This window comes from Zooshikella ganghwensis DSM 15267 (assembly GCF_000428585.1).
GTDB lineage: Bacteria > Pseudomonadota > Gammaproteobacteria > Pseudomonadales > Zooshikellaceae > Zooshikella > Zooshikella ganghwensis.
This window is the reverse complement of record NZ_AUAF01000003.1, coordinates 1-108423: the sequence shown is the minus strand read 5'-3', so window position 1 is coordinate 108423 and position 108423 is coordinate 1. Positions and strand designations below refer to the sequence as shown.

78 protein-coding genes are annotated in these 108423 nt (G+C 41.8%); 51 read left to right on the top strand and 27 right to left on the bottom strand.

All coding sequences use genetic code 11. From position 1 onward, the window contains the following. Window positions 1-191, bottom strand: a 191-nt coding sequence (locus F607_RS0101575; protein ID WP_027706632.1) for an IS4/Tn5 family transposase DNA-binding protein, incomplete at its 3' end; no start/stop codon positions are given. A gap of 172 nt (window positions 192-363) precedes the next feature. Between F607_RS0101575 and tssC the strand changes: the two genes are divergently transcribed. The 15 genes from tssC (at window position 364) to tssA (ending at window position 21923) form a co-directional block, all read left to right on the top strand. Then, window positions 364-2337, top strand: coding sequence for a type VI secretion system contractile sheath large subunit (gene tssC / locus F607_RS0101570; RefSeq protein ID WP_027706631.1), 1974 nt, complete (start codon window positions 364-366; stop codon window positions 2335-2337). Window positions 2338-2419: 82 nt separating this feature from the next. Then, entirely contained in the window at window positions 2420-2989 is a 570-nt protein-coding gene (locus tag F607_RS0101565; protein WP_027706630.1) for an Hcp family type VI secretion system effector, read from the top strand. 159 nt (window positions 2990-3148) lie between these two features. Beyond that, window positions 3149-3544, top strand: coding sequence for a GPW/gp25 family protein (locus tag F607_RS0101560; protein WP_027706629.1), 396 nt, complete (start codon window positions 3149-3151; stop codon window positions 3542-3544). A 1-nt stretch (window position 3545) separates the two neighbouring features. Continuing rightward, a complete protein-coding gene (gene tssF / locus F607_RS0101555) occupies window positions 3546-5369 on the top strand; it encodes a type VI secretion system baseplate subunit TssF (RefSeq protein WP_027706628.1) in 1824 nt (607 codons plus the stop codon). After that, window positions 5324-6409 carry a type VI secretion system baseplate subunit TssG gene (tssG, locus tag F607_RS0101550; RefSeq protein WP_038289561.1) on the top strand — a complete coding sequence of 362 codons (1086 nt, stop codon included), beginning with the start codon at window positions 5324-5326 and terminating at the stop codon, window positions 6407-6409. The genes tssF and tssG overlap by 46 nt, the downstream gene beginning before the upstream one ends. 38 nt (window positions 6410-6447) lie before the next feature. Further along, complete coding sequence (locus tag F607_RS0101545; protein WP_027706626.1) at window positions 6448-9147, top strand: contractile injection system protein, VgrG/Pvc8 family; 2700 nt, start codon at window positions 6448-6450, stop codon at window positions 9145-9147. Continuing rightward, on the top strand, window positions 9144-11795 hold the full coding sequence (locus F607_RS0101540; RefSeq protein WP_027706625.1) for a DUF2169 family type VI secretion system accessory protein: 2652 nt from the start codon (window positions 9144-9146) through the stop codon (window positions 11793-11795). Before F607_RS0101545 ends, F607_RS0101540 begins: the two co-directional genes overlap by 4 nt. A gap of 86 nt (window positions 11796-11881) precedes the next feature. Further along, window positions 11882-12952 carry a pentapeptide repeat-containing protein gene (locus tag F607_RS0101535; RefSeq protein WP_027706624.1) on the top strand — a complete coding sequence of 357 codons (1071 nt, stop codon included), beginning with the start codon at window positions 11882-11884 and terminating at the stop codon, window positions 12950-12952. A gap of 42 nt (window positions 12953-12994) precedes the next feature. Continuing rightward, window positions 12995-13564 carry a DUF3540 domain-containing protein gene (locus F607_RS0101530; protein ID WP_027706623.1) on the top strand — a complete coding sequence of 190 codons (570 nt, stop codon included), beginning with the start codon at window positions 12995-12997 and terminating at the stop codon, window positions 13562-13564. A 114-nt stretch (window positions 13565-13678) separates the two neighbouring features. Further along, window positions 13679-13978 (top strand): PAAR-like domain-containing protein, encoded by a 300-nt coding sequence (locus tag F607_RS27695; RefSeq protein ID WP_211233582.1) that lies wholly within the window; start codon window positions 13679-13681, stop codon window positions 13976-13978. A gap of 51 nt (window positions 13979-14029) precedes the next feature. After that, complete coding sequence (locus F607_RS27690; protein ID WP_157365356.1) at window positions 14030-14524, top strand: hypothetical protein; 495 nt, start codon at window positions 14030-14032, stop codon at window positions 14522-14524. Between the two features lie 54 nt (window positions 14525-14578). Further along, window positions 14579-15973, top strand: coding sequence for a type VI secretion system baseplate subunit TssK (gene tssK, locus F607_RS0101515; RefSeq protein ID WP_027706622.1), 1395 nt, complete (start codon window positions 14579-14581; stop codon window positions 15971-15973). After that, the gene (locus tag F607_RS0101510; RefSeq protein WP_027706621.1) at window positions 15957-16715 is read left to right on the top strand and encodes a DotU family type IV/VI secretion system protein; all 759 of its coding nucleotides are present in this window, start codon (window positions 15957-15959) and stop codon (window positions 16713-16715) included. Before tssK ends, F607_RS0101510 begins: the two co-directional genes overlap by 17 nt. Before the next feature lie 77 nt (window positions 16716-16792). Further along, window positions 16793-20755 (top strand): type VI secretion system protein, encoded by a 3963-nt coding sequence (locus tag F607_RS0101505; RefSeq protein WP_027706620.1) that lies wholly within the window; start codon window positions 16793-16795, stop codon window positions 20753-20755. A 94-nt stretch (window positions 20756-20849) separates the two neighbouring features. Next, entirely contained in the window at window positions 20850-21923 is a 1074-nt protein-coding gene (tssA, locus tag F607_RS0101500; RefSeq protein ID WP_027706619.1) for a type VI secretion system protein TssA, read from the top strand. Between the two features lie 41 nt (window positions 21924-21964). On the opposite strand, the gene F607_RS0101495 is transcribed toward tssA, so the two are convergent. Together F607_RS0101495 and F607_RS0101490 are read right to left on the bottom strand one after the other, a co-directional pair. Beyond that, on the bottom strand, window positions 21965-22405 hold the full coding sequence (locus F607_RS0101495) for a hypothetical protein (protein ID WP_027706618.1): 441 nt from the start codon (window positions 22403-22405) through the stop codon (window positions 21965-21967). 11 nt (window positions 22406-22416) lie between these two features. After that, entirely contained in the window at window positions 22417-22902 is a 486-nt protein-coding gene (locus F607_RS0101490) for an SPOR domain-containing protein (RefSeq protein WP_027706617.1), read from the bottom strand. A gap of 1682 nt (window positions 22903-24584) precedes the next feature. On the opposite strand from F607_RS0101490, the gene F607_RS32440 reads away from it, so the two are divergent. Beyond that, window positions 24585-27305 carry a M9 family metallopeptidase gene (locus tag F607_RS32440; RefSeq protein WP_051310675.1) on the top strand — a complete coding sequence of 907 codons (2721 nt, stop codon included), beginning with the start codon at window positions 24585-24587 and terminating at the stop codon, window positions 27303-27305. Between the two features lie 443 nt (window positions 27306-27748). Here F607_RS32440 and F607_RS33945 read toward each other — a convergent pair whose 3' ends face one another. Beyond that, window positions 27749-27904 (bottom strand): hypothetical protein, encoded by a 156-nt coding sequence (locus F607_RS33945; protein ID WP_157365355.1) that lies wholly within the window; start codon window positions 27902-27904, stop codon window positions 27749-27751. Between the two features lie 530 nt (window positions 27905-28434). Beyond that, a complete protein-coding gene (locus F607_RS0101475; RefSeq protein WP_027706616.1) occupies window positions 28435-30408 on the bottom strand; it encodes a bifunctional 2',3'-cyclic-nucleotide 2'-phosphodiesterase/3'-nucleotidase in 1974 nt (657 codons plus the stop codon). Between the two features lie 440 nt (window positions 30409-30848). On the opposite strand from F607_RS0101475, the gene F607_RS0101470 reads away from it, so the two are divergent. Next, the gene (locus F607_RS0101470; protein WP_157365354.1) at window positions 30849-31085 is read left to right on the top strand and encodes a hypothetical protein; all 237 of its coding nucleotides are present in this window, start codon (window positions 30849-30851) and stop codon (window positions 31083-31085) included. A 789-nt stretch (window positions 31086-31874) separates the two neighbouring features. After that, window positions 31875-33338, top strand: a complete 1464-nt coding sequence (locus tag F607_RS27680) for a S8 family peptidase (protein ID WP_051310673.1) — start codon at window positions 31875-31877, stop codon at window positions 33336-33338. A 76-nt stretch (window positions 33339-33414) separates the two neighbouring features. On the opposite strand, the gene F607_RS27675 is transcribed toward F607_RS27680, so the two are convergent. Further along, window positions 33415-35430, bottom strand: a complete 2016-nt coding sequence (locus tag F607_RS27675) for a transglycosylase SLT domain-containing protein (protein ID WP_084611059.1) — start codon at window positions 35428-35430, stop codon at window positions 33415-33417. A 524-nt stretch (window positions 35431-35954) separates the two neighbouring features. Between F607_RS27675 and uup the strand changes: the two genes are divergently transcribed. Continuing rightward, window positions 35955-37877 (top strand): ATP-binding cassette ATPase Uup, encoded by a 1923-nt coding sequence (uup, locus tag F607_RS0101455; RefSeq protein WP_027706614.1) that lies wholly within the window; start codon window positions 35955-35957, stop codon window positions 37875-37877. A gap of 68 nt (window positions 37878-37945) precedes the next feature. On the opposite strand, the gene F607_RS0101450 is transcribed toward uup, so the two are convergent. After that, window positions 37946-38377: a universal stress protein gene (locus tag F607_RS0101450; protein WP_027706613.1), complete on the bottom strand. Its 432-nt coding sequence runs from the start codon at window positions 38375-38377 to the stop codon at window positions 37946-37948. Window positions 38378-38528: 151 nt separating this feature from the next. Between F607_RS0101450 and F607_RS0101445 the strand changes: the two genes are divergently transcribed. The 6 genes from F607_RS0101445 (at window position 38529) to F607_RS0101420 (ending at window position 46968) form a co-directional block, all read left to right on the top strand. Further along, window positions 38529-39002 (top strand): hypothetical protein, encoded by a 474-nt coding sequence (locus F607_RS0101445; RefSeq protein ID WP_027706612.1) that lies wholly within the window; start codon window positions 38529-38531, stop codon window positions 39000-39002. Window positions 39003-39553: 551 nt separating this feature from the next. Continuing rightward, window positions 39554-41704, top strand: coding sequence for a fatty acid oxidation complex subunit alpha FadB (fadB, locus tag F607_RS0101440; protein WP_027706611.1), 2151 nt, complete (start codon window positions 39554-39556; stop codon window positions 41702-41704). Window positions 41705-41733: 29 nt separating this feature from the next. Next, complete coding sequence (gene fadA, locus F607_RS0101435; protein WP_027706610.1) at window positions 41734-42909, top strand: acetyl-CoA C-acyltransferase FadA; 1176 nt, start codon at window positions 41734-41736, stop codon at window positions 42907-42909. 300 nt (window positions 42910-43209) lie between these two features. After that, on the top strand, window positions 43210-45876 hold the full coding sequence (gene topA / locus F607_RS27670) for a type I DNA topoisomerase (RefSeq protein ID WP_038289556.1): 2667 nt from the start codon (window positions 43210-43212) through the stop codon (window positions 45874-45876). A gap of 43 nt (window positions 45877-45919) precedes the next feature. Next, window positions 45920-46558, top strand: a complete 639-nt coding sequence (locus tag F607_RS0101425) for a hypothetical protein (protein ID WP_027706609.1) — start codon at window positions 45920-45922, stop codon at window positions 46556-46558. Between the two features lie 173 nt (window positions 46559-46731). Next, a complete protein-coding gene (locus F607_RS0101420) occupies window positions 46732-46968 on the top strand; it encodes a hypothetical protein (protein ID WP_027706608.1) in 237 nt (78 codons plus the stop codon). A gap of 174 nt (window positions 46969-47142) precedes the next feature. On the opposite strand, the gene F607_RS27665 is transcribed toward F607_RS0101420, so the two are convergent. Continuing rightward, on the bottom strand, window positions 47143-47577 hold the full coding sequence (locus tag F607_RS27665) for a SulA-like leucine-rich domain-containing protein (protein ID WP_051310665.1): 435 nt from the start codon (window positions 47575-47577) through the stop codon (window positions 47143-47145). Window positions 47578-48305: 728 nt separating this feature from the next. Between F607_RS27665 and F607_RS0101410 the strand changes: the two genes are divergently transcribed. Further along, complete coding sequence (locus F607_RS0101410) at window positions 48306-48866, top strand: hypothetical protein (protein WP_027706607.1); 561 nt, start codon at window positions 48306-48308, stop codon at window positions 48864-48866. Between the two features lie 51 nt (window positions 48867-48917). On the opposite strand, the gene F607_RS0101405 is transcribed toward F607_RS0101410, so the two are convergent. The 3 genes from F607_RS0101405 to F607_RS0101395 form a co-directional block, all read right to left on the bottom strand. Beyond that, entirely contained in the window at window positions 48918-49649 is a 732-nt protein-coding gene (locus F607_RS0101405; protein WP_027706606.1) for a hypothetical protein, read from the bottom strand. An 85-nt stretch (window positions 49650-49734) separates the two neighbouring features. Next, a complete protein-coding gene (locus tag F607_RS0101400) occupies window positions 49735-50445 on the bottom strand; it encodes a hypothetical protein (RefSeq protein ID WP_051310662.1) in 711 nt (236 codons plus the stop codon). 260 nt (window positions 50446-50705) lie between these two features. Continuing rightward, window positions 50706-51794: a hypothetical protein gene (locus F607_RS0101395; protein WP_027706604.1), complete on the bottom strand. Its 1089-nt coding sequence runs from the start codon at window positions 51792-51794 to the stop codon at window positions 50706-50708. Window positions 51795-52221: 427 nt separating this feature from the next. On the opposite strand from F607_RS0101395, the gene F607_RS0101385 reads away from it, so the two are divergent. Beyond that, window positions 52222-52503, top strand: a complete 282-nt coding sequence (locus F607_RS0101385) for a hypothetical protein (RefSeq protein WP_027706602.1) — start codon at window positions 52222-52224, stop codon at window positions 52501-52503. Window positions 52504-52697: 194 nt separating this feature from the next. On the opposite strand, the gene F607_RS33940 is transcribed toward F607_RS0101385, so the two are convergent. After that, window positions 52698-52847, bottom strand: a complete 150-nt coding sequence (locus F607_RS33940; protein WP_157365353.1) for a hypothetical protein — start codon at window positions 52845-52847, stop codon at window positions 52698-52700. Window positions 52848-53081: 234 nt separating this feature from the next. On the opposite strand from F607_RS33940, the gene F607_RS0101370 reads away from it, so the two are divergent. Continuing rightward, complete coding sequence (locus F607_RS0101370; protein ID WP_027706601.1) at window positions 53082-54083, top strand: PilW family protein; 1002 nt, start codon at window positions 53082-53084, stop codon at window positions 54081-54083. Window positions 54084-54282: 199 nt separating this feature from the next. On the opposite strand, the gene F607_RS33935 is transcribed toward F607_RS0101370, so the two are convergent. Then, window positions 54283-54426, bottom strand: coding sequence for a hypothetical protein (locus F607_RS33935; protein WP_157365352.1), 144 nt, complete (start codon window positions 54424-54426; stop codon window positions 54283-54285). Between the two features lie 540 nt (window positions 54427-54966). Here F607_RS33935 and F607_RS0101365 point away from each other — a divergent pair. From F607_RS0101365 to F607_RS0101355, 3 genes are all read left to right on the top strand, one after another. Then, window positions 54967-55836, top strand: a complete 870-nt coding sequence (locus F607_RS0101365; RefSeq protein ID WP_027706600.1) for a PEP-CTERM sorting domain-containing protein — start codon at window positions 54967-54969, stop codon at window positions 55834-55836. Between the two features lie 236 nt (window positions 55837-56072). Continuing rightward, window positions 56073-56285: a hypothetical protein gene (locus F607_RS0101360; protein WP_027706599.1), complete on the top strand. Its 213-nt coding sequence runs from the start codon at window positions 56073-56075 to the stop codon at window positions 56283-56285. 1060 nt (window positions 56286-57345) lie between these two features. Further along, on the top strand, window positions 57346-57951 hold the full coding sequence (locus tag F607_RS0101355; protein ID WP_027706598.1) for a substrate-binding periplasmic protein: 606 nt from the start codon (window positions 57346-57348) through the stop codon (window positions 57949-57951). A gap of 255 nt (window positions 57952-58206) precedes the next feature. On the opposite strand, the gene F607_RS33930 is transcribed toward F607_RS0101355, so the two are convergent. The 3 genes from F607_RS33930 to F607_RS0101340 form a co-directional block, all read right to left on the bottom strand. Next, a complete protein-coding gene (locus F607_RS33930) occupies window positions 58207-58521 on the bottom strand; it encodes a hypothetical protein (RefSeq protein ID WP_157365351.1) in 315 nt (104 codons plus the stop codon). Between the two features lie 130 nt (window positions 58522-58651). Continuing rightward, window positions 58652-62041, bottom strand: coding sequence for a DUF7467 domain-containing protein (locus F607_RS0101345; protein ID WP_027706596.1), 3390 nt, complete (start codon window positions 62039-62041; stop codon window positions 58652-58654). Window positions 62042-62266: 225 nt separating this feature from the next. After that, a complete protein-coding gene (locus F607_RS0101340) occupies window positions 62267-62923 on the bottom strand; it encodes a PEP-CTERM domain protein (protein WP_027706595.1) in 657 nt (218 codons plus the stop codon). Between the two features lie 736 nt (window positions 62924-63659). Here F607_RS0101340 and F607_RS0101335 point away from each other — a divergent pair. The 8 genes from F607_RS0101335 to htpG all read left to right on the top strand — a co-directional run bounded on the left by F607_RS0101335 (window position 63660) and on the right by htpG (window position 74516). Continuing rightward, window positions 63660-64856, top strand: a complete 1197-nt coding sequence (locus tag F607_RS0101335; protein ID WP_038289549.1) for an acyl-CoA dehydrogenase — start codon at window positions 63660-63662, stop codon at window positions 64854-64856. 55 nt (window positions 64857-64911) lie between these two features. Continuing rightward, window positions 64912-67179 (top strand): thiamine pyrophosphate-dependent enzyme, encoded by a 2268-nt coding sequence (locus F607_RS27660; RefSeq protein WP_084611057.1) that lies wholly within the window; start codon window positions 64912-64914, stop codon window positions 67177-67179. Then, entirely contained in the window at window positions 67176-68279 is a 1104-nt protein-coding gene (locus F607_RS0101325; RefSeq protein WP_027706593.1) for an ACP S-malonyltransferase, read from the top strand. Before F607_RS27660 ends, F607_RS0101325 begins: the two co-directional genes overlap by 4 nt. A 350-nt stretch (window positions 68280-68629) precedes the next feature. Then, window positions 68630-69376 carry a M48 family metallopeptidase gene (locus F607_RS0101320; RefSeq protein WP_051310660.1) on the top strand — a complete coding sequence of 249 codons (747 nt, stop codon included), beginning with the start codon at window positions 68630-68632 and terminating at the stop codon, window positions 69374-69376. A gap of 334 nt (window positions 69377-69710) precedes the next feature. After that, window positions 69711-70577 (top strand): prenyltransferase, encoded by an 867-nt coding sequence (locus F607_RS0101315; RefSeq protein ID WP_027706591.1) that lies wholly within the window; start codon window positions 69711-69713, stop codon window positions 70575-70577. Between the two features lie 249 nt (window positions 70578-70826). After that, on the top strand, window positions 70827-71540 hold the full coding sequence (locus F607_RS0101310) for a DUF599 domain-containing protein (protein ID WP_027706590.1): 714 nt from the start codon (window positions 70827-70829) through the stop codon (window positions 71538-71540). A gap of 149 nt (window positions 71541-71689) precedes the next feature. Further along, window positions 71690-72520, top strand: a complete 831-nt coding sequence (locus tag F607_RS0101305) for a hypothetical protein (protein ID WP_157365350.1) — start codon at window positions 71690-71692, stop codon at window positions 72518-72520. Window positions 72521-72602: 82 nt separating this feature from the next. Further along, window positions 72603-74516 (top strand): molecular chaperone HtpG, encoded by a 1914-nt coding sequence (htpG, locus tag F607_RS0101300; RefSeq protein WP_027706588.1) that lies wholly within the window; start codon window positions 72603-72605, stop codon window positions 74514-74516. 117 nt (window positions 74517-74633) lie between these two features. Here the strand turns inward: htpG and F607_RS0101295 are convergent, their stop codons facing one another. Both F607_RS0101295 and F607_RS0101290 read right to left on the bottom strand, forming a co-directional pair. Then, on the bottom strand, window positions 74634-75647 hold the full coding sequence (locus F607_RS0101295; protein WP_027706587.1) for a sphingomyelin phosphodiesterase: 1014 nt from the start codon (window positions 75645-75647) through the stop codon (window positions 74634-74636). 499 nt (window positions 75648-76146) lie between these two features. After that, window positions 76147-77298: an ABC transporter substrate-binding protein gene (locus tag F607_RS0101290; RefSeq protein WP_027706586.1), complete on the bottom strand. Its 1152-nt coding sequence runs from the start codon at window positions 77296-77298 to the stop codon at window positions 76147-76149. A 264-nt stretch (window positions 77299-77562) separates the two neighbouring features. Between F607_RS0101290 and F607_RS0101285 the strand changes: the two genes are divergently transcribed. Beyond that, window positions 77563-78333 (top strand): hypothetical protein, encoded by a 771-nt coding sequence (locus F607_RS0101285; RefSeq protein ID WP_027706585.1) that lies wholly within the window; start codon window positions 77563-77565, stop codon window positions 78331-78333. 470 nt (window positions 78334-78803) lie between these two features. Further along, window positions 78804-84080 (top strand): SEL1-like repeat protein, encoded by a 5277-nt coding sequence (locus F607_RS0101280; RefSeq protein ID WP_027706584.1) that lies wholly within the window; start codon window positions 78804-78806, stop codon window positions 84078-84080. Window positions 84081-84082: 2 nt separating this feature from the next. Here F607_RS0101280 and F607_RS0101275 read toward each other — a convergent pair whose 3' ends face one another. Then, complete coding sequence (locus F607_RS0101275; RefSeq protein WP_038289546.1) at window positions 84083-84757, bottom strand: TIGR01621 family pseudouridine synthase; 675 nt, start codon at window positions 84755-84757, stop codon at window positions 84083-84085. Window positions 84758-85392: 635 nt separating this feature from the next. Between F607_RS0101275 and F607_RS33925 the strand changes: the two genes are divergently transcribed. Next, window positions 85393-85533, top strand: coding sequence for a hypothetical protein (locus tag F607_RS33925; protein WP_157365349.1), 141 nt, complete (start codon window positions 85393-85395; stop codon window positions 85531-85533). Between the two features lie 181 nt (window positions 85534-85714). Here the strand turns inward: F607_RS33925 and choV are convergent, their stop codons facing one another. The 6 genes from choV to F607_RS27655 form a co-directional block, all read right to left on the bottom strand. Further along, window positions 85715-86890 (bottom strand): choline ABC transporter ATP-binding protein, encoded by a 1176-nt coding sequence (gene choV, locus F607_RS0101265; RefSeq protein ID WP_027706582.1) that lies wholly within the window; start codon window positions 86888-86890, stop codon window positions 85715-85717. Window positions 86891-86951: 61 nt separating this feature from the next. Then, window positions 86952-87797, bottom strand: coding sequence for a choline ABC transporter permease subunit (gene choW, locus F607_RS0101260; RefSeq protein ID WP_027706581.1), 846 nt, complete (start codon window positions 87795-87797; stop codon window positions 86952-86954). A gap of 51 nt (window positions 87798-87848) precedes the next feature. Beyond that, window positions 87849-88784, bottom strand: a complete 936-nt coding sequence (locus tag F607_RS0101255; RefSeq protein ID WP_027706580.1) for a choline ABC transporter substrate-binding protein — start codon at window positions 88782-88784, stop codon at window positions 87849-87851. A 120-nt stretch (window positions 88785-88904) separates the two neighbouring features. Beyond that, window positions 88905-90572: a choline dehydrogenase gene (betA, locus tag F607_RS0101250; protein ID WP_038289542.1), complete on the bottom strand. Its 1668-nt coding sequence runs from the start codon at window positions 90570-90572 to the stop codon at window positions 88905-88907. Between the two features lie 62 nt (window positions 90573-90634). Then, window positions 90635-92101 (bottom strand): betaine-aldehyde dehydrogenase, encoded by a 1467-nt coding sequence (gene betB / locus F607_RS0101245; protein WP_027706578.1) that lies wholly within the window; start codon window positions 92099-92101, stop codon window positions 90635-90637. A 1165-nt stretch (window positions 92102-93266) separates the two neighbouring features. Next, window positions 93267-93872 (bottom strand): sugar O-acetyltransferase, encoded by a 606-nt coding sequence (locus F607_RS27655; RefSeq protein ID WP_038289540.1) that lies wholly within the window; start codon window positions 93870-93872, stop codon window positions 93267-93269. Window positions 93873-94170: 298 nt separating this feature from the next. Here F607_RS27655 and F607_RS27650 point away from each other — a divergent pair, with 298 nt between their 5' ends. The 8 genes from F607_RS27650 (at window position 94171) to F607_RS0101195 (ending at window position 105370) form a co-directional block, all read left to right on the top strand. Further along, entirely contained in the window at window positions 94171-95106 is a 936-nt protein-coding gene (locus F607_RS27650) for a LysR substrate-binding domain-containing protein (RefSeq protein WP_051310680.1), read from the top strand. A gap of 116 nt (window positions 95107-95222) precedes the next feature. Then, complete coding sequence (locus tag F607_RS0101225) at window positions 95223-95918, top strand: hypothetical protein (RefSeq protein ID WP_157365348.1); 696 nt, start codon at window positions 95223-95225, stop codon at window positions 95916-95918. Between the two features lie 82 nt (window positions 95919-96000). Further along, the gene (locus F607_RS0101220) at window positions 96001-96402 is read left to right on the top strand and encodes a VOC family protein (protein ID WP_027706575.1); all 402 of its coding nucleotides are present in this window, start codon (window positions 96001-96003) and stop codon (window positions 96400-96402) included. Window positions 96403-96724: 322 nt separating this feature from the next. Beyond that, on the top strand, window positions 96725-98269 hold the full coding sequence (locus F607_RS0101215) for a hypothetical protein (RefSeq protein WP_027706574.1): 1545 nt from the start codon (window positions 96725-96727) through the stop codon (window positions 98267-98269). A gap of 79 nt (window positions 98270-98348) precedes the next feature. Then, a complete protein-coding gene (locus F607_RS0101210) occupies window positions 98349-99383 on the top strand; it encodes a hypothetical protein (protein ID WP_027706573.1) in 1035 nt (344 codons plus the stop codon). A 70-nt stretch (window positions 99384-99453) separates the two neighbouring features. Further along, window positions 99454-104535, top strand: coding sequence for an OmpA family protein (locus F607_RS0101205; RefSeq protein WP_027706572.1), 5082 nt, complete (start codon window positions 99454-99456; stop codon window positions 104533-104535). 259 nt (window positions 104536-104794) lie between these two features. After that, entirely contained in the window at window positions 104795-104974 is a 180-nt protein-coding gene (locus tag F607_RS0101200; protein WP_027706571.1) for a hypothetical protein, read from the top strand. A gap of 33 nt (window positions 104975-105007) precedes the next feature. Next, window positions 105008-105370 carry a hypothetical protein gene (locus F607_RS0101195; protein WP_027706570.1) on the top strand — a complete coding sequence of 121 codons (363 nt, stop codon included), beginning with the start codon at window positions 105008-105010 and terminating at the stop codon, window positions 105368-105370. A 241-nt stretch (window positions 105371-105611) separates the two neighbouring features. Here the strand turns inward: F607_RS0101195 and F607_RS0101190 are convergent, their stop codons facing one another. Further along, the gene (locus F607_RS0101190; protein WP_027706569.1) at window positions 105612-107123 is read right to left on the bottom strand and encodes an FAD-dependent oxidoreductase; all 1512 of its coding nucleotides are present in this window, start codon (window positions 107121-107123) and stop codon (window positions 105612-105614) included. A gap of 469 nt (window positions 107124-107592) precedes the next feature. Continuing rightward, a complete protein-coding gene (locus F607_RS27645; RefSeq protein ID WP_157365347.1) occupies window positions 107593-108153 on the bottom strand; it encodes a hypothetical protein in 561 nt (186 codons plus the stop codon). 7 nt (window positions 108154-108160) lie between these two features. Between F607_RS27645 and F607_RS27640 the strand changes: the two genes are divergently transcribed. After that, a partial coding sequence (locus F607_RS27640; protein ID WP_038289536.1) for a COG3415 family protein occupies window positions 108161-108423 on the top strand: 263 nt, incomplete at its 3' end.

Below are 108423 nucleotides of genomic sequence, written 5' to 3'. Positions count from 1 at the left end.
TCACTTGCTTCTACCCGTTCATTTGATAAAAAACGATAAAAAGCTTTAGTGGATGCCCACTCCTCACATATCTCAGGTATGGATTTACCACTTTTTTCGGATAAACAAGCAACAATACTTTTAAAACGAGTTGTCAAACGCTGATCTTTAAATGCACATCCTGACAGCTCTTCATTTAGCCAAGAATCCATTGTTTTTTGCCCAAAAGTCCACTTTTGGCAACTAAAGTGACATAACCTTGTATTCATTGCAAATTTATGGGTAATTAAATGCTATCCTTGGTGGTCAAGAGCGAAGACAACAAACCCTAAAATTGATTCGCGAAGATTATACATAAAGGAATAAACCGCGACGGAGTGCCTCATGTTAGGAAGCGTGCAGGAAAAGCTGAACAGGGTAAGACCACCTCGTGTTAAAATTACCTATGATGTTGAAACAGGTGGAGCCATTGAGCAACGAGAGTTGCCTTTTATCGTGGGTATCTTTGCAGACCTCACAGGAGACCCTGTAGAACCATTACCACCGGTTAAAGTACGTAAGATGGTCGATATTGACCGGGATAACTTTGATCATGTGTTAGCCGCCTCCGCCCCAAGGGTCAAACTGTCAGCGATTGCCAATGAAGTTGACGGGGAAGGAAAGTTATCAGGTGATTTGTTATTAAATCAGATAGAAGACTTTGATCCTTTATCGGTTGTAAAAAAAATACCTAAGTTAAATGAAATATATGAGCAGCGCTGTCGGTTACGAGATATGCAAGCAAAGCTGGAGTCAAGTGATGCATTGACTCAGTTATTAGATGACATGGTCTCTGAATCACCATCTGATGATGCGACTAAAGTCAAGGATGATTTATTAGCGGCATTCAATGGTAAAACCGTAGAAGAGTGGTCGGCTGTAGAAACGAATGACACACTGAATAAATTACTGTCTCGGGATTATATGTTGTTAAATGAGCAACAACGATCCCATGTTTTATTATTATTAGGACAGTTTGTACAAAGTATAGTGTCAGTATTAGATGCAGTAAGTGCTAAGGGCGCATCGACTGCGTTACTGATTGACGATAGTATTGCTAAGTTGGATGATGTACTGGGACGTCAATTAAATCTGATTCTTCACCATCCACCTTTCCAGCAGTTAGAAGCCACTTGGCGGGGTTTATATTACCTTGTTTTACGTACGGAAACAGGTCAATTATTAAAATTAAAAGTACTCAATATCAGTAAGCATGATTTGCTAAAAGACTTGGAAAAAGCGGTAGAGTTTGATCAGAGTGCCATTTTTAAAATGATTTACGAAGCAGAGTATGGCACTTATGGGGGGTACCCTTATAGTTTATTGGTGGGTGACTACGAGTTTGGACGGCATCCTCAGGATATTGAACTATTGATTAAAATGTCGAGCATTGCGGCGGCCGCTCATGCTCCCTTTATTGCAGCAGCAAGTGCCCAGTTGTTTGACCTCGATACGTTTACTGCGCTCGGACGGCCTCGTGATCTTGCTAAAATTTTTGAAAGTGTTGAAATGGATGGTTGGCGAACGTTTAGAGAAACAGAAGACTCTCGCTATGTATCTTTAACGTTACCGAATGTGTTATTGAGATTACCTTATGGTATGGATACACAGCCTGTCGATGGCCTACCTTTTGAAGAAATTGTCTCAAGTAAAAACTATAAAATGTTTTTGTGGGGTAATCCTGCCTATATGTTAGCAGAACGAATTACTAATGCATTCGCTTTATATGGTTGGGTAGCGGCTATTCGAGGAGTAGAAGGTGGTGGTGTAATCAGTGGTTTGCCAACCTATAAATACAAAACAGATGAAGGTGATATCGCTATGATGTGTCCTACCCAGGTAGCGATTACCGATCGTCGAGAAAAAGAATTAAATGACTTAGGGTTTATGGCAATTTGTCATTGTAAAGGATCAAATAAAGCTGCTTTTTTTGGTGGACAAACGACGAATAAACCCAAAAAATATATTTCGGATGAAGCGAATGCAAATGCGCAGATATCCGCTATGTTGCCCTATGTTTTATGTGCATCCCGCTTTGCGCATTTTATTAAAGTGATAATGCGTGACAAAGTGGGCAAATTTATGACGCGGGCTAATGTAGAGCAATTTTTAAATAATTGGATATCTCAATATATTCTACTTGATGATGATGCCTCGCAAGAAGTAAAAGCAGCTTATCCTTTACGTGCTGCGCAGATTCAAGTTACTGATGTACCTGGAAAACCTGGTGCTTATCGAGCAACCGTTTTTATTAAACCTCATTTCCAACTAGAAGAGCTAACGACCTCAATTCGATTGGTCGCGGACTTGCCTGCATAATCTGAGATATACCTTACATCAAGGGTATGTCAGCAGATAGAGATGGTATCAGTGAGGTTTCAATTAAAATAGGAATGATGTCATGGATTTGATTTTATTAGAGCCAGGGAATAAGGAAGTTTTTGGTGGTGATGATAATAGTTGGACAACAGGAGGTAGTTTGATTGACCCTGTTGATCGGGATGAGATATTGAATTTTGGTCAGTGTATTGAATTAGTATCTGTCCATCAGGGGATGAAACAACAAGTCACAACAGATGTGAGTAATTCTGCACGTACATCGGGCAGACCCATTATTACCGAATTTACCTGTGTTAAGTATGTTGATAAAACCTCAGTTAAATTTTACGAATATTGTTTACGTGCAGAACCTCTGGGCAAAGGCACTGACCAACCCACAAAAATTTATATTTGCCGGAATTCAGGGGATAAAACCGCAAATATAATGACCTTCACGATTAGAGATGCCATTATCAGTGAAATACAATTTCAGTCCCATCCAGATGACATGCCAACGGAACAGTTTAAGCTGAATTTTACCGAAATATTGTGGGACTTTACTGTGCAAAATGCGGATACAACCCGAGCAGGTAAAAAGTCTTCTGGATGGAGTTTGGCTCGCAACAGGGTTATTGGTCAGTTTACAAGTTAATATACCCAATACGAATGGTTTTTAGGTGTGGCTATGGAGTGACGAAGCCCCATGAGCTTATATTAATAGGTGATTGGGGTGTGGAGTGAAGATAACAAAACCTAGAAATTATTCGTGAAGGGTATACAAATAATATAATAAAGGAAATAAACGCAACACATGCGTTATTTATTAGAAAGACTGGACGTATTGGGAGAACTTAGCAAAGAAGATGTTTTGGAACTGGTCGTTGAAAATATAACACGTTTACTGAGTGTTGTACCTGTAACAGTGAAAACATCGGTTAATGCTCCAATCGATATTTTACATTTGGGGCTACCTTCGGTGGCGGATTTAGCCACAAACCATCGCAGTCAGTTACAGGTAATAGCGGATCGTATAAAAAAAATAATTTTAACGTTTGAGCCACGTTTACAAGATGTCGAAATTAGTTTAACGGACCAAAGTGACCCATTAAATCCGTTTACGATTTGCATAAATGCACAGCTTGTTTGGCAGTCTCAAACTATTCCAGTGCAGTTTTCTTTGCCTGCCAGTGCACTCAAGGGGGAGTAGCATGAGTTGGGGGGATTCGCACCCGCTGGCTGATTATTTCTATCGTGAAATACAGCATTTGCGGCGTGATGGAGTTGAGTTTGCAAAAGCGCACCCTGAATATGCACAAGCACTTGGCCTAAGTGCGGGTGTATCAGCAGATCCTCATGTGGAAATGTTATTACAAGGGGTTGCGTATTTAACAGGGCGATTGAATTATCGACTGGATGTTGATCGTAACCTATTGCCTGCCGTTATATTAGATCAGTTATATCCTCATTTAGTCTCTCCTTTACCTGCTATGGTGATGGCTCAGGTTAATATTCAACCTGATGGCGCCAATTTTCGAGCAGGATGGCAATTGGCTCGTGGTAGAAATGTCTTTATTGAAACTGAACAGCGGCGAGGGGATCAAGTTCGTTGTCGTTTCCAAGTGGCGTGTGATACCCCTTTATGGCCACTGGCTATTAAGCAAATCAACTGGTCTCCTTTGGCGGGTTTACCAGCTGAAGTTATTACGGCAGATGTCGTAGGTGGTGTACATGTTACCTTTGTCAATATGGGCGAAGATCCAGTTCAGACACTGCCGCTTTCACAATTACGTTTTTATTTAGCAGGAAATACAACTCAGCAGTTTAAGCTTTATGAGCTATTGCATGAGCATATTGTATCGATATGGATAAAAGTGAATGAAGAGAGTTCATGGCGTAAATTATCAGCAGCATCGTTAGTAGGCTGTGGTTTTTCAGATGAAGAGGCATTGTTGTTAGATGAGCCAACGTCTTTTTCGGGGTATCGCTTATTGCAAGAGTATTTTGCTTTTCCTGAGCGCTTTTTATTATTCGATATTAAAGGCTTGGAGTTAGCCGGTGCCACTGACCAGTTTCAATTATTACTATTGAGTGACACAGTATTACCAGAGCAGCTGCATTTAACGGAAGAATCGCTGAAGCTAAACTGTGTACCTTTGGTGAATTTATTTAAACAACACTTGGATCCATTGCGAATGGATCATCATCATTACGAGTATCGGCTGGTAGCTGATTATTCCCATCATTCTTACTGTGAAGTGGTTAAACCAATTCATCTGGAAGCATTTCGCCCTGGACAGCCGGTCCGTAAAGTAGAGTCTTATTTTGAGCTGAGTGATATTTGGCAAGTAGAAGACGATGATTACTTTTATCTTTGTCGGCGAGAGCTAAGTCAACGACCCGATATTCCAGGTACTGAGTTATGGATTAGCTTATTAGATCCAAGTTTATCATTGACCAACCCTGTGGCGGATACCCTAAGTGGATCAGTGTGGAGTACCAATCGGACTTTACCAGAGCAGCTTCGACAGGGGGATGCATTACAGTTGGAAGGGGCAGGACCGGTTAATCACCTTACGTTATTGATGTCACCCACAGCTTACCATCCACCACCACTGTTAAGTCAGACACCTTGGTTACTTCTGGCCCAGGTGAATAACCTGCACTTATCTTTGCATGATAGCGAATCATTGTTAGCCAATCTTTGTCAGCTATTGCTGTTACATGGCGGAATGCGAGGGGAAGCTAACCGTAAGCAGATAACCAGCATTCAAAGTATTAAGGGTAAATCCGCTGTACAGAGGATGGGAAACGAGTTATGGCGGGGATTTTGTCAAGGGATAGAGCTGACCATGACCGTTAATGAAACCCAGTTTGGTCAAGGCAGTCCCTTGTTATTGGGTGAGATATTGCAGCATGTACTTGCCCGTTATGTGAGCAGCAATCATTTTGTGTCATTAGTGTTACACAGTAAGCAACGGAAAGGCCTATGGAAACGCTGGCCAGCTCAGGTTGGCGAACAACTCATCCTCTAGTGTCACTGTGGCAGCAACAGCCTCTGCTGATTAATTTCTATCAGTTAGTAAGGTTGCTCACTTGGCAAGGAGGAGTGCATGACGAGAAACCAGCCGATGAAAAAGAAAAGCATCATAGCCTTTACTTTTCAGGGGGCTATTCACCGGCTTTTCCAGCCAGTGAAATTGAGTTTATTAAGCCGCGCACTGAACAGCCAGGCTGGCATATTCGAGTCAACAACTTTAGCTTGGCTGGCAGCCATGGGCCGCTACCAAACTTATTTTGGGATGCCATTTGGCGACGGCAGCTCCAGGGACATCAGGTTACCAGTGATTTTCTTGATCTGCTGCAACAACGCTTGCACTGGTTACGCTGGGCGGTTAAATCGCACTGTGTACCCGGGTTAAATAACCTACCTCCCGTGCAGTCAACAGTAGGGAAAAGTCTCGCAAGATTGGCTGGCTGGTGTGATGTAAAACTGGTGAAAGGGCTAGCAGCACGGCAACTGCTTGGTTTGGCTGGCCTGCGGTTAATGCAACGCAGTAACCCTGACAGTTGGCGACGAATAATCGCTGCTTTGGTGAAGGCGCCCGTATCAATACAGCCCCTGCATGGCTGCTGGCTGACAATACCTGCCAATGAGCGCTTATATATGGGGCAGACATTAACAGCAAACAGTTTTATTGGCCGGTATTACTGGCGTCAGCAGGGGGCTATTCAGCTGGAAATTGGGCCACTGCCATACACTCATTTCTGTCGTCTGCTACCGGGTGAGCAAGGTAATGAAACGTTACGACACTGGTTACTGGTATTGACAGGCGGTGGGCTAAATTGTTGGCTGGTACTCTCTCTGGCTGAAGATACTGCACCAGACAGTACACTCTCTCACCCACAGCAGCAGCCACTGTTTCATGGGCTGCGCCTCAGTCATACCGCCTGGCTAGCAGCTTCATCGTTGAAGAAAAAACGAGATCGAAACAAGCCTCAAACCAAGGCAATGGTGCCATCACGATTCTGGTTATACCAAGTGGATAATAAGTGTGATGGTGATGAAGGTTGAGACTAGATGATGGTTGATAGTCATAGCAGGGAGGCATCATGAGCACAATTGGACAAACACAACTGCAGCAGCATGGCTATCAAGAGGTGGTCCTATATTGGGCCGTTAAGCTGCAAAGTGGTGAGTGGGTTGGGGATGAAACATTGCGCTTGGTGCAGTTGCAAGGCCAGGAAAAGGTCGGTGACTTATTCCAGTTTCAGCTTAGCTTGCGAGGAAACACTGATGCCAGTGGCTCCACCTTGACCTTTGACGCCTTACTGGGGCAACCGATAACCATCGGCATTGTTTATCCGAAGCTGGGTTCCACTCCACAAGATTTTAAAGCGGCCCTGGCGGGCTCGTCAGTACCAGGTATGGTCTTACGCAGTGGCATTGTTGCTAGTATGGCTATGGAGCAACCTGGTAGTTATCAGCTGGTCATGCGCCCTTCACTCTGGCAGTTAACGTTAACCAATCGCTATCAAATCTATCCTCAACTGTCTCTACGAGATGTCATCGCGAAGGTGCTCAAACAATTTGGTATTACGTATTCCATGATGGGTATTACCGGAAGAAGTAATCCTGCATTAACCAGGGTTCAGGATTGGTTTCAAGCGGGGGAGACAGCCTTAGCTTTTATTCAGCGAATTATCAGAAAGGCACATATTTTCTTCTATTACCAGCACCAGCCTTGGGTGGATGAGGTTATTTTCAGCAATAGCACTGACTATCCATGGGCTTTACCTGAGCAGCCCAAATTACGCTATACCTATAACCACTTGCCAGCACAGCATGAAGATGATGTTGTAACCCATTACCATTATCAGCAGCACATGGTATCCAGTAGTGTCGCGGCTACGCAAACTCGCCAGCAGGCTGCCTGGGAGGCAGATACCGTCGCCAATACACAGTCCTATCAAGGTAAGAGTGACACGGCTGAGGGAACCCTACCGTTTTACGTTTATAAAATCTATCAATATGGATGCAGTGATCAAGAAGCTCAGCATGAGGCCGATACCCAGCAGCAAATGATTAACGCTTCTGCCACGGAGTTTTCTGGAGGTAGCCAGAGTCCCGCCCTGCAAGCAGGTTATAAATTTTCTTTGGCTGATCAGCAGGGTGAAAGTCACACCCCTAATCCCATTCAGCCCTCCCTGGCGGGACAAACCTTTGTTATTACAGAAGTCTCTCACCAAGTGAGTATTGATGGGCAGTATCAAAATACCTTCAAAGCAACTGAGCCGCAGGGGTTAATTACGGCATTTTCCATTCAAGAAACACATCAGGGCAGTGTGTTGGCGACAGTGGTTGACCATGGTGGCGGTGGTTCAGAAGTCAGTGCGGGAGAGTGGAAATACTATGCACCTGCAGTCTTTGATCTGGAATTACAGCAATGTCGAGACCGAAACAGTGCTGACTCGGTGCTGCAAGCTAAAGGGGTCTTTGTGCAGTTCAGCGTACAAGGCACTCAGTCAGAACCCTGTTGGGTCAAGCTGGCCGCTCATATGCAAAATATTCCAGAAGTGGGGGCTACGGTGGTCGTGACGCGGGCCAATGATGACTCTGAGCTGCCTGAAATTCAAAGTATTGTACAAAACAATGGCACTAAAGTGGTGACCCCCTCTGGTTGGACTGCATCCACTCATGTTGGCAGTCAATACAGCACTCAATATGGTGACAGTCAAAGTATTCGCTTTGGCAAGTTATCGCAGGTTTGTTTGAGTGAAGCGATTGGTATTGTTCAGGAAGCCTATGATTCGGGGCAGTACCGGGATAGCAGCTACTCACAGGGAGCCAGCTTCAGTTACGCTACGGCAGAAGAGGGTAAACAGGGTTTACTGAGTAGAAGCAAGTCGTGGGGCTGTACTTACAGTGAGCATTATGGCCAAAAAAGCTGGAGTCATAGTGAGATAGATAGCTCTTACAGTGAACAGCTGATGGTGGATACCGAAAGTCACAGCACCATTCAAAATAAGTCTTTGAGTTACAGCACTATAGGTGAAACGGAACAGCATAGTGAAATACTTAAAGACACCCATAGTTACTCTACCGTCAAAGGGTTGAGTTACAGTGAGTCAACCTTGGGATCTGTCGAATCTAAAAGTACGATCAAAGAAGATAATATACAGGACTCGTTGATTAAAGGTGACTCCATCAGCACTCACCAAGTGGATGGCCTGAGTGACTCAACACAGACCATGAACCAGGTCAGTAGCTCAATGACCGCCAGTACCCAGTCCAGTACCTCCGCTATTGGTACCACAACCAGTGCTAATGTCATTGGCAGTGCAACCCAAGGCACTGTGACGGGGGTCAGTATGACGTCTTCAGCCATAGGTCTCACCTACAGCGCCAATGTGGTGGGGAGTATTACTGCGGTTAACACCACAGGGGTCAGTGTCAGTGAAACGACAGTAGGGAGTAACGTGGCAACCAATATCACTGGGGCCAGTGTAAATACCTCCGTGGTAGGGGCGAGCACAAATACCAATGTCATTGGCAGTAGTACGGATGTAGGTGTCACAGGGACTTCAACGCGAGTGAGTGTGGTAGGGGAAAGCACACAAGTGAATGTGACGGGGGTGAGTAATGATGTCAGTGTGGTGACATCGTCTAATAGTGTTTCAGTTAAGGATACCATTGCTGTTGTTGATGTGGTGGCGAGTGGTGTGCGTTTTCAGACCAGCCCAGACTTGGTGAAAACAGAAATTATTGGTACCGAAATTTCGCTGTTGTCGGCGATAAAACTGATTATGTGAGTGATGATGTTATGCAAGTCATTAAGCCTCATTCATTAAGCTTGCTGCATAAACCGCTGCGCATTCAGCAACAGGATCAGTGGGTATTGGCAGTCATCGGTTTTTTTCCACTGCTTACGCCATGCATACATTTTTTATCTGAACAACAAGGGTGGCCTAACTGGCTTAAACATCTGCCTAAGCAGTGCCCTCCTGATGAGCTACTGACTAAACCTGTAGGAGAGTGGTTACTCATGGGGCATGCTTATGCGCCTAATAACCCTGTTACAGATTTAGTTGTGGGGGTTCAGGTCGGCCCCCTGGTGAAGAACCTTCGAGTTCTGGGTGACCGACAATGGCATTACAACCTGGCAGGGCAAGTAGTATTTACTGAGCCGAACCTTTTTCAACGGCAGTCACTTGACTATACCCATAGCTTCGGTGGCAAAGCTTATAAAGATAATCCATTAGGGATTGGTTTTATGGCTGCTTCGCAATCACGCTGGAAAGGACCTGCTCAAGGTAAGCTGCCTAATATTGAAGACCCTGATACACCAGTGACCAAACCCTGGGAGCATTATGAACCTGTGTCTTATGCACCACTTGATTTAAGCTGGCCGCAACGACAACGTTGGGCGGGTAGCTACGATCAACAATGGGTAAAGCAGAACTTCCCGGGTTTAGCTGCCAACGCAGACCCACGTTTAGGGAGTCGTGCACCAGTAGATCAGCAGTTAAAGCAAGGTTTCTGGCAAGGAGGTGAGTCATTCAGGTTAGCGAATCTACATCCATCACTTTCGGTCATTGAAGGGAAGCTACCAGCATTTCGGGTACGGAGTTGGGTACGGCAGCAGGCTCAGGATACTGCAAGCAGCGAAATTCATGAACTTGCCATGAACCTGGATACGATTTGGTTTATTCCTGATGCAGGCCTAGGCGTTGCAGTTTATCGAGGGACTTGCCGGCTAAATCACCCTGATACTGAAGATATTAAGCAGGTTTTACTGGCCTATGAGCATACTGATGAGCCTGTTCGCCCTTATCAACATTATCAGCCGCTGCTGGAAACGGCCGGACAAAGCCTTGAAGAGCAAGTGTGCCGGAGAATGAATGAGTCATTGTTAGTGCCCTCAGTGCTAGATGTCCCGAGCTTACCGTACAGCACAGACTCGAGGCCTGATAATAACCCGCCAGAATCTACAACAGCCAAGGCTGATAAGCGCAAGGCGGCCATGCAGAACTATGTTCAGCAGTTAGTGGGTGGGCCACTTAATACCTCAGCTCTGCCAAAGGTAAGCGCTTCTGCTACGGGGGAGCATGACGCAGATGCCATTACTTCTGGCGTTGATACCGCGTCGTTAACTATAACGCCCCCCAGCTGGAAAGCTGTGCAACAAGGTAAACAAGACTTGTATCAGTGGCTAAAACAAACCCGTGCTATGGCGGGAAGTTTTAAGGCACAAGCCAAGCAACAACAACAGCGTGCCCATGCTGCTTTAACATCATTGAAAGAGGTGAGTGCAGACCAACAAAGCACTGAACCTGCTAAGCCCCGTAAAGCTTCTATATCGTCTATTCATAAAGTGAGTCATGCAGCCGCAGCCACCATTGATCAGGCTCAGTTAGCACAGTGGCAGCAGCAAACGGAGCAGGGCCAATATCAGGCAAGGCTTCACTCTCCTACAGCTATCGTGGGTGATGATCAGATAGATCCGCAAAGTAAACGTCAACTTATTGTTAATCACTTACGCCAAACTCGCTCTCTAAAGGGGATGGATTGTGCCGGGGTAGACTTACGAGGGCTTGATTTACAGGGTATTGATGCACAGCAAGCCTTGTTCGAGAACTGTAACCTACAGGGCGTGAATTGTGCGGGAGGTAATTTTCAAGGTGCTGTGTTTACAGGGGCCTGTCTTGCACAGGCAAACTTCAGGGGCAGCCAGTTACAGCATGCAAACCTGTCTCAGGTAAATGCCCAGGACACTTGCTTTGAGGGCGTAGTATTTGACCATGGACTGGCAGAGCAGGCTGACTTTAGCGGAGCAGACTGTAGCAAGGTACAAGCCAGACATTGGCGCGCCCGTGCATTGCTTTGTCCAAACAGCCAGTGGCAGGCATCGGTGTTAGTGGATGTATTACTACTTGGGGCAAATGGCACTGCATCCTTGTGGCAGCAGAGTCAATGGCATCAGGTTATTGCTTATCAGGCTGAGTTTAATCAGGTTGACTGGCAGCAGACACGCTTTTCCAGGTGTGTGCTCATGGGCATTAAGGCCAAAAACGCAAATTGTCAGCAAGCCCATTGGCAGCAGGTATTTTGTGGCAGTGCAACATGTAATGGCTGGCAAGGTACTGGTTTTCAGGCCTATCAGTGCAGTTGGCGCGAAAGCCCTTTAAGGGGGAGTCAGCTGAAACAGGCACAGTTTGCTTATTGTGACTTTAGCCAGTGTGATTTATCCCAATGTCAGGCCAATGACAGCCATTGGTATCGCTGCTTATTTGGACATACTCAGCTACAAAAAAGTGAGTTTGCTCGTGCTAACTTTTTGCAAAGCCGTTGCCGAGGAAGTCGGTGGTATCAGTGTGAGCTAAGCAATGCCAGCCTGGTCCAAGTAGATTTTACCCATGCCAAGCTGGAAGACTGCTCAGTAACAGATGTGTATCGCTAGCGTTCAAGTGCTACGCTCAAATAAGGATTAAATGCACTATTCATTTAAATGATTAAGCCTTAAGGGAATAAGTAGAGTGAAAGCGCATGGACAATGATGCCTCCCAGCCGAGTATTGAACAGTGTGTTCAACTTGGCTTGCCTATCAAGCAGCGTTGTTTTGATGGACAAACGGTGTTTAATCGTAAATGGGAACAGCTGACCTTTATTCAGTGCTCATTTCGTGGCTGTCTGTGGGTTGACTGTAAGCTGGATAAGTCGGTTTTTATTGAATGTGATTTTACTGAGTCTCGATGGCAGTCAGTGTCGCTGCTCCATGTTAGCTTTGTTCGCAGTTTATTGCCTGCCGCTGTTTTCTGTACAGAGACTTACCACGGCGTGAGTTTTTCCGAATGCGACTTACAGTTGAGCTGTTGGGCTGAAAGCCTATGGCGGCGCTGTGTGTGGCTTAAATGCAAGCTGCAAGGCAGCCAGTGGTTGCAGGCAACACTGGTGCAGTCCTGTCTGGTGGACTGTGAACTAAGGGCCGCTGATTTTAGAAATACCATGTTGCAGCAGACCGCTATGTTAGCAGTACCCTGGCAAACCATGACTATCCAGGGGATGCAGGCAAACCAGTCAGTGTTAAAACAAGGTGACTGGCAGGGTTGTGACTTGCAGGGGGTGAGTCTCCAGCAATGTAATTTGCAAGAGGGAAACTTTTGCCAAGTGAATGCTTCTGGTGCTGACTTAACTGAAGCTAATTTGAGTTTCAGTCAGTGGCAGCTAGCGAATTGTAAAGGCGTCACTGCACCGCGTTCATTATGGCTAAATGCCCAGTTACAGGAAGTCGATTTTTCTGAAGTAACGATGGAAAGTGCCGTCTTTCAAAAAGCTGATTTGGGTGCTTGTGGGTTTATGCATAGCAACTTAGAAAAAACCTGTTGGCGATTTGCCAGTGTTAATAGGGTTGATTTTCGAGGTGCTAACTGCAGTTATGCGGACTTTTCTCATGCAGTGTTAGCGGATAATCACTGGTTGGGTACCGTGTTAGATCATAGCCACATTCATAACACTGAAGGGGACTTAACCGCTTGGCATCGCGCAACCTATGTGCAAACAACGGATGACAAGCTACTTGATGCTGAGCGCCCCATTCTTCATTGGGAAAAAAATTGACCAAAAGCCAATGGATTAGTTTTTAAGCATAAGGAGTATGCAATGACAGCACTTACTTCTCAGGTCCAAATGGTACCTGAAGATCCGGTTTGGCAGTTGCAGTGTTTTCAGGTGATTCAGCAGGAGCGGGAAGGCTCCTGGCGTTTAGCTGATGGGCGACGGGTTAAACAAGCGGTAAGTTGTTTAGTCACCCCGCAAGTAGGGGATCATGTGCTGGTGGCAATGGCCCAGGATGGCAGCCAAAGCCGAGCCGATAGTTTTATTGTGCATATTTTGCAGCGGGAGCGTTGCGACTCAGTGCAATTGAATGTGCCTGGAGCAATACAAGTTCAGTGGCAACAGGAGCAGATTGCACTTTTGGCGAAAAGCAAACTGACACTTTTTGCAGCACAGCAAGTGGATTTGGGCAGTTTAGAGCAGCTATTGATTCAAGGAAAGCACCAGGTTTATACCGCTTGGGAGACAGCCGTCAGCCATGTTCAGCATTTTGTCCAGCAAGTAGACAGTTATACCTTAACGGCGAAACACTTACTGAAGCTACATGGAGAGTATCAATTGCTGACGGCGGATAAGGAAATCAAAGCCGATGCGGATCGAATTATGATGGGGTAAATCAAAAGGAAGCAGAGGGTGTTTGCCAATAACAATTTAAGTGTAATGAATTTTGCATTTCCTGATGTTTGCTATGAACCAGCGCCAGGACCTGTTCCATTTCCGTAGTTAAATATTGCGTTTTCTTCAACCCATGTACCCAGTCAATATCAACTGTTTTTTGGGACAGGGCTTGCTGAAAACCTGTTAACTACAGGTACGGTAAGTACGGGAGATGAGGCGGGGGTCGAGTTAGGTATGGTGTCTGGGATGATTATTGGGCCAGACCAGTACTTAATGGGCAGCACCAAAACCTATGTGGGGGTGGTGCCTGCTACGCGGCTAACCAGCTTAACAGGTCAGAATGGTTATATTTCTAATGCTATTGGCTTATCACTGACACCTGGTCAAGTAAAAGTCTTGCTATTGAGCTAGATTCACGGGCAGGTTTGAGATGAAAGATCCAGTTTGGCACAGGGATGAATAATGATGAAAAAAAGGTGCAGTTGGCCAATGACCTTATGCTGGGGATTAATCACAGTTGCCATTAGTGGTTGTAGTGGTGTGACAGAAAAAATAACTAACCTGTGGTCATCACCCAATGCAGTAAAAGAAATAGCTGTGGTGGCTGAACCCACCGCTAATCAAAACTCAGCTACTGCACTTGATATCGTATTTGTGTATGAAAATGAATTGGTAAAGCAACTTCCTGATACGGGGCCAAAGTGGTTTCAAGCACGTGCTCAATGGCAACAGCAATACCCACAGCAGTTTGAGTGGGTTTCATTGCAGATTCCTCCTGGGCAGCAGGTTAAACAGGTGACTTTGCCGGATTGTGCCAGTGACGCACAGTATATTGTAGGGTTTGCTAACTATCTGACTGAACAAGGTCAATACCCTTTCAACCTCACTCCGCTAAAGCAGGTTCAAATTCGCTTACAGGCGGATCGTATTGAAGTCATCGATAAAACAATGAACTGAGGTTGGATCATTTAACGAGTGCAGGATGCATCAATGAGATCAATGGAGTGATATATGAGCCAGCGTTTGCCAGAAAAGATTCAATGGGCAGAAGGGATGCTTCTGACGCCCCAACACTTTCAGCAGCAGGATCACTATTGGCAGGCGATGTTACAGTTCAGTCGGGCACTACAACAACCTTATCACTGGGGGATTGTTGACTGCCAAATAGATCAAGCGGCTTTACATGAAGGGCAGTTAGTGGTTGAAAAGCTGCAGGCCGTGATGCCTTCAGGCCTGTTTGTGCAATATCCACCTCATGAGCCACAAACTCCACTAGCCGTTGACCTGACCCAACTCAAAATGGGAACAAGTTGTACTGTGCAACTGGCGGTTCCTCAGCCCCTGCAAAATGGTGGGCAAGGCCAAGCTGTACAACGTTATGTTCCCGGCTCTCAGCAGTTAGTGGCGGATGAAAATACTGGAGTAGGGGAAGTCGCGATTTATCGGGTATGCCCTAAGCTGACACTGCAGACTGGAGAAACATTACCTCCGCAGTGGGAGACCCTTAAGCTCTTTGAGGTGGCTTCAAGCCATAACGGCGAGCTGCAGCTTACCGATTACCATCCTCCAATGCTGTTTTTGGAAAGTAGCTTGGTGATGGGAGACCAAGCCTTAAGTAATCGAGTTCAACAGTTGGTGCAACGACTCAGGACAAAGGCTACTGAGCTAGCAGGGAGTACTCCTGGTCATGGTGCTACGGCAAGTCCACAGCAACGGCCAACAATTTATCAGTTAGTGGCAGCGCTTCCAGCACTCGAAGTGCTGGTTCGCTCAGGGAAAGTTCATCCATTTACCTTATATTTAAAGCTCGCCGAAGTCATAGGGGCACTGTCTCCACTGGAATCGAGCCTGCTGCCCATGCGCTTACCCAAGTATGACCATAATAATATTTCAGCAGTTTTTAACCCTGTATTGCAGGCAGTTGATAGGCTTATCAGTAAAGTTAATGTGGCCTATGATGCCTTACCTTTTGAAAAGCAAGCGACAGGTCGCTTTATCCGGATATTGGGTGAACGCCTTTTACAAGAGCCTTTATTACTGGAATTAACACCACATCCTGGGCAGTCAAGCCGGCAAATGTTGGAGTGGCTGAAAACAGCACGTATTGCCAGCGAAAAAATTATGCCTATTTTACGCCAGCGAAGACTGACGGGGGCTATAGTGCGTCGCTTATCAACTGCCCAGTGTTCGCAGTGGGGGTTAACTGATAACGGCTGTTGGTATTTGTTAAGAAATCAGCAAATAACACTTCAGGATAAGGCGGAACCTGTAATTGCTCAGCAGCAGCCATTGTGTATTGAAGGCTCGGTCAGTGAGTCCGGACCTGCGGCCATTACCCTCTACCGACCACGTCGGAAAGTCACTAAACCTGAGCAAAAGGAATTGGCTGATGTCAATGTATGTTAATGAAGGCGATCATCAGCTGGTTAGCTTGTTTACTGCGTTTTACCAACAACTGGCACAATTAAAATCATTACAGCGTGAAGGTGAGCTTAGCACTTGGTTACTGGAAGAAAACCAAGCCCTTGCCATTAATGAGGTTGAGTTAGCCGCATTGGTACAAAATCGCTTATTAGCTCAGCTGCACCAGCAAGCAGAGCTGTTACAGAGTATGGGGTCGCAGGGAGAAGTGCGGGCTTATCGCATGGCGCAGTATGTGATGGCAGTATTGGCCGATGAAATTCTGTTGTTGGAATGTGAATGGCAGGGAAAAGCCTGTTGGACTGAGTTTTTGCTTGAAACCCAGTTATTTAACAGCGCAACAGGGGGAGAAGGGTTTTATCACTATTTGGATAAACTACTATCGATTCGCCTTAAGAAGCCTGTGCATCACTCATTAGCCGCAATATTTCTAATGGCTCTGCAGCTGGGTTTTCGAGGGCAATATCGTGGTAGTCAAGGCGCACCCGTTATTGAGCAATATCGGCAAAAGTTAGGGCGCTTTTTAGGGGCAGGGGTAAGTTTGAATGCTGAGCGGTTGTTTCGCCAGGCTTATCAGGGACAGCTCGGTAATATTCAGTTAGCAAAACTTCGCCCGATGTTGCGCTGGTGGATTATGATGGGGGCGGGAGCAGCTACGTACCTGGTGATTTCTTCTGTAATTTGGCTGGCTTCAATTCAACGTGTTCAGCACATTATTGCTAGCTAGCCCCCTGTGTCAGGATAGTGTTCTCGGCCCCTAGTATGGTTAATCGTGGACAATTAAGGCAAGGATAGGGATGTATTGTGAACACATGGGTTGTGTTTTTTATTATTTTGCTAATTGGACTGATTATTTTTTCGGTAATGGCTTGGTTTATTGGCCGCCGAGCAGATAAACCAATACGTTACCAACCATTACCGCTAGCTTCTGCTAATAAACACTGGCGTCAGTTTCTGGTGATAGCCTGGTCATGGCTTAAGCAGTTTAAAGCTTACTTGCAGCGGCAGTGGTGGCGTTGGCATCAGCGTCGTCAAGGTGCTTACTGGTTACCTTGGGTTTTACTGTTAGGTGATAACGGAGCCGGTCGCCACAGCCTGTTAGCATCATTGCAGCGGCAGCAGCAGTTATTAAGCCATGAAGATTGCTGGGGATTTTCTCATCAAACCCAGTGGGACTGGTTGGCAACTGATCTAGGGGTACTGGTTACTCTTCCTCACTCTGACCAGCCTATAAAAGAAGTGTGGGAGCATCATTTAAGGCATCTAGTAGTATTGAGGTCAGAGCGGCCACTTGATGGCGTGGTGGTGGTTATTGATGTCCCACAGCTGTTGATGGATGACCCCTTAACGCAAACCCAGCAAATCAAACTTTATCAGCATTTACTACACAGCTTACCGGATAATCTCGGCTTTCAGTTACCCGTCTATGTGTTATTGACACAGGCCGATGTATTATCTGGCTTTACCTTATTTTGGCAGGAGCTGGATGATGCCCAGCAAGGTGAAATGGTTGGCTGGTCAAATCCATATCCAGTGGCTGAGCCTTTTAATGTGGAATGGGCAGAAGAGGGCTTATCGTCAATTCGCCAGGGGTTGGAACATTATTTATTACAGCGAGCAACTCGTGGTGAGCTAGAAAGCGCGGATGAGGTTTTTTTATTTGCAGAGCAGTTTAACCGTTTACAAACACCACTGATGTGTTGGCTTACAGCGTTATTTGGACAGCCAGAAGCACCTCAAGGGCTTCTGTTCAGAGGGGTTTACTGTTGTGGGAGTGTAGCGGCTGAAGGTCAGTTTCAAAAAGAAATTCGGAGTGATATCTGGTTTCTTAGCCATTTATTTGGCCAGAAGTGCTTTTCTGAAAAGCATTTAGCGCAGCCTAGTCATCAAGGGATATGGCAACGAGATCAGCAAAATCGTCGTTGGCGCTGGGGCTTTGCTGTTGGCGCACTATTGTTGGCTGCAGGATTAACGGTAACGACCATAAAACTCCAGCAGCAAGTGGATACTGTTGTTTACTCACTAAAGCTTTTGCAACAGCCTACCCAGAATGCACAAAGAGAGCATGGGTGTATTAGTAAAACAACGGTGTTTGACTTGCTTGATCATTTGGCCCGGCTGGATACTCACATGTCGTTTGCCGCAATTCCACTGTCTTGGGTGGATAATCGTGTTGGTCAGCAAACAACGCGTTTTGTTGCAGAGCAAGCCTTTGCCGATGTGATTTTTCCGAGTCTGGCGTGCCATCTTCAACATGATATCGATACGCTAGCAGGTTACGTATTACCGACGCTGGGGGCAGATAAGTCGGTCACGCACTTGGCTGAAGTGCAGCAGGCACTCATAGACTATACCCAGAAGTGGCAAGTGCTTGAGAAAAACCTAGCGTTATTTCGACAAATCAGTGAGTTCACGGATCACTATCGAACCGATGAAATATTCCCCTTATTTGAACAAGTCACAGATTATGTGTTTGGGGAACAACTACCTATCAGTACTAAGCGACTAAATGGCTTACATCGTGCCGCCTTAGCTAATGTGATTTACCAAGAGTGGCCTTCAGTAAATGAAGCTACGCAGATACTAGTGAGTCAGCGTATTAGTGAAGGTTTTGTGGGTTGGCGTCAGAGCTTGCAGGATGCATTGGTTCAGGGGGAAGACTGGCTGCGTAACTTGCGGCAGCATACTGCTCAAGACCAGTCGCAGCTGATTAGTTTAGCTAGCTGGCTAACCTGGATTGATCAGCAGTGGCTTGCCAGTGGTCTAGAAGAAAATAATTGTGAACAGCTGAGAAATCAGTGGTTACCTCCAGTTAAAGCCCTAGTGCAAGATTATGGTTATCCATTGTCTGTTTCTCCGCTGACTGCCAGTCTTCAGCCTGATCATTGTGATCAGCGTATTGATCGTCAACTACTGGCGATGCAAGTTTCCCCTTATGGCCACTTATTTCGTAGTGATGCTAAGGGGGGGATTTACTTAGCAGACCCTTTGAAAGAGGAGGTATCTGGTTTTTATGCAGTCAGTGAGCTGGATTATTTTAATATTGAGCCAACCAAGCAGATGCAGTGTCCTGCAACATTACGGGGGTGGAATGCTCAGCCACTTCAACTATTGCTTGCGGCTTTACGGGAATATCAACAGTTTATGGTGAGTCGCAAACTGGAATTGCAACAGGCCGATTTACCACTCTATGCAGCTATGGCCAAGGATCACTTACAGGGGGTTAGTGAACACCTGTTGAGCAAGGCTCAGTTGACCAGTACGTTAGCTGATACGATGGACAGCTCAACAACCAATATTGTTTTGGCACAAGAGCGTCTTATTATCAACACTGAACAGCAGTTTAAGGAAGTGTTGTCAGCCCTGTTATTAATTATGGGGCAATTTCAACAGGTGCAGCTGATTGCACAGCAACAAGCGCTGTCCCAGTGTATTCAGCTGTTCGCATTAGCACAATTACGGGACATTAAATTATTGGCGGTGTCCAGCAAACTGTACGAACCAAAAGTAAACTCGCAACAGCCTAAGGATACCAGTCAGCTGTTGTATAGCTTAGGGGACAAAAGTAAAACACAGGAGTTTTTGCAACAACAATGGCAGCGCAGCCAAATTATTGTTGGTTATACCACGCCTTATTTATTTGTGCTGAATAACACTTATGATTCTAATAATGGGACAAGCGGGGCTGGTGCTGTAAAACAGTTTTGGCGTAATACCATCAATGAGATGCAAGCCTATCAAGCTCAGAATAATAACCAAGGTGAAGTCGGTAAACTCAATCATTTTATTACAAATCAACTGAGTCAATTAACGCTGGATAACTGTAGTCAGCGCTTAGCATCATATACCCCTCTAACCACCACTAGTGATTTATTTGCTCGTCAATATCAGCAGTTAGAGCAGCATGCAATGCTGTGGTGTGATAATCAACAACTTGCTTTGGCCTACGAACACTACCGTGAAATAGCACAAGCTTTCAATAGTCTTTTAGCTGGGCGTTATCCTTTTGCTCAGCCAACGGCTAAGGATGTTTCTCTAGAGGCAATACAACAGTTTTTAGCTCTTTATGATCAGCGCCAAGAGGCATTATCAATTTTAAAAAATTTACCTATCCAAAACTCTTCATTTTCATCACAAGGTATACTCAGTAGCGCTGACTTAAGTGAAAAATTTAATAAAAACATAAACTGGAAAAAAGTCGCTGCATTTTTGGTGCAGCTTGATAAAGTACTGCCTTTTTTTAAAACCTATATAGCGGAGCAAACACCGCAGCAAAATGGTATCAAATTAAAGCTTACTTTTCGTGCTAAACCAAAAGACTCTCCTGGCAGTGAACAATTAATTAGCTGGGCACTATTAAGTGGTGAAGAGCGCTCAACCTACCCAAATGGTAATGATCAACTTCATTGGGTGATGGGTGATCCTATTCAGCTTGATTTAACATGGGCAACACAGTCTTCTTTATTACCCTTGGTAGATCCTAAACAAAATACAATGGATATTGTTAATGAGCGAACTGCACGATTTTCCGTCTCTGGACAATGGTCACTCTTGAAGTGGTTACAAGCATTTGGCTCTTATACAACAAGTGCGGCTGACGAAGTGCTATTAGCTTTTAAGGTACCGATTAAACATCGTGATCAGTCACAGCCTCAAGGTGAAAGCAGGTTATTTTTGGCCATGCAGGGGCTACATGTAAAAGATGGTCAAGAACAGCCACTGGTATTACCTGTTCAGTTTCCAACACAAGCCCCTGCAACTTGGTAGTGATATTCAAACAGTGTTAACAGGCCCTAGTTGAGCATTTAACAATGATAATAAAAGTTGGCGGGTGCATCATGCCACTTAGGATAATCTTTCAATGAATAATACATTAGAAGCCTATTACGACTATTTAAGTCAATACGAATTACCTGTTGAAGCTATATTGACACCTATTTCTGAAGCCCAGCCCGGTGGTGAAAACTTAACTGGTAGCCGTATATATCATGCTATCCGAGAAGCAAGGCGGGCTGATGATGCATCGTTGCCACAAGGGGCATGGCAGTATGAGCTAAAGCAAGCAGACTGGCAGGAGGTGATCGAGCTGAGCCGAGATGGATTAGTCAATCAGAGTAAAGATCTACAACTCATGGTGTGGATGTTGGAGGCTTTGGTTCAGCGTTGGGGTATGGAGGTTCTACCTGCTGGCATTACACTACTTCGGCTTTTTTGCGAACAATTTTGGTCAGTCATGCAACCACAGGTGATTGATGATGATATTGAACATCGTTGTAATATTTTATGTTGGTTAGAGCAGCAATGGACCCTATGGTTACGTTTGATGCCTTTATCAGAAGGCGATGACCAACTCAATTGGACTCGATGGGAGCAAGTCAGTCGTAATGAGCAATATGAAATTCAGCGGCAAGGCAATATAGAGACAAAAAATAGAGAGCATTGGCTGCAAGTGATGGCGGCTACAGTGGTTGAGTTTTATGAGCAGCTTGCTGAACAGCTGCTGTTATGTCAGCAGTGTTTGATGGATTTACAATATAGTTTACAAGCGCTGATGCCAGCTAACGAAACACTTTTTACAGCATTACAAGCACAGCTCAATGCCTTGCATACGCTTACACAGTCAGAGTTACAACGCCGTGGACGGATCAATAACGCCGTACCCGCCATTAGTCTCTCGCAACAGGTATGTGCAGTGGGTGGGTTACCAATCCATGATCGTAATGAAGCTTATGCCTACATCACCCAAATTGCAGATTTTTTACAGATGACAGATATCCATAGTCCAGTGCCTTACCTGTTAAAGAAAGCCGTTGAATGGGGAACGCTGGACACAGTCTCGTTATATCAAGAGCTTTTTATTACACGACAAGGGCAGATTAATATTTTTGAGCTGCTAGGCATCAAACCGGATCCTATTGGAAACTCTCGCAGTTAATGAATATTGCTTGATTTTTGCTTACGACAACTGTTTAGCACTTAATGTGCGCCACTTGAAGTAGAGTGCTGGGCGCGCTGGGTACTGGCCGAGTCATTAACAGATGACGAGAGGGTTTGCTGACGAACAGGTAATACCGCATGTCCGGGCCCAAGGTGAGCACGATGTTGAAGCCCTGGAATGAGTTGTTGACGATTAGCAATGGGGCTGGTTGTGCCAGGCTGCAGCTGATGTTGAAGTAGTGTATCAAGTTGATAACTTAATATATGTTGATGTCGAGTAGTAAAGGGAACATGAACTTTTTCTGGTGACTGATAGCGTGGAGAAAAACCATTAATTCCCCATTGGGATAAAATCTGTTCACGACGATGACTTTCTTTGCTAAAAGCTTGCCCCAGCGTTAACCAATGTTGGTTATTGACTCGAAAGATACTTACCATGTGTCGTTGGTTTCGCAACCCAAGATGAAAAGGCAGCTTCATTGAGTGTACTCCTAGCTAGTAGGGGGAGACTTTAGGATGGGCAGCTCTGGGGCTAAGCCAAGATCAATAACCAGCGATAGCTCTGCATTTTTAGCATTGTCTTGAGTGTCAAATGTGCCTGTAGTTACCAATACCCAAGGCAGACCATATTTATCAACGACACGGGCGATATTGGATTGATAACCATAATGTTGCAATCGTTTTACCATAGCGTCAGCCTGAAGTTTGGCAGGAAACAAACCAACCTGCAGAGTATAGGAAGCAGCATCAGCCTTCAGGTTGGTGACTAAGAGGCTTTCATAGGGTATGAGTGATGCGTTGGCTGGTGACGCGTCAGCTGAGCTAGACATAAGAGATGGTATTGAAAGCCACGCCGGAAGTAGCGAGAGTTGAGCTAAAATGGGCTGGCGTACTTTGTTGGGACTGACAATACCTAATAAAAACATAACAGCCCCAAAAAAAATAATAAGCATTATAAAGCCTGTCTTCTTAAGCATAATGTGTTTCCTGTACCCCGGGCTGGGTTTTGACGCTCATTTAATTCTCCATAAAGAATCATAGGTAACTATTCAGCACAAAACAGTCTTCTTTCTTATTATTTTAGGTGGAGTTTAGGCAGAAGGTAAGTTCATGAAAAGTACACAAATATGACAGTATAATGTATGGCTGAAACGTTACAGCTAAATGTTTTTCTAGTTAATCAATATTATTAATTCAGTCTTTTTTTTCTTTGAAACTTTCGTCGAACTACTGTTGTTGAAAATAAAATCCTTCGTATTGGGTATAAACTACGTCTTTCGATTTATTTATTTCACGACTGATCTTTAGCAATCCTTTCAGAGGTGAAAGATTTTATCAATTAAAGAATAGTACGTTTGTGCATGTTTAAAAATTAGTTATTGTTTTTTTTATATCAATAAACCGCTAAATAGGCTTGAGTGAGGTATATTGCGAATTAAGAAGATTATTTATATCACAGTTTTTGCATAATATTGGCAAACATCTTGATTCTATTGCTAAATTCTAAAACACTAGCAGCGGTTAACGGCTGGAGACACTATTTGTACTGTCCATATTGTTGTGGTGTTAGATGTGTATAACCGCAGTGAAGGCTGTACTTAATGCGATGTATTCTGTGAGAGATGTCTCATAGAGTGCAGTAAATTTATATAAGATATTTCTAAATGTATGGGCTGAGCTAAAACTGAAAAACAAGGTTTTATGCTATTTCTGCCTTATATGCCTGTATATACTCTTTAAGTCGTTAATTTTAATGCTTGATACATCTTCAATATAAGTTTATCCACAGTCTAATGATGATGAGTTTTAAATTGTGCACCTTTGTTCACTACTCTTTGTAACCTTTGCCGAGATGCCACCTCAGTCACTTAACGGCCATGAGCACGTTAAAAATAATTGTGGTTACTAGCACTAGTCTTAACAGATTCAATTAGCTTGATAAAAAATTATTTGCTATGGGGATATATGCTATAGATTGCTTATGTTTGAGAAAAGTATACGACAATCATGTCTGATTAAGACGGATGTATTAAATAGTATTATTTTGTAATAGTGTTGTTAAGCGCAAACAAGTTTGATAAAAAATTATATATGGTAAATACAGTATTTGAAAATTGTATAACAAAGAGTATGTTTTGAATGGTTGGTCAGCAGTTTAATGACTAAGGTCAATTATTGTGGTCGTTATTTTATTTTTTACGCATCGCTGGTCATAAGTGTTTTGTCAGCGAAAACGCTAGAATTGTATGGTTCAAGCTAGTGATACCTTCTTTGTAAGGTATAAATTATTAGGGAAAACAAGATGGAGATTCAATGTGACAAGGAGGGTTATAGTATTTGTTTAATATGTTAGGAGAAAATGTACGATAAATTTATTGTTTGATATTGGTGTTAACAAGCACTGCAGGGTTGATTTTAAAAAAATAATTGCGTTGAAGTATTTTATATTTTTTTCTCCTTTTTGTTGGGAGATTTTAATAAAGTGTGGTTTCCAATGCTGGCTATGTGCCTATTATAGGTGCTTAATCTTTTATTGTTATTGCCTAAAAAGTAGTGCATAGCTTATCCATTGGCGTTTACCGTTCTAAAAACATAATACTCTCTGATTCATATTTCTCCAACTATACAGAGAGCACGAAGCCGAAAGAGGTTCACTGTAATGAAAAAGCTTTCATTGTGTATTGCTTTAGCAAGTTATTGCTTAAATTCTTATGCTATAGATCTCCCTCCTACCAGCATACCTCAACATAATAGTGATGTTGGCATGCATAACCACAGTCACTCGCCAGTTGAAAAAGTAACACCCGATATTCGCCCACCTATTGCTGATGATAAAAAAGTCATGGTTGAGGCTATGGCAACCACTAAATGTGATACTCAAAGCTTTGTTGATTTAACAGGAAAAGCGCTTGTTAATAAAATATTTTCTGTAGAGCCTACTTGTATTTACGACTTGTTTGGTATACCCGCAAGCAGTGCTCAGCATGTATTTAAAGATAAACAAATGCAAACAGTTGCAAATAGCTTTTCCGGTTTAGCTGAAGATTATAATGGCAATAATAATGATAAAATCTTACAAATAGTTTTATTTTTAAGAGCCGGGTATTATCAGCAATGGGGGAATCAGGATCAAATTGGTGATTATAGCCCTGCTCTGAAGGAAAAAGTGAAAACGGCAATTTCAAATTTTACTAAAAGTAATCACTTTGATGATGTGAGTCGTGAACACGGAGAAGTTTTGAGAGAGGTTATTACCTTAATTGATAGTGCTGAAGTCAATGGACAGTTTATTCCAACACTAACGCGATTACTCACTAATTTTGGTAGTAAACATAAAGAGCAGTGGCATATGGCAGCTGCACTGAACAGTGTATTCACTGTGTTATTCCGTGGACATAATTTTGAAGACTTTAAAACGAATATTCAGTCTAACCCTGCCATCATAAATAGCTTGTATCAATTCATAACGAATAATGATGACATGCTTGGGGGAGATTATGCATACTTGCTACCTAACGCTGCTCGTGAGTTAGGCCGTTTTTTACAGTACAATGGTAAGTTGAAAGAACAAGCTAAGGAGTCAGTGCTCAGTTTATTACAGCGTTATCAGTTAGGTGGAAAAGGTGGCGCCATTTGGATGGGTGCTGCGGAAATGGCTGATTACTACGATAATGGTAATTGTAGTGAGTATGGTGTATGTAATTTAAGAAGCCGTGTTGAAGAACAGGTATTTAAGCAATACCACGAGTGTGCGAAACAAAATATTGTTATTCGCGCTCAGCAAGCAACCACAAAACAGATGGATAAAAGCTGTAATGAACTCAGTGCACAGTCTACTTATTTTCATGACCAGTTTAAAACAAATTACCAGCCAGTTAAAGATGATAATAATGATAGCCTAGAAGTCGTGGCTTTCCATACCCGAGAAGATTACCAAACTTATGCGGGATTCTTATTTAATATCAGTACGGATAATGGCGGAATGTATCTGGAGGGAGATCCAAGCCAGAAAGGAAATCAGGCGCGTTTTATTGCTTATGAAGAAGTAGGAACGAATAATTTCGAAGTATGGAATTTACGCCATGAGTTTAATCATTATTTAGATGGCCGTTTTAATATGTACGGCGATTTTAATGATGCAATTTCAGCACGTACCGTCTGGTGGATTGAGGGTATGGCTGAATATATGGATAAACGTAATAGTAACGCACATGCAATTGAATTGGGTAAAGCTAAAACCTACCGGTTAAGTGAAATACTTTCAAATGATTATAATAGTGGCACTGACCGTATTTATTATTGGGGATACCTGGCTTCCCGCTTTATGTTTGTAAAACACTCTGCGGATATTGTGCAAGTGCTAAATTATTTCCGTAATGGAGATTATTCAGCATATACAGAACATATGGGAGGTATCGGCTCTCGCTATGATGAAGAATTTTTCAGCTGGATTGATACTCTGGAAGATAATGGTGATGGCGACGATAACGGAGACGATAATGGCGATGGAGATGACAACGGGGACGGAGACGATAATGGCGATGGAGATGACAACGGGGACGGAGACGATAATGGCGATGGAGATGACAACGGGGACGGAGACGATAATGGCGATGGAGATGACAATGGGGACGGCGATGATAATGGTGATGGAGATGACAACGGAGACGGCGACGACAACGGTACTTGTGTAGGTAAGCAGTCTACTGATCGAGATGATGAATTGATCAGTGCTCAGCCCAAGGTTAATTTATCGGGTGGTGCGCAGTATTATTTTGTTCAAGTACCTGATTGTGCCAATAAATTAACGCTCTCTGTTACTGGTGGTACTGGCGATGCTGATTTATACGTTAATAATGAAGGATGGCCGACACAAGATGCTTATGATTACAACTCAGCAGGAAAAGGTAATGAAGAGCAAATAGTCATTCAGTCACCTGAAAAAAATGATTATTACCATATTTTATTATCTGCTAAATCAGTGTTTAGTGGCGCTAAATTAAGTGTTAACTTTAATGATGCTGTTACTACACCTGATCCAGGCCAAGACAACTGTCAAAAGCAGCGCCAAAGCGATCGAGATGATGAACTGACAAATTGCTCTCCTAAACAGCTAAGCAGTGCTTACAGTCAGTATTTTTATATATATGTACCTGCTGATACTGCCAAGCTGACAGTTTCCACTCAAGGTGGGTCTGGTAATGTCGATTTGTACATGACGAAAGAGGGTTGGCCAACGACAGAGTCTTTTGAACAATCTTCAACACAGGCAGGTAATACCGAGCAAATCATTATAAATAATCCTGCTTCTGGTTATTATCACTTGCTGATTGAACCTAAAGCGCCTTATGAAGATGTTAAGTTAGAAGCCAGGTTCTAACATAACACTTATCTTCACCTTTAAAGAACAAGCCTACTGTACTATTTGTCTGTAGGCTTGTTTTTTAAACACCTTATCCTGACTCCGCCTACCATTAGCAAACCTAAAAATGCAACAGACGTTGAAAGCATTTTTATCAACTCTATTACTGCGGATTTAATATTTCCATGCCAAAGCAACGTAATATTTATTTTGGCGGGATTACTATGAAAATAATTTAGTGCACTACAGTTAGGGTAGCATTAAATACATGAAAACTGCGACATAATGTTAAGAAAACGTTGAAAGGTAGTTAAAAATTAGGGGTTGCTACTTGTTAGGTTTGCTTTCAATGTTTAAGTCTGAAAATAACATTATCAATATTTTAAGTATGATATATAATGAAGTGGTAATAGCTAAAAGAAGCCAATAGTTTAGAAAGATTATTGCAAAAATTGATAAGGCTAAGTTTGTCCAATAAAAAAGTCTAGTGCTGAAATAACTATATTCTTATAGTAATACCTAAAGCCATTATTATTGGCTGAAGAGCAAAATAGTAAGGTGATAAAGATTCGAATTAAAGTTAAATCTTTTGTTTTAAGTGCTTCTTTATTTTTCATATAACCCCCCAGCAAAATTGAATTCAGCCATTTCAATAATTGCTGAATAGGCTGCTTTTGGCATTAATGCTGTGTTTTAAAAAGTAGTGACATTTTATCTTCAAGAACTTTACTGTAGTTTAATCGTTTTTGTATGAGTTAACTATTGTTAAGTGTATCAGCAAGTGGACTGCTTGCCTGATGATGACTTAAAAGAGTTTTCTACTGATTGATAGTTTCATTAAGAAATCATAAGTGACGGTGCAACAAGCAGAATCTTTAGTTCAATCTTTGCTGTTCAGTAAGGTAAGGAAAGGTAGGGCAGGTTATAGGTTGTTTCTTGGGGACGTGTGTTATGAGTACGGCTCTTGAATTACCTAATGGTGGCAGGAAAAATAAAGGCTGGCTAATTTCCTCTGAACCGTCTGCCGCAAGGATGCGGCAGCCGAGCTTCCAGGGAAGGATTGACAGCGTGTTCAGTGGGATTTAAGCAGCCTCTATTTTTCATACTTATATCCTTATCCCACAAATTGTAAGCTGTTGTCAAAAGCTTATTGGGTCAGAGTGACTTCATAAACTGCAAAGCCTATATCGTCTTTCTCCACAGGTTTCATAGGGTACTGGCTATGTTGCTTGATAAAAGTAGACGCTTTAGGGTCTGGAGATGTCTCTACCAGGATCTTTAACGGAGTTTTATTATTGATAGGTTTAAAGGACCAGTTATTGTCTGCTGTGGGTGTTACTTTACCTTTTGATTTAGTTTGTTGCTGAATATAGTTGGCGAGCACCTGGCGATTTTCATCGGGGGCTGCAAATGCGATAAACTCTTCTCCTGTGCCAGGGAATGAACCACCATAAGCTCTGTAGTTGTTGGTTGCGAGAAGGAAAGGCTGATCGTCGGTGATCGGTTTGCCTTGATAGGTTAGGTTATAAATACGTTGTGCTTTGGCATTTTTAAGTTGACAGCTTGAATCGTATTTAGCGGGTTGTGTTACATCGATTTGGTAACGTACACCATCAATAACATCAAAGTTATAGGTCCTGAAATTATCCCAGTTAATCAGGTGTTGTGCTGTAGTTTGGTTAGGATTAATTTGATTGAACTGGCCTGCTGCACACTCCAACCAGGCTTTAACATGCTTTCCTGTGACTTTAAGTGCAACCAGGGTATTAGGATAAAGATACAGGTCGGCAGCATTACGATAGGTTAGAGTGCCTTTGGCGACTTCTGTAAAGTTGGTGGGGTCATTCTTACGGCCACCTACTTTAAAAGGTGCGGCAGCAGATAGCACAGGGATATTGGCAAGGTCGGGATCACCTTGAATATAACGTTCAACGTAATCTTTTTGGGCATCATTGACGATTTGAATAGAAGGGTCATCTTGTAAAAGAGCCAAGTAACTATAAATATCATCACTGGACTTCCCGATAGGTTGATTCACAAACTTCAAAGTTGCTTGATGATCTTCGGCAAGTAGCTTGGTTAATTGCTTATCAGGCATCACTTGCTTTGTTTTATCTTCATTAAATATGCCTCGGACTGAGCCTTGTTTGCTGGTGATCTGCCACTGCTCATTTTTTTGCGTTAAGGTGAGATCAACAATACCAATATGATCTGCCCAACGTCCTGGCATTACAGCAGGAATACCATTAATGGTGCCTTGTTTAATATCGACACCTGGAATACGGCTAAACTCTTTTGAAGGAAAGACAGCATGTGCGTGGCCAAAGAGAATAGCATCAATGCCTGATACTTGTGTTAAGTAATACACTGAGTTTTCAGCCATGGCTGTATAAGGTTCTGTACTTAAACCTGAGTGAGGGATTGCAATAATGATATCAGCCCCTGCTTGTTTCATTTCAGGGATAAGTGTCTCTGCAGTTTTTTTGATATCTGTTGCGACAACGTTACCGGTTAGATTTTTTTTATCCCAGAGCATAATTTGGGGGGGAACAAAACCGATGTAACCGATGTTGAGCGTATGTTGTTTTCCTGCTTTATCGACAACGGTTGTAGGTTTAATCAGGTACTGCTTGAAGTAAGGTTTGCCTGGCTGACCTTTGCCATTATCGTGAAAAGCATTGGCACAAATATAGGGGAATTTTGCATCATTTATGCTTTCTTGGAGGAAGGAAAGACCATAGTTAAACTCATGATTACCAATATTGCCGACATCATATTGTAGTTGGTTCATCGCTTTATAGGCAGGGTGTAGTTGTCCTTTTTTTAATCCTCTTGAAGCAATATAGTCTCCTAAGGGGCTGCCTTGTAACAGGTCGCCATTATCCACTAAAACACTGTTTTTCACTTCTTGACGGGCTTCTTTAATCAGTGTTGCAGCTCGGGTTAAGCCGATTTTTGGACTGGGTTTGCCTTTGTAATAGTCAAAGTCCATTAAATTGGCATGAATATCGGTAGTTTCAATGATGCGGAGCTTAATCGTTGCGTCTGGGGTGCTACTGAAGCTATTGGAACTGATCGTAAGCGCAACAATAGACATAACAGCTTTAATATGAATACTCATTTAGTGCTCACTTAAGTAAGGTTGTATCCAAAGTAGGTTGCAGATAAAGATGACATGGTTGTAATTCAACCTGATGTCAACTGAGTTGTTGTTTTGCACCTTGCTTTGAATCGTTTTGTCATACGTAGTCTTGAAGCGTTATCAAACCATAGGCATAGAAAAAAAAGCAAGGAGCAAGCGGCTTATAGTCACTGCTTTTAATCAGACGACTTTAATGAAGAATTAATATGGTGCTGCAGTCTACATTTTTGATGTTGGACAAGGTAGGTGAATGCTTGCCATCTATACTTTCACTACCGAGTCACTCGCTTATTTACCCTGCAGTTTGGGTGTACCCTTGGAAAAGGCATATTCCTCTGTACTTTGTCGGAATGGAGTTCTGACCTTTGACGGGTGAGCGGACTAGAACACGACAGATTATTTGGGTAAGAGGTTATTCGATGAAGACAGTAACATTGACCACGAAGGATTCCATGATTACCAGTGATCAAGGTGTTTTTCAGGGATGGAAGCAGTTTATTGATCATTTAGCCAGCAATAGCCCTGCAGGTGCCACGTTAGTCGATCGGTTGTCAGGCTCACATGGGTTTACCATGCCACTGATTCATCGACACAGCTGGTTGGTAGTAACTCCCAAGGGAGAGCGATTTGTGGTTAAGCGCAAAAATGAATGTTAATTAAATTCTTCTCGGTTTGAACTTTATTTTTGTAATAATAACAGCGCAGTTGTCTATACAAAGTAAGTGTCAATGTGACTAATTTGTCCTACAGAACTTACACTCTCTTTTATTGAGAAGATCATTTAGGCAACTGTTGTTGTGTGAGGTATTTACTAAAAAAGCCCGCTATTTATGATGTTCCTCTTGCTAATAAATTAGCATTAATTGCTTTGAGTTTAGCTTTCCTTGCCAAAATAGACTGCTAATTATGGCTAGCGCTCCATGGGAAAATTAAGTAACAATGGTGTCCATACCATTTTTAGGTGAGCGTTGATTTTTCTAGCCTTAGGCCAGTTTGGTCTGAAAAAAACACCTTGTCATAAATTAAATAGTTCCGCACAACTTACGCGCAGTGTATGTCCTATTAGGTTGTTGTTTTTTTACTGATGTTAATAGGTAAACTCGCGCTTTTCAGTGACAGACTTTACGGTCGTGTGATGTGTTGTTTTTTGGTGCGTCGGTTCTATTGAGGCACTATATACAGGCAAAATCATGGTTAATCCGAAGAGTCATTTTTTTTATTGGAAAATATATTGCATTTAGGAATCTCATTGTAATATATTGGAGCTGTAAACATGGAAAAGTTTACTTTTATTAAATAAGAACTGCCTCAAGGGCGTTAGAAATTCCATAAATTAATAATTATATCTGCAAAATAATAAGCAGGGAGTGTGGTAAAAATATAAAGGTAGCAGGAAGCTATCAAACAAATAGATTGACTATTATCTGAGTGATTAGGGGCTATCAATGACGAAAACATTATGTGCTTTTGTGTCTATTTCTGTAGGCTGTTTGTCGGGGGGCGTATTAGCTGAAGAAGTGTTAGGGATAGCACCAAAGACAAATCGCATAATTATTAAATATAAGCAATCCACCTCAAAAAAAACAATGGGTCCAATGTCTGCTCCGGCTGTTAATGCGCAACCTCGCATGTTAGCAACAGCTGCTGGAGAAAAGCTTAACCAACTTAAAAAAATAGATAATAATAAAGTGATTTATACGCTGGGTGAGCAGATGGATGTGGCAAAAGTCGAGGCGATAGCTGCGTCATTAGGCAACGATAGCCGTATAGAGTATGCTGAGCCTGACTATATTATGACAATTCAGCAAACGCATCCAAATGACCCTCGTTATGCGGAACAGTGGAGTTATCATAGTAATGATGAAATTACCGGCGGTATGAATTTACCTGATGCCTGGTCAATTACTCAAGGTAGTCAGGATGTCGTAGTTGCTGTTGTCGATACAGGTATCCGTTATCACGAAGATTTAATGGATAATATCGTTCCTGGCTATGATTTTATTTCAGATGAGTTTGTCGCTAATGATGGTGATGGTCGAGATGATAATCCGCTTGATTCTGGAGATTTTACCCGGCAAGGGGAGTGTGGTTACTCAAGTGGTCAACCTGTACCTTCGAGAGATGAAACCAGTTCATGGCATGGTACTCATGTTGCGGGAACCATTGCAGCGGTAAGTAATAATGGTATTGGTGTCGCTGGTGTCGCTTGGAAGAGTAAGATTCTGCCTGTACGTGTATTGGGTCGCTGCGGGGGCTATACCAGTGATATTGTTGAAGGTATGCGCTGGGCTGCAGGTTTACAAGTTGATGGGGTACCTGCAAATAAAAACCCAGCACAAGTTGTAAATTTAAGTTTAGGTGGTGAAGCGCCATGTAGCCGTGTGTATCAGGAAGCAATTGAAGATATCACTGAAAAAGGCACCACTGTTGTTGTTGCTGCCGGTAATGAAGGCGTGCGTATCACTAGTCGTAATGCAGCACCTGCCAATTGTTCTGGTGTTATTACTGTTGCGGCTAATAACAAAAGTGGCGAACGTTCTTACTACTCAAATTATGGTGACTACGTTGACGTTGCGGCACCCGGTGGTGAAACCAAAGTTAAGAAATATGACTACTGGTCTGGTACATACACTTGGCAGAAGCGACCTGAAGGTGGCATTTTATCAACTTTAAATGCTGGGCAGTCTTATCCTGGAAGTGATAACTATGATTACTATCAGGGCACCAGTATGGCGACACCCCATGTGGCTGGATTGGTAGCATTAATGTATGCGGTTAATCCAAAAATTAAACCCAGTACGGTTCGTTCAATCCTGAAAAGCACTGCGAGACAAACTGACTGTGATGAGTGTGGTGCTGGTGTGGTAGATGCTTATGAAGCGGTGAAGAAAGCCAAACTTTATTACTGATAAATAGAGTATTTAAATCAGAGCCTCTAAAGAAAAAGGTCAAGCATTGCTTGACCTTTTTTGTGTGTGACGATTTTTAAGGCTTTTTAGCCGGCTCATAACTGTAATTGACTTCATTTTTAGTTAAGAACATGGGCTTATGGCCAAGCTTATCCCGATAAATAACCTGATATGCCAGCACATTTTGTACGTATTTTCGGGTTTCATTAAAGGGTATCACTTCAACCCATACATCATGGGGTAACTTGCGATGGCGCTTCAACCACTGATTTACCCGATGAGGTCCAGCATTATAAGCAGCTGTGGCTAAAATTCGATTACCATTAAATTGCTTGTACAGCTCAGCCAGATAAGCGCTACCTAATTTGATGTTGGTTTCAGGTTTTAGGAGTTGCTTGGTACTTTGATAGGGAATGCTATTTTTTCGAGCAACATAGCGAGCCGTTGCTGGCATCAGCTGCATAAGGCCCATTGCCCCTGCGTGAGAGCGAGCTTTATACATAAAGGCACTCTCTTGTCGGGTAATAGCAAAAACCCAGCTGCTATCAAGGTCCTGGGCACGACTATTTTTGAGGATGGGTTTTTTATAAGCAACCGGAAAGCGCAGGTTTAAATCGTCCCAATACTCAGCACGTGCGGTACTAATAATAGAAGGAAAATACCATTGCCAGCTCATGGCAACTTCAGCTGCAGCTAATAACTCTTCGCGATTCATTTGGCTAGCCATGTGATACCACTCACGACGGGCAGGCCAAAGTTGCTCCATTTGAAAAAATTCTTGAGCGCGTTGAACGGCTGGTAGCTGTTGTACACGGCTTCGTGTTTTTGACGATACTGGGTAAGGCTTATGTTGAAGCGCATAATTCCGGCTCATTCTATCTGCAGCTAAAAAGCCATAAAAATCCCGTTCACTATCCGCGAGTTTGCGATAGATAGTATGAGCTTCATCACGCTTAGCCTGTGAGGGATTACTGGCTTCAATAGCGCGAGCATACCAATATTGCCAGCGGCTGGTTTGTCTTTCTTCTTTAGGAAAGGCTTGTGTCCATTTGGCAATACTGGCCCAGTCCAGTTGTCGCAATGCTTGTCGTAAGCGCCAGGTAATTAGCTCGGTTTCTTGATGCTTTGCCAGGACACTATCAATCCACTGTTGGTGTTTTTTAGTGTATTTTCGCATTAAACGGTAGGCTAACTTAGTTTCTACATAAGCTTGCTGTTTATCTGTAAACCTGTGTTGTTTCTGGTAAGTAGTCCAAAGGGAGAGGGCTTTACTCGGCTTGCTTTTTGCCAGGCGAACCAGACCAGTACTGATAATGTCACCCATTTGGGCATGTTTAGCAGAATAATTTGCGGTTTTGGTGAGCCGATTAGGCTGGTGATAGGTGTTGAAATAAAGATTACCCAGGCCACGTTGAGATTTGGGTAAATAACGAATGAGATAGCGGCCCAAAGTACCTTGATTTTCGGCATAGGCCAAGACCATGCGTTGCCAAACTAAATCGGGGGTTAATTTATTGGCAGACCGCCAATTATTCAGTAATGGGTCACAGCTTTTGGGTAGCGATTTGCCTGTTAGCCACAGTTGTTGTGCACCGGCATAGGCTGCTTTGCTATTACCTGTTTGTAATTGAGCATAATGAAAGCTGCATTGTAGATCAGTCGATTTATTATCTTCAGGAAAGTGCTTGAGCAAAGTTTGCCACTGCTTTTTATTTGCTAAAGAACGTAACCATTTTTGCTCCAGCCTATTTGTGAGTGGAACATCCTGATATTTATTCACGAACTGAGCAATAGTGCGATTGCTTTTTGAAGACAGTCCTCTATCAAGCTGATAGTACTCAAGGTAGGGGTAAAGAGGATAGTGGCTCAGCTTCTTTTTTAGGGTGTTAAATTGCTTGTTATTATTAGCACGATAGGCTTTTATTGCCTGCTGATAGTAGCTGCGCTCTTTGCTGTAAGGTGTCTGGGCGCTGGCAAAGGCTGTTTGGCTGGTAATGGCCAGCGTCATACAGGTGGAGAAGGGCAGCAAGAACCCGACGCGCAACACCTGACTTATGGGGATGGGTTTGAGCAATACGTTAATAGGCATCATGGAATTGCTGTCTTGGTTAAATTCTGTTGAAAAGGGCTATGTCAAAAATAGTATCTATGTACAGATAATAATAGTCGTCTTGGAGTTCCGTTGATAACATTTGTCTCAATCAATAATGTGGTACGTTGGTGAATCACTCTGTGAAGTTGCACATTGAGTTTAGTCAGGTGTCTGGCTTCAGCATAACCGCTTCTATACTACAGATTGAATGCGCCCAGGTGTCATAATGATGTTTGCCTGAGCTACCCAGTTAATGTACACATTTAGGCATTTAATGTTGTGTTATTGAGTGGCTGCTGGTTAAGCCATTGCTAGTCGATCTGTTAGTTGCTAGTAGAACTGTTAATTACTAGTAGAGCTGTTAAAGACTGAATTGTTACAGGACATAGACCTAATGTGCACTAGGTTGATAGGTAAGATGTTTTTAGTGTGAATTAATTCTCACTTATTCGTTGCTTTCTTATTATTTGATACGCTTAGCCACTGTGAAATTAGTTGCTGTGAAAAAGAGGTTGTAATCCCTTATGCCAATTATGCGCTTTGATGAAGTTTCTCTCGCGTTTGGTGCAATGCCGTTATTAGATCAGGTCAGTTTTCAAGTTGATAGTGGTGAGCGCATTTGTTTTATTGGGCGAAATGGGGTGGGTAAATCCAGCCTTTTAAAAGTAGTTGAAGGTATTCAGGATATTGATGGTGGTACGCTTTGGCGTCAACCAGAGCTACGTATCAGTGCACTCCCACAAGAACTTCCCAAAGCGGATGAGAAAACCGTTTACCAGGTGGTGGCTGAAGGCTTAGCTGAAGTAGGTGAGCTACTTACCCAGTATCATCAACTTACTCATCAAGCAAATGATGAAGCAAGCTTGCAAACGTTGGCTCATGTCCAGTCGGCCTTAGAGCAAAAAGATGGGTGGCGTTTAAACCAGCGTATTGAAACCATGATCAAGCGCTTGAACTTGCCTGAAGATAAAACCATGGCAGAGCTGTCGGGTGGCTGGCGAAGACGGGTTATTTTGGCGCAAGCGCTGGTCAGTGATCCGGAATTATTGCTGCTGGATGAGCCGACTAACCACTTGGATATAGCCGCCATTGAATGGCTTGAACAGCAGTTAGCTGAGTTTAAAGGCGCTGTATTATTCATTACCCACGACCGCTCTTTTTTACAGAAAGTGGCAACCCGAATTATTGAGCTGGATAGAGGCTTGATCACCAGTTGGAGTGGTGACTATGCTAGCTTTTTGGCGCATAAAGCCCATCAACTGGAAGTTGAAGCCAGTCAGAATGCTGAGTTTGATAAAAAACTGGCACAAGAAGAAGCCTGGATTAGACAGGGGATAAAGGCCCGACGGACACGAAATGAAGGTCGAGTCAGAGCACTGCAGGCACTTCGCAAAGAACGAGCTCAACGTCGAGAAGTTCAGGGTAAAGCCAAACTGCAACTAGATAAAGCTGAGCAATCGGGCAAGCTGGTTGTAGAAGCTGAACATGTTTGCCACGGCTATGATGAGGCTCTCTTAATTGATGACTTTTCATGCCGACTGCTACGTGGTGATCGGGTTGGCTTGATTGGTCCCAATGGCGTCGGTAAAAGTACTTTATTGAGGCTACTACTGGGACAGGAAAAACCACAGTCAGGGACTATTAAGCATGGTACTAAGCTAGAAGTAGCGTATTTTGACCAGCTACGACTTCAGCTTGATGAAGAAAAAACCGTGCTAGACAACGTGGCTGATGGGCGTGACAGTATTGAAATTGGTGGTAAGTCTCGACATATCATGAGTTATCTGCAGGACTTTTTATTTACCCCTGAGCGTATCCGTACCCCCGTCAAGGCATTATCAGGCGGTGAGCGTAACCGTTTGCTGCTGGCCCGTATGTTCAGTAAACCTGCCAATATGTTGGTGATGGACGAGCCAACCAATGATTTGGATGTTGAAACCCTGGAGCTTTTGGAAGAAGCGCTACTGGACTTTAATGGCACATTGCTATTAGTCAGTCACGATCGTACCTTTTTAGATAATGTTGTGACCTCAACCTTTGTCTTTGAAGGTAATGGTCAAGTCAAAGAATATGTTGGGGGTTACCATGATTGGATTCGACAAGGGGGGGCATTTAAGGATTTAGTGTCTGCAGCGCAACCAGAAGAATCACCACTGCCTATAGAAAAAGCAGCAACCCTTGCTCAACAAAAAGCTGAAAATGAGCTTAAACGTTCACGAAAAAAACTCAGTTATAAATTACAGCGAGAGTTGGAACAGCTACCAGAAGAAATTGAAGATTTGGAGCAACAGCAAAGTATGCTTGAACAGCAAGTGAATGCGCCAGACTTTTATCAGCAGGAACAAGCTCAAGTTCAATCAACGTTACAACAGCTGACGGAGTTACAGCAGCAAATTGAAGACAAACTTGAACGCTGGACTGAGTTAGAAGCCATGCAGTCTGAATAGCGTTATATAGAGCGATTCCCATGTAGATGGGCATCGCTTTTACAAATAGTCATTAATACACAATAAATTTACTTGCCTACCCGAACGGCCAGCACATCACATTTCGCACCATGAAGAATACCTGTAGAGGTGGAGCCGAGTATCAAGGCTAGCCCATGACGTCCATGGCTGCCGACCACAATCAGGTCAACGTTTCTCTCTTCAGCAATACGGTGAATTTCTTTCTCGGGGCGTCCATACACAACATGTTGATGGCCTTCATTATTAAGGCGTTTAGCCAGCTCGCTGATCCGTTGACGGGCCTGTTGTGCAATTTCTTCTTGTAGCGTGGTTAAGTCCAGAGGAATATCACTGCCATAAGCAACACTTAAAGGTTCAACAACATGAACCAGGGTAATATCGGCATTGTGGTCTTTGGCAATCTCCTGGGCACGTTGCAAAACAATATCGGCTTCTTCTGTTAAATCCACGGCAACCAGAATATGTTTATAACGACTCATTAAAGTGACTCCTTGCTTTTTATATATCTTATTTAATAGGACTTATTGATGTGTCCGTGCGTCCTGGAAAACACATTACCCACAATGTGTTGTCTATAAAATACGGCTGAGTAGTATTGAATCTATCGTAACGGTATTGTAGGAAAAATTTATGACGTATCTCATTATCTTGCTGGGTGTACTTGCAATTGCAGGATCGCTGATGTGGATATTGCCCTCACCCGCAGACCGAAAGCGAATGGCGCTGCGTCAGGCAGCAATAGCAAAAGGGATAGAAGTACGCCAAACGCCTTATAATGATAAAAATGGAAGATCAGTCACCTGTATTGGTTACACCTGCCGCATAGCGCGACCCCAAGGTGATATTGAAATTATCCTGCAGCATGAGTTAAACGATTCGCCGCAGTGGACTGGATGGCCTGCCGCAGTAAATGATCGTCGCTTGCAGCCGCACTGGTCTGCTTTGCAACAAATGGTCGCATCATTGCCTGATGACGTTGTGCGAGTATCAATCACGTCAGCCTATGTCTCTGTATTGTGGCAGGAAAAGGGAACACCAGAAGCATTAGACAACATTATGCACTTTTTACATCAGGTTAAAGGCTGGCTGGAGCCATCTATGTGAGTTAAGGTTTTTTCAAGCCTTGCTACACCTGAAGGGCCTGCTCGATGAGTATTATGAAGCTGCTCTGATACGTGCATTAAGCTGACGTTTGTCATCAAAGTGTCATGCTGGTTGGATTGTTTTACCAGTGTGTTAGAAGGCCCTAGTAAGACAGGTAATGTGTTTTTCTTGATGGATCATCATTTTGCAATCGCTTGGACGTTAGGGTTAAAGCGTAGCCAATTAATTCTATCTTTCTCTACTCAGTAACGAAGATGTTCCATTTAGATGTAAATCTGACTTAAAGGTCATTTTATTTTTGACTTAAGGGTTATTGACAAATTGTCTGTTTTTAACGAAGGTTGCAATCTATAATTAAACAAACGTATGAATTATTGCTTACTCAACTTGTAGAACTATAAGCCGGTGGCACCGGCAGACTGTGTACCTTATGACAGAACATGCTATCTCTATGCAACCCACCTCCTTCTGGCGCGAGTGCGTTAGCTGTTGTCAGTAAGCCACACAGTTTTTGATCGGAACACAAGCTAACTCAGCGTGGAGATCACTAGATGATTTATGAAGGTCAGGCCATAACGGTTAAGCTCCTGGAAGAGGGTATTGCCGAGTTGCAATTTAATTTGCAGGGAGAATCGGTCAATAAATTTAATAAACAAACGCTACTGGAACTCCAGCAATCTGTGGTGGAGCTTAAGGCAAATAGTGCAGTAAAAGGTCTGGTGGTTACGAGCGGTAAAGATGTATTTATTGTTGGCGCAGACATTGGAGAATTTTTGGATAACTTCTCCCTGCCCGAAGAAGAACTCATGGAATTAAATCTACAAGCCAATGCCATCTTTAGTGCGTTTGAGGACTTACCATTCCCAACAGTGATTGCCGTTAATGGTATTGCCTTAGGTGGCGGCATGGAAATGTGTTTGGCGGGTGATTATCGCGTAATGGCCGATACTGCCCGTGTTGGCTTACCTGAGGTTAAGCTTGGGATTTATCCAGGTTTTGGTGGCACTGTTCGCTTACCTCGACTGGTGGGGGCCGATAATGCCATTGAGTGGATATGTGCAGGTAAAGAACATGATGCTGAGTCTGCCCGTAAAGTGGGTGTAGCAGATGTAGTGGTTCCTCTGGATAAACTACATGACACTGCAGTCAATTTGGCGAAACGCTGTGTCAGTGGTGAGCTGGATTATCTGGCAAAAAGGCAGCCAAAGTATGAAAAATTAAAGCTGAATAATATTGAATCGATGATGGCGTTTGAAACGTCAAAAGCCTATGTCGCTTCACAAGCAGGTCCAAACTACCCAGCACCTGTTGAAGCTATTAAAGCCATGCAAAAAGCTTCCACCAAAGGCCGTGATGAGGCGCTAAAGATTGAAGCCAAAGGTTTTGTGAAAATGGCCAAAACCAGTGTGGCAAAAAACCTCATTAATTTATTTTTGCATGATCAAGCCTTAAAAAAGCAAGCAAAAGACTATCAGGAAAAAGCGGCGAAGGTGACCAAAGCGGGTGTCTTGGGAGCCGGTATTATGGGCGGTGGTATTGCCTATCAGTCTGCGTATAAAGGCACGCCTATTGTCATGAAAGACATTAACCAGCAAGGTTTGGATCTGGGCCTGCAAGAAGCCGCCAAGCTGTTGGTAAGACGTGTTGATAAAGGACGGATGTCAGCGGCGGGGATGGCAGAGGTACTCAATCGTATTGTACCTGTACTGTCTTATGGTGAGCTGAATAATGTCGATTTGGTGGTGGAAGCGGTTGTTGAAAATCTGTCAATAAAACATAAAGCACTTGCTGAAGTCGAAGGCCAGCTTGCTGAAAACGCGGTATTAACTTCTAACACCTCAACGATTTCCATTACTGAACTCGCAAAACCACTTAAGCACCCAGAGCGTTTCTGTGGAATGCACTTTTTTAACCCAGTACATATGATGCCGCTGGTGGAAGTCATTCGTGGTGAAAAAACCAGTGAAGAAACGGTGGCTACTGTTGTTGCCTATGCCAAGTCATTAGGGAAGACACCTATTGTCGTCAATGACTGCCCAGGCTTTTTGGTGAACCGCATATTGTTTCCTTATTTTGGTGGTTTTGCCCTGTTATTGCGTGATGGGGCTGACCTTGTCCAGATTGATAAGGTGATGGAGCGTTTTGGTTGGCCAATGGGACCTGCTTACCTGTTGGACGTTGTAGGTATTGATACCGCAGCACATGCTGAAAAAGTCATGGCTGATGGCTTTCCTGATCGTATGAAACGAGATTTCAAGAGTGCTCTCGATGTTCTGTTCGCCGAAAAGCGTTATGGCCAGAAAAACGGTTTAGGTTTTTATCGCTATGAGCCTGATAAGCGTGGCAAACCGAAGAAGAAAGTGGATGCAGATGTTCAAGCATTACTGAAAGAGGTGACTCAACCCTCACGGGAGTTCACTGAAGAAGAGATTATTGCACGGATGATGATTCCTCTGTGTCTGGAGACAGTTCGCTGTCTGGAAGACAACATTGTAGCGAGTGCACATGAAGCGGATATGGGGTTGATTTATGGTGTTGGCTTCCCTCCCTTCCGTGGAGGTGCATTGCGTTATATCCAAGACATGGGAATTGCTGAATTCTGTGCACTAGCAGACCAGTACGCTGAGTTGGGGCCACTTTACCAGCCCACAGCAAAACTTAGGGAAATGGCAAAGAACGGCCAGCTTTTTTTTGATAACTAATTCAGTGACTGGAAGAGGGTACAAGAACCATGAGTTTACAACCAAGAGATGCAGTCGTTGTTGATTTCGTACGGACCCCGATGGGGCGTGCCAAAGGTGGCATGTATCGCCATGTTCGTGCAGATAGCCTGTCAGGTAAGCTGATTACAGCGCTTTTAGCGCGTAATACGGATGTGAACCCGGCTGAAGTTGAAGATGTGATTTGGGGGTGTGTTAACCAAACACTGGAGCAAGGTTGGAATATTGCCCGGATGGCTATGTTGATGACACCTATTCCTCATACTTCCTGCGGTCAAACAGTCAGCCGCTTATGTGGCTCTTCAATGTCTGCATTGCATACCGCAACACAGGCCATTTTGACCAATAATGGTGATGTGTTTGTCGTTGGCGGTGTTGAGCATATGGGTCATATCAGTATGATGCATGGCGTTGATCCAAACCCTGAGCTTAGCCTTCATGCAGCGAAAGCCGCTGGTATGATGGGAATTACCGCTGAATTTCTCAGTAAAATGCACGGCATTGGTCGTAAACCACAGGATGAGTTTGGTGCGCGATCTCATCAACGTGCTCATAAGGCGACAATTGAAGGGCGTTTTGCCAACGAAATTGCACCGATGGAAGGTTTGGATGAAGATGGCAATTTAAGGATATTTACTGAGGATGAAACAATTCGTCCAGAAACGACCTACGAAACATTGAGTCAGCTTCGTCCGGCGTTTGATCCTAAAGCGGGCACTATTACAGCAGGCACGTCTTCACAAATAACTGATGGTGCATCTGCTATGTTGGTAATGTCTGCTCAGCGAGCAAAAGATTTAGGTTTAACGCCTATTGCTAAAGTACGAGCGATGGCTACGGCAGGTGTAGACCCTTCCATTATGGGTTATGGGCCTGTACCTGCGACCAAGAAAGCCTTGAAGCGCGCGGGATTGACCATGAATGATATTGACCATGTTGAGCTCAATGAGGCGTTTGCTGCACAGGCATTACCTGTATTAAAAGATCTGAAATTACTTGACAAAATGGATGAAAAAGTCAATCTCAATGGAGGAGCAATTGCGCTTGGTCATCCGTTTGGTTGTTCTGGTACCCGAATCTCTGGTACATTGTTGAACATTATGCAACAACAGAATGGTACTTTGGGTATAGCCACCATGTGTATAGGACTTGGCCAAGGGATCACCACGGTCTTTGAACGGGTTTAATTCCTGGTATACGTCAAAAGCCGGAGGTTAACTCCGGCTTTTTTGTTTTAAGAGACTTTATTTGTCTTGGGTTTTAGTGATTGCGATTTAAAGTATTTTTTAGGTAAATCGCGTTTAATGATCGCGGCTTGAGATAGCGGCTTTAGGTGTATGTTGTTGCTTTTAGTACATATTTGGGATGATGACAGCTATGAGTAGACTTGATAGTGTGTAAGATCGTCCTTATATATGTCGCAAAATTCAATAGATTTTCTATCTTTATGGATAAATTTACGTTTGTTCTGGAAATGACAGGTCAGCATGGGTAAATCATTAGTAATTGTTGAGTCGCCAGCAAAAGCCAAGACAATAAACAAATACCTGGGTAGCAATTATATCGTTAAGTCCAGTGTGGGTCATATCCGTGACTTACCAGTAAGTGGGAATAAAAAGGCAGTCGATCCCAAGGCGCGTGCAAAAGCTGCAGCAGAAACACGTAAACTGACGCCGGAACAGCGCGCTATCCATAAGGAGCGTAAGGCCAAAGAACAACTCATTGGTCGTATGGGGGTTGATCCGGAAAATGACTGGAAAGCGCAATATGAAGTGCTGCCTGGCAAAGAAAAAGTTGTTGATGAATTAAAAAAATTAGCCAAGGGCGTTGACCAAATATATCTGGCAACGGACTTGGACCGTGAAGGGGAAGCCATTGCCTGGCACTTGCAGGAAATCATTGGCGGAGATAGTGACCGCTATCGTCGGGTCGTTTTTAATGAAATTACCAAAAAAGCGATTCAGGAAGCGTTTGAGTGCCCTGTGCAAGTGGATAAAAATCGAGTCAATGCGCAGCAGGCACGACGGTTTTTAGATCGTGTCGTGGGTTACATGGTATCTCCTTTGCTTTGGGCCAAAATAGCCCGAGGTTTATCGGCAGGGCGTGTGCAATCAGTTGCTGTTCGATTAATTGTTGAGCGGGAGCGAGAAATTCGTGCGTTTGTTCCTGAAGAATACTGGGAAGTTTTTGCAGACCTTACCACCGATGATGGTCATGCACTGCGTTTGCAAGTGACTAAACAGAGCGATAAAGCATTTCGTCCTGTCAATAAAGCGCAGACAGATGCTGCTTTAGCGCAATTACAAAAAGCCAGTTATGCAGTAAAAAATGTTGAGCAAAAGCCGACTCAAACTAAGCCTCCTGCACCGTTTATCACGTCAACCCTTCAGCAAGCAGCCAGTACACGTTTAGGTTTTAGTGTTAAAAAAACCATGACGTTAGCGCAGCGCTTGTACGAAGCAGGCCATATTACCTACATGCGTACTGACTCAACCAACCTCAGTCAAGATGCGGTAGACAGTTGTCGTGAGTATATTACAGAACATTTTGATAAATCCTATTTACCGAAAGCGGCTAACCGCTACTCCAGTAAAGAAGGTGCTCAAGAAGCTCATGAGGCCATTCGCCCCTCTTTTGTCAATGCGCAGCCTGGTTCTATTGATGGGCTAGAGAGAGATGCTGAGCGTTTATATGAGTTAATTTGGCGACAGTTTGTAGCCTGTCAGATGTCTCCAGCAGAATACCTTAGTACCAGTATTGTCGTAGGGGCTGATAACTTTGAATTAAGAACACGGGGTCGTGTACTTAAATTCGCCGGCTTTACCAAAGTGTTAACGCCTATCGGCAAGAAGGGAGAGGACATAATTCTCCCTGAGTTGACGGTTAAGCAGTTACTTGCATTACAAGCGCTCGATCCGAGTCAGCATTATACCAAGCCACCTGCACGATTTACGGAAGCATCTTTAGTGAAAGAGCTTGAAAAGCGTGGTATTGGACGACCTTCGACGTATGCTTCAATTATTTCTACCATTCAGGATCGTGGTTATGTGAAGCTGGAAAGTCGCCGTTTTTATGCTGAAAAAATGGGGGATATTGTTACTGATAGGCTTACAGAAAACTTTAAAGACTTAATGGATTATAGTTTTACAGCCAATATGGAAGAGAACCTCGACCATATCGCTACGGGTGAGTTGAATTGGAAACAGTTGTTGAATAGTTTTTATGCGGACTTTTCCAAAAAGCTAACGCTGGCAAATGATACAGAAAAGGGAATGCGTGCGAATGAGCCTACCATGACAGATATTGACTGTCCTTCGTGTGGGCGCAAAATGCAGATTCGTACGGCCAGTACTGGCGTATTTTTAGGTTGTTCTGGCTATGCACTGCCACCAAAAGAGCGTTGCAAATCAACCATCAATCTGGTGCCGGGTGAAGAAGCGGTTGCGGCCGATGATGAAGAAGGTGAGGTTAATGCATTACGTGCTAAACATCGCTGTACTAAATGTGGTACTGCGATGGATAGCTACTTGCTTGATGCACAACGTAAGCTGCATATTTGTGGTAATAATCCGGATTGTTCAGGTTATGAAATTGAAGCAGGACAGTTTAAATTAAAAGGCTATGAGGGGCCAACCCTTGAGTGTGATAAGTGTGGTGCAGAAATGCAGCTTAAGACAGGGCGTTTTGGTAAGTACTTTGACTGTACCAGTGAAAGCTGTAAAAACACCCGTAAATTACTTAAAAGCGGTGAGCCTGCACCACCTAAAATGGATCCTATTCCAATGCCTGAGCTTGCTTGCGAGAAGGTAGATGATACGTACGTACTTCGTGATGGGGCTTCCGGTTTATTTTTGGCGGCAAGCCAGTTTCCTAAAAATCGTGAAACACGCGCGCCATTAGTGAAAGAATTAATACCTCATCAGCAGGCTTTAGATGTTAAATACCACTTTTTGCTGTCAGCACCGCAAAGTGATCCAGAGGGAAATCCTGCGGTTATCCGCTTCAGTCGTAAAACGCAAGAGCAGTATGTTATGACTGAAGTTGATGGTAAGGCTACTGGTTGGCGCGCATTTTATCGAGATGGAAAATGGGCCATAGAGCAGAGTAAGCGTAAAACCGCCACCAAAACCAGCAAGAAGAGCGCAGGTGCTTAATTGATCGCTAAATGCAGGGTGTACATTTGCTGTTGTATAGATTATGTCCGGATTAACTGAATCAACTCAATTAAAAGCATGTCAGCGCTATGTTGATGTGCGTACTCAGCGGGCATTACAGCTAATGCAGCATTGGCAGCAGCAGACTGAGGATAATGTTGAGTGTGACCAGAGTACATCTTCTCAACATTTTTTCGCAGATGCTTTTGTCCTGTTGTTATGGCAGGCTGTTATTGGCTGGGTGAATGAGCTAAATGTGCATTACCAGTGTCATTGTGAGGCTGTGCAGCTACTTAATCCTCAGGATATAACGGAAGTCTCGTCATTGCCTATGGATATTCAACATTTATTTGAGCTAGCCAGTCAACCTGATGCCTGGCTAGCTCAACTGTTGAGAGCCGTTAGGCCAATTTTGGTGGGGGCGAGTGCCAGCTCATCCCTTTCCATGCCATTACCGATGGGCGTTATAGGTGGTGAAGGTGACCAGCATATAAATCAGGTGTTGAGTAATCAGATTCCGGTCAAACAGCTTGATGTACAGGCTACTTCTGCAGAGGCTGTTGACGTGTTATTAAGTGATAATATAAGCATCACGGACAGGGTCTTCCAATGTGGTAATACATGGTTGACTTCTTTACTGGAGGAAATCAGTCGAGTGCGAATGCTGCTCATTGAATATTAATTATTAAAAAATAACCAAGTAGTCGCTACTTTCTAGGTGTCTTTAGCCGGTAATAATTTAATTATACTGTTTGTGTTGGTAGGCGTTCCCTGATAAGTTTATAGTTTCGGGTTGTGCCTTGCTCTTGTAGTGGTAGAATGGCCAAAGTGTTTAACTGTTATTGAGAAGAAATCATGCCTTCTTATTTGGAAATTATTGAGTTACCGGATGGAGACATTGCGTTACAGCGAACGGACACAGAAGAGGAGCAGCCACTGGTAACAATCAGCTTTTCTGAAGAGGCAAAAGCAATTTTGCAAGAAAATCACGTTGAGGTTGCAAAGGCAATGATGAGTGCTGGAATTCAAATGGTAGGCCTCATGTCTGAGTCAACGCTAGAAGCTGATGAAAAAGACCACGTTTTGCATTAGCCCATTTTCTGTCATCTGTTGTTAATGCATATCCACAGTATTTAGGCCATTAGCAGCTGCTGGTGGCGATTCCTTCCTGTAATGATCCGAGCTTTTTAGGCATCAAGTCTTACCTAAAAACCTTTTTATTTTTAATGGAATAGCATCCTAATGGCTAGGGGTGATCCTTAATTGTTAGACAAGAATTTTTTGTAAAATATTAATGGCTTGACTATTACCACGTTGTGCAGCCCCTTCTAGTAATTCCACAGTATGCTCATCAATATAATCCAGCCAACAGACGACGGTATGGCTTTTTCCCATTTGTAAGGCTTGCAAGGTAAGCTGTAACAGTGAAACCTCACTAGTTGCGGTCAAAAACAATGTTGTTTGCCGATTGAGTTTAGAATCTTGCAACCAACGTATAGTGAGCGATTTAAGCTCGGGTGGACAAACAATGGTTAACCAGCGCTTAGTATTATCATTATTAAGATCCGCTAATATTGAGGGTATAATTGATGCCAGAAGCTGTTCAGGCCCTGAAAAAACAAACTCACTTACTCGACCTCGTTTGCTATTTTTATGATGTTGTCGTTGTAAAATAGGTCGGGCTTCAACCTGAATAGACATGAATATTCTTCCATTTTTTTCCAAAACCCGAACCGGATAATACCAACAAACTATAATTTCAACTTTGCAGTAATTCACTCTTATAATGTTTTTTGCTTAGTCGATAAATTAAGGTGATAAATATCTTATTTTTTTGCTATGCCTCTCGACTTTATAATTTGTCACTAAAAATAATAAAAAAAGTGTAGAAACATCTGAGATCGCTGAGTAATGCGTAATTTTGATACTTAATTCACATTTAATTAACGTATACCCACAGCGAATACGACGTAAATCCTTCCCTGGAGGCCCCTTAAGCCTGAATAGCTGCCGCATTTTTGCGACAGGCAGTTCGCTGTGCGGTATTCTGCATTTGTCTTCCTCTGGTCATTACCACAGGGAAATACCACAGGTGTCATTCATCGTAACTGGGTAAGGTAAAAGAAGAGGGTTTACAGTGTTTGAATTTGTTTGTGAACCATAAAGGTAAGTTGTAAAGGCTATAAGTATATGGTCGGTAGCTATTTTTTGCGTGCCATTATCCCATACAGCTTTGCAATTTAAACGGTGATGTTAGTAAGAAAGAGTATTTTTAACAGTAGGAGATACTTTGTTATATAGATAATAATGCAGTATTTAATTAGCTGTTCGTAGTTATCTGTAATCAAAATCAAGAGGTGAGTTATAAGCTTGGCTAAAGGAAATGGAGAATTTATTTAGCTTATCAGCAAATTAGCAGGGAGGTTGTAATGAATAAAGCAACATTATTTACATTAACTTGGGTATATGTCTGTACGGCTACAGCTGTTTATGCTATGCCGCCACATTATCCTGATTTATCCAAAGGTGGAAATCGTTGGTTAGTGACCTTTTACAATGATACCAGCCCTACACATGATCAATGGGCTACGCAAGGAATTTGTTTTTATCCAACAGGTGATGTGGGTACACATCAACAGTATGTGTGGGTTTCTGATACTTACCCTGATTGGAATGGCAGAGCAACCCAAGAAGGTGACCAAATCTTTATGCATGGTGACTTTAGGTGGTATAACAATATTCCTTATGCAGGACATGATGCACTACAGTGGCAAATTGTGACGGGGAAAAGAACCATTGGCAGTGGTCATTGGCAAGAATGGCTTACCGATGAGAAGTTCGGTCGAACTTTTGGTTGGGGAAATGCTTTGTGGCGTCGAGTTGGTCAATGTGAAATTGATAATGCGGAAGAGGCACTTGAAAAATATCGGGAGTTACCTAACGACCATAAAGGCTCACCTTCAAGAAAGTTGACAGATGGGGTGTTTTAATAGCCTGGTGCAGGGCGAGGTGCCCTCAGGTCATGTTTGTTGTGCCTCGCCTCAAGGTTTTTCCTTATAGGTATAAATAATTTTTGCGCTGAAGTTACTATCTTTATCTTTAGGAATATTAGTGAGTCCTTGATAAGTGAGTAATTTATGTTCCTTTTTTTCATAGGTAATGATAATTGGGTCTATAAAAAGTCCACCAATAAATGAGTCCAGAGTCATTGTGAATGTTACAGTGTTTGTGTCTTCATACGACTTTTTAACCTTAAAAGTGTACGTTGATGTTTCGCTGATGGATAAGAACTCAAAACGGTGGGTTTTATTCGCTAATAAACTAGCCCAGTGTTTGCGAATGAATGTATCAAAACCAGCATCAATTACTAGGTCTGATTTAAGTGGTAATTGGTGCTGTTGGCGTTGGCTATCTTCCTCATGAAGAATGACAACATTATTAGACTGAATAAAGACAGATTCACGCTGATTAAATTTTAGGTTATTAAACACAACCTTTGGTGTAAGTGGTGTCGTTCCGTAGTCAACGGTCTTAGTGGCAAACACTTTGCCATCAGGTGAAGAATATGTCACTTGGTCACTAAGAGGCATAGCAACAATAAGCTTATTGTTTTTTGTTGGTTTATTGATCTGAATGGTATGTGTTTCAATATAAACGGGCTGGCCTGACTTTAAATCATAGGCTTTACCTATTGCTTCTATAATGGTAGTGGCTGAGAGAGGAAATGCTGTCAAAAGTAAGAGTATGGTCAACGAGTATTTCATACCTGCCATAGAGAATTTATCCTATTGGTTTTGCTGCATTACGCTCTGTTTATATGGATTACTGCAAGCTTACTCTATTTTAGTGCTGTAATAGCTATGGCGTTTCAAGGTATAAGTGTACACGACTGTTCAGCTTTAAGGTACGGGTAGTATGTCCCCAGTGTTTATTGAGTAGCTTTGCTTGAAGACCAGATCGCTCTGCTTTTTTGAGGGCTTTTTCGATAACGTCTTTATAAGATATGTAAGGCTTGGCAAGGTAAAAAATGAAGTCACGGTGGTAAATGAGTGCGAGTCGGGGTTCTATCATAAGGTCTGGGTGCTCAGCAGCCTCATTCAGAATTTCATTAACGCCTCGGGGAAAATAATCAACACCTCGGTTGCCAAGCGCTAAAGGTTTATAGACTTGGCGCCAATCACCCTCCAATGGAATATAATTAAGTGCATTTGCTTTCCATACTTCAGCATCATACCAACTTTTTCCTAAAGCACCGACGACTGGCAGCTTTCGAAATTCATCAAGCGAGTTGATGTTTTGATATATATAGGCTTTTCCCTTAGGGATCAGTAAGAGCCGAGTACCTATTAACCCCCCTGTCAAATTTACTCTAATTGGAGTATAGCGTGCATCTCTGGTAGGTGTTTGCAGCATCCAATGTAAGCTGATTCTACCCTCATTAAGGTATTTAATGATGCGAGTCTGTGGAGTTTCGGGGTAAATGGTAATTGAGACCGATTGATTGATAGCTTTCAATGAAGATATCAATAGCTCATGAAAGTATAAATGATTGTCATTGTTAAAACTCATCAAATGTAGCTGTAGGACAGGCTTTGGCGATGTAGCAAAAGCGAGCGAATAGGGTAAGAGTAGTATGTAACAGAGCATGAGTCCCCGAAATGCCATAGCCTATCCTACAGTTGACGTTAAGATTTCTTTTATAAGTAAAGTAAGTGATACCTCCTAGCATAGATTAATATCGAAAAAATCGTCAGCGAGAAAATACTGCCTATGTATACCCTTCATTGTCGGTATAATGCCTTACTCACTGTTAAGCTTTCGTTTACTGGCTACTTGCGACGAGTCCATCTCATAGACAACAAGCCTAACCCAAATAATGCAAGAATACCGGGAGTTGGCACAGGAGGTGGTTCATCAGGTACAATTCTTGGAGCTGCCATTATAAATGCCTGCTCGTAACCATCATCTTCATCATAAAGACGAATATCTGCGTGTAATGTATAGTTTTCAGGGTTTGCTAAACTGCGCATAGCCGCATCAAGTGTTGGTGATACCACAGCATAAGCGGCATTATCAGCACCTAAATTATGTTTAAAGAGAATGTCATCATCTTCAGGGTCAGCTCCTAAACAGCCTGGGTCAGGGATAAAGGTAGTGGGGTCTAGACACACATCACCCGCTGCCAAAATCCAGTCTGTGGGCATTGGATCATTAACACCCAGCTCAGTATTACGTAAGTAAAACGAGCCAAGACCTGAGTCATTTCCATCATTATCGGTAATCCATACTTTTGCCCAGGCAAACAAGGCTTGAGCACCAAATGGTCCTTCAGCGCTGTTTAACTCATTATGGTTAAACATAACCACCATTTGGTTTTCTTCGCCTAGATAATCCAGCAGCGTGCCTACATTAATATCCCAGCTGTCTTCTAAGTCATTAAGGTTGGCTTCTGCACTGATACCACCTGGATCTGCTACTCCATTAAGAGACTCCGGAACAACGACTGGATCAAACGTGACAGTACTAAAACTGTCGGTGTTCGCAGGTGCTCCATCAGGCGTTGTATAAGCAGGATCAATTAAGTCACTGATGTCGGCGTTGCTGTTAACTCCTGCATTATTAGTCCCTGTGGCTATAACAATATATTCACCATCTTTCCCGAGCTCACCGGGAGCTGAGTTAATGTACCAGGGATCACTGGGTTGAATAGTGGCTCCAAAGGGACCGGGAACAAGCGCAACTGAATTATCAGCTTGAGTAAAATAATTTAAAACAGGCAATGAAAAGGATGCAAAATCATCATACTGAATTGCATAAGGTAATGAAGGGTCTGGCAACATGAGTGATAACTCTGCTGCCTGAGTTAGCCCTGCCGTGACAATTAAGGCAAGTGGTAGTTTTTTAAATGGTGTTTTCATGGCACGTTCCTTATAGGTTCTTTTTAAACAACCCTTGAAGAGCAGGAACTGTTCCAGATTAAAAAAAGTATGCTCATTCAAATAGTTAATGAGAACGGAAATGAATGAGCTTTCCTCTATGTAAAAAAAATTGGCTAGTAATTTATTCAACAACTTAATTAGAGGCGATTTTGTTTTATAATATGTTGAATGATATGCTGTCTATTTATTTTACAAGGTTAGGTGTGAACTGTTTTATATGGAATGTCATAAAAATATACTATTTAAGTAAATACTCTCCCGAAGGGTTTATTTACATGATGTTATCAGTGGTTGAAATAGAAGCTGAGTTATTAGATAGCAAATTGGCTCTGTTTATGCTTACCAAATAACTTACCTTTTTTGTTGTGTATATTTGCAAGGCTGATAAATTACAAGGAGGCTAGTAATGTTTTTATTAGATGAGACATCTGTAAATGAATTGTTGTTTAAACGTTTACTTGATATTCCTGAAGATCACGAATTTCACTTGAAAAATCATAAAATATCAGTAAATGAAAAAGTCAAAGAGCAGTTTGTTTTTCAGGAGTTTAATAAAGATGGTCAGTTAAATGCTAGTTACAAGGTAATAAGAGTAAACCCTGATCATTATTATGATGCTCCCTTGGTTTACGCAAAGTTTGATGCTTATGGATTGAAAATTGCGCAAAGCTTTATTCATAATGAGTAACAGTGTTTATTCTTTTTAGCCAGGGCAACCGCATATAATTTTCCCTTAAACTTGTGCCTAAAGTCTAAATAATACCCGTTGAACACGCCGTGAATCCTTCCCTGGAGGCTTGGTTGCCGCTTCCTTGCGGCAAACAGTTCAGCGGCCATTATCCAGCCTTTGTAAAGCCCTCAATATATATTGAGCTACTACTGTTATGAATTTAAGCGAGATTGGGGTAAAGCACAAAGAGGGTTGGCAATACTTGAATTTGTTTGTGAAACAGGTGCCAGGAGCACCGTTAGCACTAGAGACCAAGGATGGTCTTCTGCTGCGGGAGGAACAAATGAATTTAAGCATTGCATGAATACAATCTCTGATCATCATAAGCTCTTTTTATATGCGATTGTCCTGCTCTTTTAGCTAGAGTAATTTTAATGATTTTTCTGGTTAAATAAACGGATAAATAGTGTGCTCTTGCGTTACATGTTTATTAGCACTACAAGTAGATTTATTAAGTTTTTATGACTTACTGTTCGATAAGCGTACCCAGGTATACACTTTTATGACAGGAGGACTCTAAAAAGGACGCTTGAGTTATGTACTCTGTTAATCATGTAAAAGGATTTACCATCATTGAGCTGCTCGTCTCCATGCTGTTGGGACTGGTATTAATGGGGGGAATGATCAGTATCTTTAGTGCCAATCAGCAAACATATCGTGTTGTGAATGGGTTGTCCCGCTTACAAGACAATGCTCGCCTAGCTTTTGATTTAATCAGTCATGACCTCAGAATGGCGGGCTATATGGGTTGTCTTTCAAAGGTTACATTTAGTAACTTTATCAACCGCTTGAAACCTTCAGATATAGATTATTTGATGGATATGGGAACGACTTTTTCGGGATATGTTTTTAGAAACGGTACCTGGTCGCCAACCCTTAATACGCAACTTCAGAATCTTAAACCGAGTACAGCTGCAGATATTCTGGTCATTCGTCGTGTATCTGATGACGGAGCCAGAGTGACAAAAGCGATGCCAAATACCTCTTCAGTCATTAAAGTGGAAGCCAGCATTTCTTTGAAGAATGAAGAAATTGTTTTAATCAGCGATTGTACTAAAGCGACCTTATTTCAAATAACAAATATTGCTAGTATGAAAAGTGGTACAGAATATAATATTATTCATAATACGGGTGGGTCAATTGATCCTGGCAATGTTAAGAAAGAATTAACGGATGATGGCATCCCTTATGGAGAAGATGCCGCGATTTATAAAATGGAGTCAACCATTTATTACTTAGCTGAGTCGGCTTTTCCAAATAATCAGGGTAATACTGTAACCTCGCTATGGCGCCAGGAAGGCTTGAATGCCGCTGAGGAGTTGGTTAGAGGTGTTGAACAGATGACTTTTCTTTATGGTGAGGATACCAATGTTGATCAGGTGCCAAATCGTTATGTGACTGCAGACTTAGTCGGTGATATGAGTAGGGTCGTCACCCTACGAATCCATTTACGTTTAAATACGGTAGATGAAGTCAGTCGTCAAGGAAATACCATTACCCGTGATTTTGACTTTTTTATTAAAGTTAGAAATACCTAGAAAAGATTAATCATGATTTAATTGATCGAGCAAACTATCAGTTTTAGTTTACATAATACCCTGCGAACACACCGTGAATCCTTCCCTGCAGGCCCCTTATATCGGAATAGTTGCTGCTTCCTTGCGGCAAACAGTTTAGCGGCCATTATCGAGCCTTTGTAGTACCCTTAATTTATATTGAGCTATTACTGTTACTGACCTAAGCGAGATTGGGGTAAATAGCACAAAGAGGGTTGGCAATTCTTGAATTGGTTTGTGAAGCAGGTGCCAGGAGCACCGTTAGCAGTAGAGACCAAGGATGGTCTTCTGCTGCGGGATGAACAAATGAATTCAAGCATTGCATGAGTACAATCTCTGATCATCACAAAATCTTTTTATATGCGATTGCCCTACCAGTGATGCTCACCTTACTTTTGAAACGTGTTTTACAAATAACCTTCGCTAAACCTCTTTTTTGCGCCCTAATCATTATTTATTAAGCCGTTGTGGTCGTACGATTTACAACAGGGGGAGCCAACGGCTGGATAACGCACAGTCGAATTGTTTGTCGCAAGGAAGCGGCAACTATTCAGGAATGTAAAGGTGAGGTGAGGACCACTGAACTGTCTGTGCATGGAGGAATTAACTGTGTAGGAGGGCAGGGATTTATTAGACTTAATCATTTTTTTACATAACCAGTATAGGGAATATGCCGTGTATCCTAATAATCTGCTATTTATGTTTGTCTGGTTGTTGAGTCACTTATCAATAAATGGTTTTTGGACAGCTAATAAATAGGTAACGCTATGATATTCTGATATTTTTCAGTTTTGGCAATCTCCTTGCACTATTAGGGGTGAAACGGTTTGAACCCTCAATCAATAATGTAAAAGGAGAAAGGAAAATGCGCTCATTTAACATTGCCAAACTATTTACGGTTTCTTGTCTTGCCGCTGCTGTAAATACGCAAGCGAGTATTCTTGACTTTTCTTTAGTTGATGGCTCAGGTATCTTCCAGAACGCGACGGTAGGTGGAGGTACTTTTGTTGCACCAACCATTATTACGGACACCAACTTTAATGGTGGTTTAGATATTTTTAGTCAGTTAAGTTGGGGTGAGCCAATTGGAGATGGAGACCAAAGTAACCTTCAATTAATCAGTCATAAGTCTGTTGCAATTGAAGCGCTAAATACACCTTATGAGTTATCAGTTATTACACATAATAATAATGTGCTTAATGGAGCATTTGCTACTTTAGCAACAGCCCAAATATTAGGAGCATTATCAATGAGTAGTACATTAGGGGCTGGATTTCAGTCAGCTGAAATAATGGGTATTCCCCTGGCTGTTGCAACTGCTGCAGTATTGGGTGATGCTGATGTGCCTGATGATTTAGTCATGCCTGCTGATTATGGCTCATCGTTAGTAACATTATTTGATATCGCATTCAATGAGACGTTAAATGCAGGCGACTGCCCTTTTGGTAATCCACGAGGGTCTATTTGTGATGACTTTTTCACACTGACCACTGACTCAGGCTTTCCTGTGACATTAGATATAATGATTGATGACATGGCCTATGAACTCTTTATTTATAGTTCATTTGATGCAGACGGGTCAACCATTGAACTGGGTCCTGATTACTTTACGGCTGAGAATGCCTCGACTAATTTATATACCTTTGCTCGGTTAACTAAAGTGCCTGAACCTACTTCTGTTGCCTTGTTAAGCTTGGGTTTATTATTGGCTAGCCGTAGAAAGCTTAAAAACTAGTGATTGTCTGGTATTTGCTTCTTTGTAGAGCTGTGGTTAATTCGTAAGAAATATTAAGCCAAGAAGTGCAAAGTAGTATGGCTTTATAAAGAAGGTTTTTTAATAATGTTATTTGGTTTTTTAATGAGAAAATAAGGTTTTTTTTGATATTGGTAAAGGTTTGTAGAACCCTTATAGAGTACTCTTTTATAAAGAAATAATTAAAATTGTAAGGAAAGATATTAAGGAGCACTAGAATGAATACCCAATGTGTTGGTCATGTAAAATGGTATTGTCAAAATAATGGTATTGGCTGTATTGATATTGATGGTATTATCCAGGTTTATATTAATCATTCAAGCTTTAAAGAGCCTGGTCGATATCAATTAACACCAGGTCAAGAAGTTAGGCTACTTCTTTCAAGAAAAGGGAAAGGAACTCACTTAGCTAGCCATGTTTCCCCAATGTAAACCATAACACTCAATTGATATAAGGGTTTTTATAGTTAATTTGTTTTAAGTGCCTATTTTAAATTACCTATTTAAAGTACTTATTTAAAGCACTGACCAGCAATTCTCTCCTCTCATTCTCTCTACTAGGCAAGGAAGCCTGTTAGAGTAGCCCAGTGAAATCCCATATAAATTTACATTATACTAATTAGCTTCATTAAATATTCATGATTCCAGCCAGCAGAGAGTCTCTTTGTTCTTGTTGTGTTCGTTTTGTTTCAGTTCTAATGACCTCAGCTAAATCCATCCACTCTTGGAGCTATCGGTAATTTGGCCGCTTGTTATAAACCCAATAACGTTGTATTTCGTGTCAGCTATATTGCTCTTTTTTAAAAATCAATAGCAGGGTATTGATATAATTTGACTTTTTTTGAATGAAGTAATTCGTGAATAGCTTAATAGATAATAAGAAATGAGCTAGGATAAAGACGGAAGAAAAAATAGCTAAAGGTGTCATGAATAAGTATTTCATTAGGTGATTCCAGAAAACCTTTAAATCATACTTCTTTGGCCTATCTGGTAAATTATTTGGATTCCTGCTAGGTTTTAAGTTGCCATGCTATTTCCCCTTAAGTGAGTTAAAGCGGATTGTAGTATTGAGCGCCACTTCTTTTTACAAAAATGCTGCACGCACGGTGTAATAAATAATTAGTTAAAGTGAAATATTAATCATACCTCTTTATAGGTATATTCACCTATGCAAGGGGAATCGCTTAGTAGTTACTTAAATATGATGAAATCGGAATATAGCTATATGTTTAGTCGCAAGGGTCTTCTATGTTACAGTATTCTTTAGTAGTTTTAACTCGTGGAATATTCGACTTTTTGATATATGTTGAGTTTGGGTTAGGCTATATTAAAGAGTACTGTATTTTTTTCTTTAACTTAAATGTATCATTTCTCTACACTTTTGCATTAATAATTATCATCTTTAACGATTAAAAAGCATGCAAGTTATCATTGATAGCTATAATTGATGCAGTAGTATTTGGTGCTGAAGTTCTTTGATGGTTAAAAAAATATGAAAATATGCTTACTATTTATTACAATATTTTTTTATTTCATACCGAAAGCTAGTAGTTCCGATAAAATAGTTAAAGTCGCGACTCTCCATGATTATGAACCCTTTCGCTTTAGTGAGAAGTTCACAGTTGAAGTAATATCGCCAGGAAAAAACTCTATAAGTCTTAAAGGCTATTCATGGGATATTGTCAGAAATAGTTACCATCATATGGGATATACGATTGAGCTTCATGTTCTCCCATGGCCAAGAGCATTAGACTTTATCAAAGAAGGAAAAGTTGATGTTTTGTTTCCGACAGGATGGAATTCTTCAAGAGAAAAAATATTTCATTATTCAAGTGAATATATAAATAGAGCTGATTTTGTAGTTTATAGCTTAAAAGAAAAGCCTATTGATTGGAATGATATGCAAAGCCTAAAAAATATGCATATTGCTGTCAAGAATAATTATAACTACGGTGATGTTTTTAATGAAGCAAATTACTTTAAAAAAATTAATGTGAATACAATAGCACAGGGATTCACAATATTACTAGCAAGGCGAGTTGATGGCTTTGCTGGATATGAGGAAAACTGGGACTACATGATTGAAAAAAAAGTATAAAAGGGGAGTTTTTAAAATCTCCATATTTTGGTTCTTCTAAAGAGTTTGTAGTTGGTAAAAAGGGAAAAATAGCAATTAAAAATCTGATCAATGTTTTTGATAATGGTAAAAAGCACCTTGATATGAAGGGGTTTACAAAAAAACTTCATCAAAAATGGTTTGATAACAATGGTCTATTATAGGGTGAATTAGACACTGTAAATATTTCTGTGTATACGCCCAGTTTTAAATATAGGATCTGAGTTGATCTTCAAACTAAATCATAAATATACTGGGCGCGGCTTTCCAATTTCGAATCGGCATTGTCCACTCTTTTGATGCATCTTGAATTGCTAAAAAAATGACTTTTCTTGCGGCAAACAGTTCGGCGGCCATTATCCAAACCTTGTAATGCCCATAATATATACATTGAGCTATTGCTGTTACTGATTTAAGCGAGATTGGGGTATAGCACAAAGAGGGATGGCAATGCTTGAATTTGTTTGTGAAGCAGGTGCCAGGAACATTGAGCAGTAGAGACCAAGGATGGCCTTCTGCTGCGGGAGGAGCAAATGAGTTCAACCATTGCATGAGTATAATCTTTTACAATCTTGTTGAGCTTCTCGTAGGCTGAGAAAAAAAACTAGCACTGCTACATTTTTACCCAGCTTACAAGAAGCCTCTACTAACAAGTACATCAAGATTAAGAAAATTGCTTGGTTTAATTAGTCCTTGGCTTGAACTCTTTTAACGTAAGCGCACCAAACTGATCACCTAAATTCAATGGCTTTGAACAAGATGTGTGGAGCACATGAGCCTGGCTTCCTTCGGAACCAATTATGTTGTACTTAATCTCTGAGGGAAACTCTTTACCTATCTCATCACTTCTGAATATTCTGACTTCGGAGCCTGATTGTTGAACTGCAAACTTATTCTCATCCTTGGTCATGGTTACTTCAACCAGACTTCCAATGGAACCCTCAGTACCTGATTCACACTCAAAACTGCCTTCCTGATAATTAGTGGTTGAAGAACACGCATTAGCTGTGTACTCAAAAACTAATTCCGTTGGGCGATCAATATCACAGGCATTGGGTAGTCTTAGGCTAACTTGGCAGCCTTCCTTGAACGTTAGCATGCTTCCCTCTTCCACATTATCCCAGTGAGTGTCATCAGATTTAACGGTAAAGACTATCTCTAAGGTTCTAGTTTCACCTGGCTCTAACTCACGACGATATGTATCGGGTGAAGTCCAGTCTTCGGCACTTATTTGTACTCCTGGGCCAACTATCAGCTCACTTTCACTTGCTTTATAAATCGTTCCATCTAACTTAATCTCTTTAATTACACCGTATTCAGAGGGAAAGTTGAGTATAAAGCTCTCTAGCGTTGCCATTATTTGACTGGTATTTGTTAGATTGTACTTAACTTTATCATCCTGGAGTTCCTTAAAAGCAACCTGGATATCACACGTTGGCTCGATGGCATTAACCGTCAATGTATCAGATCCAGAGCATGAGGAGCTTAACGAGCTAACGGTTGCCACACTTGTTGTAGATGTATTCAGAATTACAGGACCAGCATTTAGGATCTTGGTTTCACCACTACCTAAGTCAAAGGGTAAGCCTATTTTCCCTAACAAGCTGTCTTCAACGAATACGTCCTTCAGAGGCACTCCAGTATTTTTTACAGAATATTGGTAGTTAACTGTTGCCCCTCCTGTTTGACCATTAATGCCTATTAATGTCAGGCTTCCGTATACATCCCCCGTGGCTAGTGGCTGAGAACAAGAAGTATGGAACATGTTTAACTCTGATGTGCTGCCATCGCTAATCATAATGTACGAGTTTGAGCGATAACCACCACTAACCGTAAACTCTTCACCAACTTCTACAGTTATCTTGCTTAGCGTGTAGGACTCACTGGTAAGATCGTTATCGCCACCTGCATACACAATCGTTATAGGTCCTGAAACTACACTACCCTCAGTGCTCTCTGAACATACAGCTTTACTTGCATCTTGTGAGTTGTCACTTTCACTGCAACCACCAGCAGTGTACCTGAAGGTTAAGCTATCTGGCTTACCTTCCAATGACTCACAACTTGGTCCGGGCTGCAGCGTAAAACTACATTCCTGAGCATAACTCGCTGGATTATCATCCAGGGTGCAGTCCAAGACTTGGTCACTGTTGTCTACAAACCCTTCGAGTAACCAGTTATTTATAAAGTCTATATCGCCATTACTTTTTGCATCACCTTGATTCTTACCACAATCTCGCCCAATAGCAGTGACTTGGGGTTGAGCATCATTAGTATCTGAAGCGCCATCCATATCACCATCAGAACAGGACATATGAAACTTTGATTGACCCGTTACTGAGCCTGAAATATTTACAAACACATCATTGCTTGCAAAAGGCCCAAAGAATGTCACTTCTTGGTTGGTATTCACTACGCCACCAGGTGCATCATTAGGCAGTCCACTCACTGTGATAGGATCACCAGTCCAAGTGACAGTGAACTGTTTTAATTTGCCATCACACTTAGCATCTGAAGAAGTATTTACTGGCTCTTCAATACGACACAGTTTGTCTATTGTGAGGCCACAGTCAGGCTTAATACCACAGTCTTGGTTTAAGTTTATTCCTCGTGAGCCTAAGGTTGTACACGCCGTTAAACCGGAAGGGGCCAAACAATCACTATCAATATTGTCATCGCCATTCTTAGGTAAAGTAAAACTATACCCAGATGGCAAAGTATCAGGATCAAACTTTAAAAAGTAGTCTCCAGGAGGAAGGTCCAGCACTCCTGGCTCAGCTCCAAACATATATTCACCAAGCGCATTTGTGACGCGTGTTTCACCGGTAAAGACATCATCTGATGTACCTGGAATACCATCTACACCACACTTATAGAGGCCAACACTTACGCCCTCAACACCTGACTCACTATTTTGGAGACCATTCAGGTCAGCATCCAGCCATACCAGATTGCCAAGCTTAGCTGGACAGACTATACCTGCATCCAAGCTATAGTTAGCCTCACCTGCAAACAGGCTGACGCTATCAGTAGAACCATTTAATGGATTGGCATCACTGTCAATATCATCATTTCCACCTATGTTAGCAGTGGTGAATTTTGGAGAGCCAAGAGAAAAGCCCTCAGTGTCACAAAAACTACTTGATAGGGAGTTGATATTAAAGACAACACAGTAATCGCCAGGCGCTAAGTTATCAAAGAAGTAAAAACCATTGCTGTTCGTATACTGTGAAGGAACAGGTAAAGGAATTGAACAATCACCAAACTGATCAGGTTGATAGAGAAATACCTCTACTCCTGCAATGCCAGCCCCTCCATTTGCTTTCCCGCCACACTCTGGACCTTGGTCACTCAATAGTGGGTTATTTTCTTCCCCTGCTATAACATCACCAATAACACCATTTTCATTTGTATCTTCACAGTCTTGAATACCATTGTTGTTTAGATCTTCCCAAACCCGATCACCTAAAGCACTGACTAACTGATCTGGCGTTGAAACTAATCCAATATTGCCTTTCGCTTCACCACCGAAATCAACAGTAAAGATACCCGTAAAATTGGACTGCTCACTGACAAGTGTTACGCCTATTGTTTCGCCAGGAAATAAATGTCTGATGACACCTCCGGTCAGCGTGAAGGTAAAATCATAAAGGTCAGATGTTGTACCAGTATCTCGAAAACCAAATGCAGTTATCTCGCCGGTCAGTAAGGTGCCTGAAAATGTCCCTAAATCAGGTAAATCCACACTGCCAGTAATAACGATATCATCTCCTGGCACACCACCAATAAGAGAACCAAAACTATCAACGGAGAAATTTATTAATACATCCGCAGGTCCATTGCTCATTGGGGAAATGGCAACAGGGAGAGAGCTTTCACTAATGCGAATTAGTAAAGGCGTTGCGTCAACTGAAAAAACACCTGTACTTGCCGAATAGTTTAGCTTGCCCTGGTTATTATATGCAATTACAGGAAAGGATGGATTAATGTTAAGCAATTCAGCAATAGCAACCCCATAAACTGAAAGCGTTAATAGCAGTATTAAATACCGTATAAAGCGAAATGATTTCACATTACACCTAGAAAAAAGTCTGAGCATAAGGTCCTCCTATTAATTATTTTTCTGTATACCCAAGCAGAATTTGCAATGAGTGTTTATAAGTCATAAATATCTTTTTTGTGGTTGTTATCCGAAACTGCGCAAAAAAATGTAACCTTCTTATATTTTTATTTTTCTATGTCGTAAAAGTGCAGAGCCAGTGAATAGCTTCTGCACTAATAAAAACAGAAAATTAAATTATTTTATTTTTTTACGCAATGAACCCGCTAGCCCAAACAAACCACACGAAATAAGCGCTAAGGTGGTAGGTACAGGGATTGGTGCTACATCAGAAACTGCTAATCCAGTGCCGCGAAAACTGTTTTCAAAACTTCCAGTAAAACCTGTATCAAGGCTTAGAATAACCCCAGCATTGGAACCAATGCCACCATAAAGAGATGCTGCATCACCACCAGTGATAGTAAATAGAAACTCAAATGGGTCAGAAGCTAGGCCAAAACCAAAAGCACTTAAACTACCACTTAGTAACGTTCCACTATTAAAACCTAAAGATGCTATCGTACCTCCAATACTTAATATCCCTCCGCTAGAAAGTGCCCCAGTAGAATCAATTGTGGCTGTTAGACCAAAGGTCCCACCCGCAATGGCTTCTAGAGTACCGTCATCATCAAGATTTAATGCAAATCCATTCGCCGATAAGGTATCAGTATCTGCTGCATAACCAACGCTGATAAAAGCTGAGTTGATATCAGGGGTATCCTGCAATGTTAAATTTAATGGGACTGCCTTGGCATTATTGCACGTCATTAGTAATAGCAATACTAAAAGTAATACACTGTAATATTCCATAAAGTTAATAGAATAATTTTGGTGCTGTTTTAATAAGGTCTTCATGACTCTTCCTTTTCAAATAAAACGAGTAAATAAATTTTTACCTAACTGGTTTCGTATTTCTCCAGAAATCGAGAATTACTAAGCAAAAAAAATACCCAAGCAAGCACCATAATTAACAATGGGTTGTATAATGAATGATCAATAATGTGTAAATTCTTTGGACAGTTTAAGTGGCTATGCCATTCAAATAATGATGTGAAAGTTTATTAAAGTAATCTGAATAGAAAAAGCTAGGAAGTTGTATAAAAAAACTTTGTGCTAAGAGAAAGGTCATGAGGGGCTATGAGAAGTAAACAGCTTTTAATGGGATTAAACAGCCGTCTTAAGTGAAGATTTAGTTTGCTGCTTGTTATATTTTAAAGTTATGAAGAGCTATGTCCTTTTTTTTAATCGAAATTAAACGAGTTGCAGTTACTACTTAAAACCAAATTTTAACTTATTTGACTGAACAAAGTTTACCGCTAAAGATTAATTTTTTTGTAGGAACAAGAATACACCACGCGGGGGGCTGGAAAGTATTTTTCGGATAGGATTACATTATTAAGGTGTTTGTTTTAAAGAAATATTTCAGTTTCAATAGATTTTTGTCTACAGCATTCTGCTTGTAGTTTTTTAGGGGCTTTAGCATAATGCGGCTAATAAAGGAAAAGTGACAATAAATATTCATTAAATGGTAAGCGATTATTTATATCAAGAGAAAAGGGTATAAAGCGCTTTAGGGTGTATGGTAACGACTATGAATCAAGAAGCCGCGAGTGTCGAAAAACCGCAGTTTGTTTGGGAAGACCCGCTATTAATCGAACAACAGTTGTCCTCTGAAGAACGACAGATTAGGGATAGTGCACGGGATTACGCACAGCAGGAACTCACGCCCAGAGTGAAGGAAGCTTTCCGTAAAGAATTTTTTCATCGTGAAATAATGAGTGAAATGGGTCGGTTAGGTTTATTGGGCTGTACATTACCTGAAGCTTATGGCTGCGCCAATGTTAACAACGTAGCTTATGGCTTGGTGGCAAGGGAAATCGAGCGAGTGGACAGTGGTTATCGTTCAGCCCTCAGCGTGCAGTCTTCGCTAGTGATGTATCCCATTTGGGCATTTGGCTCCGATGAACAAAAACAAAAATACTTACCGCTTTTAGCTAAAGGTGAATGGGTGGGGTGTTTTGGTTTAACGGAACCTGATGCAGGATCAGATCCTGGCAGCATGTTAACCCGGGCAGTAAAAGTGACGGGAGGATATAAAATAACAGGTAGCAAAATGTGGATTACCAATTCACCGATTGCCGACCTTTGTGTGGTCTGGGCTAAGCTCGATGGTCAGGTCCGAGGTTTTTTGGTGGAAAGGGACAGTAAAGGACTTTCTACCCCGACTATTCATGGCAAATTTTCATTGCGGGCTTCAATAACCGGTGAAATTGTACTGGATGATGTTTTTGTTACTGAGGAGCAGATTTTACCCAATGTGGCTGGTTTAAAAGGCCCCTTTAGCTGCTTAAATAAAGCTCGCTATGGTATTTCATGGGGAGCAATAGGGGCTGCCGAATGCTGTTGGTATACCGCGCGTCAATACACATTGGATAGAAAACAGTTTGCGCAGCCTTTAGCCGCTAATCAACTGGTGCAGTTAAAACTTGCTGACATGCAAACAGAAATTGCCTTGGCATTACAAGCCAGTTTACGTGTAGGGCGTTTAATGGATGAACATCAAGTGACCCCGGAAATGATTTCAATGGTCAAGCGCAATGCCTGTGGTAAAGCGCTAACTATTGCCCGACAGGCGCGGGATATGTTAGGTGGTAATGGGATCGCTGATGATTTTCCTGTTATTCGTCATATGCTCAACTTGGAAGCCGTCAATACCTATGAAGGCACCCACGATATTCATGCACTTATTTTAGGGAAAGCACAGACAGGGATTGCTGCATTTAGTTAATGCCACTGTTAGTTATTGCCACAGAGGGAATCGTATATAGGCCAGGGAGGGTCGAATGAGGCAAGTGGATGAAGCCCGGGTTAATGCATTTTGTGAACTTGTTGCAAAGGGCGAGCTACCTGAAAGAGAGCATACTATTGGCATTAAGGACACTGGATTATCTCCGCAAGCTGTCAGGGATATGTTTCATAGTCAGCTGCTGAGTCGACTGTTGGATTTGAAAGCTCGGCAAATGCAGCAGCAAGGTCAAGGGTTTTATACCATAGGCAGTGCTGGGCATGAGGGGAATGTCGTACTGGGGCAGTTGTTAGGGTTGCAGGACATGTTATTTCTGCACTACCGAAGTGGCGCGCTGTTTATGCAAAGGAGTAAATTACTGCCCGGCAGTACACCGCTTTACGATATGTTACTGGCGTTTGCGGCCTCTGCAGAAGATCCCATTGCTGGCGGGCGACATAAAGTGTTTGGCAGTTTGCCCCTGAGCATCCCACCACAAACCAGCACTATTGCCTCACATCTGCCCAAAGCTGTGGGCACAGCCTATAGCATTCCACTGCATAAACAGTTAAACAGCCAAGGGGTTTTAGCCGGAGATGCTGTGGTGATGTGCAGCTTTGGGGATGCTTCACTAAATCATTCAACAGCACAAGGTGCTTTAAATACTGCAGCCTGGATTCATTATCGGCATTTACCGTTACCATTGCTGCTTGTGTGTGAAGACAATGGCTTGGGGATATCCGTTAAAACCCCCACAGACTGGGTAGCCATGAGCTGTAAGCAGCGGCCAGGTATAAAATATTTCTATGCGGATGGTTTGGATATGCTTGCGGTTTACCAAGCATCCGTAAAGGCTATCGATTATGTGCGCCGATATCGACGGCCAGCATTATTACATTTGAGAATGGTACGTTTATATGGGCATGCGGGTTCCGACGCGCAAACCAGTTATTTATCATCCCAGGAGATTCAACGACAAGAGCAGCAGGACCCGCTGTTGTATAGTGCGCGGCTACTGCTCGATCTGAATATAATGTCAGCGCAGGATATTATTGCAGGCTGCCAGCAGCACTGGGAGCAAGTCTCCCGGGTTGCCGGTGAAGTCGTAAAACGTCCTAAATTAACCTCTCGGCAACAGGTGATGGCGACCATCACCGCCTGCGCGCAACAGAGGCCACTCCCAGATTTACCTTCTACAGCTGCACGCAAATCACTATTCGGCAATGAATGGCGACAGTTGAGCCAGCCTCAGCCACTGAATAAATTACTTAATTTTGCCTTGGCAGATCTGTTATTACAGTACCCGCAAATAGTGATTTGTGGTGAAGATGTTGGGAAAAAGGGTGGCGTTTATGGCGTTACCAGCAGATTGCAACACAAGTTCGGCCCAGCCCGGGTAATGGATGCTTTATTGGATGAGCAAAGTATTTTAGGACTGGCTACGGGCTTAGCCCATAATGGCTTTTTACCGATGGCAGAAATACAGTTTCTGGCGTATTTACACAACGCAGAGGATCAGTTACGAGGTGAGGCAGCGACATTAGCCTTTTTCTCTCAAGGACAGTTCACTAACCCGATGGTGATTCGTATTGCTGGTTTAGCTTATCAACGGGGCTTTGGTGGACACTTTCACAATGATAATTCACTTGCCGTATTACGCGATATTCCAGGACTGGTCATTGCGTGTCCCGCTAATGGTGCTGATGCGGTTGCCATGCTGCGCAGTGCTGTGGCCTATGCTTGGCAACAGCAACGAGTGGTCGTTTTTATTGAGCCAATAGCGTTATATACGACAAAAGATTTACATCAAGTAGGGGATAATTTGTGGGCTCAGGCTTATCCTGAAATTGGTCAAACCATCGAGGTGGGGGAGATAGGCGTTGATGGTAACGAGGCGCCTATTGCCATCATCACCTATGGAAATGGTGTGAGGCTGTCTCAACAAGCGATACGCATACTTGAGCAGCAGGATGGCCTGCCTATTAAGCTTATTGACTTACGCTGGCTGGCACCTATTCATGTTGAGGCACTAGTGAAAGAAATTCAGCACTGCTCTCATATACTGATCGTTGATGAGTGCCGACAAACAGGGTCAGTTAGTGAGCAACTGGTCACCTTATTGGTTGAGCACCTAAAGCCATTACCTGTCGTTGAACGTATTACTGCCGCGGATAGTTTTATTCCTCTAGGTGCGGCTGCGAATTTAGTGCTTCCACAGTGTGATGAGATTGTACAACGAGTACGACAGATGTGGCACACATACTCAGGCACTGATGAAAATGCACCTTCCACTCATTCAGAGCTGACCGCTGGAGGCGTGGCATGAAAAATTCACAAGCTGCAGTCAAAACAGCTAAGCAAAAACAAACTGCAATTGTGGTATGCCCAGGTCGGGCCAGTTATCAGCGCACGGACTTGGGCTACTTACAGCGCTTTCACGAACATCAACATGGGTTAGTGCATGAGTTTGATAAAAATCGGTTACAGCATCACTTGAAAGCCATTAGCGCCCTGGATCAAGCAGAACGTTTTCAGCGGCCATTACATAACTCGGGAGAAAACGGGGCGGCCTTAATTTATGCCTGTAGCTACGCAGACTTTTTAGCGATTCAGCAAGATCAGTTTGATATTGTCGCTGTGCTAGGCAACTCCATGGGGTGGTATACCGCGCTAGCAGTCGCTGGGGCATTATCTCCAGTGGCTGGCTTATCGTTAGTGACCACTATGGGGCGGTTAATGGATCAGCAAGGGAGTGGGCAACAACTGATTTATTCCTGGGTAGATGACCAGTGGCACTATCAGCCTGAAGTACGCTCCAAAGTTATGGCGACTATGCGTGAAATTATGCAAACCTATGAACAGGCAGAGCTGTATATTTCCATTGAGCTTGGTGGATATTTAATTCTTGCCGGGAATGAGCTGGGTATCCGTTTATTGGCGCAACAGTTACCACCTCAGCCGGGTGGCTATCCCCAGATTATTGCTGGACATGCGGCGTTTCATACTCCATTGATGCAGACAATATCCTCTATTGCGTACCAGCGGTTGCAGGCGTTGCCCCTTAAGCCACCCGCAACACCATTAATTGATGGGCGAGGACATCAATGGTTGCCTTGGGCAACCAGAGTCGATGAATTAATGCAGTATACGCTTCAGACTCAGGTCACAACACCCTATGATTTTAGCCGTAGCCTTGAGGTAGCGGTTAAAGAGTATGCACCTGATCGCATTATTTTATTAGGACCGGGGAATACCTTAGGGGGGCCTGTTGCTCAAGTCCTTATCCAACACCAGTGGTATGGTTGGCAGAATAAACAACAGTTTACACAGCACCAGGCTCAACAACGTAGCTTGGTTTCAATGGGGTTAGCTGATCAGCGGCTCACAGTGACAGGTATGCAACCTCATGTGATTGAACATTTATAAATGTATCAGAGGCAACTTACCGGGTAATTGATGTGACTAATTAGTGTGACTAAGTAAGGGATTGTAATTTCTTTAGTGGGATCAACACAGCATTGTGATAAATGTCTAAACATGGGTTTGACCATTGATCGTTTCACCATGTATGTTGCGCGCCGGCATACTAATCTAACGTACTAATCCGGTGGTTTTAAACGCCGGTAATTGTTAACAGAGTAGGTCGTTTTCATGATGCTGACTCTGTCATCAGTAGGTTAATTGTGACTGTCAGCTGCTTTCCAGTTTGAGATGCTTATGTCGCGGTGAAGGCAGTGAATCAGATTTATTTTTATCATGTGGAGAGGCAATCAGGAATGAAGAAGTTAACTGTAATGGCTGCATCTGCCGTATTTACAATCAGTCTTTCCGGTTGTAAATTGGATGAGTTGAAATCAAACTCGCTGGCATCTGATGCGTTGGGAGATGCAGTGTCCGCTATGACGGTTACTGAAGCGGAAGTAATTGATAGTGCTCGATTGTCTGCTGCCGAGATGGATAAAAAAGTCAAAGTGGCACCTGCTAACAGTAAGTACCAGCAACGGCTCAGTCGTCTGGTGAGCAAACACCAGACTGTTCAGGGTGTGACATTTAATTTTAAGGTTTATGAGAATGAAGAGTTAAACGCATTTGCGATGCCTGATGGCACTGTTCGCATTTACTCTGGACTTATGGACAAAATGAATGATCAAGAGCTACTCAGTGTGATCGGGCACGAGATTGGTCATGTGATTCTTAAACACTCATTTAACCAGTACAAATCAACCCTGTTAACCTCTGCAGCACGTAAGGGGTTATCAGCATCTGGCGGTAAAATTGGCGAGTACGCACGATCTGAAGCGGGTGAGTTAGCAGAAACCTTTGTTGGTGCTCATTTCTCTCAGGAAGACGAGTTAGCGGCTGATACCTTTGGTGTGAAGTTTATGAAACAAAATGGCTACAACGCGAATGCCATGGTCAGTGCTTTCCAGAAACTGCAGCGCTACTCAGGAGAAGGTGGTGGTTTCTTCTCAAGCCATCCGTCAACCTCTGAGCGTATTGAAAAGATAAAAGCTCAGCTGTAAGCGTTTTATAACACTAAGCTGTGGGTATAATCAGCCCATGCCTTAGTGGTTAAAAAATAAGCTCAAATGTTTTGGCAAAAAGCCAAAGTCATAAGAAAACGAGATTAGCCAGAGTATGATGACCTCTGGCTGATCTGGTTCTTAGTGACATTCCGCGAATCCTTCTTCATCGTGTTTTAATTGAATACGTACAGTGCCTATGTGACACCGTGCGAGTATCTGATTACACTTCACTTCTATTATTTTATTGATATGCACATATCCTCAATGTATATGCCTGGCATTTTGCATCGAAGTAGCTATGTGCAGTGATTTAGCTAGCTTGCGGAAAAACATGTTAGATCCAAAAAAATACACATTAAAACGAGCCCTCAGACCTTTTTCTTACAGTGTGGCCATTATTACCTGTGGGTTGGGGGTGTTACTCGCCTATCGTGATGGCTTGGGTGATGATCTTCGGGCGATGGCTGTGATGGTTGCAGGCATATTGCTACAGGTAGCTGTCAACTTATTAAATAACCACAGTGATCGGACATTATGGGAGCAGGCTAGTGTTAGCGAGTATCCTCAAAAGCTACAGGTGTTGTCGATTATTCAACAACACACCTTATGGGGGGGGGGGGCTGCGGGTATTGCGGTATTAATTGGACTTTGGCTCACTTGGCAAGTGGGGTGGGGGATACTGCTGTTAGGTGCCGTTGGTTTAGTGGGCGGTTATGGCTATACCGGTGAGCCGATTAACTATAAGGCTAGAGGACTGGGTGTACCCTGTGTTTTCTGGTTAATGGGCATATTAATGGTAGCCGGTGCGTATTATGCGGTGGCTGGCGAGTGGAAGTATACGGTAATGCTCGAAGCCATTCCTGTGAGTGTGCTTTCTGCTTTGTTGTTATTGAGTAATGAAATTCGTGATATCGATGTTGATGAACAGCAAGGTATGCAAACCCTGACCGTCAGGTGGGGTCTACAGTGTAGCCTTGGTCTTTACTACGGATTATTGCTGATATGTTATGTCACGAGCGTGCTTATGTGGTATTGGGGCAAGTTGCTTACCGTATATTGGCTGGTTGTCCCCTTATTATTGTTACCTGGACTCCTGACTTTACTTAAAAAGGAGTTGAAAGATCGCTACCAGTTGCCACCAAAAACAGGGCTGTTTTTTTTGGTCTTTGGGGTGGCTTATAGTTTGGCACTTTATTAGGGTTAACAGGCCCTAGGCTCTATTAACTGGCATAAGACAAGTGAAGACTTCGTTTGAGAAGCTCAACGGCAGTAATAATGGTATTTCATATTAATAACATGGCGGTAGGGTATGGGTGAGGTGGGTAAGGGTATGGCAATAGCCTTACGCATTTTTGAAGTCACAATAAGGCATTAGTGTGAGTGTTATTGTAAAGCCGTTGCTGGGCAGTTCACCCATTCAATTGATACCTGTAAGGAAGTCAGTGCAATGCTTTGGGATGTCGTTGCTTTAATTTGGTTACTCCTGGCATGGGTTGGTTATAGTTTTTTTGCTAAGTTTCAGGGGCGAAGGCAGCAGTGTTTAGCGAAAGTTTTACACCGTTACCGACAGCAGTGGGCAACCCGAATACTGCTGCGAGAGAATCGCATTGGGGATGCGAGCATTACTGCAAACCTAGAGCGCAACGTCACGTTTTTTGCCTCAACCTCTATCTTAGTGGTAGCAGGATTAGTGACAGCGTTTACGGCCACCGAACACGCCATATTAGTGCTATCAGATCTGCCTTGGGTTTCGGCACCCTCGCGCAAAGCCTGGGAGTTGAAAATTATGGTGCTGTTAGTCATCTTTGTTTATGCCTTTTTTACCTTTACCTGGAGTTTGCGCCAATATAACTTTGCCTCTGTGTTGTTAGGCAGTGCACCATTGCCTTCGGAGTCGGATGTAAGTGATCAGGAGCGAAGTAACTATGGGTTACGGTTAGCTAAAGTACTGTCGTTGGCGGCGAATCGGTTTAACTATGGACTGCGGGCTTTTTATTTTGGCCTGGCCACATTAGCGTGGTTTCTGAACCCTTGGTTTTATATGTTGGCAACCATACTGGTGGTGATTATCCTCTATCAGCGTGAATTTCATTCAACCGTGTTAAAGGCAATGGTCATTACTCCCTTAAAAGCTAAGGTGTCAGTCTCACCAGAACATTAGAGTACGGTTAATCAGTAAAACAGCTCATTTTAACAGACAGGTCATGTAGTATAAGCCTGGAGTAACGAGTGGAGTGCTGAGGGGCGTAATTTATTTCAGATCACTATGTTGTGATCTGTAAGGGCTGAGACAAGCTATTCACTTCCTGTTTGAGTGTGATAAAGTTGGCAGCCTATTTTATTGACGTGCTGGTCATTATTTTGGTTGTCGAAGAATTTATTTTGTATACCGCTTTGGTGGTTTTCGCTTTAAGCTTACCTTGTCTTTATCATTTTATTTGGCTGCAAAGTGGGCAGGCGCTGCTGAAGTGTCTGGTGGTGCCAGTATTAGCGCTGGAGTTTGTCTGGCGTTACTGGGATAGATTAAAGGTCATTATGCTGGTGCAAGGCATTAGTTTGATAACCGCCGCAGTAGCGCTGCATAATATGCAGTTTGCTGCGCCAGCAAAATATGCCGCCATCATTGCACCTTTGCAGATGGGGTGGGCAGGTACCCAGAATGAGCCTGATACCATGCTCGCACCTGTCAAAGACTGGCAAGCGGAGCGCCAGCAGGCGCTACTACATTTACCCATGATGGGGACCTTAGATAATGAGCCTTTTAGCCCAAACTATATTGAGTGGCGTAAAGGTCAGCTAGTCATTGCTGAGCGCCAGCAAGTCAATGATATTGTGCCACTTCGCGAGTTACGCATTACCTTTCCGGATAGCAAGCTAGTGATGGGACGAATGTTAGATGTGCGTGATTATCCATTGGTTTTTTCCCAACTGACTCGTCCTGCTGATACGAAAAGACCTTCTCTGAAAGATCATTTAGCCAAACCTCATAGCTTTATGCTGCATGCGACGCCTCGTTTTGTAACACTGGATTTATACCTCAATGAGCAAACCCGGTTACGAGGAACCTTACCGTGGAGCGAGGGTTCGAGCCAATTACCCGTTGAAAAGCCATTATTAACCATGTCTCCCCTTGAAAAATAAAAAAACTCCCCCATCTTGCTGTCAATTGTGAATTCCGAGGTAGCTCGGAGTAAGTTCAACGTCTGTGGAAGGTCAACAGCACATGACAGTAGAAACTAAAAAGGAAACACTTGGATTTCAGACAGAAGTAAAACAACTACTTCACCTGATGATTCACTCCTTATATTCCAATAAAGAAATATTTTTACGTGAGCTGGTTTCTAATGCTTCAGATGCCGTCGATAAATTACGTTTTGCTGCGTTAGACAAATCGGAGTTACTCTCTGATGACCCGAATTTAAAAATTCGCATTGAGTTTGATAAAGAAGCCAAAACCATCACCGTGGAAGATAACGGTATTGGGATGACACGTCAGGAAATGATCGATAACCTTGGTACGATTGCAAAGTCAGGTACTGCCCAATTCCTGCAGTCGCTTACAGGTGATCAAAAGAAAGACGCACACTTGATTGGTCAGTTTGGAGTAGGCTTTTACTCTGCATTTATTGTCGCTGACCGGGTTTCAGTAACATCTCGTCATGCCGGTACTGAGGAAGCTACTTGCTGGGAGTCTGCTGGAGAAGGTGAATTCAGCATTGAACCAGCAGAAAAAGAGGGGCGTGGTACTAAAATTACCCTGCACTTAAAGTCTGATTGTGAAGAATTTGCTGATGGCTTCCGTCTGCGTAATATTATTCGCAAATATTCAGATCATATTTCTTTGCCTATTGAAATGGTGAAAGAGGCTGCACCTGCAGGGGATGAAGAAGAAGAGAAAAAAGCTGATGATGTGGTTGAATACGAAACCGTTAATACGGCAACCGCATTATGGACGCGCCCACGTAATGAAATTACCGATGAAGAATATAAAGAGTTCTATAAGCACATCAGTCATGACTTTGATGAGCCTCAGACCTGGAGTCATAACAAAGTAGAAGGTAAAGCAGAATATACAAGTTTGCTTTACATTCCAAAGCGGGCACCATTTGACCTGTGGAATCGTGATGTACAACGTGGTTTAAAACTGTATGTTCAACGTGTCTTTATTATGGATGACGCTGAGCAGTTTTTACCTTTGTACCTCCGTTTTGTAAAAGGTACGGTGGATTCTAATGATCTACCACTGAACGTTTCCAGAGAAATCCTCCAAAATAATCCGAAAATTGATAGCATGCGCGCAGCATTGACTAAACGTGTGCTTGATATGCTCAGCAAAATGGCTAAAAAAGAACCTGAGCAATATGCTGAGTTTTGGAAAACATTTGGTCAGGTACTGAAAGAAGGACCTGCTGAGGACTTCAGTAATAAAGAGAAAATTGCCAAACTGCTTCGTTTTGCTTCAACGCATAATGACAATGATGAGCAGAATCAATCCCTTGAAGACTATATTAGTCGTATGCCAGAGGGACAAGACAAGATTTACTATGTATTAGGTGAAAACTACCAGGCAGCGAAAAACAGCCCTCACTTGGAAATTTTCCGTAAGAAAGGGATTGAAGCTCTGGTACTTTATGATCGTATTGATGAATGGCTTATCCAACAACTTATGGAGTTTGATGGTAAGAAATTTGTTGACGTTTCAAAAGGCGATCTTGATCTAGGTAAGCTTGATTCTGAAGAAGATAAAAAAGCCATTGAAGAGGCAAGCAAAGAAAAAGCAGATTTAATTGAAAAAATTAAAGACGTTTTAAAAGATGAAGTTGAAGAAGTTAAACTGAGTCATCGTTTGACAGACTCTCCTGCTTGTCTGGTGCTGAGCGAGTATGACCTGGGTATTCAAATGCGTAAGGTGATGGAAGCTGCTGGGCAAAAAATGCCTGAGTCCAAGCCTACCTTTGAAATTAATCCTACTCATCCTTTAGTCGAACGTCTTCATGATGAGCAGGATGTTGATCGTTTTAATGACCTAACGAAAGTACTCTTTGACCAAGCAAAATTAGCGGCCGGTGGGCAGCTGGAAGATCCTTCAAACTATGTACACCGTTTGAATAAACTGCTGCTTGAAATGAGCCGATAAAGTAATAGCTGAACGTCTTTGTTTAGCTTATTATCCTGTTAAAATCATTGAGTAAAAAAACGCCTGCTGACAACAGCAGGCGTTTTTTTTAATAAATTAGTGTTAGCAAGCCCTAATTTAGTCAAAGTAAAAATAACCAACGGCTGGATAGTGATCAGAAATATCACTGTAATAGCCATCATGATATAACTGGTCATTCCATTTGCCTGCTAAGTAATGCCAATACCACTTGGTATCAGCTTTAGCTTTAATAATTTCCATATAATACTGAATAGGCTGTTGATAATGCTGATGATAGGCAACATAGTCTAATGTGTCGTCATAATTCAGATCGTAGCCATCATAATAAGCCCCCGCTTTGGCAACCCAGTTTGTTGCTGCAGAAAAAGAGCCTCCATTAAAATTATAATTAATAGTGCATTGACAGTGATCTATCATTTCAAGGTGTTTTTTGGGGGTATTTTTGTATTCGACATTGAAGTCGCCCGCCAGCACAACAGGGTGAGTAGGGGATATTTTAAATTGTTTCAACCAACTATTAATTTCACTAAATTGCTGCATTCTAATGGTATGTGCTTTTTCAACATACTTTTTATAACTTGCTTGAAGGTGGGTGCCAACAATATAACGAGGTTTACCATTTTGGGCGATTTTTATTAGGACAGCCCCTTTATTAGAAAAATAATCCGCCGCCTCAAATAATTTGCTGTAATGGGTAAAAACATAGGCATGTTGTTCGAGAATAGGATAACGGCTTAAAATAAATGTTCCCCCTCGAATGATAAATGGTGAATTACTGCATCGACCTTGTATTGTCTGCCAATTTGAGCGATCTGTAGAGCAGTGTTGGCCTACAATAGGTGTGGCGTAAGGATAAATATCGGCCAGTGAGTGAGTCAGTGTTTGATAGGCATCATCGGTAAATGCTTCGTTAATAATAAGTACATCTGGGTTAACAGATAGTTGACGGATAGTATTGGCGGTATTTTGTAAACGAGCAGTTTGATCCCAGTCTTGAAATGGTAATTGCATAATATTGTAACTCATCACAGTCAGTGATGTTTTAGCGTGAGAAGAAAATGAAAATAAAACAATAGCAGCCAGTAGCAAATATTTGCTTAGGTTATACATAGTTTAATGTCCCATGCTAATGACCTATATTTTTTAGTGAAAATATAGGTTTTTATGGAGTGATGTTTTTATTGTTTTTGTTTTTTATTATTCTTGTATATTTTTGTTGTAAGTATGTTTTTTTATTTTGTGTATACCTAAGAAAGCTCATTCAGTATTAGGGCTGAGCTTGGTATGTATTTATTTCTAACAAAGGAGTATGACGAAAGTTTAACAGTTAAGTGAAAAAAGTGATTTTTAAAAGATTTTCAGCTCGATGAGAGTAATTAATTTTTTTATTAAAAAATGAAAAGGTTTTAAACGTTTGTTTTAATTGTTTGCGCTATCCCTCTGAACCAAGCAGGGCAATTGCATATAATTTTCCATTAAAGAACCTGTAAAAGTCTATAAAATACCCTTTGAGCACGCCGTGACTCCTTCTCTGGAGGCCCCTTATACCAGAATAGTTGTCACAAGGAAGTAGCTACTATTTATAGTTTGGGGAAGTTTAGAGAGGCTATTAATGACTAAATTGTTTCATGACTTCATCTAATGTAAATGAATACTGTTTTAGGGTAGGGGTATAATATTTTGAAAAACTTTTGAAGTCGATTTTATCCCACTGTTGACCTGCAAAGTGGTGTAAGTATGCATCAATATTCGCAGCGGTGATGATATTCATGTTGGAACGCATTGATACACTATCATCCGCAAAATCGATACCATTAAAATAATCATGTATGAGAATCACGGACCACGCACCATCCATAAAATGACCACCAATGGTAGCAGTCATTTTACCTTGTTGAACATAAGTGAGTCCTTGTTTAGCCCAATCAATACCTCCAGTAAAGAAGTTTTTATTGGGTATTAGTGCTGGGTCAACTGAAGAGAGAGAATCGATAATACCTATTGACATCAGGTCACTGGCCGCCCAGGCGATATTGACTTCAGGATAACGCTTATAGAGTGTGTGAAAATGTCGGGCTGCTAGTTTAGGTTCCCAGTTGGCATGTACTATTTGTTTTAATACCGCACTATTTGTATATTCAAGTAAAGCGCGTTTTAGGCCTTTATTACGGGCTATAGAAGCTGTTGATACATTAATACCTGAAATACCAATCAGTGTTGCTTTGCGTTCAGTATTATGTTTACGTGCAGCATCAATTAATGTTTTGGCAAGTACATAGCCAGCCTGTTCATCATCAGGTAAAAGTTCACCTAGCCATAAAGGGTACTTTTTTCTGGGAGGACCAATTTCTGAGGCTACATCTTCAGATAATCCGCCATTAAATAAAAAAACCGGTGTTTTTTCCTGTGAGGACAGTTTAATAATATGGTGGGCAGTTTTGCGAAAATTGCCAATTAGCACTATATCAACGTGATCCTCCTGTGCAGCATGTAAATAGTATTTCATCATATTTTCGCGCTTACCATGTGCATAGTAAACCTTAAGTTTCATGCCTAGATCATTGCAAGCTGCGCGCATAAAATCTTCAACAGGTCCCCAAAAGGCATCACCAGGTGCGCGAAAGGAAATGAAGGCAATACTTGGAGTAATATGGGCTGCTCTTAAATAAGATGAAGCGAAGGCTGCAAAAACAAGAAAAAAAAAGATGATGCCTTCAATAAAAAAGACATATAAAGGTGAGTTGATAATATATTTTAACAAGTAATCAATCTCTCATTGACGATCTTATTCTTTATACCCTTCATAGGTTAGAGGTGCCCTATAGGTTCACAGTATAGCGTATAGCATATGAATGCAGCGTTGCACGTAATAGTGTTGTGTATTTGTGTAATCGATAGCATTGAAATAGCGTGGCGTAATTAATTAGGTTGTACTACATTTTTGGTGTGATTAGCGCACATTTTTAATGGTTCTATGTTAGGGCCTGTTAACACTATTTGAATCACCACTGCCGTTTAGAGTTTTATGATAAATCGGTTTTATCACCCTCCGGAAGCCAGTCTACTTGAGCCTCCAACAACTAGTCCTGAAAAGCAGCACTCAGTCCCCTGGTATGCGTTACTTGGAGCTTTGTTTTTACCTTCTCGCTTTTTTAAAGTTTACTCAATGTGTCGTTTTCCTAAACTGGTATTTGTGGCGAGTTGGTTGCTGGGTATGACGGTTATGGTTGATATTATTAACCGACAGATGCTTGAAATTCAACTGGGAGGGCCATTTAGCTACTGGCAAACCATTATGACACAGTGGTTCTGGTATTGGTTGTGTGTTGCGGCTGTAGGGCTACCGATTGGTATTATTGTATTGAGTCTAGGGTGTTATTGGATTAGATGGGGAATAATTTTTTGTGGTACTCACTTAAAACCATCTTACTCAATAATGGCGCAAACATTTGCCAAAGAATTATTTATTTTGCCTTCACTAATTACTTCATTACCCATTATGCTGCTCACGATCTATGAGAGCTGTCATTATTCTATGTATATCGATGCCTGGGCGCATCCGGTGTACATAGTTGAATATGGATTGGTCGTGTTACCTGCCTGGTCTATTTGGATAACCTATCAAGGCGTACGGACGTTTTATAGGCAGCAAGGCTGGCGTGCAGTGTGTTGGTTTTTGGTTTTACCTGGGTGTTTTTATTTAAGTAGTTTATTTGCCATGTTAATGATTACGTTGCTCCAGATTCAACCGGAACGTTTGCCTTTTCAGACGGTGCTTTTTCAGATGGTACTTTGAGGACTGTCGCATATAAAAAAAGTCTGTGATGATCAGAGATTATACTCATACAATGCTTGAATTCATTTGTTCCTCCCGTAGCAGAAGACCCTCTTTGGGCTATACCCTCATCTCGCTTAAATAACAGTAATAGCTCACTATATTTTAAGGGCACTACAAAGGCTGGATAATGGCCGCTGAATTGTTTGCCGAAAGGAAGCGACAACTATTCTGATATTAGGGGTCTCCAGGGAAGAGTTTACGGCGTGTTCGAAGGGTATAAAACACTGTTTTCCACTTACTCTTAAGAAAATTAATTGAATAATTATTCATTTAATTTTTCTGAATACCTATCTTGTCTTTGCCTATACTACTGAAAACTATCGATGTCATTTATCAGTACAGCAATTTATTTTTGATTAGTCTGTAAAGAATTGCAGTGCTGTTAGCGTGTATTAGCAAATATTAGTAGTAATTTGAGTAGTCACACGATGATCGTCATGCTGCGCAAGGTTAACGCAGTTATTGCCATTGTAGTTAGCCTATTGAGCTGGACCGGACTAGCGATGGCAGGTCGTATCGATGAAACGACACGGGTTGTGCACTTTGCTGAAGTGAATGGCCTGTTTCCTGCTTTTGAGCTGTTGTCCCTGGAACAATTTCCTCCCTTTCCCAAAAATGCTGATGTTACAGAATTGGCTACCTGGATACCTTTACTTTGCCAGCAGTGTGTATTGCTGGATGAAAAAGGTCAGGTACGTTGGCTGGCTGTGCATGGTCAGCCTGTTATTAGTATTGAGCCGTTATTAGGACTGCAACATCTTGAAGGATTACAGTTAGTGGGTGTTGGTCTAAACCAGTTAACCATTCCTGCAAGTTGGCAAACCTTAAAAGTATTAGAGCTAAATGATAACCCTCTACAAAGCTTGATAGGTTTGGATAATTTGCAACGCCTGAGTTATTTGAATATTGCTGCCACTTCAATTAACGCTTTACCTGGAATAGAGCAGTTGAGTCATTTACAGTTTATTGGCATGGAAGGGACTTCGTTAACGATGCCTTTACGTCAACAAATAACACATCAACTGTTAAATAATTTACTGCAGCAAGATGATAACGCTGAAGCATTGGTTCCGGGTGAGTGGGTCGCATTTAGCGAAGGGGACGCTGTTATTATGTTGCTGGAACCCAATCAATATTTTGCATTAGCTAAAAAGAATAAACCATTGCTGTGTGCACCCAGTGATGTGGTGTTATCGGACCACCATTATTGTACTTACACACTGAAAGTCGATCGCGCTCAGCCTGAAAGCAGACAGCAATTACTTCATGTTGTTGAATGGGATGCTATGGGCAATCAAAGACAGGAATTTCAGTGGTCTATTAGTCAGTTAGGTCAGCAGGTTTTACAGCTTAAACTTGAACTGCCTGATATGAAGCTTACTCAGGTTCTCACATTTCATCGTCGGCAGCGAGCACACCGAAGCCGTGAAATTTTTAATAGTAAAGTTATGCTTGCTGAAGAACAAAAAGTGTTGGCGGAGGAAGCCAGTCAGCGCCAGCCAGGGGATGCTTATTTAATGATTAAACTGGTGGGAGATAATGGTCAGGTATTGCGGCGGCGTCCCTTTAAGCTTGAGGTGGTAGGAGAAACCTACGAAGGGCAGACAGATAACGAAGGATATGCGACTTATCACGTCCCCTGGCAAGCTTCTCACGGTACATTAAAAGTGTGGATTAATCTGGCTGAGGATCAAACAACTTCACTGGAGGTGCCATTACGGTCTGTGCCTGCAAAACGGCCAACGCCAGACTTTCTCGCTAAAGCATTAAAGGGTGATGCTGCTGCGCAGTTTCAGCTCGCTCAAAGTTATCACTATGGTGGCTACTTTACGATTAACAAGCAGGATGCACGTCACTGGTACGAAAAGTCAGCAGAGCAAGGTTGGGTGTATAGCCAGCTTGCGCTTGCAGAATTTTTTTTGAAAGCTGATCAATTAGAAAAAGCACTTTTCTGGGCGCAGTCCGCTTGGCAGCAACATCAACATCCAGAGGGGGCTTACTGGGCAGCGATGGCCCAGTATCAGCAACAACAACAGTGGAATGAATCCAGTATTCAGCTGTTAAAAACCGCTAGTGATAAAGGTAGCAGTCAAGCAGCACTGCAACTGGCTAAACTCCAGCTTACGAAGCAGGTGGCAGGTACCTGGGCAGATACTGCTAAATTGTTACAGCATGCGATTAAACTAAACCCCCAGACCGCTGAGGCCTATTGGCTTTTGGCACAAGGCTTATGGCAGGGGCAAGGTGGACGAAATCAAGAAGTAGCAATATTTCAATTAATGCTGCGTGCTGGGCGGACGGGTTGGCTTGATGCGCAACGGTGGCTGGGTATGAGTGCTTTGGCAGGGTGGGGGCAGCCACGAAATATCGCCCAAGCAACCTTCTGGCTGACAAAAGCCGCAGCTCAACAGGATAAAACCGCTCAACAATGGCTGGCAGACTTACCTGTTCTGGCATCTGACCTAAAACCTGAAACTGATAGAGACTTTCAACAACGTTTGTGGTTGCTTTGGGGGCTTCGTTGCTGGTATGGCATCGCAGGGGAGCATGATCTGCAGGCTGCACAGTATTGGTTTGAAAAGTCGGCAGAGCTGGGATCTGCACAAAGTTATTATTATCTTGGTCAGTTACACCAGCAACGGGATCAAGCCTTTGAAGCCTATCGCTACTTCCAGTATGCCGCGCGAGAAGGGAACAGTGGTGCGATGCTAAAGCTGGCGGATCTTTATTATCAGGGTATACAAAGCCAGCATGGTGCATTTTTGTTAGCACCACAGCCACATGAAGCCTTACGCTGGTATCAAGAGGCTGCCAACCTGGGTGAAGCTAAAGCACAATTGATACTTGCCCAATGGTATGAACAGGATGAGAGCTTGCAAGGCTCTGCGAGCGACATTATTCACTTATATTTACAAGCTGCAGCACAAGGTGAGGTGGCAGCACAATATGCACTATGGCGTTGGCTGCAATCGGGTAATGAAACAGCTGTTGTCTTGATTCCTGCTGAGCTAGCCCGTGACTATTTACAACAGGCAGCCAGCCAGGGACATCAAAAAGCGCAGAGGGCACTGGGCCAATACCTTATAGCAACGGGACAGCCCCAACTCGCTGCAGATTGGTTAGAGAAGGCTGCTCACCAAGGAGATGCCCAAGCGCTATTGGATTGGCTGTCAGTTACAGCCAGTGATAAGCCATTAGCTGAGCAGTTGCTTTCAACCTTGGAGTCATCCACCAGTGCGTTGTTACGTATCGCTGCGGTTGAAGCAATAGGGATGCGTGGTTTTTCTTCTGTGGCAGACGCGTTAACTGCCTACTTGCCTGGTGCAGATGACGCATTACTGACTTCTATTATGGCAACACTCCACAAGCTGGATCAAAAGGTGGTAGTTCCAGCACTGGTCAGCTTACTCCAACAGCATGAATTATCTAAAACGCTCAAAGCCTTGATTATTGATCATTTAGCGCTGATGAAATCGCCTGAAGCGGTTAAAGGTTTGGCGGCTGTCGATGGACCGTTAAGTGTTTCCGCATTATTGCAGGTTGCAAAGGCCTATGCCGAAGGTGCTGTTCTAGAATATCAGCCACAAAAAGCAATTGGCTACTACCGAAAAGCCTTTGCCCTAGAACCCAGGACTAGCCATGACGCAATGAAACCCTGGGCGGCATTATTGCATAGTGATGCTGAAGATAACCTTGAGTCAGCCTATTGGCTGGCTGAGTTACTTGCGGTTGATGATTCGCTGCTGGTTGTATCTCCGCAGCAGCTGTTAGTGCCACCCGTATATTGGTGGCGTCATGCAGCACTACAGGGACATGCGCGCTCAGCATGGGCATTAGGACAGTGGTTGCTGGAAAAAGGCGATCGGTCCATGGCCAGGTATTGGTTAGCGAGAGCTGCAGAGCAGGATAAACAGTGGCAAATACCTGCATTACAGTACTGGTTACGCAGCCAGGATTATCGAGTGCAACAGCAGGGGGTTGCACAATTGCAGGCGTTGTTGACTCAAGAACCAGATCTGGTTAAGGAGGTTGTCGCTGATTTGTTGATTGAGGATAAACAAGCGGTTGTACCACCCTATAGAGCATTTTTATTGGCACAGTTTTATCAGTTAGGGCTTGGCGTAGAACAGGATGTTGACCTTGCTGCCCACTGGCTAGTCAAAGCCAGTACTGGCAATTGGCCTCCTTCTGATAACAAGGATAAATGGCAAGGGTTACTTAGTTCATTACAACAGTGGCAGCATCAACAACAGATACCCAATCAACCAGCACCGCGTGCACAAGCTGTGCAATTGGCAGCAGCAGGTAATACAGAAGCCGTTCGACTGCTTATTGCTCATTATCAGCAGTATCAGGATCCAGCAATGAAAAAGCTGGTGAATTTATGGCAGCAGTATTTATCAGAGTTAACCACCACTCAACGGCAAGCCAGTGATAATGATATTGCAGCCCAGCGGCAGCTGGGAGATTGGCTGGAGCAAAGTGCCAGTAACGAGTATGTTTTGCAACAGGCATTGCTTTGGTATACCAAAGCAGCCCAACAGCAAGAGCCTTATGCGCAAGTCATGGCCCAGTTGCTATCTATCGTGTTAGAACCGGGTCCTTTTGAACCTCTGGATAGGATTCAACAGCTCGCTAATGAACAAAGTAATCCCTATGCACAGCGTGCTTTGGCATTACTGTTTGCTCGGCAGCATAATCTGTTTTCACCTGGTCGGTTTTTGCGGATTGATGTTCAGCAAGTATTGGACAATATGATACTTGTGATGCAGTCAGACCCTGATTTAGTGATACCTTCACTATTTCCCGTGATTGAGCAGGCTTATCGTCGCTGGCGTCAACAGCAATCAACACAAAACAATTCTGATCCATATTTTGAAAAGTTATGGCATTTTTGGCATCAACAGTGGGAGCAAGGACAAGGGGCCGCTGCTTACTATCTGGCTCGATTAGCATGGCAGGACCCAGAACAGGGTAAAATGCCATGGTGGCAGATTATTGATAAAGCATTACCTCAGTTACCTGGTGGATTATTATCAACAGCCTGCGAGTTTTTTAGTCACGCGGCCTTAGATGCAGATCAATCACTACCCGCAGAAGCAATCATCAGTGCGTGGACTGTGTGTCAATTGGATTTGCAAATAGTTGCCAAAGGACAAGAAAAAGAAGTGACCAATACACAACAAGTCGACACGAATGTTGAGGGTAAAAAGGTTAAACCGGATAGGAGCAGTGAGCATTACAAAACATCCTTAGAAAAACCTATGGATGAGGACATGTTAACCCTAGCAAAGGCTAAGCTGGATGCTTTAAACCAGCGTATTACTTCCTATCAGCAAACACGACAGCAGTGGCCTGATTCCCCCTCATTTTTTACCGTAGAGCAAATGCCGAATCAATCAGCACTCCGTTGGTATTGGCAACAGAAGGATCAATCATTTTCTATGTTGTGGCAGCAATTAGCGCCTGTTCAGGTAACACGCAGCCATCAAGACGCACTGTGGATTGCTAGCAAACAATTAAAAATACCAGGCTCTGCGAATTTATTGCAGTGGCTTCAACATAAAGACGCTATGCCAAGTCAGTTTAAATTAATTTTTCAATATAATGGTTTACTGCATGTGGTAACCATTGAACAAGAAAATATACCTTTAGATTGGCTATTAATTCCTCTGTCGTATTTATCACTTGATAAAACAAAATAGTCCTAAAAAAGGTTCCAGGGAGCGTCATAGCAGGCTAACTTGTCTTGGCAGGTTTGTGCTAAAAACCAGTGACCTTCTTTCGGTGGGCAGCTATAACTTAAGCGTTTTTCTTGCCAGTTAAATTGTAAAGCGTAAGCATGAAGATAACAGCGATCAGCGGATTCATGGTTTTTGGGAGAGTAACGAGGATCACCTAAAATAGGTGCACCAAGGCTTTTTAGCGCAACTCGTATTTGATGCGTTTTTCCCGTGAGAGGATGTATAAGGCATAAACGTTTTCCTGGTAAAAAACCCGTACTCACAAATTCGGTAATGGCAGGATTGTGTCTGGTATGAAGTAATTTCCAGTTTCCATTACGGGTTTTTGTCATATCCCCGATAACTTTTCCTTGTTTCTTTTTTGGGCGGCCAGTGGTAATAGCTAAATAATATTTGGTTATTTGTTGATCACTAAACAGACGACCAAATATTTGGGCTGATGGCTGATTTCGTGCTAACACTAATAGGCCAGAGGTGACTTGATCAAGTCGATGAACCAGCCAGAGCGGTGCCTGACAGCCAACATGTTGCTGCACCAGAGGAATAATACCCGGCTGCTCAGCAGTTTGATGAACACTGATGTTGACAGGTTTATAAATAACGTAAAAATCAGGGTGTTCTGAAATAATTTCAAGCATGCAGTAATGACTCGTTAACACTTAATAAAACTCGACTCGGTAACAGCAAAGTACTTGCTCCAAGGTTTTAGCTGGCGATATAGGTAATGTCAATACTCGAGAAGTATACCCTTCACGAAAAATTTCTAGGTTTTGTTATCTTTTCTCCTCACCCCAAGCACCTATTAATATAGGCTCATGGGGTTTCGTTACTCGATGGCTGCACCTAAAAACCATTGGTATTGGGTATATAGCCACTAGGAGTGGTTTTTAGTGTACGTTACCCATCCTTTGTTTTACAGCTCATAAACCGAAATATCATTTGTGATTATTTAAGCGTGATTGGACGATCGCAAAAAGTAAACTGGCAATGCTTGAATGGGTTTGTGAAACGGCTGCTGGGAGTACTTCGTTTTAGGTATAATTTTTTTCTTTTGAAAGAGGTACACAGAGTAAACTTTTTTCGGGAACTTTTAACAAATAAGCAAATCTACTAGTATCAATATTAAAAAAATATGCTAAAATCCTAAGTTATACCTACACTTGTAAGGAGGTCTTTATAAGAGGTATTCAATCATAAATATTATAACTCTATATCTAACAGCCATAGTCAGGGTAAAGACGATAAGGGTTATAATTGACTAAGGAGTGATACTATGAACAAAACGAATGCTAATGTTATTTTTAACCTGCTAAATAAAACTGTACAGTTTGTCAGAGATATAACCTACTGGATGGTTGCCCCTGTCCTTTTTACTGGCGCGCTAGCTGCACTTTCTGCGATCCAGATGTCATAAGTTTAGATGTTGTAAAAGGTTCAGTTGTAATAATTGTGTTATCTACGGCGAAGAATTATCTGTCTTTCGATGTATTTTGCTTATGCTGATATCAGTACTGAGCTGAAGTACACCTTTTGATAAGTCCTTTTTAGTGATTAGTGTACTTCAGTTAGCAGTCAGCTAAATGCAAAGGCGCTCTCTAGGCGGGAGCTAAATGTTTACCTAAAAAGCCGTGATAAAGCTCGCTTTCCGTGATGTAGCCAATAATTTTATCTGCACCTACGACAAAAATATTTTGTCGGGTTGCATTTTTTATGGCAATAATGTCTTGCATTGGCGTATCCAAAGGGATGGTTGTTGGTAAGCTTTTCAGTTGCTGTATTGAGTGGCCTGGTTGCCAGTGTTGTAAATCCAGCTTTTTTCCTTCTTGGGTAATATAAGCCTGTTGGAGCTTGTCACCATTCACGATTAATTGGCTGTAATGACCATTATTGATGGGGACAGCTTCTTTCTCAGATACCTCATATTGTTTCATTAGTGTATTAGCTTTTAATACACCTAAAGGATTCGTATTTGAGACAAAGCTACGGACATAATCATTCGCAGGATGAAGTATAATTTCTTCTGGTGAGCCATGCTGTACAATACAGCCATCTTTCATAATGGCAATTTGTGTTCCTAGCTTTAACGCTTCATCCAGGTCATGACTTACAAAAACAATGGTTTTTTGTAATTCTTCCTGAAGGGATAATAATTCCTCTTGTAATTGATGACGAATTAATGGGTCCAGAGCCGAAAAAGGCTCATCCATTAATAGAACGGGTGATTCTGACGCTAAGGCACGTGCTAACCCAACCCGTTGTCGCATACCTCCCGATAATTCATGAGGAAAAGCATTTTTCCACTCAGTCAAACCAACTAACGACAGTTGTTGTGAAATGCGTTTAATTTTTTCTTTTTTACTTATTTTTTGTAAGTCTAAACCAAAGGCGACATTTTCAGCGACAGTAAGCCATGGCATTAGCGCAAAGCTTTGAAAGACCATTGCAATATGATGCATACGAATTTCGCGTTTGAGGGCTTCAGAGGCTTCACTAAAGTTTATGGATTGTTGCTGGTAGTCAATTAAAATTTCGCCACGGGAAATGGTATTGAGACCATTAAGGCAGCGGAGCAGGGTAGATTTACCTGATCCTGATAGCCCCATTAGAACACATATTTCCCCTTTTTTAATCGTCAGGTTGGCTTGTTGAACACCTGTAATCAGGCCTGTGGTTTGTTGGATTTGTTCTCTGTTATACCCTTGATCAATTAGGGGAAATACTTGCTCTGGTCGATCACCAAAAATGACATCGATATTTTTTAACGTAATCATATACTCAGGTTCTATTTATCTATTCGCAATGATGGCTATTACCTTCTTTGAGGTGATGCCTTCATGATGTTTGTGTGACCGATTCTTGTTTGAAAAGACGGTCTAGCAGGATAGCAATAAGCACGATGGCGAGGCCAGCTTCAAAGCCTTTGGCGATATCAACCGTGTTCAGTGCTCGAATGACAGGCTTGCCTAAACCATCTGCTCCGACCAGTGCGGCAATAACCACCATTGAAAGTGACAGCATAATGCATTGGGTAATACCTGCAGCAATACTTGACATTGCGGCAGGAAGTTCAACTTTATACAGTAACTGTCGTGGGGTGCAGCCGAATGACTTTCCTGCTTCTATCAATTCTTTGGGTACTTCACTAATCCCTAAATAAGTAAGGCGGATTGGTGCGGCTATTGCGAAAATAATTGTGGAAATTAATCCTGGCACCACGCCTAAACCAAAGAGTGTGAGTGTTGGAATTAAATAGACAAACGTAGGAATAGTTTGCATCAGATCAAGTAGTGGGCGTAATAATTGGTATAACCAGGGGTGGTGTGCTGCATATATTCCCACGGGTGTACCAATGAGTACACAGAAAAAGGTTGCGTACAGCACCAATGCCAGTGTGGTCATGGTGGCTTCCCAATACCCGAGGTTGAGAATAAGTAACAATGAAAGCACCGCATAGATGACAATACCTACTTTTCTGTGAATGAGGTAAGCCAGCCCAGCGATTAAACTAATGAATATGAGGGGAGGAAACCAAAGTAATAACTGGGTTAAGGACTCAATCAACCACTCAAGGGTGATTGCCGTGTAATCAAAAAGCCAACTAGCATGTTCAACCAATAGGTCAATAAAATCTTCCATGTATTGACCTAGTGGAATTTTATAGTCAGTAATAATGCTCATACGTTTAATATACTAAAAGTGATATAGAAATTCCCATTAAAACGTTTTTTTTTAACTTTTCTTCAGCGACTGGGTAACGGCATTGTGGCCAGGTTTTCCATCAACTGTTTTAATGTTTTCCAGCCACTGGGTAAGCACTTTTGGATTGTTTCGAAGCCATTGCTTTGATGCTTCTTTGGGGGATAATCCCTGGTTTAAAATGCTATCCATGACCGCATTTTCCATTGTCAGGGTAAACTGTATGTTATTGAGCAGCTGTCCAGCGTTAGTACACTCTTGAGCGAAGTTCTTTCTGACATTCGTGTAGACTTCAGCGCCGCCTAAATTTGGTCCGAAGAACTGATCACCGCCAGGTAAATAAACTAAATCAAATTGTGTATTCATTGGGTGTGGCTCCCAGCCTAAAAAAACAATCCATTTTTTTCTTTTTACGGCACGTTTAACTTGTGAAAGCATACCTGCTTCTGAGGATTCAACTACTTTAAACTCGCTTAGTTTAAAGGCATTTTGGTCAATCATATCTTGAATTATGCGATTACCATCGTTTCCTGGCTCAATACCATAAATACGTTGTTGGAATTTATTGGCATATTTAGCAATATCAGCAAATGACTTAACGCCTTCTTTATATACATAGCGGGGGACAGCTAATGTATATTTTGCCCCTGTTAGATTTTTGCCTAAAATGTCTATGGTGCCTTTTTTTCGGTAAGGGGCGATATCATTTTCCATGGTTGGCATCCAGTTACCTAAGAAAACATCAATATCACCACTGGCAAGTGACTTATAAGTAACAGGTACCGACAGTAGTTTGGTTTCAGTTTGATAACCCAGCCCTTCCAAAATGACGGAGGTAATGGCAGTGGTGGCGGTAATGTCAGTCCAGCCGACATCAGCAAAACGAATAGTCTGGCACTGATTAGCCGCAATGCTAAGGGATGAAAAACACGTCAAGCCAGTGATAAGTAGTGAGCGTAATAAATTCATAAGATCCTCTTTTATAATTTCCCCTCAAACCTGTTTTAAGATCACACTGTTTATCTGTCCCCCATCAGGAAGAAACGGTTAGCGTGAAATTTGAGGGGCAGCATCGTCATGCTGATTTAATTAACGTTGTTTTGTTTTATAGTGTGGATGCTCCCAAACAGGTACAGGTGTTGTTGGAAGCAGGGGACCACCTTTTATATGATCTGCACACTTTTCAGCGAGCATGATGGTTGGTGCATTAAGGTTACCACTGACAATACTTGGCATAATTGAGGCATCGACCACTCGTAGACCTTCAATACCGTGTACCCGCGCTTCTGAATCAACTACAGCAAGCGGATCATTTTCGTTACCCATTTTACAAGTGCAGGAAGGGTGATAAGCACTATCCGCATACTGCCGTACAAATGCATCTATTTCTTCGTCGGTTTGAGTCTCAGGACCAGGACGAAGCTCTGCACCACGAAACTCATCAAAAGCCGTTTGCTGGAAAATTTCGCGGGTTAATTTAACCGCTTGACGCATTTCCCACCGGTCACGTTCGGTGCTGAGATAATTGGGCTGAAGGATAGGGTGATCAAAGGGATCTGCTGACTTTAAGGTAAGATAGCCTTTACTTGTTGCCCGCATAGGCCCTACATGGACTTGAAACGCATGACACTCTGGATCTTGCCGACCGTGGTCAATGACCTGTGAAGGTAAAAAGTGGAACTGTAAATCTGGGTGGCGTACACCCGCTTCGGTACGAATAAAACCACCGACTTCTAAATGCGCTGTTCGGCAGGGCCCCCAATCATGGTTAGCAAACCATTTTACACCAGCAACGGTTTTACCTGGTTGTGAGGTGTATTTGTAAAGGGTAACAGGCTGTTTACAGGCATGTTGTATGTAAAGTTCAAGGTGGTCTTGTAAGTTTTGACCGACACCTTGGCGGTCTTCAACAACCTCAATACCCAACTGATGGAGTGTAGTTGCTGGACCAATGCCAGAGAGCATCAGTAGTTGTGGTGAATTAATAGCCCCAGCACTTAGAATCACTTCGCAATTGGCTTTTACTTTGATTGTTTTACCTTTTTGTAGGTACTCTACACCAATCGCCTTTTTACCTGAAAATAAAATCCGCGTGGTCATCGCACCTGTTTCGGTTAATAAATTAGGGCGCTCCAGTGCCGGGCGGAGATAAGCTTGAGCTGTACTCCAACGCTTACCTTCTTTTATGGTCATGTCCATAAGACCAACCCCTTCCTGCTGATAACCATTCATATCTTCAGTAAAAGGGTAACCGGCTTGTTGTCCTGCTTGAATAAAGGCATTAAACAGTGGGTTTGGCTCATTACCCGTGTGAACATTGAGTGGTCCATCGTTACCACGATAATCATCACCACCTTTTTCTCGGCTTTCTGCCTTACGAAAATAAGGGAGAACATCAAAGTAAGACCAGCCAGAGGCACCTTCTTGTTCCCAGCGATCGTAGTCAAAAGCATGTCCACGAATATAAACCATGGCATTTAAAGCTGAACCGCCTCCCCAAACTTTACCGCGAGGCCAGTATAATTTGCGGTTATTCATAAAGGCTTGCGGTTCAGTATGATAATACCAGTTGTATTTATCATCATTGAGGTTATAGGTGAGAGCTGCAGGCATGTGGATTTTCCAGGTATCATCTTTACGGCCCGCTTCTAATATTAGAACACGACAGTTTTCGTCTTCAGATAATCGGTTGGCGAGCACACAGCCCGCTGAACCTGTACCTACAATGATATAATCTACGTCTTGATCAAAATGCATAGTAATTTTTATCCTTTACACCTTGTACACCAGTCATTTTCGGTATGTTTTGTGTCATTGAACTAAAAAGGCGATTCCATTGGCGTCATACCAACATAAACGGCTTTTAACTGGGTATAGTGTTCAAGGGTAGCCGTGCCATTTTCACGGCCAATACCAGATTGTTTATAACCACCCACAGGCATTTCGACCGGTGATGCTCCGTATTGATTAATCCAGCAAATACCTGCTTGTAATTGTTGAATAATACGATGTGCACGTTGAATATTTTGAGTAAAGACACCTGCAGCAAGTCCGTAATGTGTTTGGTTAGCTCGCTGAACCACTTCTTTTTCATCTTTAAAGGTAAGAATACTCATCACGGGTCCGAAAATTTCATCTTGCACAATACTCATGTCATCTGTGCACTCAGTAAAGACCGTAGGTGAGATAAAAAAGCCCTGTTCATTACCTGTAGGGTGTAGGCGCTGGCCACCTATAATACATTTAGCACCTTGTTGTTTAGCGTGTTCTATGTAGCCTAGTACTTTATCCATATGATTTGCAGAAATAAGCGCGCCCATATTTGTCTTGGGATTGAGAGGGTCACCTATTTCAATATTGTTGTTGATGCGAGTGAGTAATTTTTCAATAAAGGCATCAACAATGTTTTCATGGACAAAGACGCGTGTACCATTAGTACAGACTTCACCTTGTGTATAAAAATTACCAACCATAGCGCCGCTTACTGCATTATCTAAGTCGGCATCAGGAAATATAATAAGTGGTGATTTTCCACCAAGTTCCATAGTGACTGACTTTAATGATGAGGCGGCATCCGCCATGACGGTTTTGCCCGTATTCACCTCACCAGTAAAAGATATTTTCGCAATAGCGGGGTGATGGGTGAGTTGCTGTCCTACACGGTAATCACCTTGCACTACATTAAAAACACCCGGCGGTAAACCTGCTTCGATAAATATTTCGGCAAGTTTTAATGCGCCTAGTGGTGTTTCTTCTGAAGGTTTAAAAATCATGCTATTACCACAGGCCAATGCAGGTCCTGCTTTCCAACAGGCGATCTGTAATGGATAGTTCCAGGCTCCAATGCCTGCACAGATGCCTAAAGGTTCACGTCGAGTGTAGTAAAAATCGTTTCCTATGGATTGTTGTTGACCTGTTAATGCAGAGGATGCAAGTCCAGCATAGTATTCGATACTATCGGCACCTGTTTGAATATCAACTGTGCTGGCTTCTTGCCAGGGTTTGCCTGTATCAATAACTTCTATTTTAGCCAGCTCATCATTGCGTTGCCGTAAAAGCTGAGCTGCTTTTATCAGTACTCGACTGCGTTCCATTCCCGAGAGGGAAGACCACTTGATAAAGCCTGCTTCTGCTGACTGAACTGCAGCAGTGATCAGAGAATTATCCGCTTGTTCAACTTCATAAATGACATCACCTGTTGCAGGGTTTACCACAGGAAAGGTTTCTCCTGTCGTATTGGATATATATTCGCCATTAATAAATGAACGATATAAAGGCAAGCTCATAAATGTTTAACCTTTAAAATTTACACAAATATGTTTTACGGTTAGTTGTCATTGTTGTATTTATTGATATATGACAGCAAAGTGATAATAAAAAAAGCCGTATAATGGTGGCCTGTTTGTACAAATGGTATACGATACGCTGCTCAGTATGCATTTATCTATTATGCATGTTTCTATAATGAGACCATCATTCTTTGACGGCTCAGCAAATGCTTTTAATAGTGCCGTGGTCGCTATTGTCGGAATGACCTAGCGGTCTGACCTGCAAAGATATAAAGAAAAAGTATAAAGACTATCTCCACGAAAATGCCTTTGCTGTGAGCATATACCACTTTATTTTGACACCTAAAAATGATTCATTATGGGTATATTTTGTAACTAAAAATGCAAAGCTTTTTGTTATTTCTAATCTCTGAGTACTATCTGCTTTTTCAAAATTAAGCTTGTTGCTCTTTAACTTTAACCTTAAACATAAACCTAAAATTATACTTAAACCTGGCATTATTAAAAATAGTTTAGGTAGTTAAAGGTCACCTCTATAAATATACTTTTCCAGTGATAGCTGTATCAGCACTATTCTGATAGCTAAGTCAGTATGTAGAAATAGTTTGAGGCTGTTGCCGCAAATATATAGGTTTAGTCATTATATGTTATTTATATATTGCCCATTTTGCACAGTTTATCCTTTAGTACAGTTTTTCCTTACGTTCAAAAAATACTTTTAAAGAGTGCTTTAGTTAATAGAGAACCCTTTTTAGTAAAAAAGTAATAGTATGCAGTTTAAGACAAAATGTGAAACGTAAGGCCCACTGTTACACGATAGTATAGGCTTTAAATACATGCCAAAAAGTACAGCATGCTTATTAATAAGGGCTAAAACTGTATAGTCGCATTGAGTGCTATATTGCTAATAATTTATTTATACAATAATGGGAGACTGGTTTCCTCTCTGTTTTTTTATCATTTAAGGTCTTGTTCACTTAAAATAATTTAGTTAGTCATAAGATTCTCTTTTTATACTATTGTTTTGAAATCTAAATTTCAACCCTGAAATAAAAATATAACAAACCAGTCATATTCGCTATGATGCGCTCGACTGGCTATAGGGAGGGAGTTTGAGAAGCTTTGAGCTGTAATTAACTATCGAGAGATATGGCTTTTAGGCTTAGCCTGTCATGGCAGTCACGTCATTTGGCGCTGAAGTATTCATCTCTTCCTTAGTCAGCGAGCGAATAATGCGGCATGGGTTGCCTGCAGCTAAAACGCCTTCAGGAATTGACTGTGTGACTACGGCGCCTGCACCAATCACTGAGCCTTGACCAATTTTCATGCCTGGGCACACAATGACACCACCACCTAACCAGACATCATCTTCAATGACAATGGGCTTGCCATAGACTTCCCATTTGCGTCGCTGCTTGGTATTGAGAGGGTGACTTGCAGTATACAGCTGTACATTAGGTGCAATGAGCACATTATTGCCAATTATGACTGATGAGACATCGAGAATGGTTACTTGAAAATTAATGAGTGTATTTTGACCAATAATGATATTACTGCCAAACTCGCAGACAAAAGGTGACCTAATTAAGCTTGTTTCATCAAAAGCAGCAAAGAGCTGTTGGCATATTTTAGTCCGTTGTTCTGTGTCACTATTGGGTGTTTGGTTAAGCTGTGTTAGATAAAATTGGCCTTGATTACGAAGTACTGCAATGCTTTGATCATTTCCATCAAAAACCTCTCCTGCGAGCATTTTCTCTAATTCACACATCGATTTACGTTCCTAAAAGGATTAGGCTTGGCTCGTTTTGCTTTTTAGGATACTGAACCTTTGCTTATAACTTATCGGATGCTGATCTATAACATCCCATTAAAGGTAGACTGCAAGTATCCTCAAGCATTGCTATGCGTCTTCTATTGAAATTAGAAATCGTGTTGTTGACAAATGAAAAGTCAAACTTTATAGATAAATAGAACTAATCTATGATCAAGAAAGCATAAATATATTGAATGAATATTCCACTGGAATCGTGTGAAATGAAGTATTTAGAAGTGATGGGATGGTGGGTATGCATAATCCAGCATTATTAGATTTATTGCATACATTTAAAATGGCGGCTCAGTTTATGAGTTTCACCAAAGCCGGTGAAGCATTACACATGACACAAGCTGCAGTGAGTCACCGAATTAAACGGCTTGAAGAAGAGTTAGGGTTCAAGTTATTTATCCGTTTAACCAGAAAGCTGAAACTTACCAAAGAGGGTGAACAGTTACTGGTGACGCTGACAGACTCATTACTGCGGATTGAAGAAGAGATAGAAGATATTCGTCGTAATGACTTACGTGGACTGCTTTATATTGGCATTTCACCAACATTTGCTCAGTTATGGGTCATGCCTAAACTGGCTCGATTTCAACAGGCATATCCGGCGCTGAGTTTAAGGCTGAGAATTAAAGCAAGTGCCTTAGATTTTCGCTATGAGCCTGTGGATTTGGGAATATACTATGGGCGAAGTGATTATCGTGGAGTGGTGGTGGATACTTTGCTTAGTGAGCAGCTCGTGCCTGTTTGTACGCCTGAGTATGCAGAACGACACCAGCTTTATGATAACCCGGAGAGAATATCCCAATGTCTATTGCTGCATTGTTCTGAGTGTCTGGACCATGCAGATCCTCGGGCAGAATGGCAACAGTGGCAGCAGGGGGTAGGTATACTATCAAGCAAAAGCTGCACAGAATATTTTTTTAACCATTATCATATGACGCTGCAAGCAACGTTACAGCACATGGGGATTGCCATGGGAAGACTTCACCTCGTTGCTGATTATTTAGCCTCTGGGGCATTAGTAACACCTATACAGCAACATGTTCCTGCTGGTTTAGACTATACGTTGATTTATCCCCGTGAGCATGGTGCAAGACCTCGTTACCAAGCCTTTATACGTTGGCTTCATGATGAAATCATGCATCATACTTTTCCTTCAGGTGTTGTATCACCATTGTAAATGTAAAACACCGCTATCTTGATCACGATGTGCGTTTGAATCGCTTGTGAGCGGGAAGCAGGCACATTATTGTATAGCCCAGATAAATCAGTTGTTGTTTTTTCCGGGATATCACTATGTTTCGAGTAATGCTCCCTTTATTTCTCGTTATGGGGACGAGTACATTATCAGGTTGTTTTTGGATGGCGGGTGAGCCTAGAGATTTTCATGATGTGTGTGAAGTACAGTATTGTGAATTGGTTGCATCACAAGCTGTGCAACAGCATAGAGAAAACAAACAAAGTAAAAATAAGCCCAGTGAAAATAAGTTGCCTATGTCAGAACCATTGTCGAATGATGTGACAGAGGTTGATGACGCCCAGCTAAATGATAAAACAGTAAATTTTGGTACCGCAGAATTTGCTTTTCAGTTACCTGCAAGGCCACAAGGTATGCGCTCCGCAAGTGATAGTATGGCGGTGATTAAATACACTGATTATTATGTGGCCTACTATATTTTTGATCTTTATCAAGCGCGTGATTTGCTGGAGTTGGTTTTTACAACGCCTGCCAGTCGTTTACCGGGCATTCTTCCTTATACAAAACGTCAGCTAAGGAAAGGTTATAGCCTAAAAGGATTATTTACGGAATCCGTAACATTATCACGAATGGCTTGGGATGATTGGCTGGTTTTTGTTGCAGAAGGGGATACATCACGTTGGTTATTTATTGCTAATGAAGATGTTGAAAATAAAATGCTAGTGATTCGCGGAAAAAATATGCCAACATCAGTACAGACACTGGTGATGAAGACATTACAATTAGATGAGTAAAAGTAAAAAAACATTACTTAAAGGTTTTCGTATTTCTTTTTTTGTAATTAATTAAATGAAAAATAAATAACATGGACTTAATATGAATCAACCGGATTTCTCATTGCATCATGTGGCATTGACTTGCCGAAACTTAGAAAAACAACAGCAGTTTTATGAGAAATTGGGGTTTAATCTGCAACGGCGTTATTCGGATGCTCATTGTTCAATAATACATATGCTGTTAGGATCTTTTTGTTTAGAGCTTTTTGTCTTTACAGAAAATGCATCTCCCATATTGGAGCCGAAACCATTAGCTCAACATCTTAAACAACCTGGGTGGCAGCATATAGCTTTAAAAGTAAGTGATTTATTGGCCGCTAGGGAATGGTTTATTAATGAGCATGGGTTGATACCTTCGGAAATACAGCAAGGACGAACAGGTATTCAGTATTTTTTTATTCAAGATCCTGAGGAAAACTACGTAGAAATAATACAAGCGTAGTATTAGACCGACGCTTATGTGTTGCACTGCATGAATTAATTTGTTCTTCCCGCAGTAGAAGACCATCCCTGGTCACTACTGCTTACGGTGCTCCCGGCACCTGTTTCACAAACTAATTCAAGCATTGCCATCCCGCATTTTGCTAACTCCAACCAATAACTTCCCACATCTGGCTTATAAAAAACTAACACAAGCTAAAAAACAGTTACATAATGCAACAAAATAAGTATATGGCTCGCTAAAATATGAGACTTGGCCTTATGCATGGCTATACACTGATTCGTAAAATAGCCTCTTCTGGTTATTGGTCTAGGTATTTGAGATGCTATTTGCCCAGTATTATATTGATGGCAAGCCACATGAAGTCATTCAAAAGGGATTTCCTAAGCGAAATGCTTTTAACTACCGCTATTTCTATAACGAAAAAGAGTGCCGTGACTATATTCAAATGGTGTTGAATAAGTCATGGTATGCCAAAGAAAGTCTCTTAAAATTGCCTTTATTGCGTCACTGTGACTCCCTGGAAGCCTTGGAAGACACCTTCGTTAAGCTGGTTATGGAAAAAAAACTGGAGGTTACGCTGGATTGCCCTACGGAAATGCCGGCGATGGTCAGACCCCGCTATAAGCAACCCGAAATTATATTGCCTAAACCACCACCTGTACCCGAACCAGAAGGTGAGCGCCTCGACAATAAAATTGTGGTGGAAGTAGCAGGTGTTGGGCCAGGGGATAGTCAACGTATCAATTTATCAAAAGACAGCGAAGGACGTGATGCCTTACAAGGCCCTCAGCCTCATAATGCTGAGGCTAGCAAACATCGTAGCCTGGTTACGCTGAAAGGTATACCCAGTGAACCAAGGGGGCTTTTTATCTATATACCCATGAAAGGGGAGCCAGCTTTGCGTTTAAGGTTAGTAGAGTCGGCTTCTCCTGTGGAGGAAACGACCGATAAAGCCAGCTGGGAAAATATTATCGTGCCGTTAAAACCATTGGGTTACATCACCGAGGCGATGCGGCGTGACCAGTCTGCGTTGCTTCCGGACGGGGGCTGGGTCTATGTGTTTTGGCGAGGGAAACTTTGGCGTGAACTAAAAGTCGTCAATGGTATGTTTTTCCGTGATGTGCGTGTGGAGTATTTTCGTAATCAACGTCATGGCCGTCTTATCAAGGTGAATGGCGATTTAAGACCAGCATTGGGTATGCAGTTACACAGCATTTGGGTACCTTTTAAGCTCAATGGCGAAGTACAGCAAGGAGCCAATGCGGTTCACTTGTTATACAGTTATGTGCAGTGGAGCTGGGATAAAATCAGTGAGCTGGAAAGTAATACGGCTAAACTGCAAAAGGAAGGCACCTCAATTGATCAAATTATGAGCTATGAAAGTGGTAAACATTTTGATCATCAACAAGGCAATATTGGTCCTATTGTAAGTGCATTAACTCATCAAGTGAAAACTGAAGACGAGCAAAGCTTAAACGAGCAAGAAATACCACGCTTGTCAAAACATCCTAAATTAATTGATCGACAACGCGCTACTAAAATTCCTGTCGTGTATCTAAAAGCCATCGATAAAAGAATTATTCTTCACTTTGAGATGGATTCCCATGCACCTAAATCACGCAATGATCTTTTTACATTAAAAACAACGGATAATAGTTGGCAACATGCGTCTAAACCTACCGTTGAGACCTGTGAGTTTGTGGATGGCACATCAACATCGTGGCTGGAGCTGGTTTTTTATGATGTACCAGAAAGTGGCGAATTTAACTTAATACAAGACCCGCAAGAAAAGGGTAAAAAGCCGTTTTACATCTTTAGGAATATGTCTTATGAGACATTACGGACGCTGAATTATCAAAGCTAAACTATATATACCCAAAAGAAGGGGTATATTTTTGAAAAGAATAGGCTGTAGCATAAACAACACAGTTGGGTTTTGGATTATGAAATTAGCAAGTACTACTAATAAAAAATACATACTTCCACTAATGCTTTTGGGATGTTTAGTGATTAGTGGCTGTAATGAAGATAACAACACTTCATCGATAGCAGCCCAGTCTTCAGCTGATCAGAAAGAAGAGCAAACAGATGAGATGATCATTGACAGTTTGCTGGAAGAGAAAGGGATGACGATTGAAGAAGAAGTATGGCAAGACCCTGAGAGTTATGATCAGCCCAGAATACAGTTTATTTGGACTAACCCACCAACAGAAGCAAGAGTAGAAGATGTTTATAAAAAAACGAGTAAAGAAATTTGGAGTGTCAAAGCAGACTTTACAGATCCTAAGCTACGTGTCCCTAAAGAATTGATTGAGGGAGGTATTTTTGATACTAAACCCTCACCTAATGGCCGTTATGTTGCTTTAGCATTTTTAAAGGATAAGGTTGTTAAAAAAATCTACGATATTAAGACAAAAATAATGATTTCCGTAAGTGAAGGCCCTGTAGTACCAGCATTTGAATGGACGCAAGACAGTAATACACTTTATTTTAATGAAGCTGGAAATATGAAAAAGTTTCATGTGCCTACCCAGAAACTTTCTATTGTAACCAAATATGAAGAACACGGTAATTCATTTATATTAATGGATAACGATACCAAGTTTGTGTTTGCTCGAAATGAAGAAATTATTATCCGTGATGTGGAAACAGGTAAAAAAATTTATCAACAAAGTTATCCTGAAGTTTATCATGATGAGTTAATAAAATATAAAGATGGAAAGGTGTTCGGTTTTGGTATTCAAGGAGATTTTATTATTAAGCATATAGATCACCCTGAGAAAGATTTATTACGTAAAGGGAGACGTCAGACTTATGTTCATGATTTTAGTTTGCAAAGCTATACACGGATTAAAGCTGATTTTGCTAGAGAGTGGGATATACAAAATAATAAAGCAATTAATGATGATATCAAAGCACCTTTATTAAAACATCAAGGTACTCAAGCTAAACCTTATTTTTATAATCATAGAATGTGACGATAAATTTGTGTAAATAATGTTTTTTAGATTGCTCTCTACAGTATTAACTATATAAGCAGTATTATATATGAGCCAAAAAAAGTTAAATGAATGCCGTTTTATTAAAGAGCGCTATTTATTTTCAGCAGAGCTAGATCCGCAAACTAGTGAGATTAAATCTGGTACAGTAAGGCCTATCCCTAATATGTTAATGCTGGCAGAAAGCCCTTTAGTGGGGAAAGAGGATAAAATAGCCTTACTGTCGACAAATGAAGAAGGATTTATTGATCAAGTAAATGGAGACTTTACTTTAGGCTGCCGCATTCGTAATTTCCCTAACGATAATGAAATAAAGTTATATTTCCCCCCTCTGGAAGTGATTGCTCAACTCTATGCGGGTTATGGCTCAGATTTGTTTTTAGAGAAGATTGAAGAACTTATAGGTAAAAAAGAGCTGAATAGCAGTATTAGTGTTAAGGTTAATACTAAAATTGAACAGAAAATGCTTGAGAAACCTGAGGAGTCAAATAAACCTCATGATTATATTTATGAAGGAATTGTGATTCCCCGTATTACCTTAGTAATATTTGCATTTTCAATGAATGATTTATTAGATGGCGCTACCATTGATATTTGGCCGCATAATACACCCTATGAGCAAGCTAACAGAGTGTCGATTATAAGTGAAGGAGGCACGTTACCATTTGCTTTTGCTATCAATAAGAAAAATATAAATAACGAAGGCCTGTTTAATATCCGAGTAACCTATAGTTTAAGTTTGAAAGATAAGATAGAAAAAACTAACTATACTTTTTTTAAAAATGAAGATGGTGAGTACTACTATGAACTCAAAGAACAAATAAAATTCAATGTTAGGCTACCAACCGCGGATATTTGTCTTATCAATGCAGACCCTATCAGCCTTGAAGAAGCTATTATTAAGCAATTCCCAGATGTATTTCGCGATACTATAAAAATAACTCGTGAAATGTCCAGTGGCAACTTAAAAAAGGATGTACGCCCTGGTTTATCTAGCTATATGCATGATATTAGTGTGCGCCATGAATATTCGTCGATTATGCAAGGTTTCATAAAGACAATACATCAGGATCAAAGCAAAGCAACAGCCTATGCCAATAACCCTAACCCTGATCCAAATGAAAAGAAACCGGGCACCAGTTATGCCAGTTACATAGAAAGTGCAGGCCAGCTTTTAGAAAATGTATTAACTGAGCAAGGCCATACAGATGCTGTACTTATCGCACGTCTTGGTTTTGATGGTCAGGAGTTGTGGAAGTCTTGGGGAAAGTTTCAAGAAGCATTAACCAATCAGCAAAAATATATCCGGCGCCAAGAACAAATAGCGGGAGCAATGAATTTTGTTAACAATAGCATCAGTGCCGAACGCAGTGCTAGAGCAATGGACGTTGTGCGCAGTTTGCAGGAAAGGCGTTATATTGAATTTGAAAAACTTAAACAAATTTATAACCTGCCAGAATGGTTTGCACCAGGTAAAAATGCTATAGCAGAAGCGGAAAAGTGGATTAAAGACTTCGAAAGTACATGGCTTAACGGTACGCGTATAGGGATTAACCCCAGGTTTATTCACTTTGGTACAAGGGCACTTGCGGCTTATAACTTGGCAATGGATGCCAAAGGTGTTATCAATAGCTTTCTTGAGGTTAATCAGAAAAGTCAAGCAGCCAAAGACAGTAAAGCTTTTTTTGATGAAACACTAGCACTGTATGAAGAAAAAGTAGGGGAAGCAGCTACAGATGATTTTAAACAGGCTCAACAACAATTAGAAGAAATCAGTAAGCTTACGTCATCGACCTCAAAAGTGATATCCGGATTTAAAGAAGGTCGCTATATTATGCGAGCGGCCATAATTTTTAAATACGATGAAGACTATACGGCAGATTTACCCTTTAATAAAATTAAGGAACTCCTGACCAGACCTGATGCCCTGATTGGGTTAGAGGGCCATGCCAGCCCAGAAGGAACGGATCAATACAATGAAGACCTATCTCGCCGACGTGTATTGCATATTAAGAAGCAATTAGAGCAAAAGGGGATAGCAACCGATAGCATGGCCATTACCTGGCATGGTGAAACACGTCCTGTGCGTAATGAGGATAAGACGGTTAACTTGATAACAAGTCGGCGTGTTGAGTTAATTATTAGTGTGCCTTGTGGTGAGCGGATTTTTCGTCCATCACGAGAAGCGATGTATAACCTGGAGCAAACCCGTCAACAACAGGTGGCTGCTTATTGTGCTTATGAGCAAGCGGTCAGTGATTTTCTGTGGAAGTTATTTGACTCGGCATGTGGAGTCTTAACCATGGTGCCGCAAACAATGTTAATCGCTAATTGTATCTTAATTGTTCGTGAAACCTCAAAAACAATGGTTTCGCTTGCTCAACACTTAGATGACTTTTTGCATGATAATCTTATTAATGAATACATTGCTTACAATAAATTAGAAGGTGATCTGGAAAAGAAATCGAAATACAATCGGATGTTTATTACTAACTATAGCCCACAAAAGGGCGAAGTCGATTATGTAAAATATTTAAATAATCAATATCGAATCCGTGCAGAGGTATTAAATAGTTTAGTTAAACTACTGGTCCGTGTGGCACATGAATATGACTTTACCTTTAGCTTTTTAAAAAATACCCGAGAACTGGATTGGAATCGTTATCAAAGTGGACTGAAAAAGTATCAAATTGATAAATTTATTGAGTTATTTGTATTAAATAAAGAGTGGCCATACCCTAATGATACTTACCAAAATTATCCATTGGATCAGTTTTGGATGGATTATTTAGGGATGGAAGATATTTGGGAAGATAATGTTACGTTAAAAAGTAACCCCTCTCTGTTAATGACACAATTTGAACACTTCAGCAAGCAAAAGCTAAAGAATAGTCATGAGTCACATTCTATCAGCGTTAATGGTATGTTTTTACCTGTAGGACCGGCAAATATTGATAAGAATATGATTCCCGTTAACTTTCAGCGGTGTTTTCCTATTCATAATATGGGCAGTAGCAGTGCAGAAGCTCTAATATCAACCATGGATTTATCCTATGCGGGTTTAGACCATGGTATTTATAAATATACGGCCATTTATATTAAGCCTTGTACCCAAGAGAAAACGGAATGGGAGCGCTTGGATAAATACCTGCAACGGACTGACAATAAGCCTATTTCCCCATTAGATGAAATACGTATTATTATCGTACTACGTAGAGATGAAGAATATAAAACCATCAATACTGATTATTACGACGATGTCGATAAAAATGCTAATCGCACCATTGAGCGGCCATTACCGATTTGTGTCAAACCTATTCGTGTGAACGCTGGTTGGCCTGATAATGAAGGCCCTGCCTATACAGATATTACTCAGAAGTTTGACGAGGGTGAACTGCTAGCAGAGGAGCAGGTGTTTAAAGATCACTATGGGGCTATTTTTTATCCCCGTTTTAAGTTTGGTGAACATAAAATCATTAAAGGCACCAAACCCATGAGCAGCTCAACAGTTTATCTTGCTGACTGGGCAGAATGGAAAACCAATGAGCAGTGTATCACCATGCACTATCAATATGAGGTTAAAGTCGGTCGTGATACACGCAGTACACGGTTAGTAAGGCCTGTCAGTATTGATGGTCAAGATGCCGACTACTATAAATTGATGAAGGATGGTAGTTTACCGTTAATTGATATCTTTAAATACTCACCAGGTGTTGGTTCAACGGTTGGCGTAGTTATTGAAATGTATGAGCGTTTCAAAAAAGATGCGCCTGAAATAACCTTGAATAGTCAATTTATGCTTTCAGTGGATAGTTCGCGAAATAATCCTATCTGGGATCCTGAGGGCGTCCATGTTAAGGACGAACACTTTGAGCATTTACTGTTTGATAAAGAATTTCTTAAGTCCAAAGAACGTGTTTACCAGTACCCTAAGTTATTTAATGGTAATACGATTGGTGCACCTTTGTTACGGGTAAGCAACCAAGGTCCATTCTTTATGTCTGCGAAGTATGCGTATGCTTTAAATGGTACGCCATTTAGCGGTAAAAGAAAGTCAGTAGGACATCACGAAAAGCTTGAAGATTTCAACTGGAAAGATGAGGTTGATATTGGTGTTTTAGTGTTTGCGGATAAGTTGGACACTAAAAAATATAAAGAAATGAAACATCGTTCTGATCTGTTAGCCTATACGGCTAATTTGTCTGAAGAGTCAAATGGTTCAACCTTAGGTCCTGAGATTAAAGGTCAGCTTGTATATGTTGGTGAGGTGGAAATAGAAGCAAAATATGATGTCACAACGGTCGGTTATGGTAATAATGAGCGATATAAGTATGCTATTAATGCAGACCAATCGTCAATTAAATTGTTAAAAATCACGCCACTTGCTCAAAATATTGTGGCAGATGATTTGTATGAAAAACACTATCGCTCACGCGAATTGATAAAAATGTTTTTGACGGATGAAAAGATCCAAAAACAGCAAATGCTAGAAATCATTCGAACGGGTATGACAAAAACGAATTCAGCCGGCTTTCAGCCAAAGCAAACACTCAAATTCCATGTTTATGCAAGTGTAAGTAAGTTAAACTATAAAGCACCTGCTGGGCATAAAGTGAATGGCCTTCGTCCTTTTGGAAATAAAGCAGGTCATACTGGATTTTGGGATTTATTTGGATTACTCGATGAAGATAAAATTGAGCTCGATACCGGGAAAATGCATGACTTTAAGTTCTGGATAAAAAATATGAAAAGTCAGGGTGAATCAGGACTGAGTGATAAGCATTTTAAAGCACCGCAACATGATGATGACGACTGCTTCTTTTATATTCCTGCACCTAAAAAGTGGGCTGATGCCTCGGTAGTGCCTTGGGCTGCTAACGCCAATGATAAGGAAGTACTTAAAGCTGCAGAACAAAAGTACATTGACATCTTACGAGATATGAAGCGTGAAGGTAAAAACTTAAATCTACCTAAGGATAAATTGCCAAAACTACCAACGGATGAACCTGCAGTTAAATGGTATTTTTATACTCAAATTGATAAAAAAGGTCAGCATAACTATAGAAAAATGGCAATTAAAGACTGGGTAGAAAAGCCAGAGAAGAAAGAGGCTCAGGTTTTTAGTGAGTGATTATACCCTTCACGAATCATTTTTATGTGCGCTATCCATAGCACTCACCCTAACGGGCCAGCGAAGCTGTTCTAATGTGTTTCCGACACATTAGTAGGGTTTGTTGTCAGCGCTCTTGACTACCAAGGATGGTGGGAATGCAGTTTATGCTGGAGCACTTAACGGCCACCCCTAAAAACCCTTCGTTTTGGGTATATTTTGTATATAGCTAAGCAACAAACTTTTATTTAAAATTTTTAGTCATTTAATAGGATTGACCATGCACAAGAAAATACTTCAAGGACTAATGGCTTGTCTCATCATGATTGGCTGGATGAGTAATGCACAAGCATTATTGTTACAAGATGATTTTGAGGATGGAGAGCTGGGTGATCGAATGTATGAAGTAGGCTTAGAAGCACCTGCTATTGTACAGTCATTTACTGACCCAGCAGGATAAGTTTACCATGCTGCTTCTGGAGAATATTTTGCAGTGCTTCCCATCGGTGCAGCATTAATTTGGACTGACCTAGAGTGGTCAAAAGGTGATCGGTTAACGTTTCAGTATTTGCTAACTGAAGTCGTTCAAGGAGCACTGTTATTATTCCCTAATTGGCCATATGAAGGAAATTTTGCTGATAGTATGTCTGGCCAAACAGGTGTTTGGCATTCTTTCAGCTACGAATTTACAGGTTCAGAAGATGGTGCGCTGGCTATTCAAAACTTGTTAGGTGGTCATTATGGACATCTATTGTTAGATGCTGTTTCGTATACCAAAGTTACAGCCCCTAATACGCTCATGCTCGGTTTTTTGGGTGTGATAGGTCTTTTATGGCGAAAAAGATCTAATAGCTAATAATCGTGTTTCGAGGAATACCATACTTAATTTGAAGGGTTTTTAGTAGGGCTAGTCTGGTATGTTAAGAGTTTTCAACAGAGACTAACGATATTTCGATGTAGGGCCTGTAAGACAAAGTCTGTATATCGTCCGTCGAACTGTTTGCCGCAAGGAAGCGTCAACCAAGTCTTCAGGAACGAGTTTACGGTGTGTTCGACTGACGTTATGTTGACTTTGGACAATGGTGTATAAACGCAACCTATATGTAATTATCCTGACTGGTTAAGCCTCTTTCTAAAATCAACTTAGCCAGCTTTTGGGCGTATGCTAAGGCGTTAGGCATTGTTAATCCTGCATTTAATGAAGAGATATAAAAAACATTATTGTGGCCTTGAACGGCTTCTAGTTTCAAATAAAAATCTTTAGGGGCTACGTTAATATCAGGATAATAAGGGAAGGCATACTCATAAAGTTGATGAACTTTGCCAAGAGTTAATCCTGGGCTTTTTTCTTCTAAAGTTGCAGCGAGTTGGGGTGTTTCTTTTTGTATAACAGTCTCTGCTTGAGCACCATCAACTATGGGAGAACTCCCCTTTGTCAGTGTTGTACACAAAAATAAACCTTGTGGGCTAGTGTGGAACAGAGCAAAGGGGGTATCTAGTGATTCATACCCAATATTAACGCCAAGCACAGGCCCATAAACATTGTCATTTTCCATTATGCTCTTGGGTAAGTCGCTGGAAGAGAGTGAAATAGCCCAAACCCGGCCATGAGCAGGTTGGATAGTGTTATTAAATAAAGCAACTAATGGGTGATCTTGGGGAAGTAATTTGCGGGTAATATTGGGTGGAGTAGCTATGATAACAACGTCATAGGTGTACTCATTCGAGTGTGCAAGTTTGGGTTGTATATGCCATTTTGTTGTATTTGTATCAAATACGAGTTGCTCAACTGGTTGATTCAAGTGTACTGCCAATGCTTCTTGTGTTACTAGGTCTTCAAACACTCCTTGGAATCCTTGTCCGCCTAAAGACATTGGGTAGGGATTACTTCCTGTCATCAGGTCATCTCGGGCTTTAGAAAATATTGGATCTACTTCCGCAAAGATGTTGGTAGTAGGCTTACAGGCAGCAAATACCCAGAATAAAATTGAAGGAAATGCAATAAAATAAGATAATACACTTGCTGCATCTTGCACAACACTTGTCGAAAATGTCACTGCTGCCATCTTTTGGCGAGCCAGTTCAGCAAATAATGGGATATCACAGCGCTGACAAAAACTATCTAGATCTTCGCCAGGGTTGACAACGCCTGAATGTATTGCTGCTGCAGGGTCCGATCCAAAAGGAATAATTTGTTTGAGTAAGCGAACAATATGGTCAATTTGCTTAATTGTATTCAATGGGTTTTCAAGTAAGAATTTGAATGTGGGTAGTTCTTTTCGTTGAATAAGGTCAAAAAAGGCAACACGTTTCCCTTCAATAAATTGGGCGCTATATCTTTTTAAAAAGTTAAAATATTCTTCATCAGGTTTAATTCCTGCTGTCAGTGAAATACCATCGATTATCTTATTTGAAACGTCGACGGTAGTACCGTCAGATTCTGTTAATGTATCAGTAATACCGCCTACTTTTGATTTTGACTCAAAAATATCAATATTTTGAAAACCTTTTTCTTTGAGTGCAACCGCTGTGAAAAGCCCACTGGCTCCAGCGCCAATAATGGCAATGTTTTTCCTTAAAAGGTTCTTAGTTGACACTAGATGCTTCATGGTATAGTACTCCTTTATGTGTGATTAAATTTCCCTATAACGAACACCTTTAAAAATGCACTATTTTAGCGGTGCCCTAAATCTTTTGTACCAAAGCAAGTCTTTTGTGCTGGTGTTATTGTTATAGCTAAGCTGTTAAGCAGGTAGGGTGAAAATACTTTTCTGAAATAAATATATTCTTTTTATTGGGAATGTATATTTTGTAAGAAAGATGTAGCCTTTTCAATCTACATAAATGACTTGTAACGCCGTTAGGTGGAAAAATAATCTCGGCCCGTAGGGTGATGATGGTAAAAACATTACTCGTTGTTGCTCATTGTTCATTTAGAACCACTAAACTTCTCGCTTCCCGCCTAGATGAGTGTTTTTACCGACATAACAGTGATATTCAAATAGTATTAACAGGCCCTAGCCTAAGCTGTTAAGACTAGCTCCGCTAAAAACAATTTATTTTTGGTATAAACTCGAATTAATATTTTGATGCTGTATTTGACATAAAGTCAGCATCATCTCTCACGTTAGCAATTTCATTCCAAATAGCTTGTTGTTCTTCTCTCGCTATACTGCTTGCTTTTGAAAATGGGATAAAGTAAGACTTAGATTTTATTGGCTTAGAGCTTATTTTTAACTTACCTGAGTAGGTTGGTTGCTTACTTAACATATTAACCACTTCTGGAATGGTTACGACTGACCTTTTATTATTCCTTAATAGCTTCTTGATATTATTTTCATCGCCAGATGCTTTATCATCAACATCCAAGCCTTCTTTTTTAAGGTCTTCAGCAATTGAATAACCGCGAGGAGCTCTAATGGGGGCTGGTAAAGACTGAAGGTTACCATCGAACTCATAATCGTTTGATGCTGATGTAACCACAACATACTCAACTTGCATAACTCGGTGAGAAGATTTGCTTGCTGAAGTCGCATCGTCAGGGTAATACATAAAAGAAGCACGCTCATCATTATATACCCATAGCGTTTGAGAATTAGGTTTAATCTTCTGATTTAACAAGGGAAATTGTATATCCATTGCGACCATGAAAGGATTTTGGCTCACAGAAGAAGAATTAAAGGCGTTGCGCATAGCTCACAGGGCTGAGCGCAATCGTCATGCAGCGTATAAAATCAATGCAGTGATTTTGCTTGGTAGCGGATGGAAGCTAAACCAAGTTAAAGATGCATTACTCATCGATGACGAAACCTTACGTTCTTACGTAGAAAAATATAGATCAGGTGGTGTTAAGAAACTGCTTGAAACAAACTATCATGGCCGCCTCAGTCATCTTAATAAGTCCCAGCG

What these genes read in the sequence shown, in the direction of transcription:
- tssC (WP_027706631.1), top strand. Translation starts at nt 364, where the DNA reads ATGTTAGGAAGCGTGCAGGAAAAGCTGAACAGGGTAAGACCACCTCGT.
- F607_RS0101565 (WP_027706630.1), top strand. Translation starts at nt 2,420, where the DNA reads ATGGATTTGATTTTATTAGAGCCAGGGAATAAGGAAGTTTTTGGTGGT.
- F607_RS0101560 (WP_027706629.1), top strand. Translation starts at nt 3,149, where the DNA reads ATGCGTTATTTATTAGAAAGACTGGACGTATTGGGAGAACTTAGCAAA.
- tssF (WP_027706628.1), top strand. Translation starts at nt 3,546, where the DNA reads ATGAGTTGGGGGGATTCGCACCCGCTGGCTGATTATTTCTATCGTGAA.
- tssG (WP_038289561.1), top strand. Translation starts at nt 5,324, where the DNA reads ATGGAAACGCTGGCCAGCTCAGGTTGGCGAACAACTCATCCTCTAGTG.
- F607_RS0101545 (WP_027706626.1), top strand. Translation starts at nt 6,448, where the DNA reads ATGAGCACAATTGGACAAACACAACTGCAGCAGCATGGCTATCAAGAG.
- F607_RS0101535 (WP_027706624.1), top strand. Translation starts at nt 11,882, where the DNA reads ATGGACAATGATGCCTCCCAGCCGAGTATTGAACAGTGTGTTCAACTT.
- F607_RS0101530 (WP_027706623.1), top strand. Translation starts at nt 12,995, where the DNA reads ATGACAGCACTTACTTCTCAGGTCCAAATGGTACCTGAAGATCCGGTT.
- F607_RS27690 (WP_157365356.1), top strand. Translation starts at nt 14,030, where the DNA reads ATGATGAAAAAAAGGTGCAGTTGGCCAATGACCTTATGCTGGGGATTA.
- tssK (WP_027706622.1), top strand. Translation starts at nt 14,579, where the DNA reads ATGAGCCAGCGTTTGCCAGAAAAGATTCAATGGGCAGAAGGGATGCTT.
- F607_RS0101510 (WP_027706621.1), top strand. Translation starts at nt 15,957, where the DNA reads ATGTCAATGTATGTTAATGAAGGCGATCATCAGCTGGTTAGCTTGTTT.
- tssA (WP_027706619.1), top strand. Translation starts at nt 20,850, where the DNA reads ATGAATAATACATTAGAAGCCTATTACGACTATTTAAGTCAATACGAA.
- F607_RS0101495 (WP_027706618.1), bottom strand. Translation starts at nt 22,405, where the DNA reads ATGAAGCTGCCTTTTCATCTTGGGTTGCGAAACCAACGACACATGGTA.
- F607_RS0101490 (WP_027706617.1), bottom strand. Translation starts at nt 22,902, where the DNA reads ATGCTTAAGAAGACAGGCTTTATAATGCTTATTATTTTTTTTGGGGCT.
- F607_RS32440 (WP_051310675.1), top strand. Translation starts at nt 24,585, where the DNA reads ATGAAAAAGCTTTCATTGTGTATTGCTTTAGCAAGTTATTGCTTAAAT.
- F607_RS33945 (WP_157365355.1), bottom strand. Translation starts at nt 27,904, where the DNA reads ATGAAAAATAAAGAAGCACTTAAAACAAAAGATTTAACTTTAATTCGA.
- F607_RS0101475 (WP_027706616.1), bottom strand. Translation starts at nt 30,408, where the DNA reads ATGAGTATTCATATTAAAGCTGTTATGTCTATTGTTGCGCTTACGATC.
- F607_RS0101470 (WP_157365354.1), top strand. Translation starts at nt 30,849, where the DNA reads ATGAAGACAGTAACATTGACCACGAAGGATTCCATGATTACCAGTGAT.
- F607_RS27680 (WP_051310673.1), top strand. Translation starts at nt 31,875, where the DNA reads ATGACGAAAACATTATGTGCTTTTGTGTCTATTTCTGTAGGCTGTTTG.
- F607_RS27675 (WP_084611059.1), bottom strand. Translation starts at nt 35,430, where the DNA reads ATGATGCCTATTAACGTATTGCTCAAACCCATCCCCATAAGTCAGGTG.
- uup (WP_027706614.1), top strand. Translation starts at nt 35,955, where the DNA reads ATGCCAATTATGCGCTTTGATGAAGTTTCTCTCGCGTTTGGTGCAATG.
- F607_RS0101450 (WP_027706613.1), bottom strand. Translation starts at nt 38,377, where the DNA reads ATGAGTCGTTATAAACATATTCTGGTTGCCGTGGATTTAACAGAAGAA.
- F607_RS0101445 (WP_027706612.1), top strand. Translation starts at nt 38,529, where the DNA reads ATGACGTATCTCATTATCTTGCTGGGTGTACTTGCAATTGCAGGATCG.
- fadB (WP_027706611.1), top strand. Translation starts at nt 39,554, where the DNA reads ATGATTTATGAAGGTCAGGCCATAACGGTTAAGCTCCTGGAAGAGGGT.
- fadA (WP_027706610.1), top strand. Translation starts at nt 41,734, where the DNA reads ATGAGTTTACAACCAAGAGATGCAGTCGTTGTTGATTTCGTACGGACC.
- topA (WP_038289556.1), top strand. Translation starts at nt 43,210, where the DNA reads ATGGGTAAATCATTAGTAATTGTTGAGTCGCCAGCAAAAGCCAAGACA.
- F607_RS0101425 (WP_027706609.1), top strand. Translation starts at nt 45,920, where the DNA reads ATGTCCGGATTAACTGAATCAACTCAATTAAAAGCATGTCAGCGCTAT.
- F607_RS0101420 (WP_027706608.1), top strand. Translation starts at nt 46,732, where the DNA reads ATGCCTTCTTATTTGGAAATTATTGAGTTACCGGATGGAGACATTGCG.
- F607_RS27665 (WP_051310665.1), bottom strand. Translation starts at nt 47,577, where the DNA reads ATGTCTATTCAGGTTGAAGCCCGACCTATTTTACAACGACAACATCAT.
- F607_RS0101410 (WP_027706607.1), top strand. Translation starts at nt 48,306, where the DNA reads ATGAATAAAGCAACATTATTTACATTAACTTGGGTATATGTCTGTACG.
- F607_RS0101405 (WP_027706606.1), bottom strand. Translation starts at nt 49,649, where the DNA reads ATGGCAGGTATGAAATACTCGTTGACCATACTCTTACTTTTGACAGCA.
- F607_RS0101400 (WP_051310662.1), bottom strand. Translation starts at nt 50,445, where the DNA reads ATGAGTTTTAACAATGACAATCATTTATACTTTCATGAGCTATTGATA.
- F607_RS0101395 (WP_027706604.1), bottom strand. Translation starts at nt 51,794, where the DNA reads ATGAAAACACCATTTAAAAAACTACCACTTGCCTTAATTGTCACGGCA.
- F607_RS0101385 (WP_027706602.1), top strand. Translation starts at nt 52,222, where the DNA reads ATGTTTTTATTAGATGAGACATCTGTAAATGAATTGTTGTTTAAACGT.
- F607_RS33940 (WP_157365353.1), bottom strand. Translation starts at nt 52,847, where the DNA reads ATGCAATGCTTAAATTCATTTGTTCCTCCCGCAGCAGAAGACCATCCT.
- F607_RS0101370 (WP_027706601.1), top strand. Translation starts at nt 53,082, where the DNA reads ATGTACTCTGTTAATCATGTAAAAGGATTTACCATCATTGAGCTGCTC.
- F607_RS33935 (WP_157365352.1), bottom strand. Translation starts at nt 54,426, where the DNA reads ATGCAATGCTTGAATTCATTTGTTCATCCCGCAGCAGAAGACCATCCT.
- F607_RS0101365 (WP_027706600.1), top strand. Translation starts at nt 54,967, where the DNA reads ATGCGCTCATTTAACATTGCCAAACTATTTACGGTTTCTTGTCTTGCC.
- F607_RS0101360 (WP_027706599.1), top strand. Translation starts at nt 56,073, where the DNA reads ATGAATACCCAATGTGTTGGTCATGTAAAATGGTATTGTCAAAATAAT.
- F607_RS0101355 (WP_027706598.1), top strand. Translation starts at nt 57,346, where the DNA reads ATGAAAATATGCTTACTATTTATTACAATATTTTTTTATTTCATACCG.
- F607_RS33930 (WP_157365351.1), bottom strand. Translation starts at nt 58,521, where the DNA reads ATGCAATGGTTGAACTCATTTGCTCCTCCCGCAGCAGAAGGCCATCCT.
- F607_RS0101340 (WP_027706595.1), bottom strand. Translation starts at nt 62,923, where the DNA reads ATGAAGACCTTATTAAAACAGCACCAAAATTATTCTATTAACTTTATG.
- F607_RS0101335 (WP_038289549.1), top strand. Translation starts at nt 63,660, where the DNA reads ATGAATCAAGAAGCCGCGAGTGTCGAAAAACCGCAGTTTGTTTGGGAA.
- F607_RS27660 (WP_084611057.1), top strand. Translation starts at nt 64,912, where the DNA reads ATGAGGCAAGTGGATGAAGCCCGGGTTAATGCATTTTGTGAACTTGTT.
- F607_RS0101325 (WP_027706593.1), top strand. Translation starts at nt 67,176, where the DNA reads ATGAAAAATTCACAAGCTGCAGTCAAAACAGCTAAGCAAAAACAAACT.
- F607_RS0101320 (WP_051310660.1), top strand. Translation starts at nt 68,630, where the DNA reads ATGAAGAAGTTAACTGTAATGGCTGCATCTGCCGTATTTACAATCAGT.
- F607_RS0101315 (WP_027706591.1), top strand. Translation starts at nt 69,711, where the DNA reads ATGTTAGATCCAAAAAAATACACATTAAAACGAGCCCTCAGACCTTTT.
- F607_RS0101310 (WP_027706590.1), top strand. Translation starts at nt 70,827, where the DNA reads ATGCTTTGGGATGTCGTTGCTTTAATTTGGTTACTCCTGGCATGGGTT.
- htpG (WP_027706588.1), top strand. Translation starts at nt 72,603, where the DNA reads ATGACAGTAGAAACTAAAAAGGAAACACTTGGATTTCAGACAGAAGTA.
- F607_RS0101295 (WP_027706587.1), bottom strand. Translation starts at nt 75,647, where the DNA reads ATGTATAACCTAAGCAAATATTTGCTACTGGCTGCTATTGTTTTATTT.
- F607_RS0101285 (WP_027706585.1), top strand. Translation starts at nt 77,563, where the DNA reads ATGATAAATCGGTTTTATCACCCTCCGGAAGCCAGTCTACTTGAGCCT.
- F607_RS0101280 (WP_027706584.1), top strand. Translation starts at nt 78,804, where the DNA reads ATGATCGTCATGCTGCGCAAGGTTAACGCAGTTATTGCCATTGTAGTT.
- F607_RS0101275 (WP_038289546.1), bottom strand. Translation starts at nt 84,757, where the DNA reads ATGCTTGAAATTATTTCAGAACACCCTGATTTTTACGTTATTTATAAA.
- F607_RS33925 (WP_157365349.1), top strand. Translation starts at nt 85,393, where the DNA reads ATGAACAAAACGAATGCTAATGTTATTTTTAACCTGCTAAATAAAACT.
- choV (WP_027706582.1), bottom strand. Translation starts at nt 86,890, where the DNA reads ATGATTACGTTAAAAAATATCGATGTCATTTTTGGTGATCGACCAGAG.
- choW (WP_027706581.1), bottom strand. Translation starts at nt 87,797, where the DNA reads ATGAGCATTATTACTGACTATAAAATTCCACTAGGTCAATACATGGAA.
- F607_RS0101255 (WP_027706580.1), bottom strand. Translation starts at nt 88,784, where the DNA reads ATGAATTTATTACGCTCACTACTTATCACTGGCTTGACGTGTTTTTCA.
- betA (WP_038289542.1), bottom strand. Translation starts at nt 90,572, where the DNA reads ATGCATTTTGATCAAGACGTAGATTATATCATTGTAGGTACAGGTTCA.
- betB (WP_027706578.1), bottom strand. Translation starts at nt 92,101, where the DNA reads ATGAGCTTGCCTTTATATCGTTCATTTATTAATGGCGAATATATATCC.
- F607_RS27655 (WP_038289540.1), bottom strand. Translation starts at nt 93,872, where the DNA reads ATGTGTGAATTAGAGAAAATGCTCGCAGGAGAGGTTTTTGATGGAAAT.
- F607_RS27650 (WP_051310680.1), top strand. Translation starts at nt 94,171, where the DNA reads ATGCATAATCCAGCATTATTAGATTTATTGCATACATTTAAAATGGCG.
- F607_RS0101225 (WP_157365348.1), top strand. Translation starts at nt 95,223, where the DNA reads ATGTTTCGAGTAATGCTCCCTTTATTTCTCGTTATGGGGACGAGTACA.
- F607_RS0101220 (WP_027706575.1), top strand. Translation starts at nt 96,001, where the DNA reads ATGAATCAACCGGATTTCTCATTGCATCATGTGGCATTGACTTGCCGA.
- F607_RS0101215 (WP_027706574.1), top strand. Translation starts at nt 96,725, where the DNA reads ATGCTATTTGCCCAGTATTATATTGATGGCAAGCCACATGAAGTCATT.
- F607_RS0101210 (WP_027706573.1), top strand. Translation starts at nt 98,349, where the DNA reads ATGAAATTAGCAAGTACTACTAATAAAAAATACATACTTCCACTAATG.
- F607_RS0101205 (WP_027706572.1), top strand. Translation starts at nt 99,454, where the DNA reads ATGAGCCAAAAAAAGTTAAATGAATGCCGTTTTATTAAAGAGCGCTAT.
- F607_RS0101200 (WP_027706571.1), top strand. Translation starts at nt 104,795, where the DNA reads ATGCACAAGAAAATACTTCAAGGACTAATGGCTTGTCTCATCATGATT.
- F607_RS0101190 (WP_027706569.1), bottom strand. Translation starts at nt 107,123, where the DNA reads ATGAAGCATCTAGTGTCAACTAAGAACCTTTTAAGGAAAAACATTGCC.
- F607_RS27645 (WP_157365347.1), bottom strand. Translation starts at nt 108,153, where the DNA reads ATGGATATACAATTTCCCTTGTTAAATCAGAAGATTAAACCTAATTCT.